Genomic DNA, 113,509 nt, shown 5'->3' with positions numbered 1-113,509 from the left:
GACCTGGCCACCTGGCCGCTGTCGGCCGACGGTGTGGCCGCTGCCCGGGCGCTGGGCCCTTTGCTACCGGCCGGAGCCGTCCTGGTGTCCAGCGACGAGCCCAAAGCGCACGCCACGCTGTCGCTGGCAACCGGCCGCGACGTGGTCATCGACGCCCGCCTACGGGAAGTCGCGCGGCCCCGTGAGCTGTTCAGCGACGACTTCGCCCAAGCGCGTCGCGCCTACGTGGCGGGATCGCCGCCGCCCGGCTGGGAGCGACCGGCGGCCGTCGCCCGCCGGATCGCGGACGTCATCAGCGCCCATCGGGTGCCCGGACGACCGCTCGTACTCGCAGGTCACGGCATGGCCTTCACGACCTGGCTCGCGGCCGGCTTGCTCGTCGCCGACCCCGCCCGGTTCTGGTCCGACCTGCGGCTACCGGACGCGTTCGAGGTTATGGCCAGGGGCGTACGACGGCTCGACGCCGCCTAACCGCCGGTGCCTTCGGCGGCCATTCTGTTTGCCCGCTCCGCGTCCGGCCGACAGCATGGGCGTGGTGCGCGCCTTCCTGCGGATCGAAGACCTCCATGAACTCGTCACCGACGTGTTCGGCGCCCGCCGGCGTCCGACCGCGCTCACCCGGCTGACCGGCGGCGCCAAGAAGGGCGTCTACCGGCTCGAACTCGACGACCGGACCACCGCGATCGTCTACGTGTGGTCGGCGGACGAGAACTACTGGCCGGCCAGTTCGGCCGTCTCGGACGACCCGTTCGCGGACGCGTCCGGCGCCGCGCTGTTCGCCGCCAACCACGCGGCGCTCACCGCCGTCGGCGTTCGCGTGCCGCGGCTGATCGCGCTTGACGTTGACCGCCGTTACCTGGACGTGGACACCGCCGTGCTGGAGGACGCCGGATCCGTGCGGCTGGAGGACCTCATGGCTCGCGACCCCGTCACAGCGGCCGGCCCGCTCGCCATGCTCGGCGACGCGCTGCGCCGCATGCACACCACGTACGGCGACCGCTACGGCAAGCTCGTCGACCTCGACCGGGACGCGGCGCCCCAACCCCGACGTACCGAGGACGTGATTGTCGACCGCGCGGTGAGCGATCTCGACGAGGCGGCCCAGCGCGACGCGCGGATGGCCGATGCCCGCGACCGCGTCGAGGCCAACGTGCGGCGCCTGCGCGACGCCGTGGCACCCCGCCGGACGTACGCCCTCGTGCACGGTGAGCTGGGGCCCGACCACGTGCTCGTCACGCCGGCCGGCGAGCCGGTGATGATCGACATCGAGGGACTGACGTACTTCGACGTCGAGTGGGAACACGCCTTTCTGCAGCTACGCTTCGGTGCCGCGTACCCTGCGCTGCGGCCCGTGGAACTGGACGAGCCGCGGTTGGAGCTCTGCCGGTACGCGCAGGTGTTGTCTTTGATCGCGGGGCCGCTGCGCATCGCGGACACCGATTTCCCCGACCGGAAGTGGATGCTCGACCTGGCCGAACGCAACATCCTCAAGGCCCTCAGCGTCGCCTGACCAGGAACGTGGTCACGGCTCGGTGGAAGTCGTCACGCCTTTCGACCCAGGGAACGTGGCCGGCGCCGGGAAAGATCACGCGTTCGGCGTCGGGCAACGCCTCGTACAGCGAGTCCACCGCCCAGCGGGGCCGGATGTCCTCGGCGCCGTCGATGATGAGGACGGGCAGGTCGAGCTGGCGGCACCGGCCGGCGAGATCGCCGGCGATTTCCTTCTTCACGTCGGCGTTGACCGCCCGGTTGCAGTCCTCGTTGACGCCCAGCCATGGGGTCGCCATGCGCTGAGCATGGTCCAGCGCGGTGTGGTGGTCGGCGAAGTCGGCGCTCCACTGAAGGACCGCCTGTTCGCGGTCCTCCGACGGCGTGCGGGCACGAGCGCGGAGTTCCTCCCACCGATCCAGGTGATCCCCCAGCCGCAGCCGCAGGTTCCGTTCGTAGTGCGGGTGCCAGTCGCGTCCGGGGTCGATGCCGGTACCGGACACGTAGATCAGATGACTGACCCGGTCGGGGTGTTCCATGGCGTACCGCAACGCCAGGTGCGCACCCCACGAGTGGCCCAGCAGGGCCGTTCGTGACCCGGCCAGCTGGTCGCGTACCGCGTCGAGGTCGGCGATCGAGCGGGCGACCGAGTAAGGGCCGCGTAGCTGCGAGCGGCCGCAGCCCCGCTGATCCCACCGGACGACCCGGATCGTGGCGCGCAGAAGCTCGGCGACGTCGTCGAAGTAGTCCCACAGGCCCGGCCCGCCGTGGCAGAGCACCAGCGGGTCACCCGTACCGAGGCTGGCCGCCCAGAGGCGGCAACCGTCGTCGGCGCGTACCCACAAACTCACGGCCATCAGTATCCACGAACGCGAGGGCGCGAAGGTATCCGTGCAGCTCAACGGCCGCGAAGCAGGCGTGCGAGGCGGGTCGTTCCTTGGCGTAACCGCCGTTAATTATCGAATTAACGGCAAAGGCAATCCGATAATCGTGTGACGGTGGGGCGAAAAATGAGCGCACCATAATGACAGTTATGGTGTATAGATGAGGCCCTGCGCCTCGATAACCGTGTTGCCTTCCGCTGTCGTCTGCCCTTCGGCGGTGGGCGCAGACCGGCGAGGCCGCAGGGGGCTGCTACTTCTCCGCAACGGAGCTGGTCATCACGCGTCGGACGGGCATCACCGCAATGATCGAGGCGATCGACGGACTCGTTCACGAAGGAGAGATCGGCAATGCTTGCCAGGTCATCGCGTCCGATCCCGATTGATCTGTGAGAGCCAATTGGATCTTGCGCATCGGATGACTCATTCCGCTAGATCTTGGTCATGGCCGTCGAAACGGAGAGCTACCTGAGATCCATTAAGGCTGAAGAGCGAATCGCATCTCAATAGACCGTTAGCGCCGCAGGTCAATAGGTCCTCTGCTGATGATCAAACGGGGTCAGATATCGCGACAGAGGACGCGGAGGCGGGCAGCGCCGGCCTACGATGCGGCGTGACGTTCACACCTCGCGCTGCGTGGGCTGACACGCCAGTTTCAGTGCGGACTGCCGTCGCTGGCGCGCTCGGTGCCGCGATCGTCGACCACACGGATCTGCACGGTGGTATGTCGCCCGGCCCCGCCGCGGGCTTACGCCTGACCGACGGACGACAGGTCTTCGTCAAGGCCGTGTCCGCCGAGGTCCGCGCGCACAACCACGCGATGATCCTGCAGGAATCCGCGATCCTCGACCTTCTGCCGGCGTCGGTGCCCGCGCCCCGACGTCTCGCCACCGTCGAACATGGGCCTTGGATAGCCATGGCCACCACCTGGGCCGCCGGTGCAACCGCAGGACCATGGACCGACGCATCGATCGAGGCCGTTGCGAAGGCGTGCCGGACGGCGAGCGGACACCGAGCACCGGGCACCCTGCCTCCGGTCGCCAAGCGCATCTTCGACTTTGACGGCTGGACTCGCCTGATCGAGATCGGATCGGGCGAAGATTGGGAGGCGACTCACGCGGGGCCGGCCGCCGATGTGGTGGCCGGATGGGAACGCTGGACAGCCGGCGGTGCATTGGTCCACCGAGACATTCGCCGGGATAACACGGCGGTCGACGCGAATGATAGGTCGGCAGTGTTGCTCGACTGGGCATACGCCGCCGCTGGAGCCCCTTGGATCGACCTTGCCCAACTGGCGGCGGACGTGGTCGCGACGGGACACGCCCTCGGTCAGCAAGTGGCCATGGACCGGGCATATCGGCTGCTGCAAACGCTGCCGCCTGAAGCATCGCGTTTCGTCGTTGGATTGGCCGGGATGTGGTGCATCCGTGCCGCAACGATCCCGGACACCATCATGCCGAGCATCTCCACCTGGCGCCGCGCGAGATCAGTCGCATTACGCCCTCTGGTGACCCGACTGATCGCCGACCTCCGAAGCTCGGCCCCAGCGGTGCCTCAGCAAGACCAGCTGTTGAGCGACGGCTGAGCTTCAGCGGATCTCCCTCCTCAGCGGACGTAGAGACCGGCGATCGGTTCAGCGCCCGGGCACCGATTTGCGGGAGAGCTCAGGGCCTGCGACTTCCGGACGGAATCTCCACGCGTTCCGCAGGATGAAGGCCAGGATCAGCACCTCGATCCCGATGGAGAGGCCGTAGAAGGAGGCCCAGGCCCAGGACTCCCCTGCGGCGTTGAAGACCGAGAAGGGGATGTAGAGCGATGCGACGACGAGGTTCGTGGCGCGGTTCACCCGGGTGGGCAGCGTCATGGAGAGCATCACCATCAGGGCCGGTATCGCCACGGCCGCGAGGAATATGGTCAACAACGTCCCGCTGATGTCGAACTCGAAGATGACGCCACCCCGGATTTCGTCGATGGCGCCGGGCTTGTAGAGGTGGAAGTAGTCGACGTAGATGTAGAGGAACATGAAGCTGGTCCAGGCTGCCGCGAGCTTGACCTGCACGGGGATCGGCGGGGTGTCGAGCCTGCCCGGGGTGTTCGTTCGGATGTCGCTCATCGTTTCTGACTTCCTTTCCGCGCCACTCGTTGGCGCACGAATGATTGGGCCGTCCGTTCCGGTTCTCTGGAACAGATTCCTGAAGCGGCCGCATGCGCCGCTACGAGCCGAGGTCGATGGCGGCGGCCGAAGGTCTACAAGTGGGGTTCTACTTTGGTCGGATGCCGTGGGGCCCGACCCGGCCGTACGCTTTGATCATGAAGGCGCCGGCGGACCCGCAGGATCGGAGCCGGCTGCCGGCGGGCGTGACCAGCGATGCTGACCACGATCCGGTGCGCCCGGCCGGGCGCACCGTGCGCGACTGGCTCGTCGACGCCGCGTGTTTCCTGCTGGCCGTCGGCGTCACGATGCTCGCCCTGGTCGACGGCCGCGCGCAGCACATCGCGCCGGTCCCGCTCGCCATTGACCTGGTCCTCGGCGGCCTGTGCTGTCTCGGCGTGTGGCTGCGCCGGCGCTGGCCCGTCGGCCTCGCCGTGGTCGTGGGTCTGGTCAGCATCTACTCGACGTCCGTGGCGGGCGCCGCGCTGCTCGCGCTGTTCACCGTCGCGGTACACCGGCGCTTCGCGGTGGTCGCCCCGATCGTGGCCGGGTACGCGCTCGTCCCGTTCCTCACGCTGCTGGTCCGCCCGGACGTCCCGGTCGCGCACTGGTCGGAGATCGTGCTGGGCATCGTCCTCGCCGTCGCGATACTCGCCTGGGGATTGTTCGTACGGGCCAGACAACAGTCGCTGCGGGAGCGGGCCGGGCGGGTCGAGGCCGAACAGCAGCTACGGGTCGCCGAAGCCCGCCAGTCCGAACGCAACCGGATCGCCCGGGAGATGCACGACGTGCTCGCCCACCGCCTGTCCCTGCTGAGCCTGCACGCCGGGGCGCTGGAGCTACGCCCCGACGCCGCGCCCGAGGAGATTGCCCGGGCCGCCGGGGTGGTCCGCGCCAACGCCTACCAGGCGCTGGAGGACCTTCGGGAGGTGATCGGCGTCCTCCGCACCGGGGTCGACCGGTCCGACGAGACGCCGGAACGACCCCAGCGCACCCTGGCCGACCTCCCCGACCTCGTCGACCAGTCCCGGCGCGCCGGGATGCGGGTACGGCTCGGCTGCCAGGCCGCCGCGCTTTCCGCCGTGCCGGCTGGTGTGGGGCGCAGCGCGTACCGGATCGTGCAGGAAGGGCTGACCAACGCCCGCAAGCACGCCCCCGGCGCTGACGTGGCCGTCACCGTCCAGGCAACTCCGGGCGACGGCGTAACTGTCGAGATCCGCAACCCGTGCCCGATAGGCACCGGCGGTGGTACCGCAATTCCCGGTGCTGGCATCGGCCTCATCGGGCTCACCGAACGGGCCGCCCTCGCCGGCGGACGCCTCGAACACGGGCCAACCCCGGCCGGTGAGTTCCGGCTCTGGGCCTGGTTACCGTGGCCTACCCTCTGATCGCGAACGTGACCCGGTCGGGCAGAGAGAAGGAGCCCAACGTGAACGCAGCGGTGCGGGTCCTCGTCGTCGACGACGACCCGCTCGTGCGAGCCGGCCTGGCGATGGTCATCGGCGGCTCATCGGACCTGACCGTGGTGGGCGAGGCCGGTGACGGAAGCGAAGTGGCCGCCGCTGTCGACGCCTACGCCCCGGACGTGGTGCTGATGGACATCCGCATGCCCACCCTCGACGGCCTCGCCGCCACCGAACAGTTGCGCGCCCGACCCGACCCGCCCGAGGTCATCGTCCTGACCACCTTCGACGCCGATGAGCACGTCCTGCGCGCGCTGCGCGCCGGGGCCAACGGCTTCCTACTCAAACACACCCCACCCGCCGAGATCCTGCGCGCGATATCGCGGGTCGCAGCCGGTGAACCCATCCTGTCGCCGACCGTGACCCGACAGCTCATCGCCCACCTCAGCGACATTGGCGCCGCCGCCCGGCAACGGCACGCCACCACCGCGCTGGATCAGCTCAGCGGACGCGAACGCGAGGTCGCCATCGCCGTCGGGCGCGGCAAGTCCAACGCCGAGGTCGCCAACGAACTGTTCATGAGCGTGGCCACCGTGAAAGCCCACATCTCGCGCATACTCACCAAACTCAATCTCAACAACCGTACCCAGATCGCCCTACTCGCCCACGACGCCGGCCTCACGAGCTGACCCGGCTTTGCCTGAGCACTGAAGAAGTGACGTTCTATGACCGGCTTCAGACCAGCCCAGAACCTGTTCTGAGCGCGACGGTAGATTCACGTGTACCAGCTGTGCCGACGCGGGCGGACCGGCACCGGGCGTACCGGGTTGCTCAGACGCGGTGCAAGCTGGATCCGACTCCTGACCAGTACGAGTGGATGAGGTACATCTGATGAGCGACTGGAACATCCCCATCATCGAGGAGTTCCGTGCGAACGAGGGCCGCGTCGGCGGGCATTTCGCCGGGACGCCCCTGGTGCTGCTCCACCACCGCGGCCGCCGGACTGGACGCGAACTGGTCAGCCCGATGGCGTACCTGCCCCACGAGACTGACGACAACGTCATCTACGTCTTCGCCTCCAAGGCCGGCGCACCTGAGCATCCCGACTGGTACCGCAACGTCATGGCGGCCGGCCGAGCCATCGTCGAACGCGGCACTGAGACCTACCCCGTGACCGTCCGTGAACTCCCTGCGGACGAACGCGACCGGCGCTACGACGAGCAGGCCCGCCGGTTCCCCAACTTCGCCGAGTACGCGGAAAAGGTCGCCGGCATCCGGACCATCCCCGTCCTCGAGCTCACCCGGGCGACAACCGGGTGACCGGAGAGGTGAGGGCATGACGTCATCGCCCCGCGGCGCCTCCTCGGATCAGGGTTACCTGCTCGACAACGCGCGGGCGCAGGCGGGTGAGCGATTCACCTGGTTGGCGGCGTTGTTCGACGGAGTCACACGAGGGCACTTCGACCAGCTCGGCGTGGCGGCGGGCTGGCGTTGCTGGGAAGTCGGCGCCGGCGGTCCCAGCATCCCGCAGGCCCTCGCGGCGGCCGTTGGGCCGACCGGGTACGTGCTGGCCACGGACCTCAATCCCGGGTGGCTACAGCCGCAGGACGGCTACGAGGTGCTGCGGCACGACATCGTCGCCGACCCGCCGCCGCAACCAGGCACGTTCGACCTGGTGCATGCCAGGCTCGTGCTCGTCCACGTGCCGGACCGTGCCCGGGCGTTGGCGACGATGGTGGCGGCGCTTCGTCCCGGCGGCTGGTTGCTGATCGAGGACGCCGATACCGAGCTGCAGCCGCTGGCCTGCCTCGATGAGGTCGGCCCGGCGCAGCAGCGCGCCAACCGGCTGCGGCGCGCCGTGCGGGACCTGATGACTGGCCGCGGCGCCGACCTGCGCTACGGCCGCACGCTGCCGCGGGCGTTGCGTGCGGCCGGCCTGGTTGATGTCGCGGCGGCCGGCTGCTTCCCGGTCGGCGGGGTAGCCTGCGACCGGCTGGAGACCGCGACGGTGAGCATGGTCCGCGCCGAGCTGCTCGCCGCAGGGTTGACCGACGACGCCGAGATCGACGCGCACCTGGCCGCGGTCGATGCCGGCGAACTCGACCTCACCCTCGCACCGCTGATCTCGGCATGGGGACGCCGCCCGGAGTAGCCGGGACATCACCACCATGGGGGAAGGGACGGTCCGCAATGGACTGCACCGGGGCCGGCACGACGGACCTCGGAGCGGATTGGCGGCTGGTCGACGGGGTCGCGACGGCATGGTTCGACGCGCCTTCGCTGATCGAGGGGGCCGCGCTGGCCGGGCGCATCGCGAAATTGCCGACCGAGACGGTGATCGACGTACGCGCGACAGGCGCGCGGGTGCGCCTGGACTCCGCCGAGCACGCCGAGGCGGTGTCGACGGCCGCGCGGGATCTCGGGCTGGCCGCGAACCCTGCCGTGTTGCAGCAGCTGAGCGTCGTCTTCGAATCCGCGGATCCGCCCGCGGTGGGGCGGTTCTGGCAGCGGGTGCTCGACTACGCGCCCGGACAGGACGGCGGTCTGGTGGACCCGCTGCGGCGCGACCCCACGGCCGCTGCCCGCGACCTCGGGGCCATCCCGGATCCGGGGCTGCCACGCTTCGCCCAGCTCCTCCTCGACGCCGTGGACGTCGGCGCGGTCCGCGCGTTCTGGAGCGCCGCGCTCGGCCACACCCACGACCGGCGGGCCGGGGTCACCGACATCCACGATCCGCGCCGGCTGAACCCGGTACTGGTGTTCCAACAGCTCGACGCTTCGGAGACGCAGCGGCGCCGACAGCGCAACCGTATCCACGTCGAGCTTGCGGTGCCTTCGGACATCGCGCGGGAACGCCTCGCCACGGCGGTCGCAGCCGGCGGCCGGCTCCTCGACGAGTCGGCGGATCGCTGGCGGATCGCCGACCCCGAAGGCAACGAAATTGTGATCGCGTTCGGCTGAGGTCGTGTCCGTTCTCTCCGGTGGCCGGGTCAGGAACCGTCGCGGAGTTCGGCCAGGCGGTCCGGGACGAACCGGATGTCGGTGAAGGTGACCGTGCAGCCGTCGCCCGTCGGCGACTGGGCCTCGAAACCGATGCGGTGCTCGCTCACCTGGTCGCCCAGCGTGAATACGCGGATCAACTGCCAGGTCGTACCGTCGGTTGAGGCGTGGTACGCGTAGACCCGGTCGATGCGGGAGACCCGCAGCCAGATGGACCGGTCGGCGACGGTGAAAGCGTTGGCGTCGTCGGACACCCCGCGGGTGACGACCGAGACCACCATCGGCTCCCCGGCGGGCGAGAACTCGAAGCAGAACTTGCCCCAGGTCCGCTCGTCGAACCACACCATGAGTACCCCGGCGTCGTACTGGGACCGGAAGTCCACCGTGATCCGGGCGCTGAACTGGAAGTCGCCCGCCGGCGGCAGGCCCAGCAACGTCGGCGCGTTGACTACGGTCTCGGCGTCGGCCGAGTCCGCGCCGGCCGGATTCACGTAGAAGTCCGTGTGGCCGGGAGCTGTGGCGGTCACGAGCCCGGCCTGGTCGTCGTGTCGAAAGACGTCGGCGTGTGAAGCGCTCAGCGGAAACGGCAACCCGCGAAGTTCAACCGTGTCGGCCATCAGGCGTCGTCCTTTCGACATTGCCGGATCCGTACCCTACGCCAGTTCCCCGCGGGAACGCGTCCGCTCCGTCCGGACCTTGAGAACAGCCGCCCCATGTAGGGTCGGGGTCATGGCCAATGCCGCTGACCACGTGATCGCCGCCCTGAGGTCCGGTCACGACGACCTGTCCGCCTACGTGCTCAAGCTCGACGAGCGGGACCTGACCGGCCCGTCCGGCGCCAGCGAGTGGACGGTCGCGCAGGTGCTCAGCCACCTGGGCAGCGGTGCGGAGATCGCCCTGGCGACGCTTGAGCGGGCCCTGGCCGGCGGTGCACCGGCGCCTGACGGGTTCAACGAGAGCGTGTGGGACCGGTGGAACGCGATGACCCCGGTGGCGCACCGCGACGGTTTCGTCGAGGCCAACGAGCGGCTGGTTGAGCGTTACGAGTCGCTGGACGCCCGCACGCGCGAGGAGCTGCGCATCGACCTGGGCTTCCTGCCGGCACCGGTGAGCGTCGCGGATGCGGGCAGGATGCGGCTGATGGAGTTCACACTGCACACCTGGGATGTGAAGGTGGGCGCCGACCCGACCGTGACCCTGGCCCCGGCCGCCGTGCCACTGCTGCTCGGCAGTTTCGGCCCGCTTCTCGCCTGGATCGCGAAGCCGGCCACACTCGGCGGGCGCACGGCCGCCCTCGCGGTGGACCTCACCGATCCCGAGCGCTCCTACGGCCTTCAGCTGGGCGATCCGGTCGCCATCGGCGAGCGCCCCGACCAACCGGACGGGGTGCTGCGCGCCCCGGCCGAGGCCTGGTTGCGGTTGCTGGCCGGCCGGCTGGCGCCGGCCCGTACGCCCGCGGCGGTCGAGGTCCGCGGGCCACTCACCCTGGATGACCTCCGTCAGGTCTTCCCCGGGTACTGACGACCGCCGGTCGTTTCGTTTCACCCGGCACGGCCGGTCACCCGACGTCGCAACTTCCCGTCCGTGACAGGGAAGCGATGATCGCAAAATTCCCCTGTCCTGATGTTGGCGTGCGGCGGGCTGCGTTGTGTCGCCTGGCAAACCCTGCGTCCGTGTAGCGGAACAGGTGCGCGTCACCGGTACCCCATGAACGATTCGCGAAAGAGCGCGAAATGTTTCGATGGATGGGTTGATTTTCTGCAAGATCGAAATTGACGCTAGAGCGAGCCGACATCAGCAATCATCGATTGCTGATGTCGCGTCCACCCACAGTTGGAAGGAGCCCTTGTGATCATTAGCTCGGGCCGCTCTAGGATCCGCTCGACGGTCGTAGCGCTGACGGTCTCGGCGCTCACGCTCGTTGGAGCGGTGACCGTTCTCAACGTCAGCACGCCAGCCGAGGCGGCCTCGGCCGGCTCGGAGAACGAAGGCGCCGACTGCGCCGTAACCGTGCCCAGCTCCACCACCAGCAACTCCCGGCTGCCCGACCCGTTCCGCAGGATCGACGGCACCCGCATCTCCACCAGGTCGGACTGGCGCTGCCGGCGCGAGGAGATCAAGCGGATGGCGGAGCGGTTCGTGTACGGCACGAAGCCCGCCAAGCCGGCCACCGTCACGGGTACGGTCTCCAGCAGCAGCATCACGGTGAGCGTGTCCGACCAGGGCCGCAGCGCGAGCTTCTCGGCGAGCGTCTCGCTGCCCAGCGGCACCGGACCGTTCCCGGCCGTCATCGTCGTGGGCGGCTTCGGCGCCGACACGGCCACCATCCGCGGCGCCGGCGTCGCCGTCATCAGCTACGACCCGCTCGCCGTCGGCCGCGAAGGCACCCCGCGCACCAACAAGCAGGGCGCGTTCTACAGCATCTACGGCAACACCAGCAGTACCGGCCTGCTGGCCGCCTGGTCGTGGGGCGCGAGCCGGATCATCGACGTGATCGAGCAGTCGGGCGGCACCATCCTCAAGGGCGACGCGATCGGCGTCACCGGCTGCTCCCGGTACGGCAAGGGCGCGTTCGCCATCGGCGCGTTCGACCAGCGCATCCAGCTCACCATGCCGATCGAGTCCGGCAGCGCCGGCGTCCCGATCATGCGGGGCATCGCGGCGGAGAGCGGTGCCCAGCCGCTCAGCAGCGCGTACTCGGAGCAGCCGTGGCTCGGCGACGCCTTCAGCTCGTTCACGGGCAACCCGAACGCGCTGCCGATCGACCAGCACGAGGTCGTCGGCATGATCGCCCCGCGCGGCCTGTTCATCATGGAGAACCCCACGATCGCCTGGCTGGCCACCCGGCCCGGCAGCGTGTCGGCGCTGGCTGGCGCGGAGATCTACAAGGCCCTCGGCGCGGGCGACGCCATCTCGTACTGGTCGGCCGTCTCCGACGGCACCCACTGCGCGGTCCGCAGCGAGTGGCGCGACCCGATGCAGAAGTTCCTGCGCCGGTTCCTGCTGAAGACGGGCAGCGACGCGGGCGTGTTCCGCATCGCCAGCAACGCCCAGGGCAACCTGTCGCAGTGGGTGGACTGGACGACACCGACGCTGACCGGCACGACGTCGGGACCGGTGACGTCGAACCCGCCGACGAGCGCGGTGGTGACAAGTACCCCGCCGACCAGCGCCGTAGTGACCAGCGCCCCGCCGACGAGCGCGACCGTGACGACGAGTGGTCCGCCGACCAGCGCCCCGCCCACCTCGTCCGGGCCGACCGGCTCGACGGACGCCTGCACGGCCACGTACCGCACGGTCAACGCGTGGCAGGGCGGCTTCCAGGGCGAGGTCACCGTCCGGGCGGGTGCCGCGTCCATCAACGGCTGGACGGTGCGCTGGACGCTGGCCAGCGGGCAGACCATCGCCCAACTGTGGAGCGGCACGCTCACCACGAGCGGCTCGTCGGTGACCGTGCGGAACGTGGCGTGGAACGGGTCGCTCGGCGCCAGCGGATCCACCGCGTTCGGCTTCATCGGCAACGGCAGCGCGTCCACGCCGACGCTCATCTGCGCCAGCCCGTAACAACGAACGCTCATCGCGGGCGGTGAACCGGGTACCCCAGGTGCCCGGTTCACCGCCCGCGCACCGCGGCGCAGGTAATTCGATCGTCATGCGGATTGACGGGGGCCATACTCGGCCGGTGACGTTCGAGGACCTGGTGGCCGAAGGCGCCGCCGTGCCGGTCGAGGGTTGGGACTTCTCCTGGTTCGCGGGCCGGGCGACCGAGGAACGCCCGTCGTGGGGGTACGCGAAGCTGATGGGCGAACGGATGGCCCATGCCCGGCGGGCGCTGGACCTGCAGACCGGCGGCGGCGAGGTGCTCGCCGGCATCCCGAAGCCGCCGCCCGTGCTCGCGGCCACGGAGGGCTGGCCGCCCAACGCCGCCCTGGCCCGCCGCCGGTTGGCGCCGTTCGGCGCGACCGTGGCCGAGGTCGGCGAGAACGATCCCCTGCCGTTCGCGGACGGGTCGTTCGACCTGGTGGTGAGCCGGCACCCGGTCACCGTGCCGTGGCAGGAGATCGCCCGTGTGTTGGCGCCCGGGGGCACCTACCTGTCACAGCAGATCGGCTCCGGCTCGGTGCGCGAATTGGCGGCTGCGATGATGGGATCCCAGCCGGTCACCGAGGCGCAGCGACCGGAACGCATCCGGGCCGACGCCACTGCCGCCGGGCTCATGGTCGTGGACCTGCGGGCCGAGGCGCTGCGCATGGAGTTCTTCGACATCGCCGCCGTGATCGTCTTCCTGCGGAAGGTTATCTGGACCGTGCCCGGGTTCACGGTGGACGCCTACCGCGACCAGTTGCGGGCGCTGCACGAGCGCATCGAGCGGAACGGCCCGTTCATCGCCCACTCCCAACGCGTCCTCATCGAGGCGGTACGGCCCGCCGGGTGACCTGTGTTCGGCCACACGTGTTGCAGCTACAGTGCAGCACCGGTTCCACACAGGTTCCACAAAAGTCCGATCCGACCCGAGCGAGGCCGTGAACGAGCTGGACGAGATCGCCCGCAAAACCGGGATGAGCAGTCGTGGTGGCCTGTGGCACGCTGCTGGGATGTCCGCTCCCCTGCCGTACAGCGTCGACGAGCTGCGTGATCTGGTCGCGGCCGGCGCGAACCTGTCCTACCTGCACTTCTGGGGTCACCGGCCGCAGGCCGACGGGCGGCCCGGGAAGGGCTGCCTGAGTCAGTGGTGGGAGTCGGCGCCGTTCGAGGTCGACGGGGTGCGGTACGCGACGGCGGAGCACTTCATGATGGCCGGGAAGGCGCGCCTGTTCGACGACAAGGAGACCGCGGCGCGGATCGTGGCGGCCGCGTCGCCCGGCGCGGCCAAGGCGCTCGGCCGGCAGGTCGCCCGCTTCGACGACGAGACGTGGCGCGCGCACCGGTTCGACATTGTCGTGGCCGGCAACCGGGCCAAGTTCGGCCAGCACCCCGACCTGCTGGCGTATCTCGTCGGCACCCGCGACCGCGTGCTCGTGGAGGCCAGCCCACAGGACCGGATCTGGGGCATCGGGCTGGCCGCCAACGACGGGCGCGCCTTCGACCCGGCCGCATGGCAGGGGCTCAACCTGCTCGGGTTCGCCCTCATGAGGGTACGCGCGGAGTTCGCCGGCGCATGACGCGCGACGAGCTGCTCACCCGGCTCGTCGCGCTGATCGCGGGACGCCGGCCCGACCGGGTCCTACGCGTCGCGATCGACGGGCCGGACGCCGCCGGCAAGACGACCCTGGCCGGCGAGCTGGCACGGGCCTTGGCCGGGGTGCGCGAGCCCGTCCAGGTCAGCATCGACGGCTTCCACCGGCCCCGGCACCTGCGCCAGCGGTACTACGAGGACTCCTTCGACTACGAGCGCGTACGCGATGAGGTCCTGACGCCGTTGGGCGCGGACGGCGACCGGTGGTACCGGCCGGCGGTGTTCGACCACCGCCGCGACGCCCCCGTCGACGAGGCGCCGCGGCGGGCACCGCGGGACGGCGTGCTGCTGTTCGAGGGCGTGTTCCTGCTGCGGCCGCAGCTGCGCGACCACTGGGACCTGACGGTGTACCTGCACATCACGCCCGAGGAGTCGCTGCGCCGGGCGTTCGTGCGCGACGCCGCAATGTTCGGCGGCGCCGAGGCCACCAGGGAGCGCTACCTGGCCCGCTACCTTCCGGGACAGCAGCTGTACCGGGAACTGGCCGACCCGCTGGGGCGCGCCGACGTCGTCATCGACAACAACGATCCGGCGCGACCGTACGTGCGTCGGTGGCCGGGCTCAGCTGTCATCGAGCACGGCGCGTAGCACCGCGTCGGTGTCCAGGAGCGAGGCGAGCACGATGTCGGCGCCCGCGGCCTTGAGGTCACCGGACGTGGCACGGCCCGTGGCCACGCCGACCGCCCGTACCCCGTTGGCGTGGGCGCCGACGATGTCGTGCTCCGTGTCACCGACGACGACCACCCGCCCGCCGGCGTACGCACACCCGTACGCCCGCGACGCCCGCTCGATGGCCAGCCGCACAAGTGTGGCGCGCACGCCGTCGTCGCAGCCGTAGCCACCGACGGTGAAGTCGATCCGGTCAGCCAACCCGAACAGAGACAACTTCTCGTACGCGGTCTCGCGGATGTTGCCGGTCACCACGGACTGCACCACGCCCGGCACGCTCGCGAAGGCGTCCAGCGCGGCGCCCGCGCCCGGCAGCGCGCATCCCCTCGCGACGATGTCATGGCGGCGCTCACGAAGCCGCGCGGCGAACACGTCGAAGAACCGCCGGATCAGCGCGTCGGAGACCGCGATGCCCTGCGCGGAGAGCGCCCCTGTGAACATGTCGTGGTCGGTGCGGCCGCCGAAGTCGGGCAGGTGCCCCGCATCCTGGCCGGTGACCTCCCGGAACGCAGCCCGGAATACCTCAGAGGTCACCCCGCCCGCCTTGAGGAGCGTGCGGTCGATGTCCCACAGCACCAGGCGGCCAACCATGTGGGCAGCGTACCGCCAGCGTCACAGCCCGGTGGCAGACTGGCCGGCATGGATCAACGGGTGCACTTCATCACCATCGCCACGGCCGACCTCGACGCGGTGCGCCGCTTCTACGTCGACGGGCTCGGCTGGTCACCCACCCTGGAGGTGGCCGGCGAGGTCCTCTTCGTCCAGGCGGGACCGGGGTTGATGCTGAGCTTCTTCGCCGCGCCGGCGTTCGTGCGCGACATCGGTACCGGCGCGGACGTGGCCGGGGCGCCGGCCGGGATCACGCTGGCGCACAACGTGGGCAGCCCGGCCGAGGTCGACCGCGTCGTGAGCGACGCGGTCGCGGCGGGCGCGGTGCTGCTCAAGAAGCCGCAGTACGCCGAATGGGGCGGCTACCACGGGCACCTCGCCGACCCCAACGGGCTGATCTGGGAGATCGCCCACAACCCGGGCTGGCGCGTCGAGCCCGACGGCACGGTCGTCATGGGCCCGGCCTGAGGCGGGCGAAGCGGTCGGTGGCCGCCACGAGCGCTGTCGTCACGTCCGGGTGCCCGGCGCCGTGGCCGGCGTCGTCGATGAGCACCAGCTCGGCGTCCGGCCAGGCCTGGGCGAGCCGCCAGGGTGCGTCGGCGGGCGAACTGATGTCGCGCCGGCCGTGCACGAGCACCCCGGGGATGCCGGCCAGCCGTCCTGCGGCGGCCGGCATGAGCCCGTCCATCCAGCACCCGTGCCGCCAGTAGTGGGTGACCAGGCGGGCGAACGCCATCCGGAACACGGGGTCGTCATAGCGCGGGTCGTGCTTGCGCGGTCCGGCCGTGGCGACGTGCGTGTCCTCCCACGCGCACCAGTCGATCGCGGCCTTCTCGCGTACCGCCGGGTCGGGGTGGGCCAGCAGCCGGGCGTACGCGTCGGCGATGTCGCCGTCCCGGTCGGCTTCGGGGACCGCGTCGCGGAAGCGGGCCCACTCCTCGGGGAAGACCCGGCCCATGTCCCGCGTGATCCACGCGACCTCGCGGCGGCTGCCCTCGACGACGCTGAACAGCACCAGCTCGCTGACCCGCTCCGGGTGGGTGACGGCGTACGCCTGGCCGAGCGCGGAGCCCCACGAGCCGCCGAACACCAGCCACCGGTCGACGCCGAGGTGGGCGCGCAGCCGCTCGATGTCGGCGATCAGGTGCGCGGTGGTGTTCACGCTCAGGTCGGTGGTCGGGTCGCTGGCGTGCGGGGTGCTGCGCCCGCACCCGCGCTGGTCGAACAGCACCACCTGGTACGCGGCCGGGTCGAAGAAGCGCCCCCACCACGGCGAGCAGCCCGAGCCGGGCCCGCCGTGCAGGACGACGGCCGGCTTGCCGTCCGGGTTGCCGACGGTCTCCCAGTAGATCTGGTTGCCGTCCCCGACGTCGAGCATTCCCTGGGCGTACGGGTCGGGGCGCGGGTACAGGGCGGTCATTGCGGGTCCACCTCGGTGAGTTCGCGGTCGAGGCGCAGCCACCGGGTGATTCCGGCAGTGCGCAGGAACGGCAGGTCGTGGCTGGACACGATCAGCGCGCCACGGTAGGCGGCCAGGGCCTGCGCGAGCTGGTCGACGCTGGCCAGGTCGAGGTTGTTGGTCGGCTCGTCGAGCAGGAGCAGCTGCGGCGCCGGCTGGGCGAGCAGCAGCGCCGCCAGCGTCGCCCGGAAGCGTTCGCCGCCGGACAGGGTGCCTACGGCCTGGTCGGCCCGCGACCCGCGGAACAGGAACCGGGCCAGCGAGGCGTGGATCTCATTGGTGGTCGCGGCGGGCGCGAGGCGCTTGGCGTTCGCGGCGATCGACGCGGCAGGGTCGAGCACGTCGAGGCGCTGGGGCAGGTAGCGCAGTGGCACGGCCGGGGCGATCGTTCCCGACGCGACGGTGAACGTGCCGACGATCGTCTCCAGCAGGGTGGTCTTGCCGGCGCCGTTCGGGCCGAGCAGCGCGATGCGCTCCGGCCCGCGTACGTCCAGGTCGACGCGCGCGCCGTTGCGCAGCACGACATCGCGCGCCGTGAGCACGACCCGGCCGGCCGGCACGGCCGTGTGCGGCAGGTCGACGCGGATGGTGTCGTCGTCGCGTACCGCCTCCTCGGCCTCGACCAAGCGCGAGCGGGCCTCGTCGAGCTTCTCGCCGTGCAGGATGCGCTGGCGGCCGGCGGTCTGCTGGGCCTGCCGCTTCAGCCCACCCGCGACGATCTTCGGGATGCCGCCGGCGAGCTGCTGGCGGCGGCCCTGGGCGGCGCGCCGGTCGGCCCTGATGCGGGCCTCGATGAGGTCGCGCTGCTGGCGGCGCATGTCGCCCTCGGCGGCGCGGACCAGCCGCAGGGCGGTCTCCTGCTCGGCGGCCACGGCCGCCTCGTAGTCGCTGAACGTCCCGCCGTACCAGCGCAGCCCGCCGTCGCGCAGCTCGGCGATCTGGTCGACCCGCTCCAGCAGCTCGCGGTCGTGGCTGACCACCACGAGGACGCCCGGCCAGGTGGCCACGACGTCGTAGAGGCGGGTGCGCGCGTCCAGGTCGAGATTGTTGGTCGGCTCGTCGAGCAGCAGGACCGTGGGTGGGTTCAGCACGTACGCGGTGAGGCCGAGCAGCATCGCCTCGCCCCCGGAGACCTCGCCGACGCGCCGGTCGAGTCCGATGTGGGCGAGGCCGAGCCGGTCGAGCGCCGCGCGGGCCCGCTCATTGACGTCCCAGTCGTCGCCGACGGCCGCGAAGTCGGCGTCCGTACCGACGCCCGCCTCGATGGCGCGCAGCGCCCGGCGCGCGGCGGCGATGCCGAGCACCTCGTCGACGGGCAGGTCGGGGTCGAGGGTGAGGTCCTGGCGCAGGTAACCGAGGGTGCCGGCGACGTGCACGCTGCCGTGCGCGGGGCGCAGTGCCCCGGCGATGATGCGCAGCAGGGTGGACTTGCCGGAGCCGTTCGTGCCGACGAGGCCCGTGCGGCCGGCACCGACCGTGAAGGTCAGCTCGTCGAACAGAGTTTGCCCGTCTGGCCAGGTAAAACGAAGGTCGTTGACGACGATGGCGTGCTGCATGGCGGCCTCGCAAAAGGGGGGTGCGGATCGGACGGCGGCACGCGCGACCGGTCGGGGTCGGCGCGGTGTGTGCGGCCTCAGATCAGCAACGGCCCGCTCCCCTCAACGACAACAAGGCCCTGGCGATGTTAGCGGGCGTCCCGCGGGCGGCCCAGCGATTTAGTCCACGTGCCGGGTGAGTATCACGTGCGGCCCGATGCCCGGGATGTCGAAGACGTCGCCACGTTCGGTGAAGCCGTGCCGTCGGTAGAAGTCGAGGGCGCTCACGCGGGCGTTGCACCAGACGAGTCCACCGCCGCGGGCCGCGACGGTCACCAGGCCGGCCTTGAGCACCTGGCTGCCGAGGCCTTCGCCGCGGCGCGCCTCGTCGGTGGCCATCCCCCGGAACCGCCAGGCGGGCATGCCGTCGAGGTCCTCGGGGACGAACGTGACGCAGGACACGACCCCGCCGGCGTCGTCGCGGTAGGCGAGGTGGAAGGAACCCGGGCGGCGGTCCTCGACGAACCTCGCCGAGTCGCGGGGCAGGCCGGGTCGCAGCACACGGCATCGAAGATCGATGATGTCGTCCAGGGGTACCTCTTCGATCACACGGAAAGTGTGCCACTGTCTCAGATCCGACGCGCAGCGATGATCACGTAAACGGGACGAACCGGGCCACCCGCACGAATCTTGAGGTGGGTGATCACCCGGTTGCCGGATACGCTCGATGGGTACGTTGGAATTCTGATGTTCGCTCGTCCGGGAATCGTCGGACCTGCAGCGTCGTTGGATCCAACGGATGCCGTTGGAGCATTCCGAGTCCGGAGGGAACGAACCGATCATGGGCGAGCGCATGCTGCGCGGGAGCCGTCTCGGCGCCGTCAGCTACGAATCCGACCGAAACACGGAACTGGCGCCGCGCCAGACCCGTGAGTTCCTGTGTGCCCGCGGCCACCAGTTCGAGGTACCCTTCGCGGTCGACGCCGAGGTGCCGACCACCTGGGAGTGCAAGTTCGACGGCACGGTCGCGCGCCTCGTCGACGGCACCGAGCCGGAGGCGAAGAAGGCCAAGCCGCCGCGCACCCACTGGGACATGCTGCTCGAGCGGCGCAGCATGTCGGAGCTCGAGGACATCCTCAACGAGCGCCTCGAAGAGGTCCGCGTCCGGCGCGGCCGCACGGCGTAACAGCGCTCACATCCACCACGAACCGTGGCGGCCCCGACCGTGGGTGCCGCCACGTTTTCGTGTCCGGGCCTACGGCGGGTCGACGATCTCGCCCTCGATCGCCGGGGGCGGCGACGACGGCGGAGGTGGCGTTGACGACGGCGGGGGCGGTGGCTCGTTGCGCTGTGCCGGCCCGTAGCGCACCCGCACCTTGCGCGGGCCGAACAGGTTGGCCCGGGCGCGCGAGGACATCCGCCGATCCACCAGGCGCAGCACCAGCGACCGGCCCACCCCACGGGTCGGCGGCAGCACCATCAGCAGCCCGATCGCATCCGTGATGAAGCCGGGCAGCACCATGAGCAACCCGCCCACGAGCACGAGCAGTCCGTCCGTCGCCGCGTTGCCGGGCGGGCGGCCCGCCGCCAGGTCGTCGCGGAACGACCGCCACGCCCGGGTGCCCTCGCGGCGCAGCAGCCAGGTGCCCACCAGGGTGGTGACCAGAAGCAGCAGGAACGTCGCCGGCACGCCGATCGCGCGGCCGACCAGGATGATCACGCCGATCTCGGCGACCGGCAGGACCACCAGGAACAGGATCAGTAGCGCGCGGCGCACGGCGGCTCCGGTCAGTCGCCCGAGCGACCGGTCAGCTTGCGGCGCACCGCCGTGGCGCGCGCCTGCACGCCCCAGACCGTGGTGCGCCACAGCGCCTCACGCACGATCGCCGAGCTCATCTTGCTGGCCCCCCGCTCCCGCTCGGCGAACGTGATCGGCAGTTCGACCACCCGGAACCCGTGCCGCAGCGCCCGCCACGCGAGGTCGACCTGGAAGCAGTAGCCCTGCGACGCCACCGAGTCGAGTTCGATCTTGTCGAGGACGGGCATCCGGAAGGCCCGGTAACCGCCGGTGATGTCCTTGATCGGCACGCCGATGGCCATGCGGACGTAGAAATTTCCGATGCGCGAGATCGCGAACCGGTGCGCGGGCCAGTTCACGACCTTCCCGCCGGGCACCCAGCGCGAGCCGAGCGCCAAGTCGGCGTTCGACAGGGCGTCGAGCAGCTTCGGCAGCTCCTCGGGGGCGTGGGAGCCGTCCGCGTCCATCTCCACGACGGCGTCGTAGCCGTGCTCCTTGGCGTACGCGAAGCCTGCCAGGTAGGCGGCGCCGAGGCCCTGCTTGCCCTCCCGGTGCAACACCTTGACGTGATCGTCGGCGGCCGCCAGCTCGTCGGCGATGTCGCCCGTGCCGTCCGGGCTGTTGTCGTCGGCGATCAGCACGTGCGCGGCGGGAACGGCCTTGCGGAGCCGGTCGGTGATGAACCGGATGTTTTCGGCCTCGTTGTACGTGGGAATGATGACCAGCACCCGACCGACGCCTGGGTACGTGTCGGTATCTGACGATGCGTTCGTCACTCTTCCTGCCCTTCAGCCACCGTTTCGGCACCTCGCGCGCGGCGACGGATGATTACCCCGCAGGCGATGATGGTAAGCGCCGCACCTGCCAGAGTGAATTCGGGCAGTCCCCCGAATCTGGTGGCAATGGTACGTCCCTCCGGCAGTGCCACCGTAGCGCTGATCACCGCCGGGGTATTGAAGGCTGTCGCTTGGGTCACGGTTCCGTCCGGGGCGACGAACGCCGAGATGCCCACGGTCGAGGCCATGAGGGCCGCCCGCCCGTGCTCCACCGCCCGCAGGCGCACCATGGCCAGCTGCTGGCTGGCCTCGGCCGCGTTGAACGTGGCGTTGTTGGTCTGCACGACGAGCAGCTGCGCGCCGCCGGTCACCACGTCGCGCACGATCGTGTCGTAGGCCACCTCGAAGCAGATGACGTCGCCGATCGTGACATCGCCCATACGCATGACGCCGGGGCGGTCGCCGCCGATGAAGTCCGACCGCACGAGGTCGACCTTGTCGCTGATCTTGCGGGCGATGTCACGCAGCGGCACGTACTCGGCGAACGGTACGGGGTGGCGCTTGACGTACGGTTCCTGCGGGCCGGACCCGGGCAGCCACACGATGCCGACGTTGCGCACGTGGTCGCCGGGGCCGTTGAGCAGGCCGCCGACGAGGATGGGCGCGCGGATGGCGTGGGCGGCGCCGTCGATCGCGGCGCGGGCGTCCGCGTTCGCGAGGGGGTCGATGTCGCTGGCGTTCTCCGGCCAGATCACCAGGTCGGGCTGCGGTTCGATGCCCTGCGACACCCGGGTGGCCAGCGCGATCGTGCCGCTGATGTGGTTGTCGAGCACGGCCCGCCGCTGGGCGTTGAAGTCCAGGCCCAGCCGGGGCACGTTGCCCTGCACGATGGCGACGCGGGCGCTCGGTACCCCCGTGGTGGCGGGCGACGGGACGGCGAGCGGGCCGAGCGCCACCAGGGCGGCCACCCCGACGGGCACGAGCACGCGGCGCAGGGCGTACGGCCGCCACGCCGCGAGCGCCAGCAGGCCGCCCAGCACGCCCACGGCGAACGTCACCATCGGGGCGCCGCCGACCGCGGCCAGCCCGAGCAGCGGCGACTCGCCCTGGCTGAACGCCAGCCGGCCCCACGGGAACCCGCCGAACGGCGTACGGTCGCGCAGCGCCTCCTGCCCCACCCACAACGCACCGGTCACCAGCGGCCAGCTCCACCGCCACCGGTCCACGACCGGGCTGACCACGGCGGTCGCGAGCCCCAGCAGGCCCAGGTAGAGCGCCTCAAGGCCGGACAGCAGCAGCCACGGCAGGGCACCCACGTTGATGCCCGTCCAGCTCAGCAGCGGCACGAAGAAGGCGACCCCGGCGAGCGACCCGAGAAGCAGGCCGGTGCGGGCGCGGCGGCGGTGCGCGGCGGTCGCGAGCAGCGCCACGCCCACGGGCGCGAGCCACCACAGGCCCACGGGCGGGAACGCGGCCAGCATCGCCCCACCGGCCGCCACGGCGGCGAGCGCGGCGGCCCACAGGGGCAGGGGGGCGGCCGGGTGGGTCGGCGCGTCGGCGGGCGCGTCGACTGCCGACGCCTCAAGAAGCATGCCGACCATCGTGCCCGAAGCGAGTCGGGGCCGACCAGCGAGGATGCCGAATCGGACATGGCTCGGGGCGCGGCATTTGCGCCGCGCCCCGACTCCCAGGTCCCTCCTGGCCGGTTCGGCAGACCAGACCCGCGCGCGGCCTTCGGACCGACCCGCGATCGACTGGCTGTCTGTCGCGGGCCGTTGTCTACTGGCCGGGCGTGCCTGCTGCCGTGTGGCCCCTGCTCCACCCTGTCGCAGGGCCCACCACCGCAGAACGACCATCTCCGGTGCGGCCACGCCCGCCCCCGACCGCTGGTCTTGGCAACGCCAGCGGGCGCAATGAACGTTAGGCGCACTGATGGTCGTCCACGGAAAAGGACTCAAGAACGGTACGACCCCCGGGGCGGGCCGTGTCAACACTTCCACTGAAGGATCTTGAGGGGGACGGCGTGTCGCCCTGGCGTGTTCGTCAATCCCCGGCCAGCCGAGCCCGGAGCAGCCGCCGGGCGGCCGCCGGATGAGGTTGCGCCAGCAGACCGGCCGCTGCCAGCACGTACTCGTGATCGATGAGCACCCGCGCGGACGTCGGCACGCGCCACCCACCCGCGTGATCGGCGAGGATCGCGTCGAGGACCGACCTGGCCGCGGCTGGTGCGGCGTGACGCAGGACACCCCCGGACCCGACGACGAGCCGCACGCGGCGCAGGTCCCGGTCGCGGCCATGGCGGCGCACGGCGACCGTGGCGGCCAGGCGGGCCAGCCGCAGGTCGGCGTCGCCGTCCGCCAGCAGCGCGGGATCGGCCGCCCGCCGCGGCGCCGCCGTCACCAGGTCGGGGTCGACGGCGAGCCGTTCCGTGGCCGCCGCGTCCAGCACGCCGGGCGCGCTCCAGCGAACGCCGAGGTCGCCCTCCACCGTGCGGCCGTGCCACAGCGTTCCCGCGACGTCCGCGCCGGCGTCGTCGGGGCGCAGCACCGAGTACACGTCCGTGGTCGCCCCACCCACGTCCACGGCCAGCAGGTCGCCGCCCAGTTCGTCCGCGAGCAGCGCCACGGCCGTCAGCACCACGTCCGGGGTCGCGCCGCGCACCAGTGAGGCGAACCGCGTCCCCCGCGAGAGGCCCTTGCCGCCGATGACGTGCCGCAGGAACACCTCGCGGATCGCGGCGCGGGCGGGCGCGGGGTTCAGTTCGCCGATGCGCGGCAGGACGTTGTCGGTCGCCACCACGGGCACGCGGTGCTCACCCAGGTGGGCGGCCACGGCGTCGCGGGCCTCGGCGTTGCCCGCGAGTACGACCGGAACGCGTACCCGCGCGCGGGCGAGCCGGTCGGCGTTGTGGCGCAGCACGTCCTCGTCGCCGCCGTCGGTGCCCCCGGCCAGCAGGATCACGTCAGGGCGGGCCTGGCGCAGTTCTTGGACCCCGGCCGGGTCGAGGCGGCCGTGCGCGATGTGGACGACGCGCGCGCCGGCGGTGAGGGCCACCCGGCGGGCCGCCTCCGCCGTGATCCGGCGCTCGTAGCCGACCACGGCCAGCCGCAGCCCGCCGCCGGCCGACGAGCAGACGTACGTCGCCGCGTCGCGCGGCGCCCCGGCGGCGCTGACCGCTGCGTCGAGGCCGTGCAGCACGTCCGTGGTGATCGTGGTCGGACGCGCGGCGGTGGCGACCAGCGCGCCGCTGTCCAGGTCGACGACCGCGACCTTGGTGTACGTGGACCCGACGTCCGCGCAGACCGCGACGCTCACGGCTTCGGCGGGACCACGACCGTGCCGGTGGCCCGCACGGCGACGATCGGCTCGCGGAGGACCTCGGCGGCGGACCCGCCCCGGTCCGGCCGACCCCGGCAGACCACCCGGCACTCGAAGTCGATCGTCCGGCTGCGGGTACCCATCCTCGTCACCGTTCCGGCGATCTCCAGCACGTCGCCGGCCCGCACGGGGGCCAGGAACTGAACGTCCGCATAGGACGCGAACAGCCCTTCGTCGCCGTCGAGCCGAATGCAGATCTCGGTCGCCACGTCCCCGAACAGCCCGAGCGAGTACGCGCCGTCGACGAGGTGACCGGCGTAGTGCGCGTGCGCGTACGGCACGTACCGCCGATGGGTGACCGTCAGCATGGCACCAGCCTTTCCACCAGGTAGGAGGCCACCTCGCGGGGGGTGGTGCCCCGGCCGAAGATGCGGTCCACACCCAGCTCGCCGGTGGCCAACTCGTCGAAGCGCGGCCCGCCGACCACCAGCAGGGGGCGTTTGCCGGCTGGGAACGCCTCCCGGAACGCCGCCGACATCTCCATCGTGTTGCGCAGGTGGGCGTCGCGCTGCGTGACCACCTGGCTGACGAGTACCGCGTCGGCCTTCTCCGCGCGTGCCCGGTTGACCAGCTCCGGCACGGTCACCTGCGCGCCCAGGTTGGTGACCGCGAACTCCCGGTAGGACTCCAGGCCCTTCTCCCCCGCGATCCCCTTGAGGTTCAGGATCGCGTCGATGCCCACGGTGTGCGCGTCGTCGCCGATGCAGGCGCCCACGACGGTCAGCTTGCGGCGCAACTTCTGCTTGATCAGCGTGTTGATCTCCTTGGGTGAGCGCAGCGGGAAGTCCCGCTCGGCCACCACGACCTTGCTGAGGTCGACCAGGTGGTTGACCCTGCCGTAGACGACGAAGAACGTGAAGCCCTCGCCCAGCTGCCTGGCGTGCACGACCATGGCCGGGTCCATGCCCATCTTCGCGGCCAGTTGCAGCGCCGCGCCCTCCGCGCGCTTGTCCGCCGGTACGGGCAGGGTGAAGCTCAGCTGCACCATCCCGTCGCCGGTCGTGTCCCCGTAGGGCCTGATCACGCTGCCTCCAGGATGTCCGTCGCGGGGTTGTAGTAGTCGTCCTCGTGCGCGGCGACGCCGTCGAGGCCCTTGCCCCGGTCGGCGGGCCGCTTCATGATCCCGAACGTGCCGTCGGCGATGGCGGTGAGCAGCGGCGCGGCGCCGCCGTCGTTCACGATGCGTTCCAGCAGGTCGAGGGCCTCATTGAGGACCTGGTTGGCACGTTGCTGGATGAACCCGCCCGGCGCGGGCACGAAGTCCTCGTGCAGGCCGCCGGCCGCGTTGAGCACGTAGTGGACGTTCTGCAAGGCGATATCGCGATCCGATAGCCACGGCGTGACCACGGCCTCGGTCATCATGCCGACCAGCAGGATGCCCTGCCCGGTCATGGCCCCAGCCAGGTTGAAGAACCCGTCGAGCAGGTTGCCCCGGAACACGTCGCCGGTCATGTGCTTGGTCGGCGGCATCCACTTCAGCGGCGCGTCCGGGAACAGCTCCCGGGCCAGCAGCGCGTGCGCCAGCTCCAGCCGGAACGACTCCGGCAGGTCGGGGTTTATCTCGAAGGCGTGGCCGAGGCCGAGCTGCCAGTCCGCCAGGCCGGCCTCGTGCGCGAAGTACTCGTTGAGCAGCTGCGACACCGTCACCGTATGCGCCGCCTCGACCGCGTCGGCCGTGGTGAGGTAGTTGTCCTCGCCGGTGTTGATGATGATCCCGGCGCGGGCGTGGACCTGCCGCGAGAACCGCTGGTCGACGAACGTGCGGACGGGGTTGATGTCGCGGAACAGGATGCCGTACATGGAGTCGTTGAGCATCATGTCCAGCCGCTCCAACCCGGCCAGAGTCGCGATCTCCGGCATGCACAGCCCGGACGCGTAGTTGGTCAGCCGGACGTACCGCTTGAGCTCCTTGGAGGACTCGTCGAGCGCCGCGCGCATGAGCCGGAAGTTCTCCTGCGTGGCGTACGTGCCCGCGAACCCCTCCCGCGTCGCCCCCTCCGGGACGTAGTCCAGCAGGGACTGCCCGGTCGACCGGATCACCGCGATGACGTCCGCTCCCGCCCGGGCGGCCGCCTGCGCCTGGGGGATGTCCTCGTAGATGTCGCCGGTCGCCACGATCAGGTAGATCCACGGCCGCCGGGGCGGGTCCCCCAGGCGCTTGACCAGCCGCTCGCGCTCGGCGCGGCGCCGGTCGACGCGCCGGATGCCCGCGCCGGTCGCCCGCCGCGCGGCCCTCGCGGCCGCTCTGGCCTGCGCGCCGGTGGGTACCCGGAACCGCACCGAGCCCGCGGCCGCCTTCTGCGCCAGCAGGGTCACGTCGTCGAGACCCTCGGCCGCGAGCGCGTGCCACACGGGAAGCGCCACCCCGTGCCCGAGCCCGACGTCCGCGCGCACCGCGTCGACCAGGCGGTTCACCCAGGGGATGCCGTCCGGGTCGGCGCCGGTGACGCCGGCCAGCCGCAGCACCGCCCGCTCCACGGCCACGGTCGTGTGGCTGCGCGCCAGCTCCACCACCGGCCGCCCCACGCGCTCGGCCAGGGCGCGCGCCCGGGCCACGAGCCGCGGATCGAGGTCAAGCTTGCGCGGGGCGGACATACGCGTACTCCTTAGAGCTCGTTCTCGTCGAAGATCGTGACGCCGCGCAGGACGGTGCGCCAGCACGACGGCAGGGCGGGGTGGGGTTCGTCCGGGTTGTCCGCCACCAGGGTGGGCAGGCCCTTGGTGAGCGCCGGGGCGTCCCAGACGGCGAACGTCGCCGGGGCGCCGGGCTGCAGGATGCCCTCCCCGTCGAGGTGCGCCGCGCGCCAGCCGCCACGGGTGTGCGCGGCGAACGCCGCCCGCGCGCTGATGCGCTGCACCGGGTTGTGGTGGCACATCGCGGCGCGCACGGTGCCCCACGGGTCCAGCGGCGTGACCGGCGAGTCCGACCCGAACGCCAGGGCCACGCCGACGCCGGCCATCGCGCCGATCGGATTGGACGCCAGCGACCGGTCGACTCCCAGGCGCAGGGCGTACATCTGGTCGTCGCCGCCCCAGAGCCGGTCGAACGCCGGCTGCATGCTGGCCACGATCCCGTACTCGACGAAGCCCCGGATCAGCTCCCTGTTCATGATCTCGGCGTGCTCGACGCGGTGGCGGCCGGCGCGCAGCCGGTCGCGCCCGACCACGCGGGCGGCGGCCGCGAAGCCGGCCAGCACGGTCGCGATGGCGGCGTCGCCGATGGCGTGGAAGCCGCCCTGCGCGTCGTGGCGCGCGCAGTCGACGAGGTGGTCACGCACCTGCTCGGCGGTGACGTAGGCGTGCCCGCACGCGCCCTCGTCGCCGTCGAGGTAGGCATCGGACACGTGCGCGGTCCGCGCGCCCAGCGCGCCGTCGGCGTAGAGGTCGCCGCCCGCGCCGAGCGCGCCCAGTTCGCGGGCCTTGGCGGCGCCCATGAGCTCGCCCCAATACCCGTACACCTCGGGCAGGCCATGGGCCGCGCCGCCCAGCGACAGCACGTGGGTGAAGTCGTCCTCGCTGGAGGTGCCCGGGCCGCCGCACTCGTGCACGGCCGCGATCCCGTACGAGGCGGCCGTGCGCAGGGCGACGACTTGGGCGTCGCGGCGCTGCGCCGTCGTGATCGAGCCCATCGCGATGCCGCGTACGGCATGGTGCGCGTCGCGGCGCAGCCAGCCGGTGGCGTCGTAGCCCGGCGCGGTCGTCACGGCCGGCGACGCGGCCGCGAGCAGCGCGGTTGACGCGACCGCCGAGTGGATCGACGCCTGCGACAGGTACACCATCCGGCCGTCGGCGGCCCGGTCCAGTTGGGCGGCGGTCGGCGGGACCTTGTCGGCCCACCCCGACTCGTCCCAGCCGTGGCCGGCGACGACCGCGTCCGGGGGCAGCGACGCGCAGTGCGCCGCGACCGCGTCGAGCACCTCGCGCGCCGAGCGGGTCGCGCTCAGGTCCAGGCCGGACAGCGCGATGCCGGTGTCCGTGGCGTGCACGTGGGCGTCCACGAACGCGGGCGTGACGAGCCCGCCGTCGAGGTCGACGACCGTACCGGCCGCGGGCGCGTCGGCGTCCGCGCCCAGCCAGGTGATCGTGCCGTCGGCCACGAGCAGAGCGGTGGCCCTCGGGTCAGCCGGGCTGTAGACGCGGCCGTTGCGGAAAAGCGTGGGGGTCATGGCGTCATCCTGCCGCCTCCGCCGCGAGGCGCGCCGCGAAGAGGGCGCGGATGCCCGGTACGTCACGCAGCAGGGTCAGGGCCAGGTCGGCGTGGCCGGGCACGTACCCGTTGCCGATCAGCATGGTGACGTCGGCCGCGAGGCCCTCGGCGCCCAACGCGGCGGCCGGGAAGCTCGTCGCCATGCTGAAGAAGATCACCGTGCCGCCGTTCGCGGTGGCCAGGATCGCCCCGTGCTCGCAGCCGGGCACGTCCACGCACACGACGGTCACGTCGGCGGGCCGCCCGAGATGCCGCTCGACCGCGTGCGCGAGGGCCACCGGGTCGCGGGCGTCGGCGAGCGCGACGTCGTCGGCCACGTCGGCCGCCGTCAGGCGGTCGCGCTCCGCGGCGCTGGGAACAACGCCGAGCGTACGGGCGGCGCCCGCGCGCCTGGCCGCGGCGAGCGCGAGCGACCCGGACTTGCCTGCGCCCCCGATCACGGCGACCGTGGGCTGGCCGCCGTGGTCGCGGTGCTGGGCCACGACCCTGGTGGTCAGGGCGGGCGCGCCGCACACGTCGAGGACGGCCAGGGCCAGCTCCGGGGCCAGGTCGTCGGGGAGGACGGCGGCGACGGAGCGGGCGAACAGGATGGCGTGCCCGCTGGTCGGGACCTGCTCGGAGTGCCCGTCCCAGCGCGCGAGCTCGTCGGCGATGGCCAGCGGCGTGAGGGTGAGCGAGACCAGGGTGGCGATCCGGTCGCCCGGCCTGAGGCCCAGGGGCGAGCGTGGGCCGACCGCATCGACCGTACCGATGAGCATCCCGCCCGACCCGGTGACCGGATTGTGCATCTTTCCGCAGTTTTTGATGATGTCGAGGACGGCGGCTCGGACGGCGTCGCCGTCGCCGCCGTGGGCGGTGTGCAGCTGGCGGAAGCTGGCCGCGTCGAGGTTGAGCCGCTCGACGCGCACCCGCACCTCGTCGTCGGCGATGTCTGGCGCGGTGTCCAGGCTGCGCGCGGCCTGGGGAAGCACCCCGTGCGGGGCGAGGACGCGGTGCAGGCCCACCGGCGACGACATACCCATGATCCGGATGCTCCCTTGCGCTTCGGCCTCTTGACAGGAAATTATTCGGCAGACTAGTGACTTGGCCGAATAATCTCTACTACCCTCGCCCGAGTCGTGGTCATTGCGCAAGGGAGGTGTCGGCGTGAACGAGCCGTACGGGTACCGCCGGCGGGAACTGGTCGAACCCGACTGGACCCGCTTCCCCGGCTGGCGTGACGTGACCGGGGCGGACTGGGCGTCCGCCCAGTGGCAGCGCGCCCACTGCGTGAAGAACATCGAGCAGCTCAAGGGCGTACTCGGAGATCTTGTCTCGGAGGTCTTCTACGCGGACCTGGCGGCCGACCAGCAACGGTTCGCCACCATGTCGATGCTCGTGCCCCCGCAGATGATCAATACGATGGTGCCGGCCGGCGCCGCCGACTGGACGGCGGCGTTCTACGCCGACCCGGTGCGCCGCTACATGATCCCGGTGGCGTCCGACCGGCGCGCGGACTGGCCGTCGCATCCGAACGCGTCGCGCGACTCGCTGCACGAGCACGACATGTGGGTGGCCGAGGGCCTCACCCACCGCTACCCCACCAAGGTGCTCGCCGAACTGCTGTCGACCTGCCCGCAGTACTGCGGGCACTGCACCCGCATGGACCTGGTCGGCAACTCCACCCCCTCGGTGGACAAGCTGAAGCTGTCCCTGAAGCCGACCGACCGCTACGCGGCGATGCTGGCCTACCTGGCCGCCCACCCCGAGGTGCGCGACGTCGTCGTCTCCGGCGGCGACGTGGCCAACGTGCCGTGGCGCAACCTCGAGGCGTTCCTCAACCGGCTGCTCGACCTCGACTCCGTGCGCGACATCCGCCTGGCCACGAAGGCGCTCGCCGCCCTGCCGCAGCACTGGCTGGCGCCCGACGTCGTCGAGGGCCTGGGCCGGGTCGCCGCGCGGGCGCGCTCACAGGGCGTGAACCTGGCGATCCACACGCACGTCAACCACGCCCAGTCGGTGACGCCGCTGGTGGCGCGCGCCGCCCGGGTCGCCCTGGACGCCGGGGTGCGCGACGTGCGCAACCAGGGCGTACTCATGCGCGGCGTCAACGACTCCGCGGAGGCGCTGCTCGACCTGTGCTTCGCGCTGCACGGCGAGGCCGGCGTGCTGCCCTACTACTTCTACATGTGCGACATGATCCCCAACGCCGAGCACTGGCGCGTGGCGCTGTGGCAGGCCCAGCAGCTGCAGCACGACATCATGGGCTACCTGCCCGGCTACGCCACCCCCCGCATCGTGTGCGACGTACCCTTCGTCGGCAAGCGCTGGGTCCACATGGCCGCCGAGTACGACCGGGAGCTGGGCATCTCGTGGTGGAACAAGGGCTACCGCACCCAGCTCGAAGTGGCGGAGGGCATCACCGAGGGCCGCCAGTACGCCTACTACGACCCGATCGACACCCTGCCGGAGGTGGGCCGGAAGTTCTGGTCCCGCGACGCGCCGTCAAGGGTTGCTTGACGCGGGAGATCATCGAACATACGTTTGATCGGTGTACGCGGGACCTACGATCGTGGACGTGTCCGACGTCATGATCGAACGTGCCGCGGTGGTGGCGCTGCTGCGCTCCCCCGGCGCGTCGTGGTCACACGTCGCCGCCGAGGTGCTGGACCGCGGCAGCGCGGTCTCGCTGCTGCGCGAGCCGTCCGGTCAGCAGGACATACTGGCTGACCCGGACGCGGCGCTCGAGGACGCAGTCGCCGAGGTCCGGGCGTGGGAGTCGGCGGGCATCGGCGTGCACTGCGTGCTGGACGCGTCGTATCCCGCGCTGCTGCGCGACATCCGCGAGCGGCCCCCGCTGCTGTTCAGCCGGGGACAGCTCGCCGATGACGTCCGTGCGATCGCGGTGGTGGGCAGCCGCGCGGCGAGCGACCGGGCGTGCGACATCGCGGGCGCGATCGCCGCCGAGCTGGTCGCCCGGCGGGTCACGATCGTGAGTGGACTGGCCGCCGGCATCGACACCGCAGCCCACCACGGTGCGCTCGCGGCCGGCGGGCGCACGGTCGCCGTGATAGGCACCGGTGTCGACCAGACCTATCCGTCGACCAACCGGCCGCTGCAACAGCGCATCGCGACCGAGGGCCTCGTGCTTTCCCAGTTCTGGCCCGACGCCCCACCGCGCCGCGAACACTTTCCCATGCGCAATGCCGTCATGAGCGGCTACTCGGCCGCCACGGTCGTGGTCGAAGCGGGTGAGCACAGCGGGGTGCGTATTCAGGCGCGGCTGGCGCTGCAACACGGGCGGCAGGTGATTGTGCGCAAGGAGCTGCTGGAGCTGGAGTGGGTGCGCCACCTCGCCACCCGGCCGGGCGTGCACGTGTCCGCAAGCCTGGAAGAACTGGTCAACGCGGTCGACGATGTGCTCCGCCAGCGCGATGTGCTCCTGTCCGGCCGGGAGGGGATCGCTGGCCTCTTTAGCTGACCGGCTCGCGCGCCTGCGCGCAACGGTTCAACCCCTCGCCAACTACCTGCACAACCCTCTCGCCCCCGGACCCGGCGTCTGCGCCGTGTGTCGAAGTGCCGTCAACCCCGGCTGGCGGACCTGCCCGCCATGCGCCGCGTACGCCAGCGCTCCGGCCGATATGGGTCCCGACATCGTGGCGCCGATCGCGTACGCGATCCATGGTGAGCAGCATTACGAAGACCTCAAGTCCTACAAGGCGTACAGGCCCGCGTCGCTGGCCACAGGCCGGCTGGCCGCCATCGGGGAGTTGTTTCTGCTCCAGCATCGGGCCTGCCTGGAACGCGCGGCCGGTCGGCGGCTGGCGCACGCGTCCTTCGTGCCGAGTACGTCGGCCAGGGTGGGGCGGCATCCTCTCGGCGCGCTGCTCGACATCGACGCCGATCCCGGGTATGTCGCGCTGCGGCCGGATAGGACGTATCCCGTCGGACAGCGTCAGTTCGCCCGGGACTGGTTTCGCGCGGACGCACCCGCGCGGGGCTGGATTGGTGGCGTTGTCCTGCTCGATGACACCTGGACCACCGGATCGCGGGTGCAGTCGGCCGCGTACGCCCTCAAGGCGGCCGGAGCACCGGCCGTGGTCGCGGTCGTCCTGGGACGGTTCGTCCGCGCCGACCGGCCGGCCGCGGCCTCGCTGATCGACCGCGCGCGGGCCCGGCCGTTTGACACGACTCGTTGTGTCATCTGCGAGGCCTGACGCACCGCGCTCCCGGCGGTTTCACAGCTGGGGCGGCTACGGTGGGTGCCGTGGACGAGTACGAGGCCCGGCGGGTGGTGGACGCGCTGCGCAACCGGGGTGTGCCCGCGCACGTGGAGCGGGCCTCGGTGGCGCAGTTCGGCGTGCGGGTGATGCTGCCCGATGGGCGCCAGGCGATCTGGGACACGGACGGCACGGCGGGCCTGGAGGCCCAGGTCATGCGCAACGGCGTCCTCGTCGGGTTCGTGCCGATGATCGAGGGTTCGGAGCATTTCACCGAGGAGCAGGTCATCGACGCGATCGCGCGGGCCGACTACGACCAGCCGATCGGTCGGCTGCGCGCGACCGCGCCGCCGCCGGCGCCTCCGCTGCCGATGGAGGGCGGGTTCTTCCGCCGGTTCCTCGGCGGGTTCCGGGAACGCTGACGCGGCCCACCAGGCCGAAGCCAGGGGGCCGCGCCGCTTGCCTACTTCACGCCGGGGATGCGCTGGGTGGCCTCGCGGATCGTCTCGCCGAAGTCGGCCCGCTCCCACGAGCGGGTGATGAAGCCGCGGACCAGCTCCACCACGACCATCACGGCGCTGATGGCCACGCCGATCGTGACGCCCACGGGCAGCCACTCCCACACCTCCGCCGGCCAGTCGACCGCCGCCCGGAACGCGGGGTTGATCAGGCGGTCGGTCCTGGCGACCCAGAGCAGGACGCCGGACGCCGCCAGGTTCACGACCGCGCCGGCCACCGCGAGGGGCGCGCTCCACCGCACGTGCAGCTTGACGTAGTTGAAGCTCAGGCCGACCAGCGCGAGGACGAGGAACAGGTACACCACACCGGTGTCCCACAGCCAGGGCGACAGGACGCCGATCGGGCCGCCGGACGCGTCGGTCTTGAACCGCAGTACGGGCGTGAGCAGCACGAACGCGGCGAACAACACCATCATCACGGTCTCGGCGATCAGGTCGGCGTGGCGGCGCCGACGCTTCGGCGGCTCGGGCAGCTGGTCGAGCGTCCAGTCACGGATGACCGACGCGCGCACGCTGGGCAGCCGTTCGAGGATCGCGAACAGCAGCGTGGTCCAGAAGGCCACGTTGACGCCCGTGGTGATGGCGGCGGTGATGATGTCGCCGATCACCTGACCGACGTCGCCGTCGACGGCGCGCGCGATGCCGGCGATCGTCGCGACGATCGGCACGACGATGGCGATCAGCGCGGTCAGCAGCCTGGTGTAGGGCAGGAACAGGTCCGGGCCGATGAGGTGCAGCGGCCGGTCGGCGTACCCGGCGGCCAGGCGGGCGGGGTCGCCCAGGCCGGTCAGCACCGCGCGCTCCGCCTCCGCCGGGTCCTCGCCCGCCTCGACGCGGGCCTCGACCGCGTCGTCGATGGAGGCCCGCAGCTCGCGCTCGATGTCGGCGCGCTGGCGCTCGGGCAGGCGGCGCAAGGTCGCCTCGACGTAGCGCTCGGTCAGGGAAGGGGTAGGGGCGGTCATCATTCACCTCTCAAGCTGCGGAAGGCGGTGTTGAGGTCGGTCCAGTCGGCGGTGAGCGCGTCGGCGAGGGCGTGGCCGTCGTCGCTGGTCCGGTAGAACTTGCGGGGGCGGGCTTCGTCGGTGTTCCAGTCGCTGGCGAGCAGGCCCTGCTTCTCGAGCCGGCGCAGCAGCGGATAGAGCGTGTTGGCGTCGACGGCGAAGCCGGAGCGCTCGAGCTGGTCGAGCAGCGCGTAGCCGTAGTTGGGCTCCTTGAGGATGATCAAGCAGGCCAGCACGACGGTGCCGCGTCGCAGCTCCTGCAGGTGCATCCCGTACAGCTCTTCGTCGTACATGCTCCACACGATACTGTGCTTCACACACTATCGCAAGTCACACATCAATAGAACTCACACTCCGTTGTGTCCCCCGCCGGCCCGCCAAGGCGACGTTTGGGCGGTTCGGCGTGTATACCCACCCCCGGGTTACACGCCGAACCGCCCAAACGTCGGGCTGGGGAGCGACCGGCAACGAGCCGACAGCGGCGTTGCGAGGACGGCCAGGGTGAGGGAACGGGCGGTTACGGGGGCCATCAGGTGCCGGGTCGCCGGCGCGATCGCGCGGCTGACAAATCACAATTCGGCACCGGCAACATGGCCGAAATACGAAGCACTGAATGTGAAACGCGCTCTGGCTACGGTCGCCCCGTTCTGATCACTCCTCGGAGGATCGCCGCACGTCACGGACTCGATGACCCTGGAGCGTTTGCCATGACGTACACAATGGACCGACGCCGACTTCTCGCCAACAGCCTGCGCGCCGCGGCCGGCCTGGCCGTCCTCGGCTCCGCGCCGACACTGCTCGCCGGGTGCGGCGACGACGAGGAGACCCCGGCAGGCCCCACGAACCTGGGCACCCTCGACTACCAGCTTTCCTGGATCAAGAACGTGGAGTTCGCCGGCCAGTACATCGCCGACACCAAGGGCTACTACGCGGCGGCCGGCTTCACCGCCGTCAACCTCATGGCGGGCGGCCCGAACGTCAGCCAGGACTCCGTCGTGGCCGCCGGCAAGGCCCTGGTCGGCATCTCCTCGCCGGACATCACCGCCGCGGCGATCCTCAAGGGGGCCCCGCTGGTGCTCATCGGCGCGCAGTACCAGAAGAACCCGTTCTGCATCATGAGCCTGAAGGACAAGCCGATCACCACCCCGCAGGACATGGTGGGCAAGAAGATCGGCGTGCAGGCCACCAACGAGCCCGTGTGGGCGGCGTTCCTCAAGGCCAACAACCTCGACCCGGCGTCCATCACCAAGGTGCCGGCCCAGTTCGACCCGGCGCCCCTGGTCAACAAGGAGGTCGACGGCTGGTTCTCATTCTTCACCAACGAGCCGAACCTGCTCAAGACCCAGGGCCACGAGACCGCCGTGATGCTGCTCAACGACCACGGGTACCCGATGGTGTCCGAGGTGTACGTGGTCCGCAAGGACTCGCTGACCAGCAAGCGCGACGCGCTCAAGGCCATGCTGATCGCGGACATCAAGGGCTGGGCCGACTCGGTCAAGGACCCGAAACTGGGCGCCAACCTGGCCGCCACGAAGTACGGCAAGGACCTCGGCCTCAACGAGGCCGAGCAGGTGCTCGAATCCGAGGCCCAGAACACGGTCGTGGCCACGGACGAGACGAAGGCCAACGGCCTGTTCACCATCACCGACGCGAAGATCACCGAGACGATCGCGACGCTGGCGCTGGGCGGGGTGACGATCACCAAGGAGCAGCTGTTCGACATGTCCGTGCTCGCCGAGGTCTACCAGGAGAACCCGGACCTCAAGGGGCTGCTCTGACCGGGGACGCGACCGACGGCATCGTGCTGCGCGCGCTGACCAAGCGGTTCACGATCCGCCGGTCCACGGTGACCGCGCTCGACGGAGTGGACCTGGCCACCCCGTCCGGCGCGTTCGTCGCGTTGCTCGGCCCGTCGGGCTGCGGCAAGTCGACGATCCTGCGCATCCTGGCCGACCTGGAGCAGCCGACCTCCGGCGAGGCCCTGGTGCACGGGCGCGTCCCGGCGGCGACCCGGCGCGAGCACGAACTGGGCATCGCGTTCCAGGATGCGGCCCTGCTGCCGTGGCGGTCGGTGCGCGCCAACATCCGCCTGCCGCTGGAGGTCAGCGGCGTACGCGTCGACGACAACGCCATCACCGACCTGATCAAGCTGGTCGGGCTGGAGGGCTTCGAGCAGGCGCGGCCCGCGCAGCTGTCCGGCGGCATGCGCCAGCGCGTCGCCATCGCCCGCGCCCTGGTGGTGCAGCCGCGCATCCTGCTGCTCGACGAGCCGTTCGGGGCGCTGGACGAGATGACCCGCCAGCGGCTCAACCTGGAGCTGCAACGCGTGTGGAGCGAGCGGGCGGCAACCACCCTGCTGGTCACCCACTCGATCGCCGAGGCGGTGTTCCTGGCCGACGTGGTGGCGGTGATGAGCCCACGTCCGGGCCGCATCGTCGCCACCGTGCCGATCGACCTGCCCCGGCCCCGCACCCCGGAGATGATCCGCACACCGCGGTTCCATGAGCTGGCCGACCAGCTCAGCGCCCTGCTGTTCGGGGGTTCGGCATGAGACGGTGGCTGCCCGGGACCGTCGGGGTCGTGGCGCTGCTGGCGGTGTGGGAGACCATCGGGCGTACGGTGTTCGCCGGCAACCGGGCGGTGCCACCGCCGACGGCGATCGCGCGCCAGTTCGCCGCCGACGGGCTCGATTTCTACCTGCCCAACGTCGCGACCACGCTGCGTGAGGCGTCGCTGGGCTGGCTGATCGGCAACGTGATCGCGATCGCGTTGGCGGTCGCGTTCGTGCAGATCCCCCTGGTCGAACGGGCGCTGCTGCAGGTCGCGCTGGCGAGCTACTGCCTGCCGGTCATCGCGATCGGCCCGGTGCTGGCGATCCTGTTCAGCGACGACACCCCCAAGGTGATCCTGGCGGCCCTGTCGGTCATCTTCACCACCCTCATCGGCACGCTCGTGGGCCTGCGCGACGCCGACCGCACCAGCCTGGAGCTGATCCGCGCGTACGGCGGGGGCAGCTGGACGCAGCTGTGGAAGGTGCGGCTGCGCGCCTGCCTGCCCAGCATGTTCGCCGGGCTGTGCATCGCCGCGCCGGCCGCGATGCTCGGCGCGATCATCGGCGAGTACCTGGGCGCCGAGTCCGGCCTGGGCGTCGCGATGATCAATTCGCAGCAGAGCTTCGCGGTGGAGCGCACCTGGGGCATCGCCCTGGTCGCCACGGCCCTCTCCGGCGCCGCGTACGGGCTGACCGCCCTGGTGGGCGGCCTGCTCACCCCCTGGGCGCCGCGGGTGTCCGGATGAGCGCGCCGGTTGCCGCCCCGGCACGGGCCGGCCGGCGGCTGCTGTCCGGGCTGGGCGGCGCGGTGCTGTCGATCGGCGCGGTGCTCGCCGTGTGGCAGCTGCTGGTCAAGGGCTTCGCGCTGGACCCCTTCCTGACCCGCGGCCCGTTCGACGTGCTGGACTACCTCACCGACCCGGCGCACGACGCCGAACGCGCCGTGCTGTGGCAGGCCAGCCGGGTCACCGCCCGCGACGCGGCCATCGGCCTGCTGTCCGGCACACTCGCCGGCCTCGGCACGGCGGTCGTGTTCGCGCTGTGGCGCGGGGTGCGCCAGACGCTGCTGCCGGTCGCCATGGCCCTGCGGGCCGTGCCGCTGGTCGCGATGACGCCGCTGATCGCGCTCGTGTTCGGCCGGGGCCTGCTCGCGATCACCGTGGTCGCGGGCATCGTCACGTTCTTCCCCGTCCTGGTGAACGTCTCCCTCGCGCTGCGTGGCGTGCCGGCCTCGTCGGTGGACCTCATCCGGGCGTACGGGGGGTCGAAGCTCGCGCTGATGTGGCGCGTGCAGTTGCCGGCGGCCCTACCGGCGTTGTTCGCGGCGGCCCGCATCGCCGCCCCGCTGGCCCTGGTCGGGGCGCTGCTGGCCGAGTGGCTCACCACCGGTGAAGGGCTGGGTCACCTGATGCTGCAGTCGCTGACGACGTTCGAGCTGGACCGCATGTGGTCGGCGGTCGCGATCGTCACCCTGGCCTCGATCGTGCTCTACGCGCTCATCAGCGCGGTCGAGCAGATGACCCTGGCCCGGTACGCGTTCACCCAGCGGCGGACCTGACGCCGCGATCCGGCCGGCGCACAGCGTGACGGGGCGCGGACGGCCGTCCGCGCCCCGTACGACCGGTATGCTCAGCTGAGCGCGTCCTTGACGTCCTTCGCGGCGTCCTTGACGTGCTCACCGGCCTGCTTGGCGCCGGCGCTGGCCTGGTCGGCCTGCCCCTCGGCCTGCAGGCGCTCGTTGTCGGTCTTGTCGCCGACGAACTCCTTGGTCTTGCCCTTGGCCTCTTCGGCCTGATTGCGGATCTTGTCGTCGAGACCCATGGCTCCCCCTTTGGATCATGGTTTCGTCATACGACGAACAGATGCCCTGGCCGAGGGCATTGGAAACATGATCGAAGGGATCAGGCGGGTGACAAGGTGTTGCGGGTGTCCGGGGCGTCGAGCGCGCCGGCCCAGTGCAGGTGCCCGACGGCCTTGTTGTCCGGATCGGGCGCGACCCGCCACCCCGGCGGACAGATGTTCCAGCCCGCGTCGCGGCGGCTGACCCTGGCCGGCCCCCGGAACGTCGCTCCCGCCAGCACCACGCCACCCTCGCACCGCGCGCCCCGGAACCCGGCCGACCGCTGGAAGATCGCGTCGTTGAACGTGGCGCGTCCCCGCAGGACGGCGGCGGCGAACCAGGCGTGACCGTTGAACACCACCCCGGAGAACCCGGCCGCGCCGCCCACGTCGACCCCGCCGAACCACGCGTCGCCGTGGAACGTGGCGGTCTCGAAGTGCGCCGACGCCAGGAAGGTCGCCGTGTCGAACCACGCGTGCTCGGTGAACACCGCCCCCCGGAAGCGGGCGTCGGCGCCGAACACGGCGCCCCGCGCCAGTACCGGCTCGTGCAGCACGACCCGGTCGAAACCGGCCACCCCGTCGACCCGGCAACCGCTGAGATCCAGCCCGACCAGGCGCGCGCCGGTCAGGTCCAGGGACATGCCCGGCCAGAACGTGACCGGATGGGCCGGGCGCAGGTGGCGGGTGAGGATCTTCTGCGCCGCCCGGCGTACGGGCAGGTCGTCGTTCGTGGCGGACCACGGCATGCGCAGGTAGGCGCAGACGACGTCCACGACGGCCGCCCGTTGGTCGGGGCTGTGCTGGCCGATGAGCTCCAGTGTGTACAGGCCGCCGAGACGTACCGGCGGGCGCGCGTCCTGAAGCTGGCCCACGGCCGTGGCGAACGTGTCCGTCACCCGCTGGTGCGCCGACCATCGCATGGCCGAATTGTGCCGTAGCGCCAACGGATTGGCCATCCCCCGAACGACAGCCGGCGACCCCGCTCAGGCCCGGTGGCGGGCGACCGGCACAGTGGTGGCATGGGTTTCGTGTCAGGACTGGACCTCTCCCGCGCCTTCTACACCGACGCGGTGCGGCCACTGCTCGACGCGGGCTGGCCGAGCCTGTCGCACAGCGCGGCGCTGGTCGGTCCCGGTTCGGAGGTGCTGGGCTTCGACTCGCCGCGTTCCACCGACCACGACTGGGGCCCGCGCGTGCTGCTGTTCCTGCGCCGCGAGGACCTGCGCGCGCAGGGCCGCGAGATCAGCACCGCGCTCGCCCACCGGCTGCCCCGCGACTTCCTGGGATATCCCACCAACTTCGTCTCGACCGGCGGCGTGTCCGTGTCGATGCAGCCGACCGACGGGCCGGTGCAGCACCGGGTCATGCTGACCAGCCCCGAGGCGTGGTGGGCCAACATGCTCGGCTTCGACCCGGCGCGGCCGCCCACCGTCCTGGACTGGCTGGCCCTGCCGTGGCAGAAACTCGCCGAGGTCACCGGCGGGGAGGTCTTCCACGACGGCCTGGCCGCACTCGAACCGGTCCGCGCCCAGCTCACCTGGTACCCCGACGACGTGTGGCGCTACGTGCTCGCCTGCCAGTGGCAGCGCATCGCCCAGGAGGAGCCGTTCGTGGGCCGCGCCGCCGAGGCGGGCGACCCGATCGGCGCGGCCGTGCTCGGCGCCCGGCTGGTCCGCGACATCATGCGGCTGTACCTGCTCATGAACCGCCGCTGGCCCCCGTACGCGAAGTGGCTGGGCACCGCGTACGGGCGCCTGGCGGGTGGGTCGGAGCTGACCGAGGCGCTGTGGGGCGCGGTGACGGCCGGGCACGACGCGGCCCGCGAGGCGCACCTGTGCCGCGCGTACGAGACGATCGCCGAGGTGCACAACGGGCTGGGGCTGACCGAACCGCTGGACCCGACCACCCGCTATTTCCACGACCGCCCCTACGGGGTGCTCGACGCCGGGCGCTTCGGCGCGGCGCTGGTCGCCCGGATCACCGACCCCCGGGTACGCGACCTGCCGCTGGTCGGGTCCGTGGACCAGTTCGTCGACAGCGCCGACGTGCTGTCGCACACCGACCGTGCCCGCGCGGCGGCGCTGCTCGTGCTCCAGAATCATCCGGATGGGTACCGTTTATCTGATCCGGCACGGTGAGACCGAGTGGAGCCGCTCGGGCCAGCACACCTCGTTCACCGATCTCGACCTGACGGCCCGAGGGGCGGACCAGGCCGCCGCGCTGGCGCCCGTACTCGCGGGGGTGGAGTTCGCGGCGGTGCTGACCAGCCCGCGCCTGCGGGCGCGACGCACCGCGGACCTCGCGGGCCTGCCCGGCGCCGTGGTGGACGAGGACCTGGCCGAGTGGCACTACGGCGGGTACGAGGGCCTGACCACCGCGCAGATCCACGAACGGGCCCCGGGTTGGTCGCTGTGGACGGACGGCGGCGGCCCCGGCGGCGAGACCCCCGAACAGGTCGGCGAGCGGGTCGACCGGCTGTTGGCCCGGGTGCGCTCGCTGACGGGCGACGTGGCGCTCGTCGCGCACGGGCACTGCCTGCGCGTGATCGCCGCCCGCTGGGTGGGCCTGCCGGTGGCGCTGGCGAAGATCTTCTACCTGGACACGGCGACCGTCAGCGTCCTCGGCCACGAGCACGGCGAGCCGGTGCTGCGCCGCTGGAACGCCGCCGCGTAAGCGAACTGAGGGGCCCGACCGGTGCTGGTCGGGCCCCTCAGCCCGCGGTGTGGGTCAGCGGGCTGCGCCGGCGCGCCGCTTGGTCCACACGTCGAACGCGACGGCCGCGAGCAGGACCAGGCCCTTGACGAGCATGACCCGGTCCGGCGGCTGGCTCATCAGCGACATGCCGTTGTTGATGACGCCCATGATGAGACCGCCGGTGATGGCGCCGACGACCTTGCCGACGCCGCCCTGCACGGCGGCGCCGCCGATGAACGCCGCCGCGATCGCGTCCAGCTCGAAGGAGTTGCCGGCGGTCGGCTGGGCCAGGTTGAGCCGGCCGGCGAAGATGATGCCGGCGACCGCCGACAGCACGCCCATGTTCACGAACAGCCAGAACACGACCGACTTGGTCCGTACGCCGGACAGCTGCGCGGCCAGCAGGTTGCCGCCCACCGCGTAGATCTGGCGGCCGAACACCGAGCGCTGGGTGAGCAGCGAGTACCCGAGCACGAGGACCGCGAGCAGGACAAGCACCCAGGGCAGGTTCTTGAACCGGGCCAGCTGCACGACCAGGAACATGATCGCCACGGCGCCGCCGAGAATCTTGGCGACGAACATGCCGATCGGCTCGACGGTCTGGTCGTAGCCCAGCCGGGCCCGCCGGGCCCGCCACTGCGCCGCGGCGAAGCCGGCGACCGCGAGAATGCCGACGATGAGGCTGAACAGGTCGGCACCGCCGAGCGGGCCCAGCCCCACGTTGCCCAGATAGCCCTCGGTGAACCCGTTGGACAGGGTGCGCACCTCGTCCGGGAACGGGCCGATGCCCCGGTTGCCGAGGACCATCATCGTGATCGCCCGGAACAGCAGCATGCCGGCCAGGGTCACGATGAACGCGGGGATGCCGAAGTAGGCGACCCAGAACGCCTGCCAGGCACCGATGAGACCGCCGGCCACCAGCGTGATGAGGATGGCCAGCGGCCACGGCACGTTGTGGTTGACCATCAGCACGGCCGACAGCGCGCCGGTCACCGCGACCACCGAGCCGACGGACAGGTCGATGTGACCCGCGATGATGATCATGATCATCCCGATCGCGAGGATCAGGATGTACGAGTTCTGCACGATGATGTTCGAGATGTTCTGCGGCTGCAGCAACGACCCGTCGGTCAGCACCGCGAACAGCGCCACGATCGCCACGAACGCGAAGTAGATGCCGCTCTGGCGAAGGTTGAACGAGAACCGGGTGCGTGACGGTCTGCCGGGAGGGGGAGCCGCCTCAGCAAGGCCCTGCTCACTCAGGGCCACATCAGCGTTGGTGGTGCTCATCGAAGCTACTCCGTTCCCTTGGTCATGTACTGCATGAGGCGCTCCTGGGTCGCGTCCGCCCGCGACACCTCACCCGTGATACGCCCGGCCGACAGCGCGTAGATGCGGTCGCACAGGCCCAGCAGCTCCGGCAGCTCCGAGGAGATGACGAGCACCGCCTTGCCCTCGTCGGCCAGCCGGTTGATGATCGTGTAGATCTCGTACTTCGCGCCAACGTCGATGCCGCGGGTGGGCTCGTCGAGGATGAGCACATCCGGATCAGTGAAGATCCACTTCGAGAGTACGACCTTCTGCTGGTTGCCGCCGGACAGCTTGCCCGTGATGGCGCTGACGTTGGGCGCCTTGATGTTCATGCTGCGCCGGAAGCTGTCGGCGACCTTGTGTTCCTCGTTGTCGTTGACCCAACCGCCACTGGCCAGCTTGTCCAGCGCGGCCGCCGACACGTTGCGCTGGATGTCCTGGATGAGGTTGAGGCCGTACCGCTTGCGGTCCTCCGTGGCGTACGCGATGCCGTTGTCGATGGCGTCGCGCACCGAACGCAGCGTGATCTCCCTGCCGTCCTTGAAGATCCGACCCGAGATGTTGTGCCCGTACGAGCGCCCGAACACGCTCATCGCCAACTCGGTGCGCCCGGCGCCCATGAGCCCGGCCAGGCCCACGATCTCCCCGCGACGCAGGACCAGGTTCGCCCCGGCCACGACCTTGCGCTCGTGCTGGACCGGGCTGTGCACGGTCCAGTCCTCGATGCGCAGCGCCTCGGAGCCGATGTTCGGCTCGTGCGGCGGGAACCGGTGCTCCAGGTCACGGCCCACCATGCCCGAGATGATGCGGTCCTCGGTGACCTCGTCGGTCGCCAGGTCCAACGTCTCGATCATGCGACCGTCGCGGATGATGCTGATCCGGTCCGCGATGCCCACGATCTCGTTGAGCTTGTGCGAAATGATCACGCACGTGATGCCCTGGTCACGCAGGCCCCGCAGCAGATCCAGCAGGTGCGCGGAGTCCTCGTCGTTGAGCGCGGCCGTCGGCTCGTCGAGGATGAGCAGCTTGACCTCCTTGGCGAGCGCCTTCGCGATCTCCACGAGCTGCTGCTTGCCCACGCCGATGTCCGAGACCTGGGTGACCGCGCTCTCGTCCAGGCCCACCCGCCGCAGCAGGTTGGTCGCCTCGTAGTTGGTGCGGTTCCAGTCGATGATCCCGCGGCGGGCCCGCTCGTTGCCGAGGAAGATGTTCTCGGCGATCGACAGCTGGGGGCACAACGCCAACTCCTGGTGGATGATGACGATGCCCTTGTGCTCGCTGTCGCGGATGCCGCCGAAACGGCACTCCTCGCCGTCGAAGAAGATCTGCCCGTCGTACGAGCCGTGCGGGTAGACGCCGGAGAGGACCTTCATGAGGGTCGACTTGCCGGCACCGTTCTCGCCGCAGATGGCGTGGATCTCGCCGCGCCGCACCGACAGGGTCACATCCTCCAGTGCCCGTACGCCGGGAAAAACCTTGCTGATCCCCCGCATCTGCAGAATGTCGTCGGTCATGTCGTTCGTCACTTCCCGTCGTCAGGAACAGGTCGGGGGTGTGCCCGCGCGCCGTGCGGCCACACCCCCGACGAGCCCGATCAGCCCAGCTGGTCCTTGGTGTAGTAGCCGCTCTCGACAAGGACCTTCTCGTAGTTGGTCTTGTCGACGATGACCGGCTCCAGCAGGTACGACGGGACGACCTTGTTGCCGTTGTCGTAGTCCTTGGTGTTGTTCACCGTGGGCTGCTGACCCTTGAGCGCCGCGTCGGCCATCTCGACCGTGACCTTCGCCAGCTCGCGGGTGTCCTTGTAGATGGTGGAGTACTGCTCACCCGCGATGATCGACTTCACGGAGGTGAGCTCGGCGTCCTGACCGGTGACGACCGGGTACTTCTGGCCGGTGGTGCCGTAACCGTTGCTCTTCAGCGCCGACAGGATGCCGATCGAGAGGCCGTCGTAGGGCGACAGCACGCCGTCGACCTTGGCGCCCGACGAGTACGTCTTGGTGAGGATGTCCTCCATGCGCTTCTGCGCCGTTTCGGCCTTCCACCGCAGGATCGCGACCGTCTTGAAGTCGGTCTGGCCGCTACGGACCACCAGCGTCTTGTTGTCGATGTAGGGCTGCAGGACCGACATGGCGCCGTTGAAGAAGAACGTGGCGTTGTTGTCGTCCGGCGAGCCGGCGAACAGCTCGACGTTGAACGGACCCTTGGCGTCGCCGTCGGTGCCGTCGGCCTTCTTGATGCCCAGGCCGACCAGCAGCGAGGTGGCCTGCTGCACGCCCACCTTGAAGTTGTCGAAGGTGGCGTAGTAGCTCACGTTCGGGCTGTTGCGGATGAGCCGGTCGTAGGCGATGACCGGGATGTTCTTGTCCGCGGCCTGCTGCAGCTGCGAGGTGATCGCCGTACCGTCGATCGACGCGATGATCAGCAGCTTGGCGCCGTTGGTGATCTGGTTCTCGATCTGGTTGACCTGCGTCGGGATGTCGTCCTCGGCGTACTGCAGGTCCACCTTGTAGCCCCGCGCCTCAAGGGCCTTCTTGACGTTGTCGCCGTCACTGATCCAGCGCTCCGACGACTTGGTCGGCATGGTCACGCCGACCAGTGCGCCCTCGGTGCCGCCGCCGGTCTGCTTGTCGGCGTCCTTCTCACTGGAACCGCACGCGGCCATGGCCGCGGTGAGCGCGAGGGCGGTGGCCGCCGTCGCGATTCGGGTGAACCTCATTGTTCCTTCTCCTCGGGGGGATGGTGTTGCGGTGTTACAAGGGGGTGGTGGCGTCAGCCCCGGCCCGGCAGGCCCTGGGCCAGCCGGTAGTAGGCCTGGTTCCACCTCAGGTGATCGGCGAACTGACGCGCCGTCGTGTTCTCGTCGATCACCAGTAGTTCCGTATGCAACATCTGGGCGAAGTCGCGCAGCGTCTCCGCGCTCACGCCCTGGGTGAGCACCGTGTGGTGGGGGCCGCCCGCGGTCAGCCAGCACTCCGCCGAGGTGGCCAGCGACGGGGCCGGCTGCCACACCGCCCGCGCCACGGGCAGCTTCGGCAGCGGCTCGTCCGGCGGCACCACGGTGATCTCGTTGGCCACCAGGCGGAACCGGTCACCCAGATCCGCCAGGCCGATCACCACACCGGGGCCGGACGCGGCGTCGAAGACCAACCGGACCGGGTCCTCCCGGCCACCGATGCCCAGCGGGTGGATCTCGCAGGACGGCTGCGCGGACGCGATGGTCGGGCACACCTCCAACATGTGCGCGCCGAGGATCTTCGGCGTACCCGGCCCGAAATGGTACGTGTAATCCTCCATGAACGATGTGCCACGGCCGCTGCCCGCACCCATCGCCTTCACGGCCGCGAGCAGCGTGGACGTCTTCCAGTCGCCCTCGCCACCGAAACCGTACCCGTCGGACATCAGCCGCTGCACGGCCAAGCCAGGCAACTGCCGCAGTCCACCCAGGTCCTCGAAGTTCGTGGTGAACGCGCCGAATCCACCATCGGTGAGGAACTGCCGCAGACCGGCCTCAATCCGCGCCGCGTACCGCAACGAATCGTGACGATCGCCACCCTTCGCCAGCTCCGGCGCCAGGCGGAAACTGTCGGCGTACTCCTTGACCAGCGTGTCGATGTCGGCGTCGGCGACCTGGTCGACCACGGCGACCAGGTCGTTGACCCCGTACGTGTTCACGGACACGCCGAAGCGCAGCTCCGCCTCGACCTTGTCGCCCTCGGTGACCGCAACATCACGCATGTTGTCGCCGAAGCGGGCCAACCGCAGCCCGTACAGGTGCGCCCGGCCGACCGCCGCGCGCGCCCACTCGTCGACGCGGCGCACCAGATCCGGGTCGGACGCGTGCCCGGCCACGGTCTTGCGCGGCACCCCCAGCCGCGTCTGGACGAACCCGAACTCCCGGTCGCCGTGCGCGGCCTGGTTGAGATTCATGAAATCCATGTCGATGGTCGCCCACGGCAGAGCCTCGTTGAGCTGCGTGTGCAGGTGCAGCAACGGCTTGCGCAGCACATCCAGGCCCGTGATCCACATCTTGGCCGGGGAGAACGTGTGCATCCAGGCGATGATCCCGACACAGTTCGCGTCGGTGTTGGCCTCCTGCATGACCTGCCGGATCGCGGCGGAGTCGGTGAGCACCGGCTTGCCGACGATCTCGGCGCTGAGCCCGTCCGAGTCGGCCAGCATCCGCTGGATCTGCGCCGACTGGTCGGCCACCTGGTCGAGCGTCTCCGGGCCGTAGAGGTGCTGGCTGCCGGTGAGGAACCAGAGCTGGGGCTTCGCCGTGGTCATTTCGGGATCTCCTGGCCGTAGACGTTCTGATAGCGGGCGTAGAGCGCGTCGATGTCGGACTGCTCGATCTGCAGCGGGGTGCCCAGCTGGCGGGCGATGTGCACGGTGCGCGCCACGTCCTCGCACATGACCGCGGCCTTCACCGCGGCCTTCGCGTCGCGGCCGATGGTGAACACACCGTGGTTACGCATGAGGACCGCCGGCGAGCGGCTGCCCGACAGGGTCTCGACGATGCCCCGCCCGATCGAGTCGTCGCCGATGAGCGCGAACGGACCCACCGGGATGTCCCCACCGAACTCGTCGGCGATCATCGTGAGGACGCACGGGATCGGCTCCGCCCGCGCGGACCACGCCGTCGCGTACGTCGAGTGGGTGTGCACCACACCGCCCACGTGCGGCATGTGCTTGTACACGTACGCGTGGGCGGCCGTGTCCGACGACGGCGCGAACTCGCCCTCCACCAGCCGGCCATCGAGGTCGGTGACCACCATGTTGTCCGGGGTGATCTCCTCGTAGCGCACCCCGGACGGCTTGATGACCAGCAGGTCCGCGTCCGGTACCCGGGCCGACACGTTGCCGGCCGTCCACACGACCAGCTCGTTGCGCGGCAGCTCGGCGTGCAGCGCGGCCACGCTCGCGCGCACGCCCGCGATGGTGCCGCGGACAGCTTCGGTGATCGTCATGCGGAGGCCCCCACCTTCGTCGTGGCCGCGCGCTGGATCGCCCGCAGCCGGCGCATCACCTTGTTGGCGCCGCGCCCGAAGTAGTCATGCAGCGTCGTGTACTCGGCGAACAGCTCGTCGTACGCCGCCGCGGCCGCCTCGTCCGGGGTGTACACGTTGCGCGCCACCCGGCCCATCGCCGCCGCCGCGGCCGGCACGTCCGCGTACGCCCCCGCGGCGACCGCCGCGTGGATCGCCGACCCCAGCGCCGGACCCTGCTCGGAGGTGATCAACGACAACGGCAGCCGCGTCACGTCGCTGTAGATCTGCATGAGCAGGCGGTTCTTCGCCAGCCCACCCGAGATGATCAGCTCCTCGGCCGGGATACCCGCCTTCGCGAACGTCTCGATGATCGTGCGGGTGCCGAACGCGGTCGCCTCGATCAGCGCCCGGTAGATGTCCTCCGGCCGGGTGGCCAGGGTCTCCCCCACGAGAACCCCGGACAGCTCGTGGTCGACCAGCACCGACCGGTTGCCCGAGTGCCAGTCCAGCGCGATGAGCCCGTGCGCGCCGATCGGCTGCGCCGCCGCCAGGCGGGTCAGGTGCTCGTGCACCGAGATACCGGCCTCCCGCGCCGCCGCCACGTACTCGGCCGGCACGTGCCGCTCCACGAAGTGGCCGAAGATGTCGCCCACACCACTCTGCCCGGCCTCGTACCCCCACAGGCCCGCGACGATGCCGCCGTCGACGACCCCGCACATGCCGGGCACCTCGCGCAGCTCCGAACCGTTCATCACATGACATGTCGAGGTGCCCATGATGGCGACCATCTGGCCCGGACGCAGCGCGTCCCCGGCCGCGGCCGTGACGTGCGCGTCGACGTTGCCCACCGCGACCGCGATGCCCTCCGGCAGGCCGGTCCACTGCGCGGCCTGCGCGCTCAGGGAACCGGCGCGTGCCCCGAGCTGGCCGATCGGGTGGTCGAGTTTATCGGCCACGAAGTCCTTGAAGTCCGGGTTCAGCGCGCTCAGGAACTCCGCCGACGGGTACTTCCCGTCCTGCAGGATGCCCTTGTAGCCGGCCGTGCACGCGTTGCGCACGTACTCGCCCGTGAGCTGCCACACGATCCAGTCGGCGGCCTCCACCCAGTGGCGCATCGCGCCGTAGATCTCGGGGTCCTCCTCCAGCAGCTGCAGGCCCTTGGCGAACTCCCACTCGGAGGAGATCAGCCCGCCGTAGCGCGGCAGCCACGACTCGCCGCGCGCGGCCGCCAGCTCGTTGATGCGGTCGGCCTGCCCCTGCGCGGCGTGGTGCTTCCACAGCTTGACGTACGCGTGCGGGCGGCCCGCGTACTGCGGCAACTCGTTGAGTGGCGTGCCGTCGGCCAGGGTCGGCACCATCGTGCACGCGGTGAAGTCCGTGGCGATCCCGATGACCCGCGACGGGTCGACCCCGGCGGCCGCTACCGCGGCCGGCACGGCGTTGCGCAGCACGTCGACGTAGTCGCTGGGCACCTGCAGCGCCCAGTCCACCCCCAGCGGCGTCCCGTCGGGCAGGGCGTCGGTGAGCACGGCGTGCGCGTACTCGTGCACGGCCGAGCCGAGCTCGGTGCCGTCAGCGACGCGCACCACGACGGCGCGACCGGACAGCGTGCCGTAGTCGACGCCGATCACCAGAGGATCGGGGACGCCCATCTGCCACCTCCAAAGCTCGGCCGGATTGAACGCGCGTGGGTACCGCGCCTTGCAGGGAGTGTTATCGTTAACATCGCCGCTGTCAACGCCGTTCGATAACGCAACCGCAACAGCCTAGAAATGCGCCGCCATAAGGCATCCAGTGAGTTTCGGCTGACCTGATGAGGGGACAAAACGGACAGTGAGCGATCTCATCGCGCCGCCCCGTCAGCACCGGCGTCAGGCGCCGACCCGGGGCGGACGGCCCTCATACGGCGTCGACAGCACCACGGTCGTACGGGTGATCACGTTCGCCGCCTGACGGATCTTCTGCAGCAACCGCTCCAGGTCCGCCGGCGTACCCACCCGCACCAAAAGGACATAAAAGTCCTCACCGGCCACCGAGTAACAGGACTCGATCTCCGGCAGCGAGGCCAACCGCTCCGGCGCGTCATCCGGCTGCGACGGGTCCAACGGCCGGATCGCCACGAAAGCCGTCATCGGCAACCCGATCGCCGGGTAGTCCACCCGCGCCGCGTACCCCTGCAGAATGCCCCGCTGCTCCAACCGGCGCACCCGCTGATGAGCCGCCGACACCGACAACCCGACCTTCTCGGCCAGGTCCGTATAGGACATGCGCCCATCGGTGGTCAGCGCGGCAACAATAGCCCGGTCGATCTCCTCCACGCGACGAACCTACACGTCCAACACCCGTTATGCGCCACCTGTTCAGCGGGCCGGCGGCAAGCCTTCCGGAGAAGGCCCCGCTTCAACGGGTCAGGCCACGGGCGATCACCAGCCGCTGGATCTGGTTGGTCCCCTCCACGATCTGCAGCACCTTCGCCTCCCGGAAATACCGCTCCACCGGATGGTCCGCCACATACCCGTACCCGCCCAGCACCTGCACCGCCTCCGTGGTCACCCGCATCGCCACGTCGCTCGCGAACAGCTTCGCCTTCGCCGCCTCCACCGAGTACGGGCGCCCCGCGTCGCGCAACCGCGCCGCCGCCAACGTCAACGCCCGCGCCGCGCTGATCTGCGTCGCCAGGTCCGCCAGCAGGAACCCCAGTCCCTGGAACTCGATGATCGGCCGCCCGAACTGCTCCCGGCCCCGGGCGTAGTCCACCGCGTAGTCCAACGCCCCCTGCGCCAGACCCACCGCGCACGCCGCGATGCCCAACCGGCCACCATCCAGCGCCGACAACGCGATCGCGAACCCCTGGCCCTCCTCGCCGATCAACCGGTCACGCGGGACCCGCACGCCGTCAAAGGCGATCTGCGCCACCGGCGACGAGCGCAGCCCCATCGTCCGCTCCGGCGCCTGCGGCACGATCCCCGGCGTACGCGCGTCCGCCAGAAGGCACGAGATCCTGCCCGCGCCCGGCCCGCCCGTACGGCAGAACACGTTGTACACGTCCGCCCGGCCCGCGTGCGTGATCCACGCCTTCGTACCCGTCACCACGTACCCGTCGCCGTCGCGCACCGCCCGGGTCGTCAGCGCCGCCGCGTCCGACCCGCCCGCCGGCTCCGACAGGCAGTACGCGCCCAACCTGTCGCCCGCCAGCAACTCCGGCAGCAACGCCTCCCGCAGCGCCGGCGCGCCGTAGGTCGCCAGCGGATAACACGCCAGGGTGTGCACCGACACCACCTCGGCCACCGCCAGCCACCGGCTCGCCAGGATCTCCAACACCTGCAGATACACCTCGTAGGGCTGCCCGCCCCCGCCGTACTCCTCCGGGTACGGCAGGCCCAGCAGACCCGAGCGGGCCAACTGCCTGACCACCTCGGTCGGGAACTCCCCGCGCTCCTCCGCGGCCGCGGCCCGCGGGGCCAGCTCGCGGTCGGCCAGCTTCGTGGCGAGGTCGAGCAGCTCGGCGGCCTCGTCAGAAGGGAGCAGGCGATGCACCGTCACCCCAACAGCTTAACGTTCGTTAGGTTTTCGTGGCCAGCCCCCATATGCCAGGCTGAACCCCGTGACCGAGAGCCGACCGCTCCTGCTCGTCGATGCCGCCAGCCTCTACTTCCGGGCCTACTTCGGCGTCCCCGAATCCGCCGCCCGCGCCCCCGACGGCAGCCCCGTCAACGCCGTCAAAGGCTTCCTCGACATGCTCGCCACCCTCGTGCGCACCCGCCGACCCGGCCGCGTCGCCTGCGCCCTCGACCTGTCCTGGCGCCCCGCCTGGCGGGTGGCGCTCATCGACTCGTACAAGCGCCACCGCCTGGCCGCCGACGGCGGCGAAGAGGTACCCGCCGGCCTCGTCCCCCAGGTCCCCCTCCTGCTCGAGGTCCTCGCCGCCATCGGCGTCGTCACCGTCGGCGCCCCCGACTACGAGGCCGACGATGTCATCGGCACCCTCGCCACCCGCGAACCCGGCCCCACCGAGATCGCCACCGGCGACCGCGACCTCTTCCAGCTCGTCAACGACACCACCCGGGTACGCGTCCTCTACTGCGGCAAAGGCGTCGCCAAACTGGAGGTCTACGACGAGGCCGCGGTCGCCGCCCGCTACCAGGTGCCCGCCCACCACTACGCCGACTTCGCCGCCCTGCGCGGCGACCCCAGCGACGGCCTGCCCGGCGTCGCCGGCATCGGCGAGAAGACCGCCGCCGGTCTCGTCACCCGCTTCGGCGGCCTCGACGACATCGTCGCCGCCCTCGACAAGCCCGACGCGCCCTTCGCCGCCGGCGTCCGCGCCAAACTCGCCGCCGCCACCGACTACCTCGCCGCCGCCGGACCGGTCGTGCGGGTCGCCACCGACGCCCCCGTACCCGACCTCGACCTCACCCTCCCCACCGCGCCGGCCGACCCCGACACTCTCCTCGCCCTGGCCGAACGCTGGAACCTGGCGAGCCCCATCCGCCGCCTCGTCGACGCGGCCGCCGCACGCTGACGCGCGAGAACCCCGCCGGCGCGGCGCCGGCCACCTAAGGGCCCTGGGTACGGAACTCCCGCCGGAATTCCGTACCCAGGGCCGATCAGCGCGTGAATCGCCGGGTCAGCCGCCGATCGCCGGCGGAGGACGTCATTGCCTTGATCCAGGCTCTGCTTTTCGAGGAATGTTTTCGGGGTGGCGGTAGCCACCTCCGCTAAGGCGTCCTAGGATGATGGATCGTGGACGGACTCAGGCAGGTCATCGGGATTCCCGAGATCAGGTTGGAGCTGGCGGACCCGCACACCGGCCTGTGGGAGCACACGGACGGTTACCGCAGCGACCAGCCGCCGCCGTTCTGGGCGTACGCGTGGCCCGGCGGGGTCGGCCTCGCCCGCTACGTGCTCGACCACCCCGGGGTCGTCGCCGGGCGCCGCGTCCTCGACGTGGGCACCGGGTCCGGGCTGGTCGCCATCGCCGCCGCCCGGGCCGGCGCGGCGCACGTCGAGGCCGTCGACAGCGACCCGGCCGCCGTCGAGGCCGTACGCCGCAACGCCGCCGCGAACGACGTCGAGGTGCTCGCGCACGCGCGCGCCCTCGCGCACGACAGCGCGATCGGCGACGCCCAGGTCATCCTCGCCGGCGACGCGTTCTACAGCGCGGCGACCGCCCGGCTCATGCTGGCCTACCTGCGGCGGGCCGCCCGCGCGGGCACGGAGGTCATCGTGTCCGATCCCGGGCGCGGATACCTGCCCACGCGGGCCTTCACCGAGCTGGCCACAGTGGACGTCGTCGTGTCGGCCGCACTGGAGAACGCCACGGCGGCCCGCACGACCGTCTGGCGGCTAACGGGTTGAGCGCACGTAGGGGGTGCGGGGCGCACGCGCGGACGACGGGGTGAACGCGTCCGGGGTCGCCGGGACGAGCGGCGGGGCCGGCGGGCCGCCCGGGTCGGTGTGCTCCATGTCGTCCAGCGGGCGGTTCAGCAACGCGTAGAACAGCGAGATCGACACGAGCAGCACGAACACCACGATCGGCGCGATGAAGCTGACCGGCGTGAGGCCCTTGATGGGCTCGGTCGGCGCCTGGCGGTAGACGCTCATGGCGAACATGCCGGTGTAGTGCATGCCGCACACGGCCACGCCCATGATGGCCGCAGCGGCCGCGATCGCGAGGCCGTTGCGCAGCGTGATCGTGAAGAAGAGCGCGACCGTCGCGGCCACCACGGCGATCACCACCGAGGCGATCACGAGCGTGCGGTCGTAGACGACCACACCGGCCATCCGCATCGCGCCCATGCCGGTGTAGTGCATCGCCGCCACGCCCACGCCCGTGAGAATGCCGGCCGAGAGCACCTTCGGCACGGAGGGCTTGCCGAAGCCCACGATGAACAGGCCCAGCGCCACGACGACCACCGCCGTGATCCAGCTGGCCAGCGTCATCGGCACGTCGTAGCGCACCGGCATGCCCGGTACGGTGAACCCGAGCATCGCCATGAAGTGCATGACCCAGATGCCCGTACCGCCGATCGCCCACGCGGCGAGCAGCAGCCAGCGGGCGCGCTCGCCGTTGGTGAGCGCGCGCCGCGCGCGGGCGGTACAAATGAGACCGAGCAGCGAACCGAGGACGGACAAGGCGTAGGCAAGGCCGGGGTTGAGCCAGCCGTACGAAAACTGGTTGAGATGAACCATCTCGATGCTCCCCAGCCATAGGGCTTACGACACCGCTGAACTCGGGCATCTTCCCGAAGCGGAAAGCAAGATGCAAGTTCGGGTCACATCGCTTGCTATATAGGGCATTCCCGGCGCATGGCATCGATGATATTTAAACGACCGAGGTGTAGGACAGCACTCCCCGGTTGAGGGCGTCCATCGCGGCCCGCGCCGTCGTACGCAGCGGCGAGTCCGCGCCCGCCGCCTCGGCGATCTGCCCCAGCAGGTCGAGCACCTGCCGCGCCCAGCGGACAAAGTCGCCGGCCGGCATCTCCAGCTCGTGGCCGCTGGCGAGCACTTTGGACAGCGGCTCCCCCCGGGCCCAGCGGTAGATCGGCCACACGAAGCCCAGGTCGGGTTCGCGCGTCGGGGTCAACCCGCGCCCGCTCTCGTCGGCCTCCAACCGCGCCCACGCAGCCACGGTCGCGTCCACCGCGTCGGCCACCGGCCCGCGCGGGAGCATGATCTGCTCGTCCACCTCCCGGCGCGCCTCGAAGATCACCACGGAGACCGCGGCCGCCAGCTCGGCGGGCGCGAGCCCGTCCCACACGCCCTCGCGCAGGCACTCCGCCACCAGCAGGTCCGCCTCGGTCCAGATCCGCGACAGGGTCCGGCCGTGACCGGTCACCGTGGCGCCGGCCAGGTACCCGCGATCCTCCAGCAGGTCGCACACCCGGTCGAACGTGCGCGCCAGCGACCCGGTCCGGCTGGCCACCTTCTGGCGCAGGCCGTCCGTGTCGCGGGCCAGCCGGGCCCGCCGCTCCGCCCAGCGGGCGTGCTCCTCGCGCTCCGGGCAGGTGTGGCACGGGTGCTTGCGCATCAGGTGGCGCAGCTCGGCGAGCTCAGCGTCGTCACCCGCCCCGCGTCCGCCGCCGCCGCGCGGGCGTCCCGAGCGGCTGGTCCCGGGCGGCAACGGCACCTGCCGCAGGCTCGCGGCCAGGTCGCGGCGCTCCTGCGGCGACCGGTGGTTGAAATGCTTGGGTACGCGCAGCCGCGCGATCGCCTCCACGGCCGCGGTGAACTCCCCGCCGCCCAGCCGGCCCGCCCACCGGTCCTCCGTGAGCACGAGCGGACGCGGCTCGCCGAACCCGCCGACGCCGGGGTCCAGCACGACCGCCAGTCCCGACCGGCGCCCGGACGGAACCCGGATCACGTCGCCGACCCGCAGGCGCGTGAGCGACTCCAGGGCGGCCGCGCGCCGCGACGCCGCCGACGTGCGGGCGATCGCCTTCTCCTTCTCCCCGATGCGCACCCGCAGGTCGAAGTACTCGGCGAAGTCGCCGTCGTCGCAGGCCATCTCCAGGTCGTACACCCGCAGGGTCTCCTCGTTGCGGGCCACCTGGCGCGCGAGACCCACGACGGAACGGTCGGCCTGGAACTGGGCGAACGACGACTCCAGCAGGTCGCGGGCCGCCGCCCGCCCCACCGACCCGACGAGGTTGACGGCCATGTTGTACGAGGGCCGGAAGCTCGACCGCAGCGGGTACGTGCGCGTCGAGGCGAGACCGGCCACCTGCCGCGGGTCCACCTCCGGCGACCAGATCACCACGGCGTGGCCCTCGACGTCGATGCCGCGCCGGCCCGCCCGGCCGGTGAGCTGGGTGTACTCCCCCGGGGTCAGGTCGACGTGCGCCTCGCCGTTGAACTTGACCAGGCGCTCGAGCACCACGCAGCGGGCCGGCATGTTGATGCCCAGCGCCAGCGTCTCGGTCGCGAACACCGCCTTGATCAGGCCCCGGACGAACAGCTCCTCGACGACCTCCTTGAACGCCGGCAGCATGCCGGCGTGATGCGCCGCGAGTCCGCGCTCCAGGCCGTCGAGCCACTCCCAGTAGCCGAGCACGGACAGGTCCTCGCCCGGGATGTTCGCCGTGCGCGACTCGACCACGTGGCGGATCTCCGTGCGCTCCTCCGGCGTCGTCAGCCGCAGGCCCGCGTGCAGGCACTGCTGCACGGCCGCGTCGCAGCCCGCGCGGCTGAAGATGAACACGATCGCGGGCAGCAGGCCCTCGCGGTCGAGCCGCTCCACGATCTCGGGCCGGTTGGGTCCCTGCCGGCGGGCGCCCCGCCCGCGCGGACCGCCACGGGCGCCGCCGGTCAGCTCGGCGCGCCGGGTCAGCTCCCGGGTGTAACGCAGCAGCTCCGGGTGCACCTCGTGCATCTGGGCGGCCTCGGCATCGTGGAACAGGTCGAACATGCGCCGCCCGGCGAGCATGTGCTGCCACAGCGGCACCGGCCGCTCCTCGCTCACCACGACCTCGGTCTTGCCGCGCACGGTCACCAGCCAGTCCGCGAACTCCTCCGCGTTGGACACCGTGGCCGACAGCGACACCAGGCTGACCGACTGCGGCAGGTGGATGATCACCTCTTCCCACACGGCGCCGCGGAACCGGTCGGCCAGGTAGTGCACCTCGTCCATCACCACGTACCCGAGGTCGCGCAGCGCGGTCGAGCCCGCGTAGAGCATGTTGCGCAGCACCTCCGTGGTCATGACCACGATGGGCGCGTCGCCGTTGATCGCGTTGTCGCCGGTGAGCAGGCCGACCTTCGCCGGCCCGTACCGGTCGACAAGATCGTTGTACTTCTGATTGGACAACGCCTTGATCGGCGTCGTGTAGAAGCACTTGCGGTCCTGTGCCAGGGCCAGGTGCACGGCGAACTCGCCGACGACCGTCTTGCCGGCGCCCGTGGGCGCGCAGACGAGCACCCCGCTGCCGCGTTCCAGCGCCTGGCAGGCCTCCCGCTGGAACGGGTCCATCGCGAAGCCGAGTTCGGGCACGAACTGGGCCAGCTGCGGGAACTCGGCGTCGACGGCGGCCCGCCGTCGGGCCGCGGCGTACCGCTCGGCGGGGCTCGTCATAACCGCAAATCTAGCCGCCGGGCACATATTCGCCACGTCCGCCCGGCGCCCGGCGCGGGCGGATGTCGGACTGGGTGGGTATGGTGCACGGCGTGCCGGAAAGCAGTCGACCGTCCCCGCTGCGCGACCACCGCCGGCCCGCTGACGCCGTCCTGTTCGACTTCCACGGCACGATCGCCCAGGTCGAGGACCCGGTGGACTGGGTGGTAGGCGCCGCGTGGGCCTGTGGCGTCGCCGTGGCCCCCGCGCAGGCGACCGGGCTGGCCGACCGCCTGGTCACGGCCGGGCGCGCCGGCGGCCCCGTGCCGACCCGGGTGCCCGTGCACCTCATGGAGGTCTGGGCCGAGCGCGACCTCAGCCCCCACGCCCACCGGGCCGCCTACGAGGGCCTCGCCGCCACGGTGGACACCGACATCGACGGGCTCGCGACGGCGCTGTACGAGCGCCTGCTGCGGCCCGAGGGCTGGCGGCTCTACCCGGACACCCTGCCGACGCTGCAGGCCCTGCGTGGCGCCGGCGTGGCCGTCGGGGTGGTCAGTAACATCGGCTTCGACCTGCGCCCGCTCGCCGAGGAGCTGGGCATCGCCGAGTACGTGGACGCGTGGACGCTGTCCTGCGACCTGGGCCGGTGCAAGCCGGACCCGGCCGTGTTCGCGTTCGCCTGCCAGGCCCTGGGCGCCGACCCCGCCCGTACGCTCATGGTGGGCGACACGCCCGCGGACGCCGGGGCCGTCGCGGCCGGGTGCCGCGCGTTCGTCCTGCCGGCCGCGCCGCCCGGCGAGCGCAACGACCTGGGTCTCGCGCTCAACCTGGTGCTCGGCTAGCCGAGCAGGCGCAACGCCCCCGGCACGGCGGTCACCGTGACCGGCAACGGGCAGGCCCGTTCGCCGTCGACGTAGGTCGTGATGCCCTCGGCGTGGATCTCCACAGTGGTCGCCCGGTGACTGGTCACCAACGGGTGCTCGACGTGCGTGCCCCCGACCAGGCGCGGCTTGATCCGCATCATGGTCAGCCGCGTCATCCGCGCGCCCACCACGATGTCGAGCAGGCCGTCCGTCGGATCGGCCGCCGGGCAGATGCGCAGCCCACCCCCGTAGCTGGCGGTGTTGCCCACCGCGACGAGTATCGCGTCGACCGCGTGGGGCACGCCGTCGAGCACGAGGGTGTACCGGCGGGGACGCATGCGCAGCAGTTCGGCCACGGTCGCCACGTCGTAGCGGCGCCGGCCCTTCGGCCAGCGCATCCGGTTGGCCTTCTCGTTGACGACCGCGTCGAAGCCGGCCGCGCACACCGCGCCGAACCACCGCCGGTACCCGCCGGCGGCGTCGAGCCGGGCCAGGTCCAGGGCACGGGCCCGGCCCGCCCGTGCGGCCGCCGCGATGACTCCGGCGGTCTCGACCGGGTCGGCCGGCAGGCCCGCCTCGGCGGCGAAGTCGTTGCCGGTGCCCGCCGGGACGAGGCCCAGGGGCACGGACGTGCCCGCCACGGCCTGCAGCGCCAGGTTGAAGGTGCCGTCGCCGCCGACCGCGACGAGGGCGGCCGCGCCCTCGTCGGCGACCGCCCGGCAGGCTGCGGCGCTGGCCGCCGCCTCGTCCGGAGCGTCGAGGACGCGCACCTCGTGGCCGGCGCCGGCCAGCGCGGCGAGGACGTCAGCGACGCCACCACCGCGCAGCCGGCCACGTCCGGCGCTCGGGTTGATCAGAACGGCGAGGTGCCCCGACACCTCAGGGCGTCTCGTCGTAACGGTTGCGGTTCCAGCCGTCCCCGTCCACCGGCGACACCGGCGTCGGGTCGTCGATCGAGGACATCTCGTCGTCGGCGAGGTCACCGTACTGGCTGTTGCGGCCCCGACGGCGGTCGTTGAGGAACGCGAAGCCGACCGCGGCGAAGTACAGCACCGACATGCACAGCGCGAGGATCGTCATGTTGAACGGGTCCGGCGTGGGCGTCACGATCGCGGCGAACGCGAACATGAGGAACACCGCGACGCGCCACCAGCCCAGCAGCCGCTTCGCACTGACGACGCCGACCATGTTCAGTGCGGCCACGACCAGCGGGAACAGGAAGCCGATGCCGAAGTAGAGCATCATGGACGTGACGAAGTCGAAGTACCCGCCGATGTTGACGATGCTCGTGAACTGGTTGCCCAGCCCGAGGAAGAACGGCAGGCTGCGCGACACCACGATGAACGCCAGCACGACGCCCGCCGCGAACAGCGGCGCCGCCACCGCGGCGAACGCGTACGTGTAGCGACGCTCGCGCTTGTGCAGGCCCGGGGCGATGAAGGCCCACAGCTGGTAGAGCCAGATCGGCGCGGCCAGCACCAGACCGATGTAGAGCGCGACCTTCAGGTTGACCATGAAGGCCTCGAGCATCACGGCCTGGCTGAACTGGCAGTCGTTCGTCGGGCTGTTCGCCGTGGTGAAGTCACAGTAGGGCTCGGTGATGAACGTGACGACCTGATCGGCGAAGAAGAGGCCGATCGCCATGCCGATGACGACCGCGACGCTCGCCTTGAAAAGCCGGTTACGCAGCTCGCGGACGTGGTCGATGAGGGACATCTGCCCCTCGGCCGCCCGTTGGAACTGACTCGGACCCTTGCGGAGTGCCACTGCCGGGCGCGGGGATCAGCTGTTGTCGCGCACGCGCTGGACCGGATCCAGCGGCGAAGCCTGGTCGTCGGCCACCGTCGGCGGCAGCGGCTTGTGGCCCGCCTGGGCCTCCGCCTTGGCCTGCACGTCGTCGTCGGCGAGCCCGCGGGTCTCCGCCTTGATGATGCGCAGCGAGCGGCCGAGCGAACGCGCGGCGTCAGGCAGCCGCTTGGCGCCGAACAGCAGCACCAGCACCACCACGAGCACGATGATGTGCCACGGCTTCAAAGCGCCCATCTTGCCGACCTCCCAGCTGTTGAACCGTCGACCCCACCCATCCTACGTACGGCAGGGCGACGTTGCACCGGCCGCGTGGCCGGCTGACGTCGAGCAAGTCTGCGTGACGGGGATCCGAGCGTCAACCGACCGAAAGTAACAACTTAATGTTTCGACGGTTTTGCGGCCGCGGCCCGGGCCAGGCTGGCCTCCAGGCCGGCGACCCGCTCGGCCAGCTCTTCGACCCCGCTCTGGAGCGCCTGAGCCGATTCGACCCGGTCGCGAAGTCGCTCACCGGCGCGCTGGAGCGCACCGAGCCGACGCAGCACGGGCGCGCACACGGCACCGAGCACGACGAGGCCGATCAGGACGAGGCCACCCACCAACCACCAGACCACGCGGCTACCCTACCCGGCGGGCCGCCGGCTCACGCCCCGTACGCGGCCAGGGCGGCGCGCGCCTCGCGGCGCACCTCGGCGGCGAGCTCCGCCGGGGCCACCACGGACACCTCCGGGCCCAGGCCCAGCACCAGCCGGCGCGCCCACGCCATGTCCACCGCCCGCAGGGACACCAGCCAGCGCTCCGGCGAATCCTCCACGACGCTCTCGCACGGGTAGTACTCCGTGATCCAGCGCGCCCACCGGCCCACGCTCAGCGTGACCAGCGGCATGTCGGCGTCCGGCCGGAAGATGCCCTCGCGCAGGTCCTTCGGGGCCGCCCCGGCCGGCACGACGGCCGGCTCGGGCAGCTCCGCGTGCTCATCGATGCGGTCGAGCCGGAACAGCCGCACGCCCTGGGCGGCGCGGCACCACGCCTCCAGGTAGGCGTGCCCCTCGGCCACGACCACGCGCATCGGGTCCACGACACGCTCACTGACCCGGTCGCGGGTGGCGCTGTAGTAGCGCAGCCGCAACGCGTTGCCCCGCTGCACGGCCGCGCGCAGGTCCGCCAGCCGCCGGGTCGTGTTGGGCGGCAGCCGTACGGCCACCGGCAGGTCCGCCGCCGCGTCCCCGGCCGCCGACTCGATCTTGGCGAGGGCGCTCTCCACGGCCGCCCGGTCGTGCGCGCCCGGCAGCTCGGCCAGCATCCGCAGCGCGACCACGAGGGCCAGCGCCTCGTCCTGGGTGAGCCGCAGCGGCCGGTCGATGCCCGCGTCGTAGGTGATGGTCACCCGGTCGCCGTCGAACGCCATGTCGATCAGGTCACCCGGGCCGTACCCGGGCAGGCCGCAGACCCACAGCAGCTCCAGGTCCTCGCGCAGCTGCCGCTCCGTCACGCCCAGGTCGGCCGCCGCCTCGGCGACCTCGATGCCGGGCCGGGCCAGCAGGTACGGCACGAGGTTGAGCAGGCGGCCCAGCCGGTCGCCGCCGGCCGCCGTCACGGGCGGGCCCCCGCGGGGCTCGGCACGCCGCGGGCCGCCGGCACGGCCGGCGGCTCCCCGGCCGCCTCGGCCAGATCCTGCAGGCGCGCCACGACGGCCTTGCGCACCTCGTCGGGCTCCAGGACGGTCACGTCGGCGCCGTAGCCGACCAGCCAGCGGGCCAGCCCTTCCGCGTCGCCGTAGCCCAGCGCCAGGCGGTCGCCGTCCGGGTCCGAGGACAGGTGCTCGGCGAACCGGCGCACCCCCGCCGCCCGGCCCGGGCGCACGAGCACGACCGCCCGGCCGGTGCGGTCCGGCGGACCCCCGCCCCAGTTCGCCACATAGCTGATCAGGTTCACGTCGGCCGGCGGGCGGTACGCGCCCGGCAGGCCGACGAGCGCGACCGGTCCCACGATGCGTGACAGCCGGAAGCAGCGCGCCGCGTCGCGGTCACGGTCGTGACCCACCACGTACCAGCGGCCCCGCCAGCACACCACGCCCCAGGGTTGCAGCCGGCGGGTCATCGCCGAGTCCTCCTCGGGGACCCGGTAGTCGAAGCGGACCTCCCGGCGTTCCCGGGCGGCGGCCTGCAACGGGCCGAACGCCGGGTCCACGGTCACGACCGGCTCCACCCCGAGAGTGGCCTGCGGGTCCACGTCCACGCCCGCCGCGCGCAGTTTCAGCAGGCCCGAGCTGGCCGCGGCCGCCAGGCCCGCGTGCTGCCACAGGCGGGCCGCGATGCCCACGGCCGCGGTCTCCTCCGGCTCCAGGTGGATGTCGGGCAGCGCGTACTCCCGGCGGGCGATCCGGTAGCCGGGCTCGGTGTCGAACGCGCTCGCCGTCCCGGTCTCCAGAGGCACGCCGAGATCTCGCAGTTCCGCCTTGTCCCGTTCGAACTTGCGTTGGAACGCCTCGTGTTCGCGGCTGTCGCCGGCATTGTGCTCGTAGCCGGGCACGGTGGCGGCGATCTGCGCTGCGGTGAGGAACCGCCGGGTGGACAGCAGGCAGATGACGAGGTTGACCAAGCGTTCGGTCCGGGTCCTGGACACGGTAGCGACGCTAGCAGTACCGCCGGCCGGGCGTGGGCTAGCGTGGCGCCGTGGTGCGCTGGCGTGAGGGAACCGTGACCGCCGTGAAACGGCGATGGGCCGGAGCGGTCGAGCTGGAGGTGGCGCTCACCCGCCGCGATCCCTCCGATCCGCCGTCGGTACGGGCGGTCGCCTACCCCGCACTGGTGGGCGACCCGCAGGCGGGCGACCGGGTGCTGCTGAACACGAACGCCCTGGCCATGGGCCTGGGCACCGGCGGGTACGCCCTGGTGGTGGCCCTGCCGGACCGGTTGCCGCCCGATCCGCCCCGCGCGCCCGGGCACGTCGTGAAGGCCCGCTACACGCCGTTGCAGGCGATCGTGCTGGCCGCCGACGAGGAGGACTCACCCCACCGGGCGGCGCTGGCCGGTGCCACGGAGCTCGACGGGCTGCCCGTGGTGACCGCGGACCTGCACTCCGCGCTGCCCGCGATCCTCGCCGGGGTGCGCGCCGACACGCCCACCGCCCGGGTGGCGTACGTCATGACCGACGGCGGCGCGTTGCCGGCGTGGTTCTCCCGCACGCTGGACGCGCTGCGCGGCGACCTGTGCGGGGTCGTGACGGTCGGGCAGGCGTTCGGCGGCGACCTGGAGGCCACCAACATCCACAGCGGTCTCCTGGCCGCCCGGCACGCCCTGCGCGCCGACGTGGCCATCGTCAGCCAGGGCCCGGGCAACCTGGGCACCGGGACCGCGTGGGGGTTCTCCGGCACGGCCGTGGGCGAGGCGGTCAACGCGGTCGCCACGCTGGGCGGCCGGCCGGTCGGCTCCCTGCGGGTCTCCGACGCCGACCCGCGCGAGCGCCACCGGGGCGTGTCGCACCACAGCCTCACGGCGTACCACCGGGTCGCCCTGGCCCCCGCGGACCTGGTCGTCCCGGCCGGCCTGGCGCCCGACCTGGCCGCGGCCGTCACGGCGGCGTTGGCACCGCTCACCCCGCCGCACCGGGTCGTCACCGTGCCGGCCGACGGGCTGGACGCGGCGCTGCGGGCGCTGCCGGTGAAGCTGTCGACGATGGGCCGCGGCCTGGACGCCGACCACGCGTACTTCGTCACCTGCGCGGCAGCGGGCCGCCACGCCGCCGCCCTGGCGGAACAGCGGTCCTAGAAAAAGATCATCAGAGCGGCGAAGCCGGCCACGACCAGGACGAGCGCGACGATGAGCACCCAGGTGGGCACGAGGTACTCGCCGCGGCGGTTGCGTTCGATCTCCTGACGCACCTTCGCCCGCCGCTTCTGCAGGTACCCCTCCCGCACCCAATCGGGCTTGCGCTGCGGCTCCTGTTCGCTCACCCGCTCATGGTCACATACTGGCGATGAGGCGCTCCACGCGCTCGTCGTAGGCCCGGAACGGGTCCTTGCACAGGACCGTGCGCTGGGCCTGGTCGTTGAGCTTGAGGTGGACCCAGTCGACCGTGAAGTCGCGCCGCTTCTCCTGGGCGTGGCGGATGAACTCGCCGCGCAACCGCGCCCGGGTGGTCTGCGGCGGGGTCTCCTTCGCCTCGAAGATGTCCAGGTCGGTGGCGACCCGGTCGACCTGCCCGCGCTTTTCCAGCAGGGCGTACAGGCCCCGGTTGCGGCGCAGGTCGTGGTAGGCCAGGTCCATCTGCGCGACCCGCGGGCTGGACAGGGACAGGCCGTGCTTGGCCTGGTAGCGCTCGATGAGCTTGAGCTTGGTCACCCAGTCGATCTCCCGCTCGACCGGGCTGAGGTCGCCGGACTCGACGGCGGCCAGCAGCCGGCCCCACAGGTCGATGACCCGCTTGGTGGCCGCGTCGCCGCCCCGGCGCTCCACGAACTCGCTGGCCCGCGCGAAGTACTCCTGCTGGATCTCCAGCGCGGAGATCTCCTTGCCGTTGACCAGCCGGACCTTGCGCCTGCCGGTGACATCGTGCGAGACCTCGCGGATCGCCCGGATGGGGTTTTCCAGGGTCAGGTCGCGCATAGCGACGCCGGCCTCGATCATCCGCAGCACGATGTCGGCGCTGCCGACCTTGAGCAGCGTGGTGACCTCGTTCATGTTCGAGTCGCCGACGATGACGTGCAGGCGCCGGTAGCGCTCCGCGTCCGCGTGCGGCTCGTCGCGGGTGTTGATGATCGGCCGGGACCGGGTGGTCGCCGACGAGACACCCTCCCAGATGTGCTCGGCGCGCTGCGACAGGCAGAACACCGCGCCGCGCGGGGTCTGCAGCACCTTGCCGGCGCCGCAGATGAGCTGGCGGGTCACCAGGAACGGAATGAGGATGTCGGCCAGCCGGCCGAACTCGCCGTGCCGCGAGACCAGGTAGTTCTCGTGGCACCCGTAGGAGTTGCCGGCCGAGTCGGTGTTGTTCTTGAACAGGTAGATGTCGCCGGCGATGCCCTCGTCGTGCAGCCGCTTCTCGGCGTCCACGAGGAGGCCTTCCAGGATCCGCTCGCCCGCCCGGTCGTGGACAACCACGTCGGCGATCGAATCGCACTCAGGCGTCGCGTACTCCGGATGTGAACCCACGTCCAGGTAGAGCCGCGCGCCGTTGCGCAGGAACACGTTGCTGGATCGACCCCACGACACCACCCGACGGAACAGGTAACGGGCCACCTCGTCCGGGGAGAGGCGGCGCTGCCCGCGATAGGTGCACGTGACGCCGTACTCGGTCTCAAGCCCGAAAATGCGCCGGTCCATGCACCGACATTAGCCGGCCGAGGCCGTCTGTGGTCAGTGTGCTCGCGCCCCTTGCGCTTTTTCGGTGGTACGCAGGGATTCCGTGTACGCGCGACACGCCGGGTACCGGGGAAGCAGCCCGGTTTCGCGCGCGTGCGCCAGCGAGGGGGCGGCGTCGTCGCGCGCCGACAGCAGGGGGTGCTCCGCCGGCCACTCGATGCCCAGCTCGGGGTCGAGCGGGTGCACGGTGTGCTCGCCGGCCGGGTTGTACGTCTCCGAGCACAGGTACGTCAGCGTCGCGTCGTCCGTGAGGGCGCAGAAGCCGTGCCCGAGGCCCTCGGCGATGTAGACCGCCCTGCGGTCGACGTCGTCGAGGCGCACGCCCTCCCAGCGGCCGAACGTGGGCGACCCCTCCCGGATGTCGACGATCACGTCGAGTACCGCGCCGCGGGTACAGGTGACGTACTTCGCCTGCCCGGGCGGTACGTCGGCGAAATGGATGCCGCGCACCACGCCGGCCGACGAGGTGGAGAGGTTGGCCTGGGCGAGCCGCAGCGGGTGCCCGACCGCCTCGGCGAGGTGGTCGAAGCGGTACCACTCGAGGAACACCCCGCGCGGGTCGCCGTGCTGCACCGGGGTGATCTCGAACGCGCCCTCGATGCCGAGCGGGCTGATCTTCACGAGGCCTCCAGCAGGTCGAGCAGGTAGTTGCCGTAGCCGCTCTTGGTCAGCGGCCCGGCCAGGACGCGCAGCTGTTCGTCGTCGATGAAGCCGTTGCGCCAGGCGGCCTCCTCGATACAGCCGATCTTGACGCCCTGCCGCTCCTCGATCACCCGGACGAACTCCGAGGCCTGCATGAGCGAGGAGAACGTACCCGTGTCCAGCCATGCCGTGCCCCGGTCGAGGACGGTGACCGTCAGGGCGCCCCGGCGCAGGTACGCGTCGTTGACCGCGGTGATCTCCAGCTCGCCCCGCGCGGACGGGGTCAGGTTGCGGGCGATCTCGACCACGTCGTTGTCGTAGAAGTACAGGCCCGGCACCGCGAACCTCGAACGGGGCTTCTCGGGCTTCTCCTCGATCGAGATGACCTTGCCGTCGGGGTCGAACTCCACCACGCCGTACGCCTCGGGGTTCGCCACCTGGTACGCGAAGACGCGCCCGCCGACGATCTCGGCCGAGTCGGAAAGCTGACGGCCCAGCCCCACGCCGTGGAAGATGTTGTCGCCGAGCACCAGGGCCACGGACTCGCCGCCGATGAACTCCTCGCCGATGACGAACGCCTGCGCCAGGCCCTCCGGCCGGGGCTGCGCCGCGTACGTGATGTCGATGCCCAGCTGGCTGCCGTCGCCCAGGAGCTGGCGGAACTGCCCCTGATCCTCGGGGGTGGTGATGATCAGGATCTCCCGGATGCCCGCCATGAGGAGGGTCGTCAACGGGTAGTAGATCATGGGCTTGTCGAAGACCGGCATGAGCTGCTTGGAAACGGCCCTGGTCAGCGGCCATAGCCGCGACCCGGTGCCGCCCGCCAGAACGATCCCGCGCATGGGAAGGGACCGTACCACCGTTGGACTAGACTCCCCTCCTCATGAGGCTTCTGGTCACCGGCGGCGCCGGGTTCATCGGCTCCCACTACGTGCGTACCCTGCTCAGCGGCGGTTTCCAGCCGTCGTCCGTCTCGGCCGTCACGGTGCTCGACAAGCTGACGTACTCGGGCAACAGAGCCAACCTCGACCCGGTGGCGGCCGATCCCCGGCTCACGTTCGTCCAGGGTGACATCTGCGACACCGCCCTGGTCGACGAGCTGGTCGCCGGCCACGACGCCGTGGTGCACTTCGCGGCCGAGTCGCACGTCGACCGGTCCATCGCGAGCGCGGCCCCGTTCGTGGTGACGAACGTGCTGGGCACCCAGACGCTGCTCGACGCGGCCGCCCGCCACCGGATCGGCCGCTTCCTGCACGTGTCCACCGACGAGGTGTACGGCTCGATCGAGACCGGGTCGTGGACCGAGGACTGGCCGCTCGCGCCGAACTCGCCCTACGCGGCCTCCAAGGCCGGCTCCGACCTGCTGGCGCTCGCGTTCCACCGCACGCACGGCCTCGACGTCGTCGTGACCCGCTGCTCCAACAACTACGGGCCGTACCAGTTCCCCGAGAAGGTCATCCCGCTGTTCGTCAGCAACCTGCTCGACGGCGGGACCGTGCCGCTCTACGGCGACGGCGGCAACGTGCGCGACTGGCTGCACGTGCACGACCACTGCGTCGGCATCCACCTGGCGCTGGAGAAGGGCCGCGCCGGCCAGGTCTACAACATCGGCGGCGGCACCGAGATGACGAACAAGGAGCTCACCGGCGAGCTGCTGGCCGCCCTGGGCGCCGGCTGGGACCGCGTCGTGCCGGTCACCGACCGCAAGGGCCACGACCGCCGGTACTCCCTGGACATCACCAAGATCTCCGAGGAACTCGGGTACGCCCCCAGCATTCCGTTCGCCCGCGGCCTGGCGGACACGGTCCAGTGGTACCGCGACAACCGGGCCTGGTGGGAGCCGCTGCGCGAGCGGGCGCGGCTGGAGTCGGCATGAGCCGTTGGCTCGTCACCGGGGCGGGCGGGATGCTCGGGCAGGACCTGCTCGCCGTCCTCAAGGACACCGCCTCGTCGGTGACCGCGCTCGCCCGCACCGACCTCGACATCACCGACCCGGCCGCTGTGCGCGCCGCCGTGACCGACCATGACGTCGTCGTCAACGCCGCCGCCTGGACCGACGTGGACGGTGCCGAGACCGCCGAGGCGGCCGCGACGGCCGTCAACGGGGTCGGCGTGGGCCACCTGGCCGACGCGTGCGCGTCCGCCGGGGCGCGGCTGCTGCACGTGTCCACGGACTACGTCTTCGCCGGCGACGGCACCTCGCCGTACGCGGAGGACGCCCCCACGGCTCCCGTCAACGCGTACGGGCGCTCGAAGCTCGTCGGCGAGCGGGCCGTGCTCACCCTGGCCCCCGACGTGGGCTACGTCGTGCGGACCGCCTGGCTGTACGGCGCGGGCGGGCGCAACTTCGTGACCACGATGCTGCGGCTGGCCGCCGAACGCGACACCCTCGACGTGGTCGACGACCAGCGCGGCCAGCCCACCTGGTCGCGCGCGCTCGCGCAGCAACTCGTGGCACTCGGCGGCGCCGCGCTGGCCGGGTCGGCACCCGCCGGCGTCTACCACGGCACCGCGTCCGGCGAGACCACGTGGTACGGGCTGGCCCGCGAGGTGTTCGCCCGGCGCGGCCTGGACCCCGACCGGATCCGCCCGACGACCAGCGCCGCCTACGTGCGCCCGGCGCCCCGGCCCGCGTACTCGGTGCTGGGCCACGCCCGCTGGGCGGCGGCCGGCCTGCCACCCCTCCCCGACTGGCGCACCTCCCTCGCCACCTTCCTCTCCACCTGACGGGCACCCGTCGAAGGGCACTCGCCGAAATTGGCCTTACGTACCGAATGTCGCCCAGAATTCGGTACGTAAGGCCACTCGGCGGCGCAAGGCGCGAAGGGCAAGGCGCGAAGGGCACGCGGCGCGAGGCAGCGTGAGCGGCGCAGCCCGCCGCGCTTGCGGGGCGGGCTGCGGTGAGCGTGACTGGTGCTACTGGGGGGCGCCGCCGGAGGAGTCGCCGCCGGCGGTCTTGTCGCGGTCGGTGTCCTCGTCGTCCGGGGCCTCGGCGCCGGCCTCCTCGGCCAGCTCCTTCTCGGCCCGGACGGTCGCGGTGCCGGTGGTCTTGGCGGGCGTGGCCTTCACCGGGTTGGCGGGGCTGCCCTTCACCGGCGGCTCGCCGCCCTCGGCCTTGGGGCTCTCCGCCGCCGCGGCCGGCGCGCCGGGCAGGAGGGCGGTCAGGGCCGCGCCGGTGATGCGGCGGAAGGCGCGGCCGACCTTGCGGCGGTCGAGGACGGCGATCTCCAGCTGGTTCGCGACGAGGGTGCGCTGAGCGCCGTTCTCGCCGCCCACGCTGCCGATCGCCTTGAGGGCCAGGGCGAGCGCCTCGGTGAGGCCGAGGTCGGCGTTGTGGCCCTGGCGCATGACGGTGGACAGGGCGTCCACCTGACCGCCCATCACGACGAAGCCGGGCTCGTCGCTGACGGAACCGTCGTAGGTCAGCCGGTAGAGCTCGTCGGCGGACGACGTGTGGCCCACCTCGGCGACGCAGATCTCGACCTCGAACGGCTTGGACTGCTCCGTGAAGATGGCGCCGAGGGTCTGCGCGTACGCCGTGGCGAGCGCCCGACCGGTCACGTCGCGGCGGTCGTACGAGTAGCCCCGCAGGTCGGCCAGGCGCACGCCGGCCGCCCGCAGGTTCTCGAACTCGTTGTAGCGGCCCACCGCGGCGAACCCGATGCGGTCGTAGATCTCGCTCACCTTGTGCAGCGTCGTGGAGAGGTTCTCCGCCACGAACAGCACACCACCCTCGTAGCTCAGCACCACGACGTTGCGGCCGCGCGCGATGTTCTTGCGCGCGTACTCCGAACGATCCCGCATGATCTGCTCGGGCGAGGCGTAGAACTGCATGGCCATGGGTGGTGGGTCTCCTAACTACCGGGTGTGGGAACGGGACGAGCGAATACGGCTCCGGCGTCAGCCGCCGATGTTCTCGTTGCGGGCCGCCACGACGGCCTCGGCGAGCACGGCGGTCTCGGCCTCGGGCAGCCGGTGGGTGCCCTCGGCGCTGGCCGTCATCACCACGGGGTAGATCTTGCGGATGAGGTCCGGACCCCCGGTGGCCGTGTCGTCGTCGGCGGCGTCGTAGAGGGCCTCGACCGCCAGTCGGGCCGCCTCGTCGGCGCCCAGTCCCGGCCGGTACCGCTTCTTGAGCGCGGCCTTCGCGAACAGCGAACCGGAGCCGATGCCGTCGTAGCCGGTCTCCTCGTAGCAGCCGCCGGCCACGTCGAAGCTGAAGATGCGCCCGGCCCGCGCCGGGTCGGCGGCGTCGAGGTCGAAGCCCGCGAACAGCGGGATGACCGCGAGCCCCTGCATAGCCGCACCGAGGTTGTTGCGGATCATCGCGGCCAGCCGGTTGGCCTTGCCGTCGAGGGACAGCATCGTGCCCTCGATCTTCTCGTAGTGCTCCAGCTCCACCTGGAACAGGCGCATGAGTTCGATGCCCACGCCCGCCGTGCCGGCGATGCCCACCAGGGAGTACGCGTCGGCGGGGTGGACCTTCTCGATGTCGCGGCTGGCGATGAGATTGCCCATGGTGGCGCGCCGGTCGCCGGCCATGACGACGCCGCCCAGGTAGCTGACCGCCACGATCGTCGTGGCGTGGGGCGCCAGGTCGGCGCTGCCCGGGGGCAGCGGCCGCCGGCCGGGCAGCAGCGACGGGGCGGCCTGGCTCAGGAAGTCCGTGAACGATGACGTGCCCACGTTGGTGAACAGATCGGGCAGACGGCCGGAAGGATCAAAACCCACTGGCACGCTCACTGCCCGCCCTTCTGGACATAGCCCCGCACGAACTCCTCCGCGTTCTCCTCAAGCACCGAGTCGATCTCGTCCAGGAGGTCGTCGACGTCCTCGGTGAGCTTCTCCTGGCGCTCGGCCACCTCAGGGTTGACCTCGGGCGCCGGGGACTCGTCGATCTCCTCGTCGCGGCGGGACTTGCCGGACTGGGACTGACCGCCGGAATCGCGTGTAGCCATCCTGTCCTCCTCCAACATCGGTTGCAGAAAACCTACCTCGGCCGGGGCACAAAATCCTCGGCCCCCCGGCGGTTTCGCCCAGGGCGCACTCAGTTGGCGGTGATAACTTCCAGAAGGTCCTTCGCACTGGGGCACCGGTCGAACAGCGCGCCCACGTGCTTGCGGGTGCCCCGCTCGGGCTCCATCATCGGCACCCGCACGAGCGACTCGCGGCCCACGTCGAAGATGACCGAGTCCCAACTGGCCGCGACGACCTCGCTGGCGTACTTGGCCAGGCAGCGGCCCCGGAAGTAGGCACGGGTGTCCTCCGGCGGCTCCGTCATGGCGCGACGGACCTCGTCGTCGTCGAAGAGCCGCTCCATGGCGCCGCGCGCCACCAGGCGGTGGTAGAGGCCCTTCTCCGGGCGAACGTCGGAGTACTGCAGGTCGACCAGCTGGAGCTTGGGCGAGCCCCAGGCGAGGTCCTCCCGCTCGCGGTAGCCCTCCAGCAGCCGCAGCTTGGCGACCCAGTCCAGCTCGCCCGCGCAGAGCATGGGGTCGCGGCCGAGCCGGTCGAGCACGCTCTCCCAGCGGGCCAGCACGTCCTCGGTGATGTCGTCCGAACCGTTGGCGTCCACAAAGGAGCGCGCCCGCTCCAGGTACGCCCACTGCAGGTCGAGCGCGGTGAGCCGGCGCCCGTCGCGCAGCCGCATCAGGTGGGTGAGGCTCGGGTCGTGGCTGACGGCCTTCAGCTCGCCGACCGGGTCGGCGATGCCCAGGTCGGGGGTGAGCACCTTGGCCTCGATCATCGCGAGGACCAGGGAGGTCGTGCCCGCCTTGAGGTAGGTGGAGATCTCCGAGAGGTTCGCGTCGCCGATGATGACGTGCAGGCGCCGGTACTTGTCGGCGTCGGCGTGCGGCTCGTCGCGGGTGTTGATGATGGGCCGCTTGAGGGTGGTCTCCAGGCCCACCTCGACCTCGAAGAAGTCGGCGCGCTGGGAGATCTGGAAGCCCGCCTGCGAGCCGTCCTGGCCGATGCCGACCCGGCCCGCCCCGCACACGATCTGGCGGGTCACGAAGAACGGGGTCAGGTGCGTGACGATGTCGGCGAACGGGGTCTGGCGGGCCATGAGGTAGTTCTCGTGGGCGCCGTAGCTGGCGCCCTTGTTGTCGGTGTTGTTCTTGTACAGGTGGATCTGTCCGACGGTCGGCACGGTCGCGGCCCGGCGGGCCGCCTCGGCCATCACCCGCTCCCCCGCCTTGTCCCACAGCACCAGGTCGCGCGGGTTCGTCACCTCGGGCGTCGAGTACTCCGGGTGGGCGTGGTCGACGTAGAGCCGGGCGCCGTTGGTCAGGATGACGTTGGCCAGGCCCAGGTCCTCGTCGGCGAGGGCCTCCGCCGGGTCGTACAGCGAACCGGAGTACGTGAAGCCGCGGGCGTCACGCAGTGGCGACTCCTCCTCGTAGTCCCAGCGCGCGCGGCCGCCGCGGGTCAGCTCGGGACGGGCACCGTAGGCGTTGACGACCTGCGAGGAGGTCACCATCGGGTTGGCCGCGGGTTGGCCCGGCACGGACACGCCGTACTCGACCTCGCTGCCCATGATCCGTCGTACGCTCACTGGGAGGGCTCCTGTCGCTGGGGCTGATGCTTCGAGCGTAGACGCATCGGATGGCCACGGGTGGCCGGCTGACCGGCGGCATGCGAGGAACGGTCGCCTTGGTTCGCTGGCCCTCCGGCCCGCCGGATCGCGCGCGGCGCGCGGTCGGGACCCCGACCGCGACGCGGCCCGACGCGTCCAGCCGCCGTGAAAAAGGCTCATGGCCCCGGCGTCCGCCGGGGCCATGAGCGTGTCGTCCGTTACAGGTACTGGCCGGTGTTGCTGACCGTGTCGATCGAGCGGCCGGCCTCGGCGCCCTTGCCACCGGAGACGAGCGTGCGGATGTAGACGATCCGCTCGCCCTTCTTGCCGGAGATACGCGCCCAGTCGTCCGGGTTGGTGGTGTTGGGCAGATCCTCGTTCTCCCGGAACTCGTCGACGCACGCGTCGAGGAGGTGCTGCAGGCGCAGGCCCTTGCGTCCGGTGGAGAGGAACTCCTTGATCGCCATCTTCTTGCCCCGGTCGACGATGTTCTGCACCATGGCACCGGAGTTGAAGTCCTTGAAGTACAGGACCTCCTTGTCGCCGTTGGCGTAGGTCACCTCGAGGAAGCGGTTCTCCTCGGTCTCCGAGTACATCCGCAGGACCACGGCCTGGATCATCGCCTGCACGCAGGCGTCCGCCGACCCACCGTGCTCGGCCAGGTCGTCGGCGTGCAGCGGCAGCCCCGTCAGGATGTACTTGCTGAAGATGTCCTTCGCGGCCTCGGCGTCCGGGCGTTCGATCTTGATCTTCACGTCCAGGCGGCCCGGCCGCAGGATCGCCGGGTCGATCATGTCCTCACGGTTGGAGGCGCCGATCACGATGACGTTCTCCAGCCCCTCCACGCCGTCGATCTCGCTCAGCAGCTGCGGCACGATCGTGTTCTCGACGTCGGAGGACACACCCGAGCCACGGGTCCGGAAGATCGAGTCCATCTCGTCGAAGAACACGATGACCGGCGTGCCCTCGCTGGCCTTCTCGCGGGCCCGCTGGAAGATCAACCGGATGTGCCGCTCCGTCTCACCGACGTACTTGTTGAGCAGCTCGGGGCCCTTGATGTTGAGGAAGTAGCTGGTCTTCTTCTCCTCGCCGCGCTTGTCGGCGATCTTCTTGGCCAGCGAGTTGGCCACGGCCTTGGCGATGAGCGTCTTGCCGCAGCCGGGCGGGCCGTAGAGCAGCACGCCCTTCGGCGGGCGCAGCTGGTGCTCCCGGAACAGGTCGGCGTGCAGGAACGGCAGTTCGACCGCGTCGCGGATCTGCTCGATCTGGGAGTGCAGGCCGCCGATGTCGGTGTAGTCGACGTCCGGCACCTCCTCCAGCACGAGCTCCTCGACCTCGCTCTTCGGGATGCGCTCGTAGGCGTAGGCGCTGCGCGGCTCGATGAGCAGCGAGTCGCCGGCCCGCAGCGCGGACGCGTTGAGCGTGTCGGCGAGGTGCACCACCCGCTCCTCGTCGGCGTGCGAGATGACCAGGGCGCGGTCCAGGACGCCGGTCTCGGCGTTCTCCATGACCTCCTTGAGCATCACCACCTCGCCGGCCCGCTCGAAGCCGAGCGCGTCGACGATGTTCAGCGCGTCGTTGAGCAGCACCTCCTGCCCGCGGCGGAGGTCCTCGACCTCGATCGCCGGGGACACCGCGACCCGCAGCTTCCGACCGCCGGTGAACACGTCCACCGTGCCGTCGGGGTAGCGGCCGAGGAAGACGCCGTAGCCGCTCGGCGGCTGTGCCAGGCGGTCGACCTCCTCCTTGAGCGTGACGATCTGGGCCCGCGCCTCCTTGAGCGTGGCCACGAGCCGCTCGTTGTTCTCCGTCGCCCTCGCCAACTGCGCCTGGGTCGCGGCGAGTCGCTCCTCCAACTGACGAACATGCCGCGGGCTCTCGGTCAGCTTCCGCCTCACCAGGGCGAGTTCCTCCTGGAGGAACGCGACCTGCGTGGCGAGATCGTGGGCCTCCCTCTCCCAGCGTTCGGCGCGAGCATCCGCGTCCTCACTGCGTGCCACGTCCCACCTCCCCGGGGGGTACTGCCTGACGCGGCGGGAGCCGCGTCCTGCTCTCGTGCCATAAACACTAACCGGTTTGACCTCCCAGCGTCCCCACCCGAGGCGGCTGTCGCAAGGTCGTTATCGCGGTGCGGTACGGTCGAGAACGTGACGACCGAACCCCTGCGTGTCTGGGTCGACCAGGACCTGTGCACCGGCGATGGGCTGTGCGTGCAGTACGCCCCGGAGGTCTTCGAGTTCGACATCGACGGCCTGGCCTACGTCAAGGGCACCGATGGTGAGCTGCTCACTTCCCCTGGTAGCCAGGTGGATGTGCCCGAAAACCTGCGTCTTGAGATCATCGACGCGGCCAAGGAGTGCCCGGGCGACTGCATTCACGTGCAGCGGGCCGCCGACGGCGTGGCCGTGGCGGGCCCGGACGCCGACTGACGTCAGATTGGGCGGCCTACCAAAGATCCGACAAGCTGGGCAAACTCCTCAAGTCGGGCGATTTGCCCCGCCCCGCCGTCGTCCATCGTCTTGCCGAAGCGCAACGCGTCGTGGCGCACCCCGGTCTCCTCGCGGCCGGACCCGGCGCCCGCCTCGTCCAGTGAGCTGAGTAACAGGTAGACATCCACGCCGTCCACCCGCACCTGGCCGTCGGCGCCGCGCAGCAGGCGGCGCCGGCAGCCCACCTCCGTGACCGCCGACAGCGGCACGACCCGGATCGACGACGTCATGGCACCCGTCGGGCCGTCCGTGGGGGCCATGTCCTCGCCGTGCCACAGCACGAGGCGGGTGCCGTCACACACGGCCACCTCCTGCCAGACGCCGTTGACCTCGTTCACGAAGCGTTCCAGCGTGAAACCCAGCACCGAGCCGCCCGACAGCACCCCATCGAGGGCCTCCAGTGCCACGTCGGGGTCGCGCAGGTAGGCGCGCGCGGCGGAGTCCAGGTCGGGGTAGGGCGACCAGTCGGGAAACACCGCGGGCAGATCGTTGCCGTACGCCGGCCGGTTCACCGTGGCATCTCCTCCGGGCCCTCCGACGCGGTGGCTTCCAACGCGGTGGCTTCCCGCGCGGCGTTCCCGCGCTTGCGCAGAGCATATGCCTCCGCGCCCTTGCTGGGCTTTCGCCGTCTGGGCGGAGCGATCACCCCGGGGGCCAGCTTGCGGGCACTGATCAGAAACGCGGTATGCGCGATCATCCGATGGTCGGGGCGCACCGCCAGGCCGTCGGCGTGCCAGTCGCGCACGAGGGACTCCCACGCCCGGGGCTCGGTGTAGCCGCCCCGCTCCCGCAGCGCCTCGACCGTCTCCGACAGTTGGGGGGTCGTCGCGACGTACGCGATGAGGACGCCGCCCGGCACGAGTGCCCGGTCGACCAGGTCGAGGCAGTCCCAGGGCGCCAGCATGTCCAGGATGATCCGGTCGAACCCGGTCTCCCGGCACTCGTTCACGTCACCGACCGACAGCTGCCACGCCTTGGGCGGCGCGCCGAAGAACGCCTCCACGTTGCGGCGGGCGATGTCGGCGAAGTCCGGCCGCACCTCCCACGAGTGCAGCTCGCCGCCGTCGCCGACGGCCCGCAGCAGCGAGCAGCTCAGCGCGCCCGACCCCGCGCCCGCCTCGAGCACCTTCGCGCCCGGGAACACATCGCCCATCGCCACGATCTGGGCGGCGTCCTTGGGGTAGATCACCTGCGCGCCGCGCGGCATCGACAGCACGTAGTCCGACAGCAGCGGCCGCAGCGCGAGGTACGCCGTGCCGCCCGCCGACGTGACCACGCTGCCGTCCGGCAGCCCGATGAGGTCGTCGTGGGCGAGCGCGCCCCGGTGGGTGTGGAACTCCCTGCCGGGCTCGAGCACGATCGTGTGCATGCGGCCCTTGGGGTCGGTCAACTGCACCCGGTCGCCCGGGACGAAGGTGGTGGATCGGGTCACCGTGCGGACTTCCTCATTCAGAATCGGGACGGGCCGCGGTCAGCGCCCGGGCCAGGTCGGCGGTGCGCAGCACACCAGCCGCCGCGCCGTCCGAGAGTACGAGGTAGACCGGTGCCGGGTTCATCCGCACGGCCCGCACCAAGTCCTCCCCGGAAAGTTCCACAGCGAGCGTACGGCCGGGGTCCAGCGTACGGGCGACAGACTCGACGGAAACCCAGGGCCGCCGCTCGACGGGCACCGCGGCGGCCGCCTCGTCGTGCACGAGCGCCACGAGCCGGCCCTGGCCGTCCGTCACGCCCAGCGCGGCGCCACCCCCGCGCCGCTGCGCCTCCGCCAGCGGGGTGCCGGCCGGCACGGCCACGAGCGGCGTCACGAGGGAGCCCAGGCGCAGCCCCGCCAGGCGGGACGCGACGCGGCCCTGGCGGATCGCCGCCCACGCGCCGCGCCACAGCACGACCGCGATCATCACCGTGAACAGCAGCCCCACCAGCCCCACCCAGCGCGCGGCGTACGCCGCCACGCCGGCGGCCGCGGAACCCGCCGCCACGAATACGCCGCACCAGCCGGCCACCCGGCTGCCCTTGTGGGGGTCGCCCGTGATCGCCCAGATCACGGCGCGCAGGATCCGGCCGCCGTCCAGCGGCATGCCGGGCAGGGCGTTGAACGCGGCCACCAGCAGGTTGCTGACCGCCACCTGCCAGGTCAGCTCACGCACCAGCCCGGCGCCGGGCTGCACGACGGCCGCGGCGACCGCGCCGAAGCCGAGCACCGCGGAGACCACCGGCCCGGCGAGCGAGACCAGCAGGTCCGCCCGGGCGCTCGGGCTGCGCGCGTCCATCTCCGTGTACCCGCCGAACAGGTCCAGCGTGATCGCGTGCACCTCGATGCGGAAGCGCCGGGCGGTCAGCGCGTGCCCCAGCTCGTGCAGGAACACCGACAGCAGCAGGCACAGCACGAACGCGCCGCCCATGACGTAGGCGCTGACGCCCGTCCCGGCGGCGCTGGGCAGCTGCCCGTACATGAGGATGAGCAGCCCCGCGAGCAGCAACCAGGTCGCGTTGAGATACACGGGGACCCCTGCCACCGTGGCCAGCCGCAGCCCTTGACGCTCGCTCATGGTCTCCGATCGTAGGCGGGCCGGCGCGGGGCGCCGCCGTGGCGGCCGTGTCGTACCGGTGGCTTAGCCTCAACGCATGTCGGTCGACGCCTCCCCCGCAGCCTCCCCCCAGCCGTCACTGTCCCCGTCCCGCGCGGCCGACTTCAAGACCTGCCCGCTGCTCTACCGGTTCCGCACGATCGACCGCATCCCCGAACAGCCCACCACCGACCAGGCCCGCGGCACTCTCGTGCACGCGGTGCTGGAGAAGCTGTTCGACCTGCCCGCCGCCGAGCGCACCCGCCCCCGGGCCGGGGAACTCGTGGTCCCGCAGTGGCAGCGGCTGCGTGAGGAGCGGCCGGAGCTGGGCGACCTGTTCGGCGACGAGGGGCCCACCGAGCCGGAGTTCCTCGACTCGACCGGGGCCCTGCTCGACGGTTACTTCACCGTGGAGGATCCGCGCCGCCTGGAGCCCGGCGAGCGCGAGTGCCTGGTCGAGGGCACGCTCGACGACGGGCTGCGCATCCGGGGCTACATCGACCGCCTCGATGTCTCACCGGGTGGCGACCTGCGGGTGGTCGACTACAAGACGGGTGGCGCGCCCCGCGAGGCGTTCGAGGCGCGGGCCCTGTTCCAGCTCAAGTTCTACGCGCTCGTGCTGCTGCGCACGCGCGGGGTGGTGCCGCGCGCGCTGCGGCTGATCTACCTCAAGGACGCCGAGATCCTCGACTACGCGCCCGACGCCGAGGAGCTGGCCCGGTTCGAGCGCACCCTGGTGGCGCTGTGGCGGGCGATCGAGCGGGCCACCGCCGAGCGCGATTTCCGGCCCAAGCCGAGCCGCCTGTGCGACTGGTGCGCCCACCAGGCGCGCTGTCCGGCCTACGGCGGCACTCCGCCGCCCTTTCCCGAGGCCGTGCCGGCCGTGCCGGTCGCCGACATCGTCGTCAGCACGGACGAGTAGCCGGTGCGTCGGGTGACCCCGGCGCGGGCCACCTACTGACGTGCGGCCGCCGGCGCGACCAGCCCGCGCAACGTCGCCAGGCGCACGTCGACCAGGCCGTCGTGCAGGTGCAGCCGCTCTCCGGTCGCGGTGACGGCGACCTCCTGCGGCACGGCGATCACCGTGCAGCCGGCGGCGAGCGCGGAGGCGATCCCGACCGGCGAGTCCTCGATGGCCACGCACCCGGTCGGGTCGACACCCAGCGCGGCCGCCGCCGTCAGGTACGGCGTGGGGTCGGGCTTGCGGGCGGTGACGTCGTCGGCGGTGACGACGACGTCGAAGTTGGTCGGGTCGAGGGTGCGCAGCGCCACGTCGACGAGGCTGCGGCCGGTCGAGGTCACCAGCGCCGTGGGTACGCCGGCCGCGCGCACCTCGGTGAGTAGCTCCCGCGCGCCCGGCTGCCAGGTGAGCTCGTTGGCGAACAGCTCGGCCACCCGGGTCGCGACCCACCGCGCCCCGGATCGCGGATCGCGCCAGGGCTGCCCGAGGTCCTCGTGCAGCAGGCGGAAGGTCTCCGCCTCGCTGGTGCCGATCATCGCGAGGCGGGCCCGGTCGGACAGCCGTCCGCCGTACCGGCGGGCGAGTTCGCCGAGGGCGATGCCCCAGAGGCGCTCGCTGTCGATGAGGGTTCCGTCCATGTCGAACAGGACCGCGGAGGGGCCGGGAGAGGTCACGGCGCCATTCTGCCGAGAGCGGCTCACGGATCGCCCGCCCTTGTGACGCGTTCGGCAGACCGATTTGCCGATATTTCATGGTTAAGAACCTGATGACCGATAGCTTGATCTCTGTGATGGGGAACGCGGCCTCCGCACAGGACGTGTGGAAGGTGTACGGCACCGGCGAGGCCCAGGTGGTGGCACTGCGCGGGATCAATGTCGCGTTCGAGTGGCAGAAGCTCACCGCGATCATGGGCCCGTCGGGTTCCGGCAAGTCGACCCTCATGCACTGCCTGGCCGGCCTCGACACCGTCAACCGCGGCGAGGTCCGCATCGGCGACACCGTGCTCACCCAACTGAACGACGCCGGCCTGACGAAGGTCCGCCGCGACCGCGTCGGCTTCATCTTCCAGCAGTTCAACCTGCTGCCCACGCTCACGGCCAAGGAGAACATCCTGCTGCCGCTCGCCATCGCCGGCCGCAAGCCCGACCAGCGGTGGTTCGACAAAATCATCGACACGGTCGACCTCGGCGACCGCCTCAGCCACCGCCCGTCACAGCTGTCGGGCGGTCAGCAACAGCGTGTCGCGTGCGCCCGGGCGCTCGTGTCCCGGCCCCAGGTCATCTTCGGCGACGAGCCGACCGGCAACCTGGACTCCCAGTCCGGGGCCGAGATCCTGCGGTTCCTGCGCACCTCCGTCCGCACGTTCGGGCAGACGATCATCATGGTCACCCACGACCCCAACGCCGCCTCGTACGCCGACCGGGTCGTGTTCCTGGTGGACGGCCAGATCGTCGAGGAGGTCACCGACCCGACAGCCGACCTGGTGCTCGACACGATGCGCAGCCTGGACACCCGGCTCGGCCGGCCCGACGAGCCCGGCCCGCCGCCGGAACCCAGGTGAGCCCGCCGTGCTCCGGGCGATGCTGCGCGGCCTGCTGACGCACAAACTACGCCTCGCGCTGTCGGCGCTCGCCGTGGTGCTCGGCACCATGTTCATGACGGGCGCCTTCGTCGGCGGCGACACGATCGCCAAGGGCTTCGAGAACCTGTTCGCCACGACCCAGGAGGACCTGGACGTTCAGGTCACCGCCGTGAGCGACGCGCCACGCAGCCAGACGGGGACGAGCACGCCGACCGCCTTCGTCGACCCGTCCGCGCTCGCCAAGATAGAGGCCGTCCCGGGTGTGGCGAAGGCGACCGGCCTGGTGCTCGTCGACGGCGCCCGGGTCATCGGCCCCGACGGCAAGGTCGTGCCGAGCACCGGCCCGCCCCGGTACGGCAGCAGCTGGGTCGACGACGGCAGCGGGTTCGTCGTGCTCCGCGAGGGCCGGGCCCCGGTGCAGCCCGACGAGGTGGCGGTCAACGCGACCCTCGCCGACGCGGCCGACCTGACCGTCGGCGGCACCGTGAAGGTGCTGACCCTGCGCCCGGAGCCCGAGACGTTCCAGGTCGTAGGCATCTTCGGGTACGAGGGCGACCGCGACAGCCTCGGTGGCGAGACGAACGTGGCGTTCACGCTGCCGACCGCGCAGCGGGTCATGATCGACGCGCCCGGCAAGTTCACGCAGGTGGACGTCACCGCCACACCCGGCGTGACGCCGACCGCCCTGCGCGACGACATCGCGGCCGCCCTCGGCCCGGGGTACGCGGTGAAGACCGCCGACGAGGTGGCCGAGGAGCAGGCCGACGCGATGCAGGGGTTCGTCGGGATCCTCAAGAACGGGCTGGCCGTCTTCGCGTTCATCGGGCTGTTCACGGGTACATTTCTGATCTTCAACACGTTCGCCATGCTGGTCGCGCAGCGGACCCGGGAGCTGGCCCTCTACCGCGCGTTCGGGGCGGGGCGCGGGCAGGTGCTGCGCGGCGTCCTCGCCGAGGCCGCGCTGCTGGGGCTGGCCGCCTCGCTCGTCGGGCTCGTCCTCGGCGCCGGGGTCGGCTACCTGCTCACGGCGGCGTTGGAGGCCCTGGCCAACACGAGCCTGCCCGTGACCGGCGTGATCCTGCGGCCGTACGTGGTCATCGCCACCCTCGCGGTCGGCGTCGGCGTCACCGTGCTCGCGGCGCTGGTGCCGGCGCTGCGCGCGGGCCGGGTGGCGCCCGTGGCCGCGATGCGCGAGTCGGCCGCCCCGGAGCGCCCACTGGGACCGCTCACCATCGCGGGGGCGGTCGTCCTGCTCGCCGGCGCGGGCCTGCTCACCCTGCGGCTCACGGGTGCGGTGGAGGGCCAGAACGTCCTCCTGCTGGGCGGCGGGACCCTGCTGGCCTTCCTCGGCGTCGCCATGCTGGCCCCGGCGATCAGCCGGCCGGTGACCACGACCCTGGGCCGGCCCGTCTCGTTCACCACGCCGGGGCGGCTCGGCGCCCGCAACACCGGGCGCAACCCGATCCGTACGGCCGTGACGGCGGCCGCCCTCATGATCGGCGTGGCGCTCGCCACCGGCGCGGGGGTGTTCGCCAGTTCGGCGAAGGCCGGCATCAGCGACGCGTTCCGGGCGGAGTTGACCGCGCAGCTGGTCATCGCGGGCGATCTCACGACCGGTCAGGGTGGCTTCGACCCGGCGCTGATCTCCAGGATCACCGAGCTCCCCGAGGTCACGGACGCGTTGGCGCTCCAGGTCGACACCGTGCGCCTGGGCCAGGGCACCGCCGTGGTCGCCGCCACCGACGTGGGCGCCGCACAGGTTATCTTCTCGCTGCGGGCCACGGCCGGGGAGCTGCGGACGCTGCGGGCCGGCGAGTATGTCATCGACGCCGACACGGCCGCGCGCGACAACCTGACCGTGGGTTCGACGACGACCATGGTCCCGCCGCGCGGCGGGACGTTCCCGCTGCGGCTGGTGGGCATCTACGAGACCAGCAGGCTCGTCTCCGGCCCGCTGATCAGCACCGCCGACGCGGCCGGCTTCCGGACCCGGGTGGCCCAGCAGGGCTACGTGCGCGTCGCCGACGACGCGGCCGTACCGACCGTGAAGGACGAACTGACGGCCCTGTTCGCCGCCAATCCGGAGATCACGGTCGCGGACGCCTCGTCCGTGGTGGACCAGGCCCAGCAGTTCCTCGACGTCATCCTGGCCATCCTCAACGTCCTGCTGGGGCTGACGATCGTCGTGGCCGTCCTCGGGGTGATCAACACGCTGCTGCTGTCCATCTACGAGCGCACCCGCGAGATCGGGCTCATCCGGGCGGTGGGCATGAGCCGCGGCCAGGTCGCCCGCATGATCGGCGTGGAGTCCGTCCTCATCTCCGTGTTCGGCGCGCTGCTCGGCCTCGTCGTGGGTGTCGCGCTGGGCACCGCGATCGTGGTGGCCCTGGACAGCTCCGGCTACCTGTCGCTGACCCTGCCGTGGGGCTACCTCGTGGCCGTCCTGGTGCTCGCCGTCGTGGCGGGCGTGGTGGCCGCGATCCTGCCGGCCATCCGGGCCGCCCGCCTCGACGTGCTGCGCGCCATCGCCTACGAGTAGGCCGGCGCCGGCACGAGACGGCCCAGCACCGCCGGCAGGTCCGCCGTGTGTACGACGCCGAGGCGGCGGGTCGTGCGGGTCAGCCCCACGTACAGGTCGTTGAGGCCGCGCGGCGACTCCGCGATGATCTCATCCGGAGCCACGACCAGTACGGAGTCGAACTCCAGGCCCTTGGCCTCCGCCACGGTGAGCACGACGACCGGGCTCTCCAGGTCCGCGTCCGTGCCGCCCAGCTCCGCCCGGCGCGCCTCGGGCACGAGCACCCCGACCCGCCCGTCGCGTACGGCGGTCGACTCGGCCTTGGCCAGGTCGCCCACCACGGCCGCCAGCTCGGCCGGGGCCACCCGCAGCGCCCAGGGCTCACCCTCGGTGTCGCGCACGGAGCGCGGCGGCTCGCCGGGCGGGTCCAGCGCGGCGAGCACGTCCGCCGCCACGGCCATGACCTCCGCCGGGGTGCGGTAGTTGACCGTCAGCTCGGCCAGGCGCCACCGGTCGTCCACGAACGGGGCGAGCGTGCGTGCCCACGACGCGCTGCCGGCCAGCGCCCCGGTCTGCGCCACGTCCCCGACCAGGGTCATCGACCGGCTGGGGCAGCGGCGCATGAGCAGCCGCCAGGCCATGGGCGACAGCTCCTGCGCCTCGTCGACGATCACGTGCCCGAACGCCCACCGGCGGTCACGCGCCGCGCGCTGGGCGACCGTGAGGCCCTCGCCCTCGACGTGCCGCTCGGCCAGGCGGCTCGCGTCGAGCAGGTCGTGCGCCATGAGGACCTCGGGGTCGTCCTCGTCCTCGAGGTCGATCGACCGGGAGCCCAGCGCGATCTCCATGGCGCCCGCCGCGAACTCGACGCGCTGGCGCTCCTCCAGCTCGGCCATCGCGATGCGCATCCGCACCGCCCGGTCGTCCTCGCCGAGCAGCTCGGCGGCCTCGTCGAGGAGCGGGACGTCGGCGGGCGACCAGTCGTCGCCCGGCTCCCGGTGCAGCGCGGCGCGCTCGGCGTCACTCAGGTGCGGTGCGGCGGCGGCGAGTCGCTCATGGCTCGCGTACAGGTCGGACAACAGGCGACGGGGCGTCAGGCGGGGCCAGAGCCGGTCGACGGCCTCGCGCACGCCCGGATCGTCGCGCAGCTCGCGGCGGATCTCCTCGACGTCGCCGGGGTCGAGCAGGTTGCCGTTCTCCACCGGGTCGACGTCCTCGCCCAACTGGGCCAGGATGTCCGCGACCGCGGAGGAGCCGATCATCTCCTCCGTGCTGAGCACGTCCGCGCCGATGACGTCGGCGACCTGGTCGGCGAGGGCGTCGACCACGAGGCGCTCCACGATCGGGCGCACCTCGTTGTGGGTGCCGTCGGCCCGCCGCGCCCGGTCCCGGATGCCCAGGCACGTGGCGCGGTCCAGGGTCAGCTCCTCGCCGGAGGCCAGCACCACGTCGAGGGCCTCCTCGGGCACCCACTGCCGGTCGGCGAGGGCCGCGGCCACGACGCCGGCCATGTCCGCGCGGCCCTTCAGGCCCGCGGTGGTGGCGGGCTCCGCCCGCGTTGCCCGTACGCCCGGGTAGAGCTCGCCGAGGGTGGCCAGCAGCGCACCGGTCTCGCCGAGCGAGGGCAGCACGTGGCCCACGTAGCGCAGGAACGTGGGGTTGGGCCCCACGATCAGCACGCCGCGCTGGGACAGCTGCTCGCGGTGGGTGTAGAGCAGGTACGCCGCGCGGTGCAGCGCCACGGCCGTCTTGCCGGTGCCCGGGCCGCCCTGCACGACCAGCACGCCGGAGGCGGGCGCCCGGATCACCCGGTCCTGCTCGGCCTGGATGGTGGTGACGATGTCGCGCATGCGTCCGGTGCGGCTCGCGCCGAGGGCGGCGAGCAGCACGGCCTCGCCGGTCAGGTCGGTGTGCGCGTCCGGGTCGACGACCGCGAGGTCGAGCACCTCGTCGTCGAGGCCGGTGACCGTCCGGTCGGCGGTACGGATGTGCCGCCGGCGTCGCACGCCCTCCGGCGCGGCGGCCGTGGCCAGGTAGAACGGGCGGGCGGCGGGGGCGCGCCAGTCCATGAGCGGCGGCTCGGCGTCCTCGTCCTCGTCGGCGTCGGCCGACAGGCCGATGCGACCGATGTAGCGGCGCCCGCCGTCGAGCAGGTCCAGCCGCCCGAAGCACAGGCCCTGCTCGGCGGCGTTGAGCGCGCCGAGCCGGTCGCTGTAGGCCGTGTACGCCGCGTCGCGCTCGCTGCGCGCCTGCTGGGTGCCGCCGGCGCCGCTGCCGCGCAGCACGTCGGCGAGCCGCTCGGCCGTGAGCGCCCGCAGCGCGTCCAGGCGTGCGTACAGCGAGGTGAGGTACGCCTGCTCAGCGGCGACCTCGCCCGTCGCGTCCGGTAAGTCCCAAGTAGTCAACCCGCCTCCCCGTCGGGACAGCTTACCGGCGGGTCGGCGCGACGGCCCGTACTACGGAACCACGCCGGCGGGGCGGACCACCCCGGCCGTGCCGGCGCCTCTGCGCACCGGCTCGGCGGCGGCCACGACGCGCCCGTCCGGCAGCAGTTCTATCCCGGTCGCGGCCCCGATCTCCGTCATCGTGGTGAAGACGTGCCCGAGCCCTTCCAGGGCCGCGCGGTCGAAGGCCGGCTCGGCGGGGATGGTGGCCGTGTTGCGCTGGGTGGCACGCGGCGCCGCGATCGCCTCGGGCAGGCTCATGCCGAGGTCGAGCCGGTTGACCAGGATCTGCAGCACGGTCGTGATGATCGTGGACCCGCCGGGGGTACCGACGGCGAGCACCGGCCGCCCGGCGCGGGTGACGATCGTGGGCGCCATCGAACTGCGGGGCCGCTTGCCGGCGGCGGGCAGGTTCGGGTCGGCCGCGTCGCCCTGGGTCGGGGCGAAGTTGAAGTCGGTCAGCTCGTTGTTGAGCAGGAAGCCCCGGCCGGGCACGACCATGCCGTTGCCGCCGATCTGCTCGATCGTCAGCGTGTACTCGACGACGTTGCCCCACCGGTCGGCGACCGTGAGGTTCGTGGTCGACTGCCCGGCCAGCTCGGGTTCCGTCGCCGTGGCGGCGGCGCAACCGCCGTAGGCGCCATCCGGGACGCCGGGCGCGACCGGCTTCGGCAGCGCCCCGCCCGGGTCGATCAGGCACGCCCGCTCGGCCGCGAACCGGTCGCTGAGCAGCTCGTTGAGCAGGGCGCGCGGGGTGCCGTCGCCCACGTAGCGGTTGCGGTCGGCGAACGCGAGCGCGCTGGCCTCCAGGTAACCGTGCAGCGCCAGCTCGCGGGGCAGGTCGGCGCGCTCCAGGATGTTGAGCGCCTCGCCCACCGCCTGACCGCCGCTGGACGGGGTCGCCATCCCGTGGACCTGGTAGCCCCGGTAGCCGACCCGGGTCGGGGCGGGCTCGCGCACGGCATAGCCGGCGAGGTCACGCACGGTCAGGGTCGCCGGCCGGATCGGATACGCCCACGTGCCGATCGGGGTGTCCGCGACGGGCGGGTCCGTGACCGTCGTAACGATGTCGCGGGCGACCGGTCCCCGGTAGAAGGCGCCGGCCCCGCGCTGGCCGATCAGGTCGTACGTGCGGGCCAGGTCCGGGTTGCGGAACGTGCTGCCGACGGCCGGCGGCGCCCCGCCCGGCAGGAACAGCGCGCTCGTTGAGGAGAACTGCCCGAACGCGGCCGCGTTGTCCGCGACCTGGGTCCGGAAGGTCGCGTCGACCGGGAAGCCCTTTCGCGCCACCGTCGACGCCGGACGCAGCGCGTCGGCCAGGCTGATCGTGCCGAAGTCCCGCAGCGCCCGCTCCCAGGTGGCCACCGTCCCCGGCACGCCGACGGACAGGCCACTCACGCGCGCCTCCTGGAACGCGTACGGCGCCCCGGTCGCCGGATCGATGAACGACGTCGCCGTCATGCTCGCGGGAGCGGACTCGCGCCCGTCGATCGTGTGCACCCGCCCGGTGCGCGCGTCGTAGTAGAGCAGGAAACCGCCACCGCCGATGCCGGCGGAGAACGGCTCCGTCACGCCGAGGGCGGCGGCGGCCGCGATCGCGGCGTCGACCGCGTTGCCGCCCTCGCGGAGCACCTCGAGGCCCACCCGGGTCGCCTCGGCGTCGACCGTGGCGACCGCGCCGCCGTAGCCGACCGCCGTCGGCCCGCCCGGCACCCGGCCGGCCACCGCCGGGTCGGCGCCGGCGAGCGCCGCCGCGAGGACCGCCACCGCCGCGGTCCGGACCAGGATCGTGCGCGCCATGTCGCCTCCCAGGAATCGGCTCGGCTCTATGTCCTGCCTACCATCGGCGGTGACGCCACGGCAACCCACGGTCACCGTGCCGCGCCAGGGCGGTGCGCGCGGGTACCACCCTGGCGCGGCACGGCCCTGGTCATCCCTCGGTGACGAACATGTCGTCGGGTACGCCGGCGACCTTCATCTGGCGCCAGATCGGACGCCAGCCGGGCAGCTCGTGATAGCGCCGCAGCGCGGCGAGCCCGGTCAGCCAGCCGGCCCAGCCCGGGTACGGCGGGTTGGCGGGGTCGAAGCCGCTCTGCACGACCGTGAGCCGGGTTTTGCCGTCCGATCCGTCCAGCTCCCAGCTGGTGGTCATGCCGTCGGCGAACCGCAGCGTGGCCTTGCGGCCGGGTTCGAACTCGACGAACCGGGCGCCCCCGGGGTCCACTTCGAAGCCGCCCATCGCGAACCGGCCGCCCACGTGGGGCTCGATGTCCACATGGGCGCCGAACCATCGCAGGAACTGGTCCGCCCGGGTCATCGAGTCGAACACGACCTCCGGCGCCGCGTCGATGACCACTTCGGCGCGCTGCTCGGCCGACGTGAAGTCGCACTTCGGGGTCGGCGCGCGGCCGGCCAGGTAGTCCGCGAGGTTCGCGATCGCCAGGCCCCAGAACGGCTGCAGCGCCCCCCGGGCGCCGCCCTTGTCGGCGATGACGTCCTCGAAGCTCGGCAGTTCGGTCTGGCTCAGCGTGATCAGCGTGCCGTCCCCGTCCTCGTCGAGCCGGAACTCGGTCGTGGTCTCGATGCCGTCGAGGGTCCACGCGAACCGGATGGTGCGCTCGTCCACATGCAGCACGCGCTGGTGCGGCCGGGCGCCGTCAGGCGTGTAGCGGCCCCAGAACTCGTACCTGCCGGGCAGGTCGACCTCGGCGTGCTCGGCCAGCCAGACACGCAACGCGGCCGGGTCGGTGAGCGCCTCGTACACGGTCGCGAGCGGGGCGGCCAGAAACGCGCTCATGCGCAGGTCAGGCTCGATCATCGGGATCTCCCTTGGGGTAGCAGGCGACGGCGAGGCGGAACGCGTCGCCGTCGGCACCGCCATAGCGGGTGAACAGGTCCTGCAGCGTCTGCTGCAACTCTTCGAGAAACGCCTGGCGCTGCTCCGGGCGCACCCGGATGTCTCCGGACACCCCGAGCGACGGCAGGTCCGGCCGGGCGAGGTCGAGCGCGGCGAGGTCGGCCTGCACGTCCTCCATCAGGTCGACCAGGTAGCCGATGCTGAGCCGGTCGCGGGTCCGGCGCAGCCCGATGCGACCGACCAGGCGCGGGGACAGCCAGTAGGAGCGGCCGGCCGCCTGGTAGATGCCCTCCTGGATGCCCCGCACGCGCCGCTCGGCCACCTGACGCACCAGGTCCGCATCGAGCAGGCGCTTGACGTGGTAGTAGACCCGCTGCGGGGTCTGGTCGAGCTCCACCGCCACCTCGGTGCAGGACCGGGGCACGGCGAGCTGGCGCAGCACTTCGATGCGCTGCGGCTTGAGCAGGGCCTCAGCCTGCTCGATCTGGTCGAGGTAGACGATGTCTCTCATTGCAAAAACTAGTTTTTACATAAAGGATGTCTTTGTCAATAGCTCATGGGTGTCGGCGGACGGGCTGGAGGTGGTTCAGCGATGGGCGGGCTGTCGGCCGGCGGCCGCACGGCGGGCGCGGTAGGCGTTGACGGCCGCCCGGTTGCCGCAGCCGGCCTCGCAGAACCGGCGCGAACGGTTCTTCGACAGGTCGACGAGCACGTTGTCGCAGTCGGGGTAGTCGCACACGCGCAGCCGGCCCAGCTCCCCCGTGCGCACCACGTCGACGAGCCCCATCGCGGCCTCGACAGCCATCCGGGCGGCCAGCGGCGCGTCCGGCGACGTGGCGTGCAGGTGGTACGGCCATTCGTTGTGGCGCACGAGCTGAGGCAGCGCGTGGTTGTCGCGCAGCAGCGCGTTGACGCTGGCCACGACCTCGTCCTCGGCGGCGAACCACAGGCGGCGCAGCCGCGGCCGCAGCGCCCACACGGATTCCAGTTCGGCCCGGGTGCCCTCGCGCCGGCCGGTCCACTGCCGCTCGGTCAGGAACGCGTCGAGGGCGGCCACGTCCGGCAGGCGCTCCTCCTCGGCGGCCGTGTTGACCAGCGCCGCCGCCGTCGTGAGAGCGACCTCGGTGTCATGAGCGAAAACCACCTTGACTCCTGTCACGCAGGCAACCTACCGTCATCACCATAGCCCACCTTTACTCATGACAACGGGGAGATCACCGTGTGCTCCGACCGCTCCGCCGGACTCGGCCTCGCCCTGGCGCTGCTGTCGGCCGCCACCTTCGGCACCTCGGGCACCTTCGCCCGGTCGCTGATCGCGGCCGGCTGGTCGGCTGAGTTCGCCGTCGCGGTGCGGGTGACGACCGCCGGCCTGGTGCTCGCGGTCCCCGCCGCGTTCGCGCTCCGCACGCGGTGGCACCTGTTGCGCGGCAACGCGCCCGCGCTGGTCCTGTTCGGGCTGCTCGCCGTCGCCGGGGCCCAGGTCGGCTTCTTCAACGCGGTGCGCTACCTGCCGATCGGCGTCGCGCTGCTGCTGGAATACCTCGCCATCATCCTCGTCGTGGGCTGGATGTGGGCGGTGCACGGGCAACGGCCCCGGCGCCTCACCGTGACCGGCTCGGTCGCCGCGATCGCAGGCCTCGCGCTGGTGCTCGACCTCACCGGCGACAGCACGCTGTCGCTGGCCGGCGTCGCCTGGGGCCTGTTCGCGGGGATCGGCCTGGCGGCGTACTTCCTGATGTCGGCCCGCGTGGACCCCCGCCTGCCGGCAACGGCGCTGGCCAGCGGCGGCATGCTCATCGGCGGCGCCGTCCTGGCGGCGCTCGGCGCGGCCGGCGCGCTACCCATGACGGCCACCTTCGGCGACGTCCACCTCGCCGGCTTCGAGACCAGCTGGGTGGTGCCCATCCTCGGCCTGTCACTGGTCGCCGGCGTGGCGTCCTACCTGGCCGGCATCGGGGCGGCCCGCATCCTCGACGCGCGGCTGTCGTCGTTCGTGGGCCTCACCGAGGTGCTGTTCGCGATCCTGATCGCCTGGCTGGCGCTCAACGAGCTGCCCACCCTGATCCAGTTCGCCGGCGGCGCGCTCATCATCGCGGGCGTGGCGCTGGTGCGCCTCGACGAGCTGCGCGCCAGCACGACCGCGCCGACCGTCGCGCCCGAACGGGCGCCCGTGGTCGCCTGACGCGCGCCAGCGCCCTCGAACAGGCGATGAACGGGCGCACTGCGCCAGGCCGACGCCCCCGGCACGGCACAATGACACTAATGCGGTGTACGGGCGTGAAGGGCGTGCTGGTCGCCGCCGTGACGGTCGCGGCCGTCGGCGCCGGCGCGCCGGCGCACGCCCATGACGGGCAGCACCCCTGGCCGACGGACGGCTGCACGGCAGCCCCCGACCTGGTGTTCCGACACGCGTGCGTGCACCACGACGGCTGCTACGCCGGGCACCGGGCCAGCCGGGCAATCTGCGACCGGCGCTTCCTGCGGGACATGCGCGCCGCGTGCCGCGGGCGCCCGCCGGTGGCCGCGAGCGCCTGCACGGCCACCGCCTACCTGTACTACGGCGCGGTACGCCTGCTGGGCGACTACTTCTACCATCGCCCCAACCCCCGCGACCGCATCCGCACCCCCGTCGGCTGACCGCGTGCCACCGCGGCACTCCATGTCAGGATTGACCACCGGCATGGGGAGGAATCGTTGTCGCGAGTGGTGGTTGGGCGCGCCGTGCTCATCGCGGGGTTGGCCGCGTTCGGCGGCGCGCTGGTCGGGCTGGTACTCACGGGCCATCGAGGGCTGCGGCCGTCCGCGGACTCCACCGACCTCATCGGACTCGACGACGCGCTCGTGCCGGCACTCGTCGGGCTGCTGCTCGTGCGGCTCGTGCCGCTGCGCCTCCCCACCCTGGACGCCATGCCGGGCATGGCCACCGCGACCGCGATCCGCCAGGCGTGGCAGCTCGTCGCCATCGCGGCCGGCCTGCCGATCGCACTCTACGTGGCCCTGCTGCTCGGGGCGCCGACCGAGACGGTGGGTGGAGTGTGGGCGCTGAGCAAGGTACTCGTGTTTGTCCTGCTGACCTGGGGCCTGTACCGGGACAACTGGCTCGGCACCCCGGACCTGTGGTCGCCGCGCGGCGGCTGGCGCTGGTGGGGCCCGCTGCCCGCCCTGGCCGCGTTCGCGCTGCTCACCAGCGTCGGCCCGTTCGCCGGCTCGCATCCGGACGCCGCCGACTACCCCGACCCGGCCGTGCTCGCCCTCGCGGCGACGATCACCTTCTTCACCGCGAACGTGGCCGAGGAACTGTTCTACCGGGTCATCCTGCAGACGCGGCTGGAGGCGGCGCTCGGCCGGTGGCCGGCCATCGTGGCGGGCGCGCTCCTGTTCGCGCTCCTGCACCTGCCCACGCACGGCCAGACAGCCTCACCGCTCGGCGGGCTGCCGGTCACGCTGGCCGCCATCGTGGTGTTCCAGGGCACGGCGGGACTGTTCCTCGGGTACCTGTGGTCGCGCTACCGCAACGCGTGGGCGCAGATCGCCGCGCACACCATCATCAACACCCTGCCCCTGGCGTTCCTGTGAGGCCGGCTCACCGCCGGGTCAGGTGCCACTCGAACCGCACACCGTTGATGATCACATGGTCGTTCGGCCGGCACAGGGCGGTGACGAAGCGTTCGTCGTCGTCCGACGGACCATAGGTGATCTCCACGCGGAGATCGGACCGGCGGAACGACGGCTGGTCCACGTGCCGCATCCGGACCGTTCCCTCGCCGGGCACCCCGTAGCGTTCGCGGATGGCCGACGGCCCCAGGACGAACGGCCTCGGGCGGCGGCCGGACAGCTCGATGCGCTCGTACGGCTCCGGCCGGGGCGACTTCGCCGCCGGGGCCGGCACCTTGACGTTCGGCTCGAGGACCCCGTCGTTGTGCTTACGCGCCGGCAGCACCGGAAGCGCCACCAGGGTGCCCTGCAGCCGGGGGAACCGGTAGACCACGATGAGCACGGCCACCACCAGCAGGCCCACCACCCCGGTGATCAGCAGCGGTAGATGGTCGCCCGCGCCGCCGCCGGTCACGGCGAGATCGTTGTCGGCGAGCCGCCACGCCGGCCGCACGCCGATCTGCTCGGTCAGGATTCGTGAGAACGGGGACTCGACCGTCGCGGTCAACCGTGACCTCCGGTGGATCGGAACCAGCGTGGCGGGACTGTACGACCGACCGGCGGCCCAGGTCAGTGTCACGTCGACCGTCGTCGTCGCGTGTGGCGCCAGCTCCACGCCCGTAGCGGACAATCGTGCCGTCACGTCGCCGCCCGGCGTGTCCACGCGCAGGTCGGACACCGTGAGCGGCAGCCGGGTCGGATTGCTGAGCGCGACGCGCGCCGTGGCCGTACCGGACACGAACCGCACGGCAGCTGACGACCAGCGCACCGCCACCGCCCGCCGCGGGTCCTCGCCCAAGGCCGCGCGGACCTTGGCCGCCAGGACGGCCGTACGGGGGGCGTTCAGCCGCCGGTCGAGGTCGGACACCGTGGCCGGCGCGAGAGCCGCACCGTCGTGGAACACCCGGCAGAACGGGTTGCTGCGCAACTCGCCCGCCGAGTACGAGGCGCAGCCGCGGCCCTCGCGCCCACTGGCGTTGCGGCCCAGCAGGGTGAAGTACGCGGAGAAGTGCTGCTTCGTGGCGATCATCTTGTCGGCCGCGTCGCGCAACCGGTTCCACTGGCGCCCGGACGCGGTGGGATACGCGCTGCCGGAGCCCGGCAGCGTCGTGTGCCGGCCGTCGGTCAGCATGAACACCGCCGCGATCGCCGGGCGGCCGGGCCGCGCCAGCCGCGCCACCGCCTTCTCCATGGCCGTTCCCATGTCGGTCTCGCGGCCCTCGGCGGTCGCGGGCAACCCGCGCAGCAGCCGGTCGGGCTGGCGGCCCACCTGTCCCTCCACGACCCGCCTGGTCTGCGCTGCCTCCGCGAACGGGATCACGGTGACGTGGTCGATCTCGGAAAGGTTGGCGAGGAACTCACGCAGGTGCCGCCTGACGGGGTTGTAGAGGTCGACACCGTCCTGCATGGAGCTGGACACGTCCACGAGAATGACGTACTCGGCCGGCACGTCCCGCACGCTCAACGCGGCATAGAGGTCCTCGACCGTGACGGGCGGCGCGGACGCCGCGGCCGTACCGACCCCCACCAGCGGCACCGCGGCGAGCACCGCCGCGGCCACCGCCACCCGGATGTGATTCACCGTCGCTTCTGGTCCTTTCCGAGGAAGGCGTCCCGGACGTCGCCGGGCAGGCGGTCCACGTACCGGGGCGGCAGGTCGCGCAGCACCCCGCCCAGCCGGTCCCGCCACGCCTGGTCAAGGTCGCCGGTCAGCGATGCCCAGACCGGGGCCGCGACCAGGTCGAGGTTCCCGTTCTCGGCCGCGGCCACCACGATCGCGGCGGCGTCACGCGCCGACGGGTGCCACGGGCCCGTCCACTCGACGGCGGTACCCGACAACGCGGCAGCGTAGCCGGCCAGCCACGACGCGGGCCGCCCCGGCCCGGAGCACAGCCATCGGACGAAGGCGGCGGCCAGGTCCAGGCGCGGGTCAGGGCCGAGGATCAGCGCGGCCGCCAGGCCCCGGCACGCCTGCTCCTCCTCGGCCACCGCCGCCCGCAGCTCGTCGCGCCCCCCGGCCACCTCGAGGAGCACCGTGACCGCGCGCCGCGCGGCCGCCGCGGCGTCGGGCCGGGTCACGGCCTTCGCCACCATGTCGCCGACGACCTCGTCCAGCACGCCGAGCCGCCGCCCGGTCCCCAGGTACGCCCGCGCCGCGTCGAGGTCGACAGCGTCCACGGCGTGCGCGGCCAACAGCGGGATGACCTGGCTCGGCCGCTGCCGCCGCAACAGGTTCACGTCAAGCTCAGTGACGGGTGTGTGCCGCACGTAGGAGTCCAGCAGCAGCTTCCACTCGCTCGCCTGGAACAGCTTCAGGGAGCTCCACCTCAGCACCCGCTCGACCGCTGACGGGCGCGCCTGACCGGCACGCAGCTGTGCCAGGGTCGTCATCTGCTGCCGGAGGGCCTCGGCGTGGGCGACGACGGCCCGCCCATCGGCGAGCGGGAGGCGCCGCTCGTCGGCGCGCAGCGTGGCCAGCAACGCCCGGGTGTCGGCGCCGGCCGCGTCCCGGATCTCGCGCAGGAGGCCCAGGTAGCGGCGGGCCGCGGCCGACAGACGCGGCCCGCCGCCGGGCCCGCGCCAGGGCACCGACCGCACGCCGCGCACCGCCCCGGCGCCGAACCCCAGCCGGGTGTTCGTCGCCGTCAGCGGCGAGAGGTACGTGGACAGGCTCAGCTCCCCCCGCACGCCGTAGGGCAGCAACGAGGACAGCGCCTCCAGCAGGTGGACGCGCCGCACGACCGGCACGTCCGGCGCGTCGCGCAGCACGAGGGCGCCGTCGAGCAACGACGCGGCGGTGGCCGCGTACCAGGAGAAGTCCTCGTCGATGAGGCGAGCCGTGGCGGCCAGGTCCGGCGGGCCGAGGGCCGGGGCCAGCGGCCCGGCGGGCGGCAGGCGCAGCCCGCTCACGACCCCGGCGAGCTGGTCGTAGCCGACACCCGCATCGGCCAGGTGGGCGAAGGCGCAGTCGACGTAGCGCATCTCGACGGCGGGCCGGCCGAACGCGTCGTGCACCGGCTCCTCCGGCCAGTCGATGATCGCGACACCGATGCGGTCACCGGCGACCGGCCCGGCCATGACCCAGGGCAGGGCCGCCGGCCCACGCGTGGTCGCGCCCGGATTGCCGGGGATCATCCGCCGCGTGATCCGGTCCAGGTCGGCGCGCTGGCGCCCGCCGGTCGAGTCGGCGATGACCGCGAAGTCGTCCGCGGCGCCGGGACGCTTGCCGCGCACCGCCCACCGCCATTCGGGCGCCGGCCGACCTGCCACCGCCTAGAACCGCTCGCCGTGCTGGCGCAACCGGTCCTGCAGCCACACGACGGGCTCGAGGACGTTGATCGGGTGGATCGCGCCGCGGATGCGCGGCGCCCTGCCCGGCTGCCTGTCGTAGTTGAACGGGTTGCCGGCATGGGAGTCAAAGCCCTGTCGCGGCGTCTGGTGAAACCCGATCGCCGACGACACGAAGAAGCGGATCCGGTCCGGATGGAAATCGCCCTGGATCGTCTCGTGCACGCTCGTCTCGCCGAGCTCCGCACACATCCAGGCCACATACTTCGCGGCGTCGACCGGCCGCACGCACGGCATGCGGGTGTCCGGATCCTGGTTCACCCAGCCACCGCGCAGCGAGCGCCGGAACACCTCCTCGTTGTCGAACTTCGTCACGCACACGGCCACGTAGTGGGGCAGCCGCGCGTCGACCCAGGTCTGGGTTTCCTCCGCCCGCTGCTTGAGGAACACGACCAGCGGATCCAGCGTCTCGCTGTTGGACTTTCCCTTCGCGGGCAGCGTCGGGTCGAACAGGAACAGAAACCCGTCGGACGCCAGCATCTCGTCAACGTCACCGGCCAGCGCCATATCGCTCATCGCGGTGTCGTCGCCCGACCCGTCGGTGACCCGCAGCTCGGCCCGCACCACACCCGTACCGTCGGCCTGCGCGCGCCGCAGCAGCGCGAACCGGTAGATCTCCCGCCGCTGCGACGGCATGGGAAAAGCACGCTGCTGCAGGCTCGCCGCGGCCGTCGCGAGGTAGGTCGCGGACGGCTCGTCGACGGGCGCCACCGTCCACCCCGAGCTGTCGCCCGTCGCGGTCAGCGCCGCCCGGCTCAGGGCCGCGAGGAACGTGCTCTTGCCGGCGCCGGAACCGCCCCACGTGCTGATGCGGTGTCCATCCAGGTCCTCGAGCTCGTCCTCAAGGTCCTCAAAGAGGTCCTCCCCGCCGTCCCGCGCGGCGGTGGCGGTGGTGAACCCGACGTCGTCAGGCTCGTCGGCCGGCGCGAACCGGTCGGGGTACTTCCTCGCCACGGATCCTCCCGCTGTAGCCGCCGGCGAACAGAGGGTAGCGGCCGCGGCGGTGTCCTTGCGTCCAGAACTTCGCCCACGATCGTCGACAGTGGACATCCGTCCGCCGGCCAGGCGTGCACGGTCGGCGCAGTCCGTACGAGCCCGTTGCTTCCTACGCTCGATCGATGACGTCGAGCCGGCTCGAATCGCGGCGCAGGTGGCGCTTCCGACGGGCGGTGCGCCTGACCATCGTCCTGGTGTTCGTCGCGTCGGCCATCCTCAATCTCCTGGCCGTCTATCAGATGGTGGCCAGCCGCCCGGTGAGCCCGTCGGTCGATGTCGGCCCCGTGCTCGACAGGATTCCGGACGTCGTGGAACGCGCGGTGGGCCTCATCACCGCCGTGGGCGCCATCATCGCCGTCCTGCGCGGCCGGCGTGACGGGCCGTGATGACGCGCCGGTGTCAGGTCAGGCCGGGCAGCATGGGCCACAGGCCGGCGGCGCACCGGGTCAGGAGATTACGCCGGCCGGTGACCATGTCGAGCCGGATGAGGTCCGCCGGGTTCTCCAGGAAGCCCGGCTCGTCGCCCGTCGCGCGGTAGGCCAGCAGCGCGCCGTCGAAGTAGTCGAGGATCACGCCCGTGCCGGTGTCGAACGCCATGCTGAGGTTCACCCGGCGGACGAACTGCCCCGTCCGGGCGTTGACCACCAGGAACGCCCGGATGGTCTTCACGTCCATCCAGCCGAAGTCCTTCTTCGTCGGCGTTTCGTACACGGCGAGGTACCCCAGGTCGCCCGCGCCGCGCCGGAACAGGCACTGGGGCCCGTTGCGCTCGATGGCGGAGCCGGTCGGGACACGCACCACCTGCTCGCCCTTGCTCAGGTACGGCGCGGCGTCGAACTTGACCATCTGGGGCTTCGTCGGACTTGCCGGCTTCGTGATCCTTACGGTCAGCGTCTGGCCGGTCCAGTCAAGGCAGGTGCCACGCACGATCGTGCCGGCGTCGGTCGGGTCGCCCTCGGAGTGCTCCGTGCCGGGCAGCGCGGTCACCTTTCCGGTGGTGAGGTCGAGCAGGGGAATCTTGCCGTCGTCGCGCGCCTGGCCGATGAGCCAACGCCCGTTCGGTGACCACGCGCGCGCCGAGGCGACCTCGGCGAAGCCGGGCACGACCGAACTGGTCCGGCTCATGAGGTCGCGTAGCACGAAGCCGTCCCCGGTCGGATAGCCGAGCACGCGCCCGTCCGGGGACAGCACGACCACGCCCGACGTGTCGGCCGGCAGCGGGACGTTCCACTGCGTGCCGTCGCGCATGACCAGGTGCGTCCGGGACTCCAGATCCCGGACGACGAGAGCGGCGCGGCCGACCGCGCGGTCGGCGGGCAGGTCGGGCGCGTCCTCCTGAATGGTGATGCGGCCGGACGGGAACCCGGGGTGGGTCCCCGAGGCGTCGAACGTCTTCATCGGCCCGGGCCGCTTCGTCGACGCCGGGGACGGGGCCGCGCTCGCCGTCGGCTCGGGCCCGACGTCCAGGGGTTCCGACGAGCACCCCGCACCGGCGCCCAGGACGGCCACCATGACGCCCGACACGACGAGACTGCGCGGTTTCATCTTGTTCCCCTGTTCCAGTAGCGGGACACAGGATAAATGACCTTCCTCCGGGACACGTCCGGGCGGTCGTCAGACGGACCGATCGGCGCGGGGGACGCACCGTGTGGCGAATGACACATGACCAGCCAGCGGGAGCGGCGAGGTCCGGTCGCCGAGGGCACGCGGAAGGTGTGTCCAGCGCGCTCCCAGGCAGGCGAAACCGGAGCGCCCGGCTCTCATGATCACATCCAGCATGGTCGCACCGCGCGCCGTGCGCGAGCCAATCGTCGGACACGTAGGCTTGCGTCATGAGCGACTTCGACGGACTGCCGGTGCTGCGGTCGCCGGTTGTTGTGGCCGCCTTCGAGGGCTGGAACGACGCCGCCGACGCGTCCACCGGGGCCGTGGAGCACCTGGAGGAGATCTGGCAGGCACGCCGCGTGACCGCGCTCGACCCGGAAGAGTTCTACGACTTCCAGGTCAACCGGCCCACGGTGCGCACGCTGGACGACGAGACCCGCGCCATCGACTGGCCGACCACCCGATTCTCCGTGGCCACCCCGCCCGGCTCCGACCGCGACGTGGTGCTCATCCGCGGCATCGAGCCCAGCACCCGGTGGCGCACCTTCTGCGAGCAGGTCCTCGAGGTCTGCCACAGCCTGGAGGTCAACCGGGTCGTGCTGCTCGGCGCGCTGCTGGCCGACGTCCCGTACACCCGGCCGCTGCCGATCAGCGGCACCGCCACCGACCCGGGCGACATCGCCCGTTTCGCCCTGACCCCCAGCCGGTACGAGGGCCCGACCGGCATCGTCGGCATCCTGCAGGAGGCCTGCCGGCAGGCGGAGGTCGACGCCCTGTCGTTCTGGGTGCATGTGCCCCACTACGCCAACAACCCGCCCTGCCCCAAGGCGACCCTGGCCCTGCTGCACCGGGTCGAGGAGGTGCTCGACCTGCCCGTACCCATGGACGACCTGGCCGAGCGCGCCGCCGAATGGGAGCAGCGGGTCCGCACGGCCGCCGAGCAGGACGCCGAGCTGGGCGAGTACCTGCGCGAGCTTGAGGAGCGCGCCGGCGAGGAGGGCCTGCGGCCGCTGTCCGGCGACGAGATCGCCCAGGAGTTCGAGAAGTACCTGCGCCGCCGCGGCGGCCCGAGCGGGCCGACCGCGGGGATCTGAGCGTTACTGGCGGTACGTCGACAGGAAGCGGGCAAGCCGGCCGATCGCGTCGGTCAGGTCGGCCACCCGCGGCAGGGTCACGACCCGGAAGTGGTCCGGGCGCGGCCAGTTGAAGCCGGTGCCCTGCACGATGAGCAGCTTCTCCTCACGGACCAGGTCGAGCGCGAAACGCATGTCGTCGACGATCGGGTAGACCTTCGGGTCCAGGCGGGGGAACGCGTACAGGGCGCCGCGCGGCTTGACGCAACTGACGCCGGGGATCTCGTTGAGCAGCCGCCACGCGGCGTCGCGCTGCTCCAGCAGGCGCCCGCCGGGCAGGACCAGGTCGTTGATGCTCTGGTAGCCGCCCAGGGCGGTCTGCACCGCGTGCTGGGTGGGCACGTTCGGGCACAGCCGCATGTTGGCCAGGATGTCCAGGCCCTCGATGTAGCTGGCCGCGTGCTTCTTCGGGCCGGTCACGACCATCCAGCCCGTCCGGAACCCGGCCACCCGGTACGCCTTGGACAGGCCGTTGAAGGTCAGACAGACCAGATCGGGCGCGAGCGCCGCCGTGGACGTGTGTGTCGCGTCGTCGTAGAGGATCTTGTCGTAGATCTCGTCCGAGAAGATCACCAGATGGTGGCGGCGCGCGATCTCGACCAGCTCGGCCAGGACCTCGCGGGAGTACACCGCGCCGGTCGGGTTGTTCGGGTTGATGATCACGATCGCCTTGGTACGTTCCGTGATCTTCGATTCGACGTCGCGGACGTCGGGCATCCAGTCGGCGCCCTCGTCACACAGGTAGTGCACCGCCCGGCCGCCGGCCAGGCTCGTCGACGCCGTCCACAGCGGGTAGTCCGGCGCCGGGATGAGCACCTCGTCGCCGTTGTCCAGCAACGCCTGAAGGGACAGGGTGATCAGCTCGGACACGCCGTTGCCGAGGTAGACGTCCTCGATGTCGATGCCGCCGAGGCCCCGGTCCTGGTAGTGCTGGACCACCGCCCGGCGCGCTGACAGCAGGCCCTTGGAGTCGCCGTACCCGTGCGCGGCCGGCAGGTTGAGGATCACGTCCTGGAGGATCTCCTCGGGTGCCTCGAAGCCGAACGGGGCCGGGTTGCCGATGTTCAGCTTGAGGATGCGGTGCCCCTCCGCCTCCATCCGCTTGGCCTCCTGCATCACGGGGCCTCGGATGTCGTAGCAGACGTTGGCGAGCTTCGCGGACTGGGTGACCTCCATGCTTCGACATTAGAGCCGTCCGCTGACGGATCGGTCCATCAGGTTTCGTGGCGTCCGTGACGTGGGACCCACATCCTCTATGGCATCCTAGGAGGCTAGGCCTAAGGAAGGAGCCTCGGTGACCAATCCCGGAACCGCCGAGCACCCGCACCGCCAGATCGCCGCGCACCTGCGCCAACGCATCCGCCACGGCGAGTGGGGCCCCGGCGAGCGGCTGCCCGCCATCCCGACGCTGGCGGTCTCCTACGGGGTCGCGAAGCAGACCGTGCAGCGCACGATCGACCAACTGCGCGTGGAGGGCCTGCTCATCACCAAACCCGGGTCGGGAACTTTCGTCCGCGGCACGAAGCGCCGGTTCAACCGGCTCGCCCGGGGCCGCTACGGCGCCCAGCGCGGCTACCACGCCGACCTCGCCGCCCGGTACCGCCAGCGGCTGCTGTCCGTCGGCCGCGAGGGCGCCCCGCCCGAGGTCGCCGACGCGTTCGGGGTGGCCGACGGCACCGAACTGATCGTGCGCCGCCACCTGGTCGTCGCACCCGAGGAGCACCCGGCCGAGGTCGGCGCCTCCTGGTTTCGCACCGCCGACGCGGCCGGGACGAGCCTGGAGCGCGCCGAACCGTTCGGCCGGCCGCTCTACCAGGAGGCCGAGGAGGTCATCGGCCGCGCGTACACCAGGGCCGCCGACCACCTGTCCGCCCGGCTGCCCACCCGGCAGGAGGCCGAGCTGCTGCGCATCCGCCCGGACACTCCGGTGCTGCACCTGCTGCACGTCGCGTTCGACGCCGACCACCGGCCGTTGGAGGTCGCCCAGGCGACCTGGCCGGGACCGATGACGACGCTCACCGAGGAGTACGCCGTCCCGGCCGCGCGGCCCGCCCTCCCCGACGACGAGCCGGGCCTGGCCCTCGGATAGTGCCGCCAACTGGCTGTGCAGTTTTGTGGACATTTTGTGGAACCGGTGTCGCACAGGTGCGCAGTACGACTCGGGCGGTCACATGCCACACTTGACGCCGGACTGCTACGCCCTGCGATACTACGCAGAACGTAGTAGGGGGTATCTGTGAGTGGACTGTCGGAGCTGGGCCGGTTCTCCGAGCCGGCTGTGCTCATCCTGATCAGCCTGGCGGGCGGGCCCCGGCACGGGTACGCCATGCAGGACGACATCGAAGACCTGGCCGGCGAGCGACCCGGCCCCGGCACCCTCTACGGCGCGATCCGGCGGCTGGAGGAACGCGGCTACATCGAGGCGCTGCCCGAGACCGAGCGCCGCAAGCCGTACCGGCTGACCGACGCCGGCCGGGCCGCGCTCACCGCCGAACTGGAGCGCATGCGGGCCGTGGCCAGCACCGGGCTGCGCCGGCTGGCGGCGGCGTGATGCGCGAGCGCCTCATCCGCGCCGTCCTGGCGCTCTACCCCGCCGCCATGCGCGAGCGGTACGGCGATGAGATCGCCGACCTGCTGGCCCGCTCGCATCGGCCGGGCCACGACCTGGTCGACGCCGCCCGCGCGGGCCTCACCGAACGGGCCGGCGCCCTGACCTGGCCGCACCTGCGCAAGGCCGCGAAGACCGTCGGGATGCTGATCGTGGTGCCCGTGGCGCTCGGTTCCTGCATGGTCGCCGCGATAACCGTGGCCGTGGTCGCCGTCGGCACCATCTCGCCGGCCGCCCCGCACGGCGCCGTCATCGTGTGCCAGTCGCTGGCCGCCGCGCCCGTCGCCCTGCTCGCCCGGCGGTGGGCACTGCGCCTGGGCCGGTCCGTGCTCGTCGCGGCCCCGGCCGTCGTCGTGCCGGCGGCCCTCGGCGCGACGATCCTCGCCATGGCGCTCGGACCGGCCGTCGTACTGCCCGGCGACGCCGTGAGCGACGTTCTGCGGTCATACGGCTCCGCTGTCGCCGTCTGGGCCACCGCGCTGATCGGCACCGCGCTGACCGCCAACCGGGTCCGCACCCGGTTCGGCGCGCGGGCCGCCGGCTGGGTCGCGGTCGTCGGCGCGTTCGTCGCCCTGGAACTGGCCACCATCACCAACGTGCTGGCCAGCACAGACGCAACCCACGCTCCGCGCGGGCGGGCCCTGCTCTGGTTCCCGGCGGCCATCGGCGGCCTGGACGACGCCGTCACCGAGGCGGCCGGCGTCCTGCCGATCATGCTCACCCTGTGCAGCGTCTTCACGCTCGTACTCACGGCGGCGCTGGCGCGCCGGCAGGCTACCCGGGCGGCACCTATGCCGGCGGCCTGACCCGTGGCGCGGCACACCCACGACCTGACCGTGGCCGGCGACCTCGTCACCAAGCGGTACACGTCCTGGGAGCGCGACGAGCACCGGCGCGAGTGGACGGCGCTGGTGCTCGTCCACGAGCACGCGCCGGACCTGGTGCCCCGCCCGATGAGGGCCGACCTGGACGCGAACCCACCGGCGGTCACGATGACCCGGCTGCCCGGCGAGCCGTTGAGCGGCGGCGAGCTCGGCCCGGCGCTCCTGCGTGCGCTCGCGGACGCGCTGCGGACACTGTGGACGGTTCCCCACGATGATGTGCCGCCCCTCGGCCCGTGGCGTGATGACCTCGGCTTCGCCGCACGGCTCACGTCCGCGCCGAGGCCGAAGGGGGACCTGTTGGCAGCCGCCTACGACGCCTCGCTGGCGTGGTGGGACGGGCCCGATCCGGCCCTGCTGCGCTGCCCGCCACCCGGGACCGTCCTCGGGCACCGCGACCCGAACCTGCTCAACTACCTGTGGGACGGCCGGCGCGTACGGATCGTGGACTTCGAGGACGCGGCCGTGTCCGACCCGGCTACGGAAATCGCCCTGCTCCTGGAGCACCTGTCGGCCCGCGACGCGGGCGCCGAGCGGCTGCTCGACCGCCTGCCGGTCGACCCGACGCGCCTACGCGCCGCCCGCCGGGTGTGGGCGATGTTCTGGCTCACATTGCTGCTGCCCGGCGGTCCCGCGGCCGCCCGCAACCCGCCCGGCACCGCGGACGCGCAGGCGCGGCGCCTACTGCGGCTGCTCGACGCCTGACCCGCGGCCCTGTCGCGGCACCGGGGCCAGCAGGCCCTCGATCACCACGGCCACGCCGTCGTCCGCGTTCGCCGGAGCCCGCGCAGGCACCTCCGCGAGCACGGACGGGTGGGCGTTGGCCATCGCCATGCCCGTACCCGCCCAGCGCAGCATGCCGAGGTCGTTGGGCATGTCGCCGAACGCGACCACCTCGTGCGCCGCGATGCCCCGCTCGGCACACCAGGCGGCCAGCGCGGCCGCCTTGCTCACGCCGGCGGCGCTGATCTCCAGCAGGCCCGCGCCGCCGGAATGGGTGCACTCGACCACGTCGCCGACGACCGCGCGCACCGCGGCCATCAACTCGTCCGCACCCTGCTCGCCGGACCAGACCATGAGTTTGACCAGCGGCTCGGCCTGGGTCCACAGCAGATCCCGCGCGGGCACCTCGCGCAGGTCGCCGACGGCGTCGAAGTGGCGCAGCCCGAACGCCGGCTCGCACACCAACCCGGCGCCGGTCTCCACCGCCAGGCCCAGCGCCCCGCCCAGGCTCTCCACCAGGTCGGCGACCGTACGCGCGGTGTCGATCGGGATGGTCGTGGCCGCGACGATGCGCCGGCTGGCGATGTCGTAGTGCACCGCCCCGTTGGCGCAGATCGCGGTCACCGGCACGCCGAGGCGGTCGCCCAGGAAGTCGACGTAGCGGGGCGGGCGGGCCGTCACGACCACGACGTCCACTCCCCTGTGGACCGCCGAGCGCAGGGCGGCCGCCGTCCGCTGCGACAGGTCACCGCCCGGCCGCAGCAGCGTGCCGTCGAGGTCGGTCGCGATGAGTCGCGGCAACCGAGCCCCGGCGGTCACGCAGTCACAGCCGCACGCCCAGCAGCGCGTCGACCAGGGCCGCGCAGGTGGCCGGGGCCGTCGGGTCGTCGCCCTCCCCCGCCAGGGTCGCCTCGGCCCACTCGTCGACCAGGGCCAGGGCCCGGGGCGTGTCGAGGTCGTCGCCGAGCGCCGCGCGTACGCCGGAAAGCAACGTCTCGCCGGACGGCCCGGACCGCGCCGCGGCGGCCGAGCGCCACGTGGCCAGGCGCTGCTGTCCGGTCTTGAGCGCGTCGTCGGTCCACTGGCGGTCGTCGCGGTAGTGCTGCGCGAGCAACGCGACGCGCACGGCCATCGGGTCGACGCCGTCGCCGCGCAGGCGGGAGACGAACACGAGGTTGCCGCGCGACTTCGACATCTTCTCGCCGTTGAGGCCGATCATGCCGGCGTGCACGTAGTGGCTGGCGAACGGCGCCTCGCCGGTGAGCACCTCGCTGTGGGCCGCGGAGCACTCGTGGTGCGGGAAGATGAGGTCGTTGCCGCCGCCCTGCACGTCCACCGTGGCGCCGAGGTGGTCCAGGGCGATGACGGCGCACTCGATGTGCCAGCCGGGACGGCCGGGGCCGAGCGGGCCGCCGTCCCAGGCCGGCTCGCCGTCGCGGGCGCCGCGCCACAGCAGCGGGTCGAGCGGGTCGCGCTTGCCCGCGCGGTCCGGGTCGCCGCCGCGCTCGGCGGACAGCCGCAGCATGGTGTCGCGGTCGTAGTGGGACTCGTACCCGAAGCGCGGCGCGGCCGACAGGTCGAAGTAGATGTCGCCCGTGCCGTCGTCGAGGCGGTACGCGCAGCCGTCGTCGAGCAGGCCCGCCACCCGCCTCACGATCGCGGGGATCGACTCGACCGCGCCGACGTACGCTGCCGGCGGCAGTATCCGCAGCGCCTCCATGTCCTCCCGGAACAGGGCGGTCTCGCGCATGCCGAGCACGATCCAGTCCTCGCCGTCGCGGGTGGCGCGCTCCAGCAGCGGGTCGTCGATGTCGGTGACGTTCTGGACGTAGCGCACGTCGAGGCCGGCGTCGCGCCACAGGCGGTTCACCAGGTCAAAGGTGATCATCGTGGCGGCGTGGCCCAGGTGCGTGGCGTCGTAGGGGGTGATGCCGCACACGTACATGGTCGCGGTGCCGTCGGGCCGCGTGGCGTGCACGCCCTGCCGGGCGGTGTCGTAGAGCCGGGGAGGGCCCGCGGGGGCACCGGGCAGGCGGGGCACGGAGGGGGCGGTCCAGGACTTCATGGCCGCAAGCCTAGCCAGAGATCGCTCACAGCGGTGGCCACGGCACCGCCGGCCAGCGCTGCGGCGGTTCCGGGAACACTCCCGTACTGAGCAGCCGGGTGACCCGGCTCACGGTCGCCTCGACCTCCGCGCGGGTAAGGACCGCGGCGAGGTTCGCCCCCAGCGGCCCATCAAGATCATGTTGTACGGCCGACAGCACCGCGCGCGCCTCCGCCGGCAGGGGCCGCCCCACGAACCCCCACAGCACCGTGCGCAGCTTCTCCTCGACGTGGAAACACAGCCCGTGATCAACGCCGTGCAGGTGGCCGCCGCCCGTGTGCAGCACGTGCCCGCCCTTGCGGTCGGCGTTGTTGACCACCGCGTCGAACAGGGCCAGCCGGGCCAGCCCCGCGTCGTCCGCGTGCGCCAACACGTACACCCGCTCGTCGCGCTCGCCGACCTCCGCGATGGGCAACCAGTCCGCGGGCAGCTCGTCCTCCGCGACAACCCCCACCAGTGGGGCGACGTCCTCGGGCTCGTCCACCCAGATCTGGCACGCGCCCGGCCCGTACGGGCCGTCGCGGAGCACCGTCGGGGGCACCAGATCCCACCCGGTCGCCGCCGACATCAGGTAGGCCGCCACCTCCCGGCCGGCGAGAGTGCCCTCCGGGAAGTCCCACAGGGGACGCTCGCCGCTCACCGGCTTGTAGACGCACCGCACGGTCACACCGGCGAGCGTCAGGAACGCCCGCAGCGTCGTGTTGGACGCGTCGACGAGCCGCCCCTCCACCATCAGGTCGCCGTGGCGCAGCAACTCCAGGGCCTGCTGGGTGGCGAGCTCGCCACCGGCGCGCGGCGGGGTCGGCGGCACGGGTGCCCGGCCACGGGCCCGGGCGCCGGTCTGTCCGGTGCGCAACGCGGCCTACCGCCGGTAGCCGTTGTGGCGCGGGCACAGGTGCCCGCTCGGGTCCAACGGCTGCCCGCAGAACGGGCACGGGGGCCGGCCGGCGGCGACGACCCGCTTGGCGCGCGCGATGAACGACAGGGTGGCCTGCGGGGTCAGGCGTACGCGCAGGCGGTCCAGGTCCGCCAGGTCCTCCTCATCGGGCTCGTCCGTGTCCAGCTCGCCCACGGCGATCGCCTCGATGACCACGGTCTGGCTCTCCCCGTCCCACGCCAGGCCCAGGGTGCCGACCCGGAACTCCTCTTCGAGGGGCATCTCCAGCGGCTCGTTGTCGTCGGAGCCGCCGGCCTCGGGGACCGGGACGCCGAACCGGCGGTGGGCCTCGGCGAGCAACTCCTCGAGCTTCTCGGCGAGCACGGCGACCTGAACCTTCTCCAGGACGACGCTGACCAGCCGGCCGCCGCCGCGGGCCTGCAGGAAGAACGTGCGCTCCCCCGGCGAGCCCACAGTCCCGGCGACGAACCGCTCGGGCGGCTCGAACGCGAACACCTGGTGGCTCATGGCATCGACCCTATCCGTCCGCGGCCCGCGACGCGTCACCGGCGGGCCGACCCGCGTCGCCGCCGACGACGGCGTCCGAGTCGGCGACCTGACCGTCGCCGCGATCACGGGGCGGCGCGACAAAAACGCGCAGGTCAGCCCCGGTGTCGTTGAGGCGCAGGAGGAACGGTCGGGTGGGGGTGAAGCGCACCGCCGTCACCGACGCGGGCTCCACGACGATCCGCTGGAACTGGTCGAGGTGCAGCCCGAGCGCGTCCGCGACGATCGCCTTGATCACGTCGCCGTGGCTGCAGGCGAGCCAGAGCGCGTCCGGACCGTGCGAGGAGGTCACCTTCGCGTCCCAGGCGCGCACGGCCGCCACCGCCCGCGCCGACATCGCGGGCATCGACTCGCCCTGCTCGCCCGGGAAGGTGACCGCCGCCGGGTGGTGCTGCACCACCGGCCACAGCGGGTCCTTGGCGAGCGTGTGGAGCTGACCGCCCTCCCAGTCGCCGTAGCCGACCTCGATCAGGCCTGGTTCGAGCGCGGGCACCGCGTCCGGCAACGCCACCGACAGGGTCTCCACACACCGGGGCAGTGGACTGCTCACCACGGCGGCCAGCGGCAGGCCACGAAGCCGCCCGCCCACGGCACGGGCCTGCGCCCGGCCGTCGTCGTCGAGGCCGACGGGACGCCGGCCGGCCAGGATGCCCTCGGCGTTCGCGGTGGTGCGGCCGTGCCGCAGCAACAGGACAGTCGCCACGCTCAGCAGCGTAGCGCCCGCGACCGACGTCGGATGAGCCCGCGAACCCTACGACACCGGTGGCGGGCCGATCGCCGGCCGCTCCTCGATGCGCGGCGCCGAGTACTGGCTGGGAATGAACGGGCTCGCCCCGGTGGAGCCGGGCGGGGCGGTGCGCGCCGGCGGCTCCGGCTGGCGGCCCGCCACCGGCTGGCCCAGGGCGTCACGGCACACGTTCCAGTTGTGCTCGGCGATCGCCAGCTCCCGGCTGTACGCGCGCGGATTGTTGGCCGCGAGCTCCTTGTAGATGCCCACGGCCTGGCCGGCGGCGCCGAGCGCGGCCGGGCGCCGGCCCACGCGCGACAGGCACGACGACAGGTTCGTCAGGGCCCGGCCGAGGCTGTGCAGGTGCTCGTCGCGCCGGGTCGAGGCCAGCTCGCGGTAGAGGCTCACGGCCTCGTACGTGATGTCGAGCGCCTCGTCGTGGCGGCCCAGCTGCGCCGCGCACGAGCCGAGGTTGAGCACACCCGTGGCCAGGTCCGACAGGTACGCCGCGCGGTCGAGGTCGACCATGACCCGCAGCCGGGCGACCGCCTCCTCGGTGACCTGGCGGGCGTCGTCCCACATGCCCAGCTCGGACAGGCGCGCGCCCAGCTCGAGCTGCAACGCCGCCTGGTCGTGGGCGGTGTTGTCGCCGTCGAGCAGCCGGTTGAGCAGCACGACGGCCGTACGCGGCAGCGACTTGGTGGGCTGGAACATCGCCTCCGACAACGCGGCCATGTCGTCGTCGCCGAGGTCGCTCTCCTGGGTGAGCCAGGCCAGCGCCTCGTCGACCGGCGCCTTGGCGCTGACCGAGCGCTCCAGGTTGCGCGCCAGCTCGCTCTGGTCGGGCTGGTCGTCGTCGAGCCCGGGCACCCGGCGGGGCCAGATGTCGCGGTGCACGTCGCGGGTCAGCTCGGCGAGCGTCTCCGTGACCTTGCGCTCGGTCTCGAAGGCGGCGACGGTCCAGCTCAGGCCGGAGCTGTCGACGGCGCCGGGCTGCGGCACCTGGTCGGCCAGCCAGCCGGGCAGCCGGGGTGAGCGGGCGGGGCTGCCGCTGCCGAGGCGGTCGTAGAGGCCGTGCCACCAGACGGCCAGCCGGGCCAGCCGGTCGGCGGCGCTCACCGCGAGCATGGGTACCCGGCGCAGGACGGTCGCCGCGTCGGCGATGCCGTCCACGCGGGCGACCGCCGAGCACGCGAGGGCCGAACGCAGCGCCGGCTGGCCGGCGCCCGTCTGGCTGACCTCGTTGGCGGCACGGCGCCAGTATCCCTCCTCGTCGCTGAACAGGTCGCGCACGGCGGCGCGCAGGGCGAGCGGCTTGAGCTGGCCCACCCGTGTCGGCAAGGCGACAACGAGTGCCGCCATGCGCAGCAGCACGGCGCCGCTGACCGGGTCGGCGCTCGTCAGGGTCGCCAGCGGGCTCGACTCGGCGCGCTGGCTGTCCGTGCGCAGGACGAGGTCCAGCCGGGCCGGGCCGGCCTCGCCGCGCTTGCCGATCATGGTGCGTCGGGCGGCCAGGGCGTCCTGCTCCTGTCGGGTCAGCCGGTTGAGCTGGCGGGTCCACCAGGCACCGAACTCGCGCGCCACGATCACCACCCGGACGGGCAGCGGCTGGCCGCCGCCCGCCACGAGGGCGAGCAGGTCGCCGATGTCGGCGCGGGTCTCCGCGTCATCGACGATGACCACGCCGGGCCGACCGCTGGCGACGACGGCCTGCACGGCCTGCACGGCGCGGCCGGGCGGCGCCCAGCCGACCTGCACGCCGTGGGCGGTGACCCGCTCGGCCATCTGGCCGGCGAAGCTCGTCTTGCCCATGCCGGCGCCCCCGTTGAGCAGCCATAACGGCCGATCTCCGGTGACCGCCCAGGTGGCCATGGCGGTCAGCGCCTTCTCGTACGGGTCGGAGAAGGCGCGCGCCGCCTCGATCGCCGCGACGGAGGTGTCGACCCGCGCCCGGCCCATGGCGGGCACGGGCACCACCGAGGCGCGCCACGATTGCCGCCTGCCGTCGCTGTCCACCCCGCGATTGTGCGCGAGACTCGCGTAGGGGGAAAGGCCGGCCTCGGTCAGGTCGCCGATAGCCAGCCGGCCGACAGAGCGACGATGAGCACGACGCCGAGCAGCACCCGGTACCAGACGAAGACCACGATGGAATGCCGGGCGACGTACTTGAGCAGCCACGCGATGGAGGCGTACGCGACGACGAAGCTGACCAGGGTGCCGACGACGGCGGGCCCCCAGCCCACGGACGCGCCGACCTCGTCGGTCGCGCTGAGCGCCTCGAAGACACCGGCCGCGCTCAGCGCCGGGATGCCGAGGAAGAACGACAGCCGGGTCGCGGTGACCCGGTCGATGTCGCGCAGCAGGCCGGCCGAGATGGTGGCGCCGGACCGGGACACGCCCGGGATCAGGGCGATGCACTGGGCCAGGCCGATGATGAGGCCGTCCTTGAGCGTGACGTCGCGCTCCCCGCGCCGCTGCGTCGCGGCGTACTCCGCGAAGACCATGACCACCGACCAGCCAATGAGGCTCACGGCGACGACCCACAGGCTGCGCAGCGGGCCGTGGATAAGGTCCTTGCCGAGCAGGCCGGCGGCGACGATCGGCATGGAGCCCACGACCACCGCGAGCGACAGCCGCCAGTCTTCGTGCCGGCGGCCCTCCGCGCTGAGCACGCCCTTCACGAAGGCCACCACGATCCGCACGATGTCGCGCCAGAAGTAGATCACCGCCGCCAGGATCGCGCCCACCTGGATGATCGCCGTGTACGCGGTCACCCCGACGTCGTCGACCTGCAGGCCGAGCAGCTTCTCGGTGATGGTGAGGTGCCCGGTGGAGGACACCGGGAGGAACTCCGTGATCCCCTCGACGATGCCGAGAATGATCGCCTTCCAGAACTCCATGATGAGGGGAACCCCAAACGTCGTGTGTGGACAGTGCGGGACCCCAGGTCTAGCGTCCGGCGGGGAGCTTGTCGAGCGCATGGCCGACACGCGCCGCCGGGGCCGGACATGACCGGCATACGGCGGCATGAGCTGGCGTTTCTCCTCCGGCCGCGAGCGAGGTCGCCTCAGCGTAGCCGTGGGCGTGGCCGTGCACGCGGGCGCCGCGCGGCGCGGCGCTGGGCGCGATGGCACGTGCGGCACTACCCTGGATCTTTGTGCAGCAGCGACCGCTCGGCCGCAGCGGCCTCCTGGTCTCCAGGTTGGCGCTGGGCACGATGACGTGGGGTCGGGACACCGAGCCCGACGACGCTGCCGCGCAGCTCAAGACGTTCGTGGACGCGGGCGGCACGCTGGTCGACACGGCCGACGTCTACGCCGACGGTGACAGCGAGGCCGTGATCGGCTCGCTGCTCGGCCCGCTCATGCCCCGCGAGGACCTCGTCATCGCCACCAAGGCGGGGCTGCGGCCGGGCATGGAGCGCCGCCGCAACGGCTCCCGGGCGCACCTGCTGGCCGCGCTCGACGCGTCGCTGGCCCGACTCGGCACGGACTATGTCGACCTGTGGCAGGTGCACGGCTTCGACGAGCACACCCCGTTGGACGAGACGCTCGCCGCCCTGGACACGGCCGTGTCGACCGGCCGCGCCCGGTACGCGGGGCTGAGCAACTTCTCCGGCTGGCAGACGGCGCGGGCCGCCACCTGGCAGGGCGCCTGGCCGGGCCGCACGCCGCTGGTCTCCACCCAGGTGGAGTACTCGCTGCTGGAGCGGGGCATCGAGCGCGAGGTCGTGCCGGCGTGCCTGGCGCTCGGGTTGGGGATCCTGCCCTGGTCGCCGCTGGGGCGGGGGGTGCTCACCGGCAAGTACCGGCACGGCCGGCCCGCCGACTCCCGAGCAGCTTCGCCCCATTTCGAGCGGTTTGTCCTGCCGTATCTGAACCCGCGCTGCTCCGGGATCGTCGAGTCCGTCGCCACGGCCGCCGACGGGCTGGGCGTCTCCCCGCTCGAGGTCGCCCTCGCCTGGGTGCGCGACCAGCCGGGCGTCGTCGCGCCCATCCTCGGCGCGCGCACGGTGGGACAGCTGGTCGGCGCGCTCGCCGCCGAGTCCGTCCGGCTGCCCGCCGAGATCGCCCAGGCCCTGTCGGACGTGTCCGCCCTCCCGCTGGGGTACCCGGAACGGCAGGGCTGACCGCTCGCCGCACCACGGCCGTACGGCACTGGCCGCGCCCGGACAGGTGGGGCACGATGCAGTCATGGACTACGAATACGCACCGCTACGGTTACCGCCGCACGTCGACCGGATGACCGCCGCGGTGCAGCTGACCATCGCCGCCGAGTACTCGGGCTGGGAACTGGCCCGGGTGCGCCTCTTCCCGGACGGCACCCGCCAGGTCATGTTGCGGCGGCGAACCACGGACGCCGGCCCGCCCTCCCTCTAGGCCCCGTCAGTCACCCAGGCTCAACCGGCCGTCGGCGTCCACGTCGACACACATGCGCTCGTCGAGACGGCCGAGCACGCGATCCTCCGGGTCGATCCGGAACGTCGCCTCCGCCGTGTCCGCGTCCAGGTCCAGCGGGCGGATCACCTCGGCCACCATGACGGCCCCGTCCAGCGGCATGAGCTCCGGCACGTCCAGCATGCCCATCGACCCGTCGCCGGCCCGCATCAGCTCCAGCACCGCCTCCGCGACCGTGCTCGGCGGCTCGTCCGGCTCCCCCGGCGCGCGCGGCAGGGACCGCCGCGCCTCGTCCGCCGCCCGCAGCAGCGCCGTCACCGACGGCACCGTGTAGTCACGGCGCTGCCGCACGGACAGAACCCCGTCGTACGGGTCCTTCGCCGGCTCGGCGGGTTCCTCCTCGACGTCCGCGAACCGGCTCACCGGGCCGTCGGGGCCGATCTCCTCCAGGTCCCACGGGGTCACCTCGCCGTGGGCGTCGTTGAGCGCGTCGTCGTAGGCCCGGGCGGCGTTGTTGAGCGCGACATACGCCTGCCAGACCGCGTCGTCGTCGGGCCGCCCCGCCGCCGCCCGCACGGCCGCGAGGTGCGCCTGCGCGGCGCGCACCACCTCCGCCAACGCGTCGTCGAGGACGCTGTCCGGATCCGCCATGAGGCCCCCTCAGCACTCGGCAAGGAATCGATCGAGAACGCGCACGCCGAACTGTAGTCCCTCCACCGGTACCCGCTCGTCGATGCCGTGGAACAGGGCCGAGAAGTTGAGGTCCGGCGGCAGCAGGAGCGGCACGAACCCGAAGCAACGGATGCCCAGCTTCGCGAACGCCTTCGCGTCCGTGCCACCCGACAGCATGTACGGCACCGGGCGGGCGATCGGGTCCTCGGCGCGCAGGGCCGCGCCCATCGCCTCGACCAGCGGCCCGTCGAACGTCGTCTCCAGCGCCGGCTGCGACTGGATCGTCTCGATCTCCAGGTCGGGGCCGAGCAGCTCGCGCAGCTGGGCCTCGAAAACCTCCCGCTGCCCGGGCAACGTGCGGCAGTCCAGCGTGGCGCTGGCCCGCGACGGGATCACGTTCTCCTTGTACCCGGCGCGCAGGCCCGTGGGGTTGACCGTGTTGCGCACGGTCGACCCGATGATGGGCGCGATCGTGCCCAGCTTGGCGATCGCGTCCTCCGGCTGGGCGGGGTCGATGTCGACACCGAGAGCGTCGCCGGCCTCGGCGAGAAAGCGCCGTACGGTATCGGTCATCACGATCGGGAAGCGGTGGCGGCCGACCCGCGCCACGGCCTCCGCCAGCGCGGTCACCGCGTTGTCGTCGTGGATCATCGAGCCGTGCCCCGGCCGGCCGCGGCTGTGCACGCGCAGCCACTCCAGGCCCTTCTCGGCCGTCTCGATGAGGTAGAGCCGCAGGTCGTCGCTCACCGTGTAGGAGAAGCCGCCCACCTCGCCGATCGCCTCGGTGACACCCTCGAACAGCTGCGGGTGCTCGGCGACCAGCCAGTGCGCCCCGAAGGTGCCGCCGGCCTCCTCGTCGGCCAGGAACGCCAGCACCAGGTCGCGCGGCGGCACCCGACCCTCGCGGCGCCACTGGCGCACCACCGCCAGCACCATGGCGTCGAAGTTCTTCATGTCGACCGCACCGCGACCCCACACGTACCCGTCGCGGACCTCGCCGGAGAACGGGTGCACACTCCACTCGCCCGCGTCCGCCGGCACCACGTCGAGATGGCCGTGGATCAGCAGCGCGTCGCGCGACGGATCGGCACCCGGGTAGCGCGCGAACACGCTGGCCCGCCCCGGGGCGCTCTCCAGGATCACCGGCTCGAGACCGACCTCGGCCAGCAGGGCGGCCACATGCTCCGCGGCGGCCCGCTCGCCCACCACCGTCGTCGGGTCCCCGGTATTGGTGGTGTCGATGCGGATCAGGTCACTGGCGATGCGGACGACCTCGTCCACGGCGGCGGTCATGCGCTCGTTCTTACCACCTTGATCGGTCCACCCACCACCGAGACCGGCGTTATCCACAGGCGCGCCCGCGCGGCTGCGCGCGCCGCCCCGGCCGCCGTACGCTGCCCGGCGTGGACCCCGACCGCGGTGGCGACCTCCGCCTCGACCCCGTCGGCCTGGCCCGCGCCGCGCGCCGGCTGCTCGACGCGGCCGTGCCCGTGGAGCGCGCCGACACGGCCACCGTGGTGCCACCGCCGGACTCGCTCGGCGACCGGCCGGCCGGCGCGTCGGTGGCGATGGCGGCGGCCGGCGCGGGCGCGGCGCTGCAACGGCTGCTCGACGGGGTCGCCGAGGTGCTGATCGTCGACGCCGACCGGCTCATTCTGGTCGGCGTCGCCACGACCGCCGCCGACACCCGCGCCCGGACCCGCCTGGCCGGTGGGCCGCGGTGAGGCCGCCGGACGGGCTCGCGACCGAGCCGGCGGCCGTCGACCGCGCGGCCGTGGCCTGGCGGGCGGCGGCG

114 protein-coding genes and 1 pseudogene (1 of these 115 cut by a window edge) are annotated in these 113,509 nt (G+C 72.0%); 47 read left to right on the top strand and 68 right to left on the bottom strand.

Annotation, left to right across the window (positions count from 1 at the left end; genetic code table 11):
* Positions 1-471, top strand: partial view of a histidine phosphatase family protein gene (locus ABD191_RS11495; RefSeq protein WP_344079923.1) — the 3' portion only. It extends 36 nt beyond the left edge of the window; only the last 471 of its 507 coding nucleotides appear in the window; its start codon lies off the left edge, out of view; it ends in the stop codon at positions 469-471.
* 61 nt (positions 472-532) lie between these two features.
* The gene (locus ABD191_RS11490) at positions 533-1,510 is read left to right on the top strand and encodes a phosphotransferase (protein WP_344080173.1); all 978 of its coding nucleotides are present in this window, start codon (positions 533-535) and stop codon (positions 1,508-1,510) included.
* On the opposite strand, the gene ABD191_RS11485 is transcribed toward ABD191_RS11490, so the two are convergent.
* Entirely contained in the window at positions 1,497-2,339 is an 843-nt protein-coding gene (locus ABD191_RS11485) for an alpha/beta fold hydrolase (protein ID WP_344079920.1), read from the bottom strand. The two genes, ABD191_RS11490 and ABD191_RS11485, sit on opposite strands and share 14 nt — an antisense overlap.
* Before the next feature lie 643 nt (positions 2,340-2,982).
* On the opposite strand from ABD191_RS11485, the gene ABD191_RS11480 reads away from it, so the two are divergent.
* The gene (locus ABD191_RS11480; protein WP_344079917.1) at positions 2,983-3,954 is read left to right on the top strand and encodes a phosphotransferase; all 972 of its coding nucleotides are present in this window, start codon (positions 2,983-2,985) and stop codon (positions 3,952-3,954) included.
* Positions 3,955-4,002: 48 nt separating this feature from the next.
* On the opposite strand, the gene ABD191_RS11475 is transcribed toward ABD191_RS11480, so the two are convergent.
* Positions 4,003-4,482, bottom strand: a complete 480-nt coding sequence (locus ABD191_RS11475) for a DUF6326 family protein (RefSeq protein ID WP_344079914.1) — start codon at positions 4,480-4,482, stop codon at positions 4,003-4,005.
* Positions 4,483-4,679: 197 nt separating this feature from the next.
* On the opposite strand from ABD191_RS11475, the gene ABD191_RS11470 reads away from it, so the two are divergent.
* The 5 genes from ABD191_RS11470 (at position 4,680) to ABD191_RS11450 (ending at position 8,885) form a co-directional block, all read left to right on the top strand.
* Positions 4,680-5,909, top strand: coding sequence for a sensor histidine kinase (locus ABD191_RS11470; protein ID WP_344079911.1), 1,230 nt, complete (start codon positions 4,680-4,682; stop codon positions 5,907-5,909).
* 104 nt (positions 5,910-6,013) lie between these two features.
* Positions 6,014-6,613: a response regulator gene (locus tag ABD191_RS11465; RefSeq protein WP_425560708.1), complete on the top strand. Its 600-nt coding sequence runs from the start codon at positions 6,014-6,016 to the stop codon at positions 6,611-6,613.
* Positions 6,614-6,815: 202 nt separating this feature from the next.
* Positions 6,816-7,244: a nitroreductase family deazaflavin-dependent oxidoreductase gene (locus tag ABD191_RS11460; protein ID WP_344079906.1), complete on the top strand. Its 429-nt coding sequence runs from the start codon at positions 6,816-6,818 to the stop codon at positions 7,242-7,244.
* A 16-nt stretch (positions 7,245-7,260) separates the two neighbouring features.
* Complete coding sequence (locus ABD191_RS11455) at positions 7,261-8,076, top strand: methyltransferase domain-containing protein (protein WP_344079903.1); 816 nt, start codon at positions 7,261-7,263, stop codon at positions 8,074-8,076.
* 38 nt (positions 8,077-8,114) lie between these two features.
* Positions 8,115-8,885, top strand: a complete 771-nt coding sequence (locus tag ABD191_RS11450) for a VOC family protein (protein ID WP_344079901.1) — start codon at positions 8,115-8,117, stop codon at positions 8,883-8,885.
* Between the two features lie 29 nt (positions 8,886-8,914).
* On the opposite strand, the gene ABD191_RS11445 is transcribed toward ABD191_RS11450, so the two are convergent.
* Positions 8,915-9,541: a DUF1349 domain-containing protein gene (locus tag ABD191_RS11445; RefSeq protein ID WP_344079898.1), complete on the bottom strand. Its 627-nt coding sequence runs from the start codon at positions 9,539-9,541 to the stop codon at positions 8,915-8,917.
* Between the two features lie 112 nt (positions 9,542-9,653).
* Between ABD191_RS11445 and ABD191_RS11440 the strand changes: the two genes are divergently transcribed.
* From ABD191_RS11440 to ABD191_RS11420, 5 genes are all read left to right on the top strand, one after another.
* Entirely contained in the window at positions 9,654-10,445 is a 792-nt protein-coding gene (locus ABD191_RS11440; protein WP_344079895.1) for a maleylpyruvate isomerase family mycothiol-dependent enzyme, read from the top strand.
* Between the two features lie 408 nt (positions 10,446-10,853).
* Positions 10,854-12,488 carry a glucuronyl esterase domain-containing protein gene (locus ABD191_RS11435; RefSeq protein ID WP_344079893.1) on the top strand — a complete coding sequence of 545 codons (1,635 nt, stop codon included), beginning with the start codon at positions 10,854-10,856 and terminating at the stop codon, positions 12,486-12,488.
* A 118-nt stretch (positions 12,489-12,606) separates the two neighbouring features.
* A complete protein-coding gene (locus tag ABD191_RS11430; protein ID WP_344079890.1) occupies positions 12,607-13,359 on the top strand; it encodes a class I SAM-dependent methyltransferase in 753 nt (250 codons plus the stop codon).
* Positions 13,360-13,519: 160 nt separating this feature from the next.
* Positions 13,520-14,086, top strand: coding sequence for a riboflavin biosynthesis intermediates N-glycosidase (gene ybiA, locus ABD191_RS11425; RefSeq protein WP_344079887.1), 567 nt, complete (start codon positions 13,520-13,522; stop codon positions 14,084-14,086).
* Positions 14,083-14,748 (top strand): nucleoside/nucleotide kinase family protein, encoded by a 666-nt coding sequence (locus tag ABD191_RS11420; RefSeq protein WP_344079884.1) that lies wholly within the window; start codon positions 14,083-14,085, stop codon positions 14,746-14,748. Before ybiA ends, ABD191_RS11420 begins: the two co-directional genes overlap by 4 nt.
* Here the strand turns inward: ABD191_RS11420 and ABD191_RS11415 are convergent.
* Positions 14,722-15,420 (bottom strand): HAD family hydrolase, encoded by a 699-nt coding sequence (locus ABD191_RS11415; protein WP_344079881.1) that lies wholly within the window; start codon positions 15,418-15,420, stop codon positions 14,722-14,724. The two genes, ABD191_RS11420 and ABD191_RS11415, sit on opposite strands and share 27 nt — an antisense overlap.
* Positions 15,421-15,468: 48 nt before the next feature.
* Between ABD191_RS11415 and ABD191_RS11410 the strand changes: the two genes are divergently transcribed.
* Complete coding sequence (locus tag ABD191_RS11410) at positions 15,469-15,906, top strand: VOC family protein (protein WP_344079878.1); 438 nt, start codon at positions 15,469-15,471, stop codon at positions 15,904-15,906.
* On the opposite strand, the gene pip is transcribed toward ABD191_RS11410, so the two are convergent.
* The 3 genes from pip to ABD191_RS11395 all read right to left on the bottom strand — a co-directional run bounded on the left by pip (position 15,890) and on the right by ABD191_RS11395 (position 19,041).
* A complete protein-coding gene (gene pip, locus ABD191_RS11405) occupies positions 15,890-16,858 on the bottom strand; it encodes a prolyl aminopeptidase (protein ID WP_344079875.1) in 969 nt (322 codons plus the stop codon). The two genes, ABD191_RS11410 and pip, sit on opposite strands and share 17 nt — an antisense overlap.
* Positions 16,855-18,453, bottom strand: coding sequence for an ABC-F family ATP-binding cassette domain-containing protein (locus ABD191_RS11400; protein ID WP_344079872.1), 1,599 nt, complete (start codon positions 18,451-18,453; stop codon positions 16,855-16,857). The genes pip and ABD191_RS11400 overlap by 4 nt, the downstream gene beginning before the upstream one ends.
* A 159-nt stretch (positions 18,454-18,612) precedes the next feature.
* Positions 18,613-19,041 carry a GNAT family N-acetyltransferase gene (locus ABD191_RS11395; protein ID WP_344079869.1) on the bottom strand — a complete coding sequence of 143 codons (429 nt, stop codon included), beginning with the start codon at positions 19,039-19,041 and terminating at the stop codon, positions 18,613-18,615.
* Between the two features lie 232 nt (positions 19,042-19,273).
* Here ABD191_RS11395 and ABD191_RS11390 point away from each other — a divergent pair, with 232 nt between their 5' ends.
* A complete protein-coding gene (locus tag ABD191_RS11390) occupies positions 19,274-19,618 on the top strand; it encodes an RNA polymerase-binding protein RbpA (protein ID WP_344079866.1) in 345 nt (114 codons plus the stop codon).
* Between the two features lie 69 nt (positions 19,619-19,687).
* Here the strand turns inward: ABD191_RS11390 and ABD191_RS11385 are convergent, their stop codons facing one another.
* From ABD191_RS11385 to kdd, 9 genes are all read right to left on the bottom strand, one after another.
* Positions 19,688-20,209, bottom strand: coding sequence for an FxsA family protein (locus tag ABD191_RS11385; protein ID WP_344079863.1), 522 nt, complete (start codon positions 20,207-20,209; stop codon positions 19,688-19,690).
* 11 nt (positions 20,210-20,220) lie between these two features.
* On the bottom strand, positions 20,221-21,006 hold the full coding sequence (locus ABD191_RS11380; RefSeq protein ID WP_344079860.1) for a polyprenol monophosphomannose synthase: 786 nt from the start codon (positions 21,004-21,006) through the stop codon (positions 20,221-20,223).
* Positions 21,003-22,598, bottom strand: a complete 1,596-nt coding sequence (gene lnt, locus ABD191_RS11375; RefSeq protein WP_344079857.1) for an apolipoprotein N-acyltransferase — start codon at positions 22,596-22,598, stop codon at positions 21,003-21,005. The genes ABD191_RS11380 and lnt overlap by 4 nt, the downstream gene beginning before the upstream one ends.
* A 451-nt stretch (positions 22,599-23,049) precedes the next feature.
* Positions 23,050-24,321: a glutamate mutase L gene (locus ABD191_RS11370; protein WP_344079854.1), complete on the bottom strand. Its 1,272-nt coding sequence runs from the start codon at positions 24,319-24,321 to the stop codon at positions 23,050-23,052.
* Positions 24,318-24,692 carry a 3-aminobutyryl-CoA ammonia lyase gene (kal, locus tag ABD191_RS11365; RefSeq protein WP_344079851.1) on the bottom strand — a complete coding sequence of 125 codons (375 nt, stop codon included), beginning with the start codon at positions 24,690-24,692 and terminating at the stop codon, positions 24,318-24,320. Before kal ends, ABD191_RS11370 begins: the two co-directional genes overlap by 4 nt.
* Positions 24,686-25,408, bottom strand: coding sequence for a lysine 5,6-aminomutase subunit beta (gene kamE, locus ABD191_RS11360; protein WP_486341493.1), 723 nt, complete (start codon positions 25,406-25,408; stop codon positions 24,686-24,688). The genes kal and kamE overlap by 7 nt, the downstream gene beginning before the upstream one ends.
* The gene (gene kamD, locus ABD191_RS11355) at positions 25,405-26,979 is read right to left on the bottom strand and encodes a lysine 5,6-aminomutase subunit alpha (protein WP_344079848.1); all 1,575 of its coding nucleotides are present in this window, start codon (positions 26,977-26,979) and stop codon (positions 25,405-25,407) included. Before kamD ends, kamE begins: the two co-directional genes overlap by 4 nt.
* A gap of 11 nt (positions 26,980-26,990) precedes the next feature.
* Entirely contained in the window at positions 26,991-28,550 is a 1,560-nt protein-coding gene (locus ABD191_RS11350) for an amidohydrolase (RefSeq protein ID WP_344079845.1), read from the bottom strand.
* Positions 28,551-28,554: 4 nt separating this feature from the next.
* Positions 28,555-29,607 carry an L-erythro-3,5-diaminohexanoate dehydrogenase gene (gene kdd, locus ABD191_RS11345; RefSeq protein WP_344080167.1) on the bottom strand — a complete coding sequence of 351 codons (1,053 nt, stop codon included), beginning with the start codon at positions 29,605-29,607 and terminating at the stop codon, positions 28,555-28,557.
* 130 nt (positions 29,608-29,737) lie between these two features.
* Between kdd and ABD191_RS11340 the strand changes: the two genes are divergently transcribed.
* From ABD191_RS11340 to ABD191_RS11325, 4 genes are all read left to right on the top strand, one after another.
* The gene (locus tag ABD191_RS11340) at positions 29,738-31,090 is read left to right on the top strand and encodes a KamA family radical SAM protein (RefSeq protein WP_344079842.1); all 1,353 of its coding nucleotides are present in this window, start codon (positions 29,738-29,740) and stop codon (positions 31,088-31,090) included.
* Positions 31,091-31,148: 58 nt separating this feature from the next.
* Entirely contained in the window at positions 31,149-32,051 is a 903-nt protein-coding gene (locus tag ABD191_RS11335; RefSeq protein ID WP_344079839.1) for a DNA-processing protein DprA, read from the top strand.
* A 175-nt stretch (positions 32,052-32,226) separates the two neighbouring features.
* Positions 32,227-32,787 carry a hypothetical protein gene (locus ABD191_RS11330; protein ID WP_344079836.1) on the top strand — a complete coding sequence of 187 codons (561 nt, stop codon included), beginning with the start codon at positions 32,227-32,229 and terminating at the stop codon, positions 32,785-32,787.
* 50 nt (positions 32,788-32,837) lie between these two features.
* The gene (locus tag ABD191_RS11325; protein WP_344079833.1) at positions 32,838-33,212 is read left to right on the top strand and encodes a hypothetical protein; all 375 of its coding nucleotides are present in this window, start codon (positions 32,838-32,840) and stop codon (positions 33,210-33,212) included.
* Positions 33,213-33,253: 41 nt separating this feature from the next.
* Here the strand turns inward: ABD191_RS11325 and ABD191_RS11320 are convergent, their stop codons facing one another.
* Both ABD191_RS11320 and ABD191_RS11315 read right to left on the bottom strand, forming a co-directional pair.
* Positions 33,254-34,270: a permease prefix domain 1-containing protein gene (locus ABD191_RS11320; RefSeq protein WP_344079830.1), complete on the bottom strand. Its 1,017-nt coding sequence runs from the start codon at positions 34,268-34,270 to the stop codon at positions 33,254-33,256.
* Positions 34,270-34,602 (bottom strand): PadR family transcriptional regulator, encoded by a 333-nt coding sequence (locus ABD191_RS11315; protein WP_344079827.1) that lies wholly within the window; start codon positions 34,600-34,602, stop codon positions 34,270-34,272. Before ABD191_RS11315 ends, ABD191_RS11320 begins: the two co-directional genes overlap by 1 nt.
* A 414-nt stretch (positions 34,603-35,016) precedes the next feature.
* Between ABD191_RS11315 and ABD191_RS11310 the strand changes: the two genes are divergently transcribed.
* Genes ABD191_RS11310 through ABD191_RS11295 form a run of 4 tightly spaced genes read left to right on the top strand, consistent with a single transcriptional unit; the run spans position 35,017 to position 38,418 of the window.
* Positions 35,017-36,087: an ABC transporter substrate-binding protein gene (locus tag ABD191_RS11310; protein ID WP_344079824.1), complete on the top strand. Its 1,071-nt coding sequence runs from the start codon at positions 35,017-35,019 to the stop codon at positions 36,085-36,087.
* A 23-nt stretch (positions 36,088-36,110) separates the two neighbouring features.
* Complete coding sequence (locus tag ABD191_RS11305; RefSeq protein ID WP_344079820.1) at positions 36,111-36,860, top strand: ABC transporter ATP-binding protein; 750 nt, start codon at positions 36,111-36,113, stop codon at positions 36,858-36,860.
* Complete coding sequence (locus ABD191_RS11300; protein ID WP_344079817.1) at positions 36,857-37,606, top strand: ABC transporter permease; 750 nt, start codon at positions 36,857-36,859, stop codon at positions 37,604-37,606. Before ABD191_RS11305 ends, ABD191_RS11300 begins: the two co-directional genes overlap by 4 nt.
* Positions 37,603-38,418: an ABC transporter permease gene (locus ABD191_RS11295; RefSeq protein WP_344079813.1), complete on the top strand. Its 816-nt coding sequence runs from the start codon at positions 37,603-37,605 to the stop codon at positions 38,416-38,418. Before ABD191_RS11300 ends, ABD191_RS11295 begins: the two co-directional genes overlap by 4 nt.
* A gap of 71 nt (positions 38,419-38,489) precedes the next feature.
* Here the strand turns inward: ABD191_RS11295 and ABD191_RS11290 are convergent, their stop codons facing one another.
* Both ABD191_RS11290 and ABD191_RS11285 read right to left on the bottom strand, forming a co-directional pair.
* A complete protein-coding gene (locus tag ABD191_RS11290; protein ID WP_344079811.1) occupies positions 38,490-38,681 on the bottom strand; it encodes a CsbD family protein in 192 nt (63 codons plus the stop codon).
* Positions 38,682-38,761: 80 nt separating this feature from the next.
* Positions 38,762-39,622, bottom strand: a complete 861-nt coding sequence (locus ABD191_RS11285) for a pentapeptide repeat-containing protein (RefSeq protein WP_344079808.1) — start codon at positions 39,620-39,622, stop codon at positions 38,762-38,764.
* A 99-nt stretch (positions 39,623-39,721) separates the two neighbouring features.
* On the opposite strand from ABD191_RS11285, the gene ABD191_RS11280 reads away from it, so the two are divergent.
* Positions 39,722-40,840, top strand: coding sequence for a DUF4037 domain-containing protein (locus ABD191_RS11280; protein ID WP_344079805.1), 1,119 nt, complete (start codon positions 39,722-39,724; stop codon positions 40,838-40,840).
* Positions 40,809-41,375 (top strand): histidine phosphatase family protein, encoded by a 567-nt coding sequence (locus ABD191_RS11275; RefSeq protein WP_344079802.1) that lies wholly within the window; start codon positions 40,809-40,811, stop codon positions 41,373-41,375. Before ABD191_RS11280 ends, ABD191_RS11275 begins: the two co-directional genes overlap by 32 nt.
* A 54-nt stretch (positions 41,376-41,429) precedes the next feature.
* On the opposite strand, the gene mmsB is transcribed toward ABD191_RS11275, so the two are convergent.
* The 8 genes from mmsB to ABD191_RS11235 all read right to left on the bottom strand — a co-directional run bounded on the left by mmsB (position 41,430) and on the right by ABD191_RS11235 (position 51,241).
* On the bottom strand, positions 41,430-42,686 hold the full coding sequence (gene mmsB / locus ABD191_RS11270) for a multiple monosaccharide ABC transporter permease (protein ID WP_344079799.1): 1,257 nt from the start codon (positions 42,684-42,686) through the stop codon (positions 41,430-41,432).
* Between the two features lie 5 nt (positions 42,687-42,691).
* Complete coding sequence (gene mmsA / locus ABD191_RS11265) at positions 42,692-44,221, bottom strand: multiple monosaccharide ABC transporter ATP-binding protein (protein ID WP_344079796.1); 1,530 nt, start codon at positions 44,219-44,221, stop codon at positions 42,692-42,694.
* An 80-nt stretch (positions 44,222-44,301) separates the two neighbouring features.
* The gene (chvE, locus tag ABD191_RS11260; protein ID WP_344079793.1) at positions 44,302-45,426 is read right to left on the bottom strand and encodes a multiple monosaccharide ABC transporter substrate-binding protein; all 1,125 of its coding nucleotides are present in this window, start codon (positions 45,424-45,426) and stop codon (positions 44,302-44,304) included.
* A 53-nt stretch (positions 45,427-45,479) separates the two neighbouring features.
* Positions 45,480-46,994 (bottom strand): L-arabinose isomerase, encoded by a 1,515-nt coding sequence (gene araA / locus ABD191_RS11255; protein ID WP_344079791.1) that lies wholly within the window; start codon positions 46,992-46,994, stop codon positions 45,480-45,482.
* Complete coding sequence (locus ABD191_RS11250; RefSeq protein ID WP_344079789.1) at positions 46,991-47,677, bottom strand: L-ribulose-5-phosphate 4-epimerase; 687 nt, start codon at positions 47,675-47,677, stop codon at positions 46,991-46,993. The genes araA and ABD191_RS11250 overlap by 4 nt, the downstream gene beginning before the upstream one ends.
* Positions 47,674-49,350 (bottom strand): ribulokinase, encoded by a 1,677-nt coding sequence (gene araB / locus ABD191_RS11245; RefSeq protein ID WP_344079787.1) that lies wholly within the window; start codon positions 49,348-49,350, stop codon positions 47,674-47,676. The genes ABD191_RS11250 and araB overlap by 4 nt, the downstream gene beginning before the upstream one ends.
* A 219-nt stretch (positions 49,351-49,569) precedes the next feature.
* Positions 49,570-50,016: an Lrp/AsnC family transcriptional regulator gene (locus ABD191_RS11240; protein ID WP_344079785.1), complete on the bottom strand. Its 447-nt coding sequence runs from the start codon at positions 50,014-50,016 to the stop codon at positions 49,570-49,572.
* 82 nt (positions 50,017-50,098) lie between these two features.
* Complete coding sequence (locus tag ABD191_RS11235) at positions 50,099-51,241, bottom strand: acyl-CoA dehydrogenase family protein (RefSeq protein WP_344079782.1); 1,143 nt, start codon at positions 51,239-51,241, stop codon at positions 50,099-50,101.
* 61 nt (positions 51,242-51,302) lie between these two features.
* Between ABD191_RS11235 and ABD191_RS11230 the strand changes: the two genes are divergently transcribed.
* Positions 51,303-52,220 carry a 5'-3' exonuclease gene (locus ABD191_RS11230; protein WP_344079779.1) on the top strand — a complete coding sequence of 306 codons (918 nt, stop codon included), beginning with the start codon at positions 51,303-51,305 and terminating at the stop codon, positions 52,218-52,220.
* Positions 52,221-52,441: 221 nt separating this feature from the next.
* A complete protein-coding gene (locus ABD191_RS11225; RefSeq protein ID WP_344079776.1) occupies positions 52,442-53,056 on the top strand; it encodes a class I SAM-dependent methyltransferase in 615 nt (204 codons plus the stop codon).
* Here ABD191_RS11225 and ABD191_RS11220 read toward each other — a convergent pair.
* On the bottom strand, positions 53,045-53,890 hold the full coding sequence (locus tag ABD191_RS11220) for an MHYT domain-containing protein (protein WP_344079773.1): 846 nt from the start codon (positions 53,888-53,890) through the stop codon (positions 53,045-53,047). The two genes, ABD191_RS11225 and ABD191_RS11220, sit on opposite strands and share 12 nt — an antisense overlap.
* A 133-nt stretch (positions 53,891-54,023) precedes the next feature.
* Positions 54,024-56,771, bottom strand: coding sequence for a DEAD/DEAH box helicase (locus ABD191_RS11215; RefSeq protein WP_344079770.1), 2,748 nt, complete (start codon positions 56,769-56,771; stop codon positions 54,024-54,026).
* A gap of 80 nt (positions 56,772-56,851) precedes the next feature.
* On the opposite strand from ABD191_RS11215, the gene ABD191_RS11210 reads away from it, so the two are divergent.
* Positions 56,852-57,595, top strand: a complete 744-nt coding sequence (locus ABD191_RS11210; protein ID WP_344080164.1) for an HAD family hydrolase — start codon at positions 56,852-56,854, stop codon at positions 57,593-57,595.
* Here ABD191_RS11210 and ABD191_RS11205 read toward each other — a convergent pair.
* The 6 genes from ABD191_RS11205 to ABD191_RS11180 all read right to left on the bottom strand — a co-directional run bounded on the left by ABD191_RS11205 (position 57,592) and on the right by ABD191_RS11180 (position 62,047).
* A complete protein-coding gene (locus tag ABD191_RS11205) occupies positions 57,592-58,494 on the bottom strand; it encodes a diacylglycerol kinase family protein (protein WP_344079767.1) in 903 nt (300 codons plus the stop codon). The genes ABD191_RS11210 and ABD191_RS11205 overlap by 4 nt on opposite strands.
* Position 58,495: 1 nt before the next feature.
* Positions 58,496-59,332 (bottom strand): twin-arginine translocase subunit TatC, encoded by an 837-nt coding sequence (tatC, locus tag ABD191_RS11200; protein ID WP_344079764.1) that lies wholly within the window; start codon positions 59,330-59,332, stop codon positions 58,496-58,498.
* A gap of 66 nt (positions 59,333-59,398) precedes the next feature.
* Positions 59,399-59,659 carry a Sec-independent protein translocase subunit TatA gene (gene tatA, locus ABD191_RS11195; RefSeq protein ID WP_344079761.1) on the bottom strand — a complete coding sequence of 87 codons (261 nt, stop codon included), beginning with the start codon at positions 59,657-59,659 and terminating at the stop codon, positions 59,399-59,401.
* Between the two features lie 143 nt (positions 59,660-59,802).
* Positions 59,803-60,036 carry a hypothetical protein gene (locus tag ABD191_RS11190; RefSeq protein ID WP_344079758.1) on the bottom strand — a complete coding sequence of 78 codons (234 nt, stop codon included), beginning with the start codon at positions 60,034-60,036 and terminating at the stop codon, positions 59,803-59,805.
* A 29-nt stretch (positions 60,037-60,065) separates the two neighbouring features.
* A complete protein-coding gene (locus ABD191_RS11185; RefSeq protein WP_344079755.1) occupies positions 60,066-61,019 on the bottom strand; it encodes a helix-turn-helix transcriptional regulator in 954 nt (317 codons plus the stop codon).
* Positions 61,016-62,047 (bottom strand): helix-turn-helix transcriptional regulator, encoded by a 1,032-nt coding sequence (locus tag ABD191_RS11180; RefSeq protein ID WP_344079752.1) that lies wholly within the window; start codon positions 62,045-62,047, stop codon positions 61,016-61,018. The genes ABD191_RS11185 and ABD191_RS11180 overlap by 4 nt, the downstream gene beginning before the upstream one ends.
* 50 nt (positions 62,048-62,097) lie before the next feature.
* Between ABD191_RS11180 and ABD191_RS11175 the strand changes: the two genes are divergently transcribed.
* Positions 62,098-63,192, top strand: coding sequence for a DUF3866 family protein (locus tag ABD191_RS11175; protein ID WP_344079749.1), 1,095 nt, complete (start codon positions 62,098-62,100; stop codon positions 63,190-63,192).
* Here the strand turns inward: ABD191_RS11175 and ABD191_RS11170 are convergent.
* The 4 genes from ABD191_RS11170 to rfbA are packed head-to-tail and all read right to left on the bottom strand — an operon-like array spanning position 63,189 to position 66,269.
* Complete coding sequence (locus ABD191_RS11170; RefSeq protein ID WP_344079747.1) at positions 63,189-63,377, bottom strand: hypothetical protein; 189 nt, start codon at positions 63,375-63,377, stop codon at positions 63,189-63,191. The two genes, ABD191_RS11175 and ABD191_RS11170, sit on opposite strands and share 4 nt — an antisense overlap.
* Positions 63,378-63,387: 10 nt before the next feature.
* Positions 63,388-64,746, bottom strand: coding sequence for a Pup--protein ligase (gene pafA / locus ABD191_RS11165; protein ID WP_344079744.1), 1,359 nt, complete (start codon positions 64,744-64,746; stop codon positions 63,388-63,390).
* Positions 64,747-64,779: 33 nt separating this feature from the next.
* Entirely contained in the window at positions 64,780-65,406 is a 627-nt protein-coding gene (rfbC, locus tag ABD191_RS11160) for a dTDP-4-dehydrorhamnose 3,5-epimerase (RefSeq protein ID WP_344079741.1), read from the bottom strand.
* The gene (gene rfbA, locus ABD191_RS11155) at positions 65,403-66,269 is read right to left on the bottom strand and encodes a glucose-1-phosphate thymidylyltransferase RfbA (protein ID WP_344079738.1); all 867 of its coding nucleotides are present in this window, start codon (positions 66,267-66,269) and stop codon (positions 65,403-65,405) included. Before rfbA ends, rfbC begins: the two co-directional genes overlap by 4 nt.
* Positions 66,270-66,310: 41 nt before the next feature.
* Here rfbA and rfbB point away from each other — a divergent pair, with 41 nt between their 5' ends.
* Positions 66,311-67,303 carry a dTDP-glucose 4,6-dehydratase gene (gene rfbB, locus ABD191_RS11150; RefSeq protein WP_344079735.1) on the top strand — a complete coding sequence of 331 codons (993 nt, stop codon included), beginning with the start codon at positions 66,311-66,313 and terminating at the stop codon, positions 67,301-67,303.
* Positions 67,300-68,154: a dTDP-4-dehydrorhamnose reductase gene (gene rfbD, locus ABD191_RS11145; RefSeq protein WP_344079732.1), complete on the top strand. Its 855-nt coding sequence runs from the start codon at positions 67,300-67,302 to the stop codon at positions 68,152-68,154. The genes rfbB and rfbD overlap by 4 nt, the downstream gene beginning before the upstream one ends.
* 425 nt (positions 68,155-68,579) lie before the next feature.
* On the opposite strand, the pseudogene prcA reads toward rfbD, so the two are convergent.
* From prcA to arc, 5 genes and pseudogenes are all read right to left on the bottom strand, one after another.
* A pseudogene (prcA, locus tag ABD191_RS11140) lies at positions 68,580-69,267 on the bottom strand (proteasome subunit alpha); the annotation flags it as partial.
* A 60-nt stretch (positions 69,268-69,327) separates the two neighbouring features.
* Positions 69,328-70,164, bottom strand: a complete 837-nt coding sequence (gene prcB / locus ABD191_RS11135; protein ID WP_344080161.1) for a proteasome subunit beta — start codon at positions 70,162-70,164, stop codon at positions 69,328-69,330.
* A gap of 2 nt (positions 70,165-70,166) precedes the next feature.
* A complete protein-coding gene (locus ABD191_RS11130; RefSeq protein ID WP_344079730.1) occupies positions 70,167-70,385 on the bottom strand; it encodes a ubiquitin-like protein Pup in 219 nt (72 codons plus the stop codon).
* Positions 70,386-70,474: 89 nt separating this feature from the next.
* On the bottom strand, positions 70,475-71,983 hold the full coding sequence (gene dop / locus ABD191_RS11125; protein WP_344079727.1) for a depupylase/deamidase Dop: 1,509 nt from the start codon (positions 71,981-71,983) through the stop codon (positions 70,475-70,477).
* A 239-nt stretch (positions 71,984-72,222) separates the two neighbouring features.
* Positions 72,223-74,004, bottom strand: a complete 1,782-nt coding sequence (gene arc, locus ABD191_RS11120) for a proteasome ATPase (protein WP_344079724.1) — start codon at positions 74,002-74,004, stop codon at positions 72,223-72,225.
* 147 nt (positions 74,005-74,151) lie between these two features.
* Here arc and ABD191_RS11115 point away from each other — a divergent pair, with 147 nt between their 5' ends.
* Positions 74,152-74,433 (top strand): ferredoxin, encoded by a 282-nt coding sequence (locus ABD191_RS11115; protein ID WP_344079721.1) that lies wholly within the window; start codon positions 74,152-74,154, stop codon positions 74,431-74,433.
* Between the two features lie 2 nt (positions 74,434-74,435).
* Here the strand turns inward: ABD191_RS11115 and ABD191_RS11110 are convergent, their stop codons facing one another.
* Genes ABD191_RS11110 through ABD191_RS11100 form a run of 3 tightly spaced genes read right to left on the bottom strand, consistent with a single transcriptional unit; the run spans position 74,436 to position 77,042 of the window.
* A complete protein-coding gene (locus ABD191_RS11110; protein WP_344079719.1) occupies positions 74,436-75,005 on the bottom strand; it encodes a hypothetical protein in 570 nt (189 codons plus the stop codon).
* On the bottom strand, positions 75,002-75,925 hold the full coding sequence (locus tag ABD191_RS11105; RefSeq protein ID WP_344079716.1) for a tRNA (adenine-N1)-methyltransferase: 924 nt from the start codon (positions 75,923-75,925) through the stop codon (positions 75,002-75,004). The genes ABD191_RS11110 and ABD191_RS11105 overlap by 4 nt, the downstream gene beginning before the upstream one ends.
* Before the next feature lie 13 nt (positions 75,926-75,938).
* Complete coding sequence (locus ABD191_RS11100; RefSeq protein WP_344079713.1) at positions 75,939-77,042, bottom strand: M50 family metallopeptidase; 1,104 nt, start codon at positions 77,040-77,042, stop codon at positions 75,939-75,941.
* 76 nt (positions 77,043-77,118) lie between these two features.
* Here ABD191_RS11100 and ABD191_RS11095 point away from each other — a divergent pair, with 76 nt between their 5' ends.
* The gene (locus ABD191_RS11095) at positions 77,119-77,982 is read left to right on the top strand and encodes a RecB family exonuclease (protein WP_344079710.1); all 864 of its coding nucleotides are present in this window, start codon (positions 77,119-77,121) and stop codon (positions 77,980-77,982) included.
* A 32-nt stretch (positions 77,983-78,014) separates the two neighbouring features.
* On the opposite strand, the gene ABD191_RS11090 is transcribed toward ABD191_RS11095, so the two are convergent.
* The gene (locus ABD191_RS11090) at positions 78,015-78,695 is read right to left on the bottom strand and encodes an HAD family hydrolase (RefSeq protein WP_344079707.1); all 681 of its coding nucleotides are present in this window, start codon (positions 78,693-78,695) and stop codon (positions 78,015-78,017) included.
* A 116-nt stretch (positions 78,696-78,811) separates the two neighbouring features.
* On the opposite strand from ABD191_RS11090, the gene ABD191_RS11085 reads away from it, so the two are divergent.
* Both ABD191_RS11085 and ABD191_RS11080 read left to right on the top strand, forming a co-directional pair.
* Positions 78,812-79,582 (top strand): ABC transporter ATP-binding protein, encoded by a 771-nt coding sequence (locus ABD191_RS11085; RefSeq protein ID WP_344080158.1) that lies wholly within the window; start codon positions 78,812-78,814, stop codon positions 79,580-79,582.
* A gap of 7 nt (positions 79,583-79,589) precedes the next feature.
* On the top strand, positions 79,590-82,142 hold the full coding sequence (locus ABD191_RS11080; protein ID WP_344079704.1) for an ABC transporter permease: 2,553 nt from the start codon (positions 79,590-79,592) through the stop codon (positions 82,140-82,142).
* Here the strand turns inward: ABD191_RS11080 and ABD191_RS11075 are convergent.
* The 5 genes from ABD191_RS11075 to ABD191_RS11055 form a co-directional block, all read right to left on the bottom strand.
* Complete coding sequence (locus ABD191_RS11075) at positions 82,133-84,526, bottom strand: HelD family protein (RefSeq protein ID WP_344079701.1); 2,394 nt, start codon at positions 84,524-84,526, stop codon at positions 82,133-82,135. The genes ABD191_RS11080 and ABD191_RS11075 overlap by 10 nt on opposite strands.
* Before the next feature lie 51 nt (positions 84,527-84,577).
* On the bottom strand, positions 84,578-86,365 hold the full coding sequence (gene ggt, locus ABD191_RS11070) for a gamma-glutamyltransferase (RefSeq protein ID WP_344079698.1): 1,788 nt from the start codon (positions 86,363-86,365) through the stop codon (positions 84,578-84,580).
* Positions 86,366-86,495: 130 nt separating this feature from the next.
* Complete coding sequence (locus tag ABD191_RS11065) at positions 86,496-87,383, bottom strand: SRPBCC family protein (protein WP_344079695.1); 888 nt, start codon at positions 87,381-87,383, stop codon at positions 86,496-86,498.
* Positions 87,370-87,933, bottom strand: coding sequence for a helix-turn-helix domain-containing protein (locus ABD191_RS11060; RefSeq protein WP_344079691.1), 564 nt, complete (start codon positions 87,931-87,933; stop codon positions 87,370-87,372). Before ABD191_RS11060 ends, ABD191_RS11065 begins: the two co-directional genes overlap by 14 nt.
* A 75-nt stretch (positions 87,934-88,008) precedes the next feature.
* A complete protein-coding gene (locus ABD191_RS11055; protein WP_344080156.1) occupies positions 88,009-88,566 on the bottom strand; it encodes a CGNR zinc finger domain-containing protein in 558 nt (185 codons plus the stop codon).
* A 75-nt stretch (positions 88,567-88,641) separates the two neighbouring features.
* Here ABD191_RS11055 and ABD191_RS11050 point away from each other — a divergent pair, with 75 nt between their 5' ends.
* From ABD191_RS11050 to ABD191_RS11040, 3 genes are all read left to right on the top strand, one after another.
* Positions 88,642-89,604: an EamA family transporter gene (locus tag ABD191_RS11050; protein ID WP_344079688.1), complete on the top strand. Its 963-nt coding sequence runs from the start codon at positions 88,642-88,644 to the stop codon at positions 89,602-89,604.
* A gap of 80 nt (positions 89,605-89,684) precedes the next feature.
* On the top strand, positions 89,685-90,059 hold the full coding sequence (locus ABD191_RS11045) for a phospholipase A2 (RefSeq protein WP_344079685.1): 375 nt from the start codon (positions 89,685-89,687) through the stop codon (positions 90,057-90,059).
* A 66-nt stretch (positions 90,060-90,125) separates the two neighbouring features.
* Positions 90,126-90,998 carry a CPBP family intramembrane glutamic endopeptidase gene (locus ABD191_RS11040; protein WP_344079682.1) on the top strand — a complete coding sequence of 291 codons (873 nt, stop codon included), beginning with the start codon at positions 90,126-90,128 and terminating at the stop codon, positions 90,996-90,998.
* A gap of 7 nt (positions 90,999-91,005) precedes the next feature.
* Here the strand turns inward: ABD191_RS11040 and ABD191_RS11035 are convergent, their stop codons facing one another.
* Genes ABD191_RS11035 through ABD191_RS11025 form a run of 3 tightly spaced genes read right to left on the bottom strand, consistent with a single transcriptional unit; the run spans position 91,006 to position 95,378 of the window.
* The gene (locus ABD191_RS11035; protein ID WP_344079679.1) at positions 91,006-92,658 is read right to left on the bottom strand and encodes a VWA domain-containing protein; all 1,653 of its coding nucleotides are present in this window, start codon (positions 92,656-92,658) and stop codon (positions 91,006-91,008) included.
* Entirely contained in the window at positions 92,655-94,346 is a 1,692-nt protein-coding gene (locus ABD191_RS11030; RefSeq protein ID WP_344079676.1) for a hypothetical protein, read from the bottom strand. Before ABD191_RS11030 ends, ABD191_RS11035 begins: the two co-directional genes overlap by 4 nt.
* A gap of 3 nt (positions 94,347-94,349) precedes the next feature.
* Positions 94,350-95,378, bottom strand: a complete 1,029-nt coding sequence (locus ABD191_RS11025; protein WP_344079673.1) for a hypothetical protein — start codon at positions 95,376-95,378, stop codon at positions 94,350-94,352.
* A gap of 164 nt (positions 95,379-95,542) precedes the next feature.
* Here ABD191_RS11025 and ABD191_RS11020 point away from each other — a divergent pair, with 164 nt between their 5' ends.
* Positions 95,543-95,806 (top strand): hypothetical protein, encoded by a 264-nt coding sequence (locus ABD191_RS11020; RefSeq protein ID WP_344079670.1) that lies wholly within the window; start codon positions 95,543-95,545, stop codon positions 95,804-95,806.
* A 13-nt stretch (positions 95,807-95,819) separates the two neighbouring features.
* Here ABD191_RS11020 and ABD191_RS11015 read toward each other — a convergent pair whose 3' ends face one another.
* Entirely contained in the window at positions 95,820-96,965 is a 1,146-nt protein-coding gene (locus ABD191_RS11015) for a WD40 repeat domain-containing protein (protein WP_344079663.1), read from the bottom strand.
* Between the two features lie 287 nt (positions 96,966-97,252).
* Between ABD191_RS11015 and ABD191_RS11010 the strand changes: the two genes are divergently transcribed.
* The gene (locus ABD191_RS11010; RefSeq protein ID WP_344079660.1) at positions 97,253-98,119 is read left to right on the top strand and encodes a PAC2 family protein; all 867 of its coding nucleotides are present in this window, start codon (positions 97,253-97,255) and stop codon (positions 98,117-98,119) included.
* Positions 98,120-98,122: 3 nt separating this feature from the next.
* On the opposite strand, the gene ABD191_RS11005 is transcribed toward ABD191_RS11010, so the two are convergent.
* Positions 98,123-99,334 carry a pyridoxal phosphate-dependent aminotransferase gene (locus tag ABD191_RS11005; protein ID WP_344079657.1) on the bottom strand — a complete coding sequence of 404 codons (1,212 nt, stop codon included), beginning with the start codon at positions 99,332-99,334 and terminating at the stop codon, positions 98,123-98,125.
* A 118-nt stretch (positions 99,335-99,452) separates the two neighbouring features.
* Here ABD191_RS11005 and ABD191_RS11000 point away from each other — a divergent pair, with 118 nt between their 5' ends.
* The 4 genes from ABD191_RS11000 (at position 99,453) to ABD191_RS10985 (ending at position 102,352) form a co-directional block, all read left to right on the top strand.
* On the top strand, positions 99,453-100,247 hold the full coding sequence (locus ABD191_RS11000) for a GntR family transcriptional regulator (protein ID WP_344079654.1): 795 nt from the start codon (positions 99,453-99,455) through the stop codon (positions 100,245-100,247).
* A gap of 147 nt (positions 100,248-100,394) precedes the next feature.
* Positions 100,395-100,709, top strand: coding sequence for a PadR family transcriptional regulator (locus ABD191_RS10995; protein WP_344079651.1), 315 nt, complete (start codon positions 100,395-100,397; stop codon positions 100,707-100,709).
* Positions 100,709-101,572, top strand: a complete 864-nt coding sequence (locus tag ABD191_RS10990) for a hypothetical protein (RefSeq protein WP_344079648.1) — start codon at positions 100,709-100,711, stop codon at positions 101,570-101,572. Before ABD191_RS10995 ends, ABD191_RS10990 begins: the two co-directional genes overlap by 1 nt.
* A gap of 3 nt (positions 101,573-101,575) precedes the next feature.
* Positions 101,576-102,352 carry a phosphotransferase gene (locus ABD191_RS10985; RefSeq protein ID WP_344079645.1) on the top strand — a complete coding sequence of 259 codons (777 nt, stop codon included), beginning with the start codon at positions 101,576-101,578 and terminating at the stop codon, positions 102,350-102,352.
* Here ABD191_RS10985 and ABD191_RS10980 read toward each other — a convergent pair.
* From ABD191_RS10980 to ABD191_RS10950, 7 genes are read right to left on the bottom strand one after another with little or no spacing between them, the layout of a single operon-like run.
* A complete protein-coding gene (locus ABD191_RS10980) occupies positions 102,329-103,189 on the bottom strand; it encodes a Cof-type HAD-IIB family hydrolase (protein WP_344079642.1) in 861 nt (286 codons plus the stop codon). The two genes, ABD191_RS10985 and ABD191_RS10980, sit on opposite strands and share 24 nt — an antisense overlap.
* Positions 103,190-103,193: 4 nt before the next feature.
* Positions 103,194-104,435 (bottom strand): cysteine--1-D-myo-inosityl 2-amino-2-deoxy-alpha-D-glucopyranoside ligase, encoded by a 1,242-nt coding sequence (mshC, locus tag ABD191_RS10975; RefSeq protein ID WP_344079639.1) that lies wholly within the window; start codon positions 104,433-104,435, stop codon positions 103,194-103,196.
* 25 nt (positions 104,436-104,460) lie between these two features.
* On the bottom strand, positions 104,461-105,285 hold the full coding sequence (locus ABD191_RS10970; RefSeq protein WP_344080154.1) for an SCO1664 family protein: 825 nt from the start codon (positions 105,283-105,285) through the stop codon (positions 104,461-104,463).
* Positions 105,286-105,336: 51 nt separating this feature from the next.
* The gene (locus ABD191_RS10965; protein ID WP_344079636.1) at positions 105,337-105,879 is read right to left on the bottom strand and encodes a DUF3090 domain-containing protein; all 543 of its coding nucleotides are present in this window, start codon (positions 105,877-105,879) and stop codon (positions 105,337-105,339) included.
* 10 nt (positions 105,880-105,889) lie between these two features.
* Positions 105,890-106,630 (bottom strand): MSMEG_4193 family putative phosphomutase, encoded by a 741-nt coding sequence (locus ABD191_RS10960; RefSeq protein WP_344080152.1) that lies wholly within the window; start codon positions 106,628-106,630, stop codon positions 105,890-105,892.
* 39 nt (positions 106,631-106,669) lie between these two features.
* Positions 106,670-108,661: a tetratricopeptide repeat protein gene (locus tag ABD191_RS10955; RefSeq protein WP_344079633.1), complete on the bottom strand. Its 1,992-nt coding sequence runs from the start codon at positions 108,659-108,661 to the stop codon at positions 106,670-106,672.
* A gap of 47 nt (positions 108,662-108,708) precedes the next feature.
* Positions 108,709-109,545 (bottom strand): undecaprenyl-diphosphate phosphatase, encoded by an 837-nt coding sequence (locus ABD191_RS10950; RefSeq protein ID WP_344079630.1) that lies wholly within the window; start codon positions 109,543-109,545, stop codon positions 108,709-108,711.
* A 257-nt stretch (positions 109,546-109,802) separates the two neighbouring features.
* Here ABD191_RS10950 and ABD191_RS10945 point away from each other — a divergent pair, with 257 nt between their 5' ends.
* A complete protein-coding gene (locus ABD191_RS10945; protein ID WP_344079627.1) occupies positions 109,803-110,774 on the top strand; it encodes an aldo/keto reductase in 972 nt (323 codons plus the stop codon).
* Positions 110,775-110,838: 64 nt separating this feature from the next.
* A complete protein-coding gene (locus ABD191_RS10940; RefSeq protein ID WP_344079624.1) occupies positions 110,839-111,024 on the top strand; it encodes a DUF5703 family protein in 186 nt (61 codons plus the stop codon).
* A gap of 6 nt (positions 111,025-111,030) precedes the next feature.
* Here ABD191_RS10940 and ABD191_RS10935 read toward each other — a convergent pair whose 3' ends face one another.
* Both ABD191_RS10935 and ABD191_RS10930 read right to left on the bottom strand, forming a co-directional pair.
* Complete coding sequence (locus ABD191_RS10935) at positions 111,031-111,693, bottom strand: hypothetical protein (protein WP_344079620.1); 663 nt, start codon at positions 111,691-111,693, stop codon at positions 111,031-111,033.
* A gap of 9 nt (positions 111,694-111,702) precedes the next feature.
* The gene (locus ABD191_RS10930) at positions 111,703-113,007 is read right to left on the bottom strand and encodes a M20/M25/M40 family metallo-hydrolase (RefSeq protein WP_344079618.1); all 1,305 of its coding nucleotides are present in this window, start codon (positions 113,005-113,007) and stop codon (positions 111,703-111,705) included.
* Between the two features lie 110 nt (positions 113,008-113,117).
* On the opposite strand from ABD191_RS10930, the gene ABD191_RS10925 reads away from it, so the two are divergent.
* Entirely contained in the window at positions 113,118-113,438 is a 321-nt protein-coding gene (locus ABD191_RS10925) for a hypothetical protein (RefSeq protein ID WP_344079616.1), read from the top strand.
* Positions 113,439-113,509 lie beyond the last annotated feature (71 nt).

Source organism: Luedemannella helvata (assembly GCF_039528415.1).
In the GTDB taxonomy this organism is placed as follows: Bacteria; Actinomycetota; Actinomycetes; order Mycobacteriales; family Micromonosporaceae; genus Luedemannella; species Luedemannella helvata.
Note: the sequence above shows the minus strand (reverse complement) of the source record. Positions and strands in the feature narration are given on the sequence as shown.

Coding starts and splice junctions, on each gene's coding strand:
- ABD191_RS11275 (WP_344079802.1), top strand. CDS start 40,809: ATGGGTACCGTTTATCTGATCCGGCACGGTGAGACCGAGTGGAGCCGC.
- chvE (WP_344079793.1), bottom strand. CDS start 45,426: ATGAGGTTCACCCGAATCGCGACGGCGGCCACCGCCCTCGCGCTCACC.
- mmsA (WP_344079796.1), bottom strand. CDS start 44,221: ATGACCGACGACATTCTGCAGATGCGGGGGATCAGCAAGGTTTTTCCC.
- ABD191_RS11280 (WP_344079805.1), top strand. CDS start 39,722: ATGGGTTTCGTGTCAGGACTGGACCTCTCCCGCGCCTTCTACACCGAC.
- rfbB (WP_344079735.1), top strand. CDS start 66,311: ATGAGGCTTCTGGTCACCGGCGGCGCCGGGTTCATCGGCTCCCACTAC.
- rfbD (WP_344079732.1), top strand. CDS start 67,300: ATGAGCCGTTGGCTCGTCACCGGGGCGGGCGGGATGCTCGGGCAGGAC.
- ABD191_RS11100 (WP_344079713.1), bottom strand. CDS start 77,042: ATGAGCGAGCGTCAAGGGCTGCGGCTGGCCACGGTGGCAGGGGTCCCC.
- mmsB (WP_344079799.1), bottom strand. CDS start 42,686: ATGAGCACCACCAACGCTGATGTGGCCCTGAGTGAGCAGGGCCTTGCT.
- ABD191_RS11400 (WP_344079872.1), bottom strand. CDS start 18,453: ATGCAGCACGCCATCGTCGTCAACGACCTTCGTTTTACCTGGCCAGAC.
- tatC (WP_344079764.1), bottom strand. CDS start 59,332: ATGTCCCTCATCGACCACGTCCGCGAGCTGCGTAACCGGCTTTTCAAG.
- ABD191_RS11065 (WP_344079695.1), bottom strand. CDS start 87,383: ATGATCGAGCCTGACCTGCGCATGAGCGCGTTTCTGGCCGCCCCGCTC.
- ABD191_RS11215 (WP_344079770.1), bottom strand. CDS start 56,771: ATGACGAGCCCCGCCGAGCGGTACGCCGCGGCCCGACGGCGGGCCGCC.
- araA (WP_344079791.1), bottom strand. CDS start 46,994: ATGACCACGGCGAAGCCCCAGCTCTGGTTCCTCACCGGCAGCCAGCAC.
- kdd (WP_344080167.1), bottom strand. CDS start 29,607: ATGTCGTCGCCGGTGGGCCTGCACCGCGTCCTCGCCCCGCACGGGGTG.
- ABD191_RS11465 (WP_425560708.1), top strand. CDS start 6,014: ATGGTCATCGGCGGCTCATCGGACCTGACCGTGGTGGGCGAGGCCGGT.
- ABD191_RS11285 (WP_344079808.1), bottom strand. CDS start 39,622: ATGCGATGGTCGGCGCACCAGCGGGTGACGGACACGTTCGCCACGGCC.
- ABD191_RS11060 (WP_344079691.1), bottom strand. CDS start 87,933: ATGAGAGACATCGTCTACCTCGACCAGATCGAGCAGGCTGAGGCCCTG.
- ABD191_RS10950 (WP_344079630.1), bottom strand. CDS start 109,545: ATGGAGTTCTGGAAGGCGATCATTCTCGGCATCGTCGAGGGGATCACG.
- ABD191_RS11315 (WP_344079827.1), bottom strand. CDS start 34,602: ATGTACGACGAAGAGCTGTACGGGATGCACCTGCAGGAGCTGCGACGC.
- ABD191_RS11045 (WP_344079685.1), top strand. CDS start 89,685: ATGCGGTGTACGGGCGTGAAGGGCGTGCTGGTCGCCGCCGTGACGGTC.
- ABD191_RS11450 (WP_344079901.1), top strand. CDS start 8,115: ATGGACTGCACCGGGGCCGGCACGACGGACCTCGGAGCGGATTGGCGG.
- ABD191_RS11290 (WP_344079811.1), bottom strand. CDS start 38,681: ATGGGTCTCGACGACAAGATCCGCAATCAGGCCGAAGAGGCCAAGGGC.
- pip (WP_344079875.1), bottom strand. CDS start 16,858: ATGACCGCCCTGTACCCGCGCCCCGACCCGTACGCCCAGGGAATGCTC.
- ggt (WP_344079698.1), bottom strand. CDS start 86,365: ATGGCGCGCACGATCCTGGTCCGGACCGCGGCGGTGGCGGTCCTCGCG.
- ABD191_RS11010 (WP_344079660.1), top strand. CDS start 97,253: ATGAGCGACTTCGACGGACTGCCGGTGCTGCGGTCGCCGGTTGTTGTG.
- ABD191_RS11390 (WP_344079866.1), top strand. CDS start 19,274: ATGGGCGAGCGCATGCTGCGCGGGAGCCGTCTCGGCGCCGTCAGCTAC.
- ABD191_RS11470 (WP_344079911.1), top strand. CDS start 4,680: ATGAAGGCGCCGGCGGACCCGCAGGATCGGAGCCGGCTGCCGGCGGGC.
- ABD191_RS11460 (WP_344079906.1), top strand. CDS start 6,816: ATGAGCGACTGGAACATCCCCATCATCGAGGAGTTCCGTGCGAACGAG.
- ABD191_RS10990 (WP_344079648.1), top strand. CDS start 100,709: ATGCGCGAGCGCCTCATCCGCGCCGTCCTGGCGCTCTACCCCGCCGCC.
- ABD191_RS11310 (WP_344079824.1), top strand. CDS start 35,017: ATGACGTACACAATGGACCGACGCCGACTTCTCGCCAACAGCCTGCGC.
- ABD191_RS11020 (WP_344079670.1), top strand. CDS start 95,543: ATGACGTCGAGCCGGCTCGAATCGCGGCGCAGGTGGCGCTTCCGACGG.
- ABD191_RS10965 (WP_344079636.1), bottom strand. CDS start 105,879: ATGAGCCACCAGGTGTTCGCGTTCGAGCCGCCCGAGCGGTTCGTCGCC.
- tatA (WP_344079761.1), bottom strand. CDS start 59,659: ATGGGCGCTTTGAAGCCGTGGCACATCATCGTGCTCGTGGTGGTGCTG.
- ABD191_RS10935 (WP_344079620.1), bottom strand. CDS start 111,693: ATGGCGGATCCGGACAGCGTCCTCGACGACGCGTTGGCGGAGGTGGTG.
- kal (WP_344079851.1), bottom strand. CDS start 24,692: ATGCTGACGGTCACCCATCGGCGGTACGTGCCGTACGCGCACGCGCAC.
- ABD191_RS11475 (WP_344079914.1), bottom strand. CDS start 4,482: ATGAGCGACATCCGAACGAACACCCCGGGCAGGCTCGACACCCCGCCG.
- ABD191_RS11410 (WP_344079878.1), top strand. CDS start 15,469: ATGGATCAACGGGTGCACTTCATCACCATCGCCACGGCCGACCTCGAC.
- ABD191_RS11005 (WP_344079657.1), bottom strand. CDS start 99,334: ATGGAGGTCACCCAGTCCGCGAAGCTCGCCAACGTCTGCTACGACATC.
- ybiA (WP_344079887.1), top strand. CDS start 13,520: ATGTCCGCTCCCCTGCCGTACAGCGTCGACGAGCTGCGTGATCTGGTC.
- araB (WP_344079787.1), bottom strand. CDS start 49,350: ATGGGCGTCCCCGATCCTCTGGTGATCGGCGTCGACTACGGCACGCTG.
- rfbA (WP_344079738.1), bottom strand. CDS start 66,269: ATGCGCGGGATCGTTCTGGCGGGCGGCACCGGGTCGCGGCTATGGCCG.
- pafA (WP_344079744.1), bottom strand. CDS start 64,746: ATGGACCGGCGCATTTTCGGGCTTGAGACCGAGTACGGCGTCACGTGC.
- ABD191_RS11015 (WP_344079663.1), bottom strand. CDS start 96,965: ATGAAACCGCGCAGTCTCGTCGTGTCGGGCGTCATGGTGGCCGTCCTG.
- ABD191_RS11085 (WP_344080158.1), top strand. CDS start 78,812: ATGGGGAACGCGGCCTCCGCACAGGACGTGTGGAAGGTGTACGGCACC.
- kamD (WP_344079848.1), bottom strand. CDS start 26,979: ATGTCCGCCCCGCGCAAGCTTGACCTCGATCCGCGGCTCGTGGCCCGG.
- ABD191_RS10930 (WP_344079618.1), bottom strand. CDS start 113,007: ATGACCGCCGCCGTGGACGAGGTCGTCCGCATCGCCAGTGACCTGATC.
- ABD191_RS11130 (WP_344079730.1), bottom strand. CDS start 70,385: ATGGCTACACGCGATTCCGGCGGTCAGTCCCAGTCCGGCAAGTCCCGC.
- ABD191_RS11420 (WP_344079884.1), top strand. CDS start 14,083: ATGACGCGCGACGAGCTGCTCACCCGGCTCGTCGCGCTGATCGCGGGA.
- ABD191_RS11350 (WP_344079845.1), bottom strand. CDS start 28,550: ATGACCCCCACGCTTTTCCGCAACGGCCGCGTCTACAGCCCGGCTGAC.
- ABD191_RS11415 (WP_344079881.1), bottom strand. CDS start 15,420: ATGGTTGGCCGCCTGGTGCTGTGGGACATCGACCGCACGCTCCTCAAG.
- ABD191_RS11455 (WP_344079903.1), top strand. CDS start 7,261: ATGACGTCATCGCCCCGCGGCGCCTCCTCGGATCAGGGTTACCTGCTC.
- lnt (WP_344079857.1), bottom strand. CDS start 22,598: ATGCTTCTTGAGGCGTCGGCAGTCGACGCGCCCGCCGACGCGCCGACC.
- ABD191_RS11220 (WP_344079773.1), bottom strand. CDS start 53,890: ATGGTTCATCTCAACCAGTTTTCGTACGGCTGGCTCAACCCCGGCCTT.
- ABD191_RS11320 (WP_344079830.1), bottom strand. CDS start 34,270: ATGACCGCCCCTACCCCTTCCCTGACCGAGCGCTACGTCGAGGCGACC.
- ABD191_RS11440 (WP_344079895.1), top strand. CDS start 9,654: ATGGCCAATGCCGCTGACCACGTGATCGCCGCCCTGAGGTCCGGTCAC.
- ABD191_RS11210 (WP_344080164.1), top strand. CDS start 56,852: ATGGTGCACGGCGTGCCGGAAAGCAGTCGACCGTCCCCGCTGCGCGAC.
- ABD191_RS11445 (WP_344079898.1), bottom strand. CDS start 9,541: ATGGCCGACACGGTTGAACTTCGCGGGTTGCCGTTTCCGCTGAGCGCT.
- ABD191_RS11095 (WP_344079710.1), top strand. CDS start 77,119: ATGTCGGTCGACGCCTCCCCCGCAGCCTCCCCCCAGCCGTCACTGTCC.
- ABD191_RS11295 (WP_344079813.1), top strand. CDS start 37,603: ATGAGCGCGCCGGTTGCCGCCCCGGCACGGGCCGGCCGGCGGCTGCTG.
- ABD191_RS11300 (WP_344079817.1), top strand. CDS start 36,857: ATGAGACGGTGGCTGCCCGGGACCGTCGGGGTCGTGGCGCTGCTGGCG.
- mshC (WP_344079639.1), bottom strand. CDS start 104,435: ATGAAGTCCTGGACCGCCCCCTCCGTGCCCCGCCTGCCCGGTGCCCCC.
- ABD191_RS10940 (WP_344079624.1), top strand. CDS start 110,839: ATGGACTACGAATACGCACCGCTACGGTTACCGCCGCACGTCGACCGG.
- ABD191_RS11250 (WP_344079789.1), bottom strand. CDS start 47,677: ATGACGATCACCGAAGCTGTCCGCGGCACCATCGCGGGCGTGCGCGCG.